This is a genomic window from Pseudomonas oligotrophica (assembly GCF_021726475.1).
GTDB classification, from domain to species: domain Bacteria; phylum Pseudomonadota; class Gammaproteobacteria; order Pseudomonadales; family Pseudomonadaceae; genus Stutzerimonas; species Stutzerimonas oligotrophica.
This window is the reverse complement of the sequence record NZ_JAKJRU010000008.1, coordinates 1-112,951: the sequence shown is the minus strand read 5'-3', so window position 1 is coordinate 112,951 and position 112,951 is coordinate 1. Positions and strand designations below refer to the sequence as shown.

The following is a 112,951-nucleotide window of genomic DNA, read 5'->3' as shown; positions in this document are numbered from 1 at the left end:
GGCGCGCTGCTCGGCGCACCGATCGGCCACAAGGACCTGTTCTGCACCCAGGGCATCCGCACCAGCTGCGGCTCGAAGATGCTCGACAACTTCGCCGCGCCCTACGACGCCACCGTCGTCGAGAAGCTCGCCGCCGCCGGCACGGTCACGCTCGGCAAGCTGAACATGGACGAGTTCGCCATGGGCTCGGCCAACGAATCCAGCCACTACGGCGCGGTGAAGAACCCCTGGGACCTGACCCGCGTGCCGGGTGGCTCCTCCGGTGGCTCGGCCGCGGCGATCGCCGCCCGCCTGCTGCCGGCCGCCACCGGCACCGACACCGGCGGCTCGATCCGCCAGCCGGCGGCGCTGACCAACCTCACCGGCCTCAAGCCCACCTACGGCCGCGTCTCGCGCTGGGGCATGGTCGCCTACGCCTCGAGCCTCGACCAGGGCGGCCCGATGGCGCGCACCGCCGAGGACTGCGCGCTGCTGCTCGGCGCCATGGCCGGCTTCGACCCGAAGGACTCGACCAGCGTCGACCAGCCGCTGGACGACTACCTGGCCGCGCTGAGCCAGCCGCTGGCCGGCCTGCGCATCGGCCTGCCGAAGGAATACTTTGGCGAGGGCCTGGATCCGAAGATCGCCAGCGCCGTGCTGGCCGTGGTCGAGGAACTGAAAAAGCTCGGCGCCACGGTCAAGGACATCAGCCTGCCGAACATGCAGCATGCGATCCCTTCCTATTATGTGATCGCCCCGGCCGAGGCCAGCTCCAACCTGTCGCGCTTCGACGGCGTGCGCTTCGGCTACCGCTGCGAGAACCCGGCCGATCTCACCGATCTGTACAAGCGTTCCCGCGCCGAAGGCTTCGGCGACGAGGTCAAGCGCCGCATCATGGTCGGCACCTACGCCCTCTCGGCCGGCTACTACGACGCCTACTACATCAAGGCACAGCAGATCCGCCGGCTGGTCAAGAACGACTTCGTCGCGGCCTTCGCGGAGGTCGACCTGATCCTCGGCCCGACCACGCCGAACCTGGCCTGGAAGCTCGGCGAAAAGAACGCCGACCCGGTCTCGGCCTACCTCGAGGACATCTACACCATCACCGCCAACCTGGCCGGCATTCCCGGCCTGTCGATGCCGGCCGGCTTCATCGACGGCCTGCCCGTCGGCGTGCAGCTGCTGGCGCCGTACTTCCAGGAGGCCCGCCTGCTCAACGTCGCGCACCAGTACCAGCAGGTCAGCGATTGGCACCTGCGCGCCCCGGCCGGATTCTGAGGAGACCGAACAGATGCAATGGGAAACCGTGATCGGGCTGGAAATCCACGCACAGCTCAGCACCCGCTCGAAGATCTTCTCCGGCAGCGCCACCACCTTCGGTGCCGAGCCCAACACCCAGGCCAGCCTGGTCGACCTCGGCATGCCCGGCACCCTGCCGGTGCTCAACGAGAACGCCGTGCGCATGGCCTGCATGTTCGGCCTGGCCATCGACGCCGAGATCGGCGAGAAGAACGTCTTCGCGCGCAAGAACTACTTCTACCCCGACCTGCCCAAGGGCTACCAGACCAGCCAGATGGACCACCCCATCGTCGGCAAGGGCTTCCTCGACATCACCCTGGAAGACGGCACCGTCAAGCGCATCGGCATCACCCGCGCGCACCTGGAAGAGGATGCCGGCAAGAGCCTGCACGAAGACTTCCACGGCATGACCGGCATCGACCTCAACCGCGCCGGCACGCCGCTGCTGGAGATCGTCTCCGAACCGGACATCCGCTCGGCCAAGGAGGCGGTGGCCTACGTCAAGGCCATCCACGCGCTGGTGCGCTACCTGGGCATCTGCGACGGCAACATGGCCGAGGGCTCGCTGCGCTGCGACTGCAACGTCTCGGTACGCCCCAAGGGCCAGGAAGCCTTCGGCACCCGCGCCGAGATCAAGAACGTCAACTCCTTCCGCTTCATCGAAAAGGCGATCAACCACGAGATCCAGCGGCAGATCGAGCTGATCGAGGACGGCGGCAAGGTCATCCAGGAAACCCGCCTGTATGACCCGAACAAGGACGAGACGCGCTCGATGCGCGGCAAGGAAGAAGCCAACGACTACCGCTACTTCCCCTGTCCGGACCTGCTGCCGGTGGTGATCGAGCAGAGCTTCCTCGAGCAGCTGCGCGGCGAGCTGCCGGAGCTGCCGACGCAGAAGCGCGAGCGCTTCGAGCGCGAGTTCGGCCTGTCCACCTACGATGCCAGCGTGCTGTCGGCCAGCCGCGAGCTGGCCGACTACTTCGAGCAGGTCAACGCCACCTGCGGCGATGCCAAGCTCGCCGCCAACTGGGTGATGGGCGAGCTGTCCAGCCTGCTGAACAAGGAAGGCCTGGACATCGAGCAGTCGCCGGTTTCGGCCGAGCAGCTGGGCGGCATGATCCTGCGCATCAAGGACGACACCATCAGCGGCAAGATCGCCAAGATGGTCTTCGAGGCCATGGCCGCCGGCGAAGGCTCGGCGGACGCGATCATCGAGCAGAAGGGCCTCAAGCAGGTCACCGACGCCGGCGCGATCGAGGCGATGCTCGACGAGGTGCTGGCCGCCAACGCCGAGCAGGTCGAACAGTACCGCGCCAGCGATGAGGCCAAGCGCGGCAAGATGTTCGGCTTCTTCGTCGGCCAGGCGATGAAGGCTTCCAAGGGCAAGGCCAACCCCGGCCAGGTGAACCAACTGCTGAAGAAGAAACTCGAAGGCTGACAACAAGGCCACGGCGGCAGCCGGCACGCACGGCCGCCGGCGCCGCCAGCCTGGTCAGAGGGAAGGATCGCCCCATGCATATCGGTCGGTTGCTGGCCGTCGCCCTGTTCATCCTGTTCGCTGCCGGCTGTGCCGAACGGCCGCCGGCCCCGGCACCGGAAAAACCACCGCGCGAGCGCCCGCAGGCCTTCACCCAGCAAGGCAAGGCCTCGTTCTATGCGCGCATGCACCACGGCCAGAAGACCGCCAGCGGCGAGGCGCATGACCAGAATGCCCTGGTCGCCGCCCACCGCTCGCTACCCTTCGGCACCCGGGTGCGGGTCACCAACCTGGAGAATGGCCGCCAGGTGACCGTGCGCATCAACGACCGCGGCCCCTACCGGCGCGGCCGCATCATCGACCTGTCCCGTGCAGCCGCCCAAAAGCTCGACATGATCGACGACGGCGTGGTGCGCGTGCGCATCGAAGCCGAACGGTGAGCGACTTGCCTGGGCTGCCTGGCGCGACCGTGTCCAGCACGGGAGCCGCCTAGTGTCGCTGCTGGTCGCCAGCTACCTGGTCGCCGGCCTCATGCTGCTGGTCGCCGGCGCCGAGGCGCTGGTGCGCGGCGCATCGCGCCTGGCCATCCGCCTGGGGATCGCGCCGCTGATCGTCGGCCTGACCATCGTCGCACTCGGCACCAGCTCGCCGGAAACCGCCATCGGCCTGCAGGCATCGCTGTCCGGGCGCGGCGACCTGGCGGTGGGCAACGCGCTGGGCAGCAACATCGCCAACATCCTGCTGATCCTCGGCCTGTGCGCGCTGGTGGCGCCGCTGCTGGTCTCGCGCCAGCTGATCCGCCTGGACATCCCGGTGATGCTCGCCACCGGCGGCCTGGCCTACCTGCTCGCCCATGACGGCCGCCTGAGCCATGGGGACGGCGCGCTGCTGCTGCTCGCCATGCTCGGCTACAGCGCCTTCCTGGTGTTCGCGGCGCGGCACGAGCGCCGCCATGCCGCGGCCCCGCCACCGCGCAGGGCGGACACCGGCGCACCGGGCTGGCTGGCGCAGGTCCCGCTGATCCTGCTCGGCCTGGGGCTGCTGGTGGTCGGCTCCCGCCTGCTGGTCGAGGGCGCCTCCAGCCTCGCCCGGGCCTTCGGTCTCTCGGAGCTGGTCATCGGCCTGACCGTCGTCGCCGTCGGCACCTCGCTGCCCGAGCTGGCCACTTCGCTGCTCGCCGTACTGCGCGGCCAGCGCGACATCGCCGTGGGCAACGTAGTCGGCAGCAGCATCTACAACCTGACCCTGGTGCTCGGCTCGGCGGCCTCGCTGGCCCCCGGCGGGCTGTCCATCTCACCCAACGCGCTGGCGTTCGACTTCCCGGTGATGCTGGCGGTGTTCGCCGCCTGCCTGCCGATCTTCTTCTCCGGGTATTGCATCAATCGCTGGGAGGGCCTGCTGTTCTTCGGCTACTACCTGGCCTACTGCCTGTACCTGGTGTTGTTCGCCGCCGGCCTCGGCGCGCTCGAGCTGCTGCGCCATGCAATGACTTGGTACGTATTGCCCTTGACCGCGACCACCCTGGCGGTGATCTTTCTGCGCGCCTGGAAACGCCGGCACTGATCTATCCCACCCTGCGGAGCCTTCGATGACCCTGATGACCTTTGTTTACCTCGTGGCCGGCCTGGTGCTGCTCGTCGTCGGCGCCGAGGTGCTGGTCCGCGGCGCCGCCCGCCTGGCCGCTCAGTTCGGCATCTCGCCGCTGATCATCGGCCTGACCGTGGTCGCCTTCGGCACCAGCGCCCCGGAGACCGCGGTGAGCGTGCAGGCGGCATGGGGCGGCAGCGGCGACATCGCGGTCGGCAACGTGATCGGCAGCAACATCGCCAACGTGCTGCTGATCCTCGGCCTGACCGCGGCGGTCGCGCCGCTGGTGGTGTCGCGCCAGCTGATCCGCCTGGACGTGCCGCTCATGATCGGCGCCAGTCTGCTGACCTACGCACTGGCCTGGGATGGCGCCCTGGGCCGGCTCGATGGTGCCCTGCTGTTCGTCTGCGTGCTGGGCTATACGGGCTTCCTGATCGTCAACAGCCGGCGCAACAACAAGGTCAACGAGGCCGACGACGAGTTCGCCCGCGAGTTCGGCCTGCACGAAGCGGCCAAGCCGCATGCCAGCCTGATCAACACCGGCCTGGTGCTCGCCGGGCTGGTGCTGCTGGTGCTGGGGTCGAACTTCCTCGTCGAAGGTGCCGTCGCGCTGGCCCGCGCGCTGGGCCTTTCGGAACTGGTGATCGGCCTGACGGTGATCGCCATCGGCACCTCGCTGCCGGAGCTGGCGACCTCGATTCTCGCGGCGATCCGCGGCGAGCGCGACATTGCCGTGGGCAACATCGTCGGCAGCAACCTGTTCAACCTGCTCTGCGTGCTGGGCCTGGCGTCGCTGGTCTCGCCCAAGGCGATCGGCGTGTCCGCGACGGCGCTGGCCTTCGACTTCCCGGTGATGATCGGCGTCGCCCTGGCCTGCTTGCCGATCTTCTTCGCCGGCTACTGCATCCGCCGCTGGGAGGGCCTGCTGTTCCTTGGCTACTACGTCGCCTACACGGCCTACCTGGTGCTGGCCAACACCGGCCGGCCGTTCGCCCAGACCTTCGGCGAGGCGATGCTGGGCTACGTGATCCCACTGACCGCGGTGACCATCCTGGTCATCGCCGGCCGCGCCTGGAAGGCCCAGCGCTGACGGCCGGCACGCGTGCTCAGCCCTCGCGGACCTGAGGTCGCGGCAGTTCGAACACCTGCGCGCCCTCTTCCTCGTCGCCCATCCGGCTGAGCACGCCGTCGACCACCGCGCCGTTCTCCATGCTCAGCTGGCGGTAGCGGATATTGCCGCGCACCCGGGCATTGGAGTGCAGCTCGAGCAGGTGCTCGACCACCAGATCGCCGACGATGGTGCCGTCGATCAGCGCATCGTAGCTGCTGACGTTGCCTTCGATCCGGCCTTCGGCACTGAGCGCCAGCAGGCTGTGCGTGCCCGGCTTGTGACAGACGTTGCCCTTCACCTGGCCACTGACCTTGAGGCCCTCCTCGAAGCTGACCCCGCCATCGAGCGAGATATTGCCGGAAATCAGGCTGGAAAACTGCTCGACGGTGACCCGGGAAACCGGGCGTTTCTTGTTGAACATCATCTACTCCAGTGGGTTATCGGGCTTTCTTCTGCTGGCGAAAGAAGGCCAGGTCCGTCTGCAGGCGCTCGACCTGGGCCGACAGCGTGGCGATGCGCCTGAGCAGCTGCTCCTGGGTGGCCTGGCTTTCCTGCCCTTGCAGGCGCCGCTGCTCCAGGCTGGTGCGCAACGCGCGACTTTCCTCGGCCAGCGCGACGACCTGCTGCGCATGCAACGCCTGCTCGTGGTTGCGCAAAGCGAGCAGCGCGCCGATCACCAGCAGCAGCGCCAGCCAGACCCAGCGCCCGGAGCGCCGGTCGCGCACCGCCTGCAGCCGGTGCTCGGCCCGCAGCAGCTCGCGGGTGCTGGGCTTGCTAGTCCTCGGCCAAGCCATCGCCGACTCGCTCGAGGTCGCCCAGGGCCAGGAAACGCTGCGGATCGACGAAGCGGCCCTTGTGCAGCACTTCGAAATGCAGGTGCGGGCCGGTGGAGCGACCGGTCGAGCCGACCGCGCCGATGCGCTGTTCGGGGGTGACCACCTCGCCCTTGCGTACATCCAGCCGCGACAGGTGCGCATAGCGGGTCACCAGGCGATTCCCGTGGTCAATCTCCACCAGCTTGCCGTAGGCGCCGCGGGTGCCGGCAAAGCGCACCCGCCCGCCGGCGGCGGCGCGCACGGCGGAGCCGGTGGCGAGGGCAAAATCGACGCCGGAATGGAAGGCCAGCTGCTTGCGGAACGGATCGAGTCGATTGCCGAAGGCCGAGCCCAGGCGGGCCTGGCCCACCGGGCGCCGGGAGGGAATGGCCATCAGCGCGGCATTGCGTTCGGCCGCGCGCTGCATCAGCGCATCGAGCAGCTGGCGCAGGCAGCGCGCCGAGCCTTCGCTGCGTGACAGGTCCCCCAGGGTCGCCAGTTCGGCGTCCTGCAGCGTCTGCGAGCAGCCGCGCGGCGGCAGCAGCACGCCACCGCTGCCGGCAGCACCGCGCTCGGGCACCAGCACCGGCAGCAGCGTCGGATCGAGCGCCGAGAGCTGACGGTGCAGTGTGCGCTGCTCGTCCATCATCTGCTGCAGGGCGAGCAGGTCCGACTCCAGGGATTTCAGGCGGCCGACGACTTCGCCGACCCGGGCGATGGCGAAGCGACCCTCGTTGCCGAGTTCGCGCGGGGCGAGCCCGGTCGCCTCGGGCGACCCACCCAGGTCGCGGCCGAGCCAGACGCCGCCGGCGAAGCTGGCCAGGCTCAGCACGAGCAAGACGGCGATACCCCGCAGCACCAGCCGGCGCGGATTGACCACACGGATGTCGCCGCGGATCAGCGCGCGGCTCGAAGGTGAGAACAGAACAGCCATGGTGATTCCCCAGCACGCAGGACGGCTTGCCTGGCCAGGCAAGCCGTTGATTCATCCGGGGAATCTGCCGCAAACGCGGTGCTTTATCTGCGGCACGCTGGGCGATTACGAGGATTGGCCGACGCCTCTTTGCCAAAAACCGACCTCGGTCACAAAGCGGCACGGAACTCGGCCGGCAGCAGGCGCGTCGGCCGCGCTAGATCCAGCCCAGCCAGCCGAGCAGGAACAATCCGGCGTTGATGGTCAACGCAGCCATCAAGGTGGTGATGACGATGATCGCCGCGGCCAGCTGCGCATTGGCATTCACCGCCCGGGCCATGACGAAGCTGGCCGCCGCGGTCGGGCTGGCGAAATAGAGGAACAGGATGCCGAGTTCCGGACCGTGCAGGCCGCAGAGCCAGGCGCCGACGGTGCCCAGCAGCGGCAGCCAGACCATCTTCATCAGGCTCGAGCTGAGCGCCGGGCCGCTGCTCTCGCGCAGCGCGGCGAGCGAGAGCGTGCCGCCGATGCAGATCAGCGCCAACGGCAGGGTCATCTTGGCGAAGTAGCCGGCACTGGTCATCAGCCAGCCCGGCAGCCCGATCTGCCAGTAGGCGAAGGGCATGGCCGCGACCACGCCGATGATCAACGGGTTGCGCAGGATGCTGGCGACGATCGAGCCGACATCGTAGCGGCCGCTCGGGCTGTAGATCGCCAGCACCACCGCCGAGAGGACGTTGTAGAGCAGGATCACCAGGCCGGCCAGCACGCCGCCCAACGACAGGCCGTAGTCGCCGTACAGGCTGCTGGCCAGGGCCAGGCCGACGATGCCGTTGTTGCCGCGGAACGCGCCCTGCACGTAGACCCCGCGGTCGGCTGGCGGGCAGCGCAGCAGCGCCCAGCCCCAGGCGAGCAGGAAGGTCGCCAGGGTCGCTGCGCTGAAGTAGAGCAACACGCGCGGCTGCAGTGCGGCGGCCAGGTCCGCCTCGATGATGGAGATGAACAGCAGGGTCGGCATGGTCGCGCGGAACACCAGCGCCGAGGCGGTGTTGATGAAGGGCACGTCGATCCAGCCCAGGCGACGCAGTGCCACGCCGACGAAGAGCATGGCGAAGACCGGCGCGGTGACGTTGAGAGTCTGCAGGATCAGGGGCATGCCGGGGCCTTGGCGCGAAGGAGTCCGGGCATGTTAAAGCAAACGGCGCCCGGCGGCAGCGAGGCCCGCCGGGCGCCGCGCGGGCGGTTCAGCGGCGGACCGGGCGCTTCTGCAGCTTGCGTTGCAGGGTGCGGCGATGCATGCCGAGGGCGCGCGCGGTCGCGGAGATGTTGCCGTCGTGCTCGCTGAGCACGCGCTGGATGTGCTCCCACTGCAGGCGATCGACAGACATCGGGTTTTCCGGCACCAGCGAATCGAGGTCGGCGTGCTGCGACAGCAGCGCGGCGAGCACGTCGTCGGCATCGGCCGGCTTGCACAGGTAGTTGCAGGCGCCGCGCTTGATGGCCTCCACGGCGGTGGCGATGCTCGAGTAGCCGGTGAGGATCAGCACGCGCATTTCCGGGTCGACTTCCAGCAACTTGGGCAGCAGCACCAGGCCGGAGTCACCGTCCATCTTCAGGTCCAGCACGGCGTAATCGGGTATGTCCTGGCGGGCCATGGCCAGCCCCTCGTCCGCCGAGCCGGCGATGCTCACGCGCAGGCCGCGGCGGCTCATGGCACGTGCCATCACGCGGGTGAACGTGGGATCGTCATCCACCAGAAGCAGATGAGGTTGCTCTTCTCCCTCTTGCTGCAACTCATCGGTCATGTCTGCATTCCTCCAATTGGCACGCCTGAATGTCAGCTGCGCAGCAAGCCATGCGGCAGGCGCAACTCGGTCAGTGTGCCACCTTCTTCGTGGTTGTAGAGCTTCACGGTGCCGCCGGCGCGGGTCACGCTGGCCTGGCTGAGAAACAGGCCGAGGCCGAATCCCTTGCCCTTGGTGGTGATGAACGGCCGGCCGATCTGCTCGGCGATGGCCAGCGGCACGCCGGCCCCGTGGTCGCGGATGGTCAGCTTGACCCACTGGGCGTCCCAGTCCAGGCGCACGTCGAGGTCGTCCGGACAGGCATCGGTGGCATTGTTCAGCAGGTTGAGCAGCGACTGGCTGAGGTCGGCCGCCGGCATCAGCCGCGGCGCGCTGCCCTTGCCCAGGCACTGGAAGCGATAGGTCGCCTCGGGGCGCATCAGGTGCCAGCGCTGCAGCACGGCATCGACCCACTCCCTGGCCGTCTGCTCCTGGACTGCCTGGCGACGGTCGGCCTCGGCCGCGCGCACCAGTTGCTGCAGGCTTTCCTTGCACAGCTGGACTTGGGACTGCAGCAGCCCGAGGTCCTCGTGGAGCTGGGGTTCCTTGTATTCCTGGCGCAATTCCTTGAGCAGCACGCTCATGGTCGCCAGCGGCGTGCCCAGCTCGTGGGCCGCGCCGGCCGCCTGGGTCGCCACCGCCAACAGTTGCTGGTCGCGCATGCTCTCCTCGCGGCGCTGGGCCTGCAGCTGGGCCTGCTGGCGCAACTGCTCGGCCATGCGGGCGACGAAGAAGGTGATCAGCGCGGCGGCCAGGGCGAAGCTCAGCCACATGCCGTAGACCTGCAGCGTGGCGCGTTGCGCCGGATCGAGTTGCAGGGGATCGTACCAGATCAGCATCGCGGTGTAGCCGGCCAGGGCGAAGCCCGACAGCACGATCGAGTACAGCCACGGCAGCGTGGCCGCGGCGATGGTCAGCGGCACCAGGTAATAGGAGACGAAGGGGTTGGTCGAGCCGCCGGAGTAGTACAGCAGCGCGCTATGGATCAGCAGGTCGCAGCCCAGGTGCACGGCGTACTCGAGCTCGGTCACCGGCCAGGGCCCGCGCAGGCGCAGCGCGGTGCCCAGGCAGAGCAGCGCCGACAGCGCCAGGGTCACGCCCAGAGCCAGCCAGGGCAGCGTCAGCAGCTGGGTCGCATAGGCGATGCCCACCGCACCGGACTGGGCGGCGAGCACGAGAATTCGGATCAGGATCAGCAGCCGCAGATTCTCGCGGCTGGCCGACAGCAGCTGAACGGATGAATACATGGGGTCTCCAAGGATGCGGCGAGTATAACGAAGCCACCCATACGCCGAATCCCGTGCGGCAACGGGACGCACGGATTCACTGTGCAAACGGCCAGGGCCGGTTACATTCATCGCTCGATTCCTCTTGCCCGTCCTCTCTGCACACGACAAGGAGCAGCCCATGTTCAAGCGAGTCTCTCACAGCATCGCCCTGCTGGCATGCCTAACGGCCATCGGCGCCCCGGCCCTGGCCGACGAGCCGCGCTACAACCAGGTGTCGCTGCGCGCCGAGGTCAGTCGCGAGGTGCCGCACGACCGCATGCAGGTCACGCTCTACAGCGAGAGCCAGCACAGCGATCCGGCGCGCCTGGCCGAGGGCACCACCCAGACCCTCAACCAGGCCATGCAGCGCGCGCGGCTGGCCAAGGGCGTCACTACCCGCCAGGGCAATCGCAGCAGCTACCCGGTCTACGACGACAAGGGACAGAAGATCGTCGGCTGGCGCGAGCGCGCCGAACTGCACCTGGAGAGCGCCGATTTCGCCATGCTGGCGGGGCTTGTCGCCGAGCTTCTGCAGACGCTGAAGATGGCCGACATGCAGTTCAGCGTGTCCGAGACGCTCGGCAGGCAGACCGAGGACGCCCTGCTGAAGGAGGCGGTGGCCGCGTTCCGCGCCCGCGCAAAACTGGCCACCGAGGCGCTGGGCGGCCGCGAATACCGGCTGGTCAGCCTCAGCCTCGATGGCGGCGGCTTCCAGCCGCTGCACAGCCCGCGGATGAAAACCGCCATGTTCGATGCCGCCGCCGTACCGGAGATCGAGGCCGGCAGCCGGCCGATCAGCCTTACCGCCAGCGGCGTGATCGAGGTCGTGCAACCCTGAGCCGGCCGCCGCACGACCGCCAGGCGCCCCGCGACCGATCCACAGCAGACAAGACAAGGCCGGGCATTGCCCGGCCTTGTGCCTGCCCTGGCACGCTCAGTCGTCGGCCTTCTTCGCCGCAGCCTTGGCAGCGCGCTGCTTGCGCACCTCCTTCGGATCGGCGATCAGCGGGCGGTAGATCTCCACCCGCTCGCCGTCCTGTACCAGCCGCTCGTCGGGCTTGGCCACCGCCTTGCCAAAGATGCCCAGCGGCGCGCCGGCCAGGTCCAGCCCGGGGAAATGACGGTCCATGCCCGAAAGCAGCGCAGCCTGGCGCACGCTGGTGCCCGGCGGCACGGTGAGGCTCAGCAGGCGCTGGCGGTCGGCCAGGGCGTAGACGACCTCGATGGCGATCGGCTTATCCATAGAGTTGCCTGGCCCTTTCGCAGAAGGCATCGACCAGGGTGTTGGCAGCCTGGGTGAACAGCGGGCCCAGGGCCATCTTGACCAGCGGCCCGGCGTAGTCGAAGCGCAGGTCGAGGCTGATCTTGCAGGCCTTCTCGCCGAGCGCCTTGAATTCCCAGATGCCGTGCAGGTGGCTGAACGGCCCTTCCTCGAGAGTCATCTCGATACGCTTGCCCGGCTCCAGCTGATTGCGGGTCTTGAAGCGCTGGCTCAGCCCCGCCTTGCCCACCGTCATGCTCGCCTGCATGAGCGTATCGCTGCTGGACAGCACCTCGGTGGCCGTGCACCAGGGCAGGAACTGCGGGTAGCTCGCCACGTCGTTGACCATGTCGAACAGAGCCTGCGCGGGATAGGGCAGCAGCGCGGAGCGTTGAATATGCGTCGTCATGCGGACCTTCTACTTCGGTACGAGCGCCGGCCGGCCGGTCAGCGTCGAGCCAGGCACCGGGGCACCGGCGCCTGAAACATCGTGCAGCATTGTCCGGGATTAGCCGGATCGCCTCAAGTTCGCCCCCGCTGCGCGCCTGTCGCCAGCCGCTGCGCGACTCCCTATAATGCGCGCCCTATGGCCAAACAGAAAAAACAGTCCCCCGGGACCATCGCGCTGAACAAGAAGGCGCTGCACGACTACTTCATCGAACAGAAATTCGAGGCCGGGCTTGTGCTCGCCGGCTGGGAAGTCAAGAGCCTGCGCGCCGGCAAGGCGCAGCTGGTCGACAGCTACGTGCTGCTCAAGGATGGCGAAGCCTGGCTGATGGGCGCGCACATCAGCCCGCTGACCAGCGCCAGCACCCACGTCATCGCCGACCCGACGCGCACCCGCAAGCTGCTGCTGAACAAGCGCGAGCTGGGCAAGCTGTTCGGTGCCGTACAGCAGAAAGGCTACGCCTGCGTGGCGCTGGCGCTGTACTGGAAGAAGCACATGATCAAGTGCGAGATCGCCCTGGCCAAGGGCAAGAAGGAGTTCGACAAGCGCCACAGCGAGAAGGAGCGCGACTCCGACCGCGAGATCCAGCGCGCCATGCGCAGCAAGGGCAAGGACGACTGACGCTGCCACAAGCGGGAGCCCATCGCGGCTCCCGTTCCACGTCCCTACTTGTCGCCTGAGGCCTGCAGTTCGCCACCCGCAGAGCCCTGTCGGCGCTGCGCTCGCGCCAGGCGCCGCGCTTCCTGCTGGCCCTCGGCGAGCACTTCCTGCACATAGTTGATATGCCGGTGGATCACGTCGCGCGCCTCGTCCGCGCGGCGCGCCATGATCGCCTCGTAGAGTTCGCGGTGCTGGTTCATCAGCATGTGACGCGTCTCGTCGCGCAGCGCGTACATGCCGCCGATGTTGGTCACCACGTTGCGCTTGAGCAGGTCGAACAGCCCGCGGATGGTGTGCAGCAGCACCGCATTGTGGCTGGCCTCGGCGATCGCCAGGTGGAACTGCGCATCGGCCGCGCCCTCCTCGGCACGGGTGACCTTGCCTTCGCGCGTGTAGCAGTCCTGCAGCACCGCGAAGGCGTCGCTGAGGCGGCGCTGGTCCACCTCGGTGGCGCGCAGCGCCGCATAGTAGGCGCAGCTGCCTTCCAAGGTATGGCGGAACTCCAGCAGGTCGCGCTGGGCGTCGGTATTGCTCTCCAACAGGTGCAGTAGCGGATCGCTGAAGGTCGAGCCCAGCGACTGCGAGACGAAGTTGCCGCCACCGTGGCGACTGACCAGCAACCCCTTGGCCACCAGCTTCTGGATCGCCTCGCGCAGCGATGGCCGCGAGACGCCGAACTGCTCGGCCAGCGCGCGCTCGGCCGGCAGGCGCTCGCCAGCCTTGAGCGTGCCCTCCAGGATCATGGTTTCCAGCTGCGTGACGATGTCGTCGGCCAGCCGCCGCTGGCGCACCATTCCGATTTCCATGAAACTTCCCGAGATTGGTTTGACCACTTTGAAAATTGCGCAAGGCTAACGACGACGCCGTCCGGCGGCAAGCCGCAACGCTACTACCAATGTCTATAGCACCCTAATTGACGCACCGGAGCGGCAACTCTTACCCTGCCTCTTCGCCTGGCAGAATTGGTATTACCAATTGACAGGCAACCTGAATAAGAAGAGGACCAACGCATGACGTCTCACCCGATCCACCAGCCGGGGGCCAGCTGCGGCCCGCTCCGCCAGCCTGCCGCAGGAGTCTGATCCATGTCCAACGGCCTACTCGCCTTCCTGGCGTTTTCCCCCATCCTGCTTGCCGCCATCCTGCTGATCGGCCTGCGCTGGCCTGCCAAGCGCGCCATGCCGGTGGTCTACCTGCTGACGGCCGGTATCGCGCTCTATGTCTGGGACATGAGCTTCAACCGCGTGCTCGCCTCGACCCTGCAGGGCCTGGTGATCACCGCCGGCGTGCTGTGGATCATCTTCGGCGCCATCCTGCTGCTCAACACGCTCAAGCATTCGGGCGGCATCACCGCGATCCGCGCGGGCTTCACCACCATCAGCCCCGACCGGCGAATCCAGGCGATCATCATCGCCTGGCTGTTCGGCTGCTTCATCGAAGGCGCCTCCGGCTTCGGCACCCCGGCCGCCATCGCCGCCCCGCTGCTGGTGGCCATCGGCTTCCCGGCGCTGGCCGCGGTGATGCTCGGCATGCTGGTGCAGTCCACGCCGGTATCCTTCGGCGCGGTCGGTACGCCGATCATCATCGGCATCAACGGCGGCCTGGATACCGCGGCGCTCGGCGCGCAACTGGCCGCCCAGGGCTCGAGCTGGGACGCCTTCCTGCGGCTGATCACCGGCGAGGTGGCGATCCTGCATGCGATGACCGGCACGGTGATGCCGCTGATCATGGTGCTGCTGCTGACCCGCTTCTTCGGCAAGGAAAAGAGCTGGAAGGCCGGCTTCGAGGTGCTGCCCTTCGCGCTGTTCGCCGGCCTGGCCTTTACCCTGCCCTACGTCGCCACCGGCCTGCTGCTCGGCCCGGAGTTCCCGTCCCTGCTCGGCGGCCTGATTGGTCTGGCCATTGTCACTACGGCCGCGCATTTCGGTTTCCTGGTACCGAAGAAGACCTGGGACTTCGCCGATGCCCGCGAGTGGCCCAGCGAGTGGCTCGGCAGCGTGGAGATGAAGCTCGACGAACTGACCGCCAAGCCGATGAGCGCCGTGCGCGCCTGGCTGCCCTACGTACTGGTCGGTGCGCTGCTGGTGATCAGCCGCACGGTGCCGGAAGTCGGCGCCTTCATGAAATCCGTCGTGCTGCTGTTCCCGGACATCCTCGGCGAAGCCGGCGTCAAGGCCGACTTCATGCCGCTGTACCTGCCCGGCGGCATCCTGGTGCTGGTGGTCCTGGCCACCTTCTTCCTGCACGGCATGAAGGCCCGCGAACTGGCCGCCGCCGTCGGTGAGTCGAGCAAGGTATTGATCGGTGCCGGCTTCGTCCTGCTGTTCACCGTGCCGATGGTGCGCATCCTGATCAACTCCGGGGTCAACGGCGCCGAGCTGGCGAGCATGCCGATCACCATGGCGCGCTTCGTCGCCGACAGCGTCGGCTCGGTCTACCCGCTGCTGGCGCCGAGCGTCGGCGCACTGGGCGCCTTCATTGCCGGCTCCAACACCGTCAGCAACATGATGCTCAGCCAGTTCCAGTATGGTGTGGCGCACAGCCTGACCATCTCCGGCGCGCTGATCGTCGCCGCCCAGGCCGTCGGGGCCGCGGCGGGCAACATGGTGGCGATCCACAACGTGGTCGCCGCCTCGGCCACGGTCGGGTTGCTCGGCCGCGAAGGAACTACGCTTCGTAAGACGGTCTGGCCGACGCTTTACTACGTGCTGATCTCGGGCCTGCTGACGCTGATCGCGATCTATGTGATGGGCGTGAGCGACCCGCTGGTCGGGCAGTGATCGAACCGTGAAGTCTTGCCCCGCCATGCGCGGGGCAAGAGCGTTTCCAACATCCCGCCCCGTGCGGATAACCGGGCCCACCCGGAGACCAAGCCGATGAGTGAACTCTTCTACAACGCCGCGCCGAACGCCACCCGCGTCGCGCCGCCGCTGCCCAAACCACGCGAATATCCTGCCAAGCCGAGCCAGGTTTACCTGTTCGGTACCTGCGTGGTGGATCTGTTCTATCCCGAGGCTGGCCTGGATGCCATCCGCCTGCTCGAACGCGAAGGATTGACCGTGCACTACCCGCAGGGCCAGACCTGCTGCGGCCAGCCGGCCTACACCACCGGCTATACCGACGAGGCGCGCAAGGTCGCCCGCGCGCAGCTGGAGCTGTTCGCCAACGACTGGCCGGTGGTCGTCCCTTCCGGTTCCTGCGCCGGCATGCTGCGCCACCACTATCTGGACCTGTTCAAGGACGAGCCGCAGACCCTCAAGAAGGCGCAAGCGCTCGCCGAGCGCACCTTCGAGCTGGCCGAGTTCCTGCTCAACGTCTGCAAGGTCGAGTTCAAGGACGCCGGCACGCCGACCAAGGTCGCCCTGCACACCTCCTGCTCGGCCCGCCGCGAGATGAACACCCACCTGCACGGCCGCGCCCTGCTCGCCCAGCTGGGCCAGGTCGAGCGCGTCGAGCATGACCACGAAAGCGAATGCTGCGGCTTCGGTGGCACCTTCAGCGTGCGCATGCCCGACATCTCCGGCGCCATGGTGCTGGACAAGACCCGTGCGCTGAAGGAATCCGGCGCGCATCAGGTGGTCAGCGCCGACTGCGGCTGCCTGATGAACATCAACGGCTCGCTGGAAAAGCAGCGCGAAGCCCTGCGCGGCCAGCATCTGGCGAGCTTCCTCTGGCAACGCACCGGAGGTGCCCGATGAACGCCGAACAGCGCATCCCCGCGATCCAGATCGAGAACGCCGGCGACCCGGACTTCCGCGCCCGTGCCCGCAAGTCGCTGAAGGACGAGCAGCTGCGGCGCAACTTCCGCACCGCCATGGACTCGCTGATGACCAAGCGCGCCGCGGCGTTCAGCGATGCCGACGAACGCGAGCGGCTGCGCGAGATGGGCAACCATATCCGCGCTCGCGCACTGTCCAAGCTGCCCGAACTGCTCGAGCGGCTGGAAGCCAACCTGACCCGCAACGGTGTGAAAGTGCACTGGGCGGAGACGGTAGACGAGGCGAACAACATCGTCCTCGAGATCGCCCGCGCTCACGAGGCGCGACAAGTGATCAAGGGCAAATCGATGGTCAGCGAAGAGATGGAGATGAACCATTTCCTCGAGGGCCATGGCATCGAATGCCTGGAATCGGACATGGGCGAGTACATCGTCCAGCTCGACCACGAAAAGCCTTCCCATATCATCATGCCGGCAATCCACAAGAACGCCGGCCAGGTCGCGTCCCTGTTCCACGAGAAACTCGGCGTGGAGTACACCAAGGATGTCGACCAGCTCATTCAGATCGGCCGCCGCACCCTGCGGCAGAAGTTCTTCGAGGCCGATATCGGCGTCTCCGGGGTGAACTTCGCGGTGGCCGAGACCGGTACCCTGCTGCTGGTGGAGAACGAAGGCAACGGCCGCATGAGCACCACCGTGCCGCCGGTACATATCGCCGTCACCGGCATCGAAAAGGTGGTGGAAAACCTGCGCGACGTGGTCCCGCTGCTCTCGCTGCTGACCCGTTCGGCGCTGGGCCAGCCGATCACCACCTACGTCAACATGATCTCCGGCCCGCGCAAGGCGCACGAGCTCGATGGCCCGCAGGAAGTGCACCTGATCCTGCTGGACAACGGCCGCAGCCAGGCCTTCGCCGACAGCGAGCTGCGCCAGACCCTCAACTGCATCCGCTGCGGCGCCTGCATGAACCACTGCCCGGTGTACACCCGCGTCGGCGGCCACACCTACGGCGAGGTCTACCCCGGGCCGATCGGCAAGATCATTACTCCGCACATGGTCGGCCTGGACAAGGTGCCGGACCACCCCAGCGCCTCGTCGCTGTGCGGCGCCTGCGGCGAAGTCTGCCCGGTGAAGATTCCGATTCCGACCCTCCTGCGGCGCCTGCGCGAGGAGAACGTCAAGGCACCGGACGACCCGCACAAGGTCATGCGCGGCCAGGGCAGCAAGTACTCGCGCAAAGAGCGGCTGATCTGGGCCGGCTGGCGCCTGCTCAACACCAGCCCGACGCTGTACCGCCTGTTCGGCTTCTTCGCCACACGCCTGCGCGCCCTGACGCCATCGAACATCGGCCCCTGGACGCAGAACCACAGCGCACCGAAACCGGCTGCCCGCTCGCTGCACGAGCTGGCCAAGGAACACCTGGAGGGCAAGCGATGAGCCTCGACCGTTGCAGCCTCAACGCCCGCGTGGACAAGGCTGCGCCGTTGTCCACCCTACGCCGGCCTGCGGGCTCCGTAGGGTGGAAAACAAGCGCAGCTTTTTTCCACCAACGTGCCGTTTCCGGGAGCCTGACATGAGCGCCAAAGCCAATATTCTCGCCAAGCTGAAAAAAAGCCTGGAAGGCACCACGCCGATCGTCGATGACTACGACGAGTCGCTGGTGACCCAGCCCTGGAGCTACGCGCCGGAGCAGCGCATCGCCCGTCTGCGTCAGCTGATGGAAGCGGTGCACACCGAGATTCACCTGACCACGGACGCCGGTTGGCCCGCCCTGCTCGAGCAGCTGCTGCACGACCGCCAGCTGCCGAGCCTGCTGATCGCCCCGACCACGCCGTACGGCCAGCGCTTCACCGCGCATTGCGCCGGTCGTGAAGGCCTGCCGACGCTGAAGGCCTATGACCGCCCGGTCGAGGACTGGAAGGACGAGCTCTTCAACGACACCCCGGCCAGCCTCACCGGCACTCTCGGCGCCATCGCCTCCACCGGCAGCCTGATCATGTGGCCGACCCGCGAGGAACCACGCCTGATGAGCTTGGTGCCACCGGTGCATTTCGCCATCCTCAAGGCCAGCGAAATCCACGACAACTTCTACGAGATCCAGCAGAAGTTCCAGTGGGCCGCCGGCATGCCGACCAATGCCCTGCTGGTTTCCGGCCCGTCGAAAACCGCCGACATCGAGCAGGTGCTGGCCTACGGCGCCCACGGGCCGAAGGATCTGGTCGTGCTGATCCTGGAGGACGCATGAACGCGGCCGCACAGCTCGAACGTGCGCCCTTGCCGGCGGCGTTCCTCCGCGAAGTCGAGCGCCTGATCCCGGTCGAGCGCCGCTTCGACGACCCGCTCTCCACCCTCGCCTTCGGCACCGACGCCAGCTTCTACCGGCTGGTGCCCAAGCTGGTGGTACGCGTCGAAACCGAAGCCGAAGTGATCAGGCTGCTCAAACTGGCGCATGCCGAGAACGTGCCGGTGACCTTCCGCGCCGCCGGCACCAGCCTGTCCGGCCAGGCGATCAGCGACTCGGTACTGATCGTGCTCGGCGACAGCTGGAACGGCCGCGAGATTCGCAACGGCGGCGAGCAGATCCGCCTGCAGCCCGGCGTCATCGGCGCCAACGCCAACGCCGTGCTCGCACCCTTCCAGCGCAAGATCGGCCCTGATCCGGCCTCGATCAATGCCGCGAAGATCGGTGGCATCGTCGCCAACAACTCCAGCGGCATGTGCTGCGGCACCGCGCAGAACAGCTACAAGACCCTCGCCGGCCTGCGCGTGGTGCTGGCCGACGGCACCGTGGTCGACAGCGAGGATGCCGCCAGTGTTGCCGCGTTCCGCCAGAGCCACGCCGCCCTGCTCGAGCAGCTGGCCGAGCTGGGTCGCGAAACCCGCGCCAATACCGAACTGGCCGCGAAGATCCGCCACAAGTACCGGCTGAAGAACACCACCGGCTTTTCGCTCAATGCGCTGGTCGACTACGACGAGCCGCTGGACATCCTCAACCACCTGATGGTCGGTTCCGAAGGCACGCTGGGCTTCATCAGCGCAGTGACCTACGACACCGTACCGGACCATCCGCACAAGGCCAGCGCGCTGGTCGTGTTCCCCGACGTGGAAACCTGCTGCCTCGCCGTGCCGGTGCTCAAGCAGCAACCGGTGTCCGCGGTGGAGCTGCTCGACCGTCGCAGCCTGCGCTCGGTCGAGCACAAGGCCGGCATGCCCGAGTGGGTGAAGGAACTGTCACCGACGGCCTGCGCGCTCCTGATCGAATCACGCGCCGCAACGCAATCGCTGCTGCACGAGCAGATCAACCAGATCATGGCCTCCATCGCGCACTTCCCGGTGGAAAAGCAGGTCGATTTCAGCGAGGACCCGGTGGTCTACAACCAGCTGTGGAAGATCCGCAAGGACACCTTCCCGGCAGTCGGCGCGGTGCGCCAGACCGGCACCACGGTGATCATCGAGGACGTGACCTTCCCGGTCGAGCGCCTGGCCGAGGGCGTCAACCGGCTGATCGAATTGCTCGACAAGCACCGCTACGACGAGGCGATCCTCTTCGGCCACGCGCTGGAGGGCAACCTGCACTTCGTCTTCACCCAGGGCTTCGATGATCCGGCCCAAGTCGCCCGCTACGAGGCCTTCATGGGCGAAGTGGCGCAGCTGGTCGCCGTCGAGTTCGGCGGCGCGCTCAAGGCCGAGCACGGTACCGGGCGCAACATGGCGCCCTTCGTCGAGCTGGAATGGGGCAGCGAGGCCTACGCGCTGATGTGGAAGATCAAGCGCCTGCTCGACCCCACCGGCATCCTCAACCCGGACGTGGTGCTCTCCGAAGACCCGGACATCCACCTGAAGAACCTCAAGCCGATGCCGGCCGCCGACGAGATCGTCGACAAGTGCATCGAGTGCGGCTTCTGCGAGCCGGTCTGCCCATCCAACGGGCTGACCCTGACGCCACGCCAGCGTATCGTCATCTGGCGCGACATCCAGGCGCGCAAGCGCGCCGGCGTCGACACCACGGAAATCGAGCGGCTCTACCACTACCACGGCGTCGAGACCTGCGCCGCGACCGGCCTCTGCGCGCAGCGCTGCCCGGTCGGCATCAACACCGGCGACCTGGTGCGCAAGCTGCGCGGACGCGAAGCGAGCAAAACAGGAACCGCCAACTGGCTGGCCGATCATTTCTCCACCGCCGTGCAGGGCACCCGGTTCATGCTGCATGCCGCCAATGGCGCGCACATCATTCTCGGTACCAAGCGCCTGGCCAAGCTGTCTGCGACCATGACCAACGCCAGCAAGGGCCGCGTGCCGCAGTGGACCCCTGCGACACCGCAGCCGCTGCAACGCCTGCATCTACCCAAACCAGCCATGCAGGACGAGCGCCCGCGCGTGGTCTATCTGGCCGCCTGCGTTTCCCGTGCCATGGGCCCGGCGGCACGCGATCAGGAACAGGAGCCGCTGCTCGACAAGACCCGCGGCCTGCTGGAGAAGGCCGGCTACCAGGTAATCTTCCCCGATGAGCTGAACGACCTGTGCTGTGGCCAGCCGTTCGCCTCCAAGGGCTACGCCGAACAGGGCGAACGCAAGCGCCAGGAAATGCTCGATGCGCTGCTCAAGGCCAGCCGCGGCGGGCTCGACCCGATCTACTGCGACACCAGCCCCTGCACGCTGCGCCTGGTCCAGGGCCTGACCGATCAGCGCCTCGACCTGTACGACCCGGTGCGCTTCATCCGCACGCATCTGCTCGACAAGCTGGACTTCGTCCCGCAGGACAAGCCGATCGCCGTGCACGTCACCTGCAGCACCCAGCACCTGGGCGAGGCGCAGGCGCTGATCGACATCGCCCGCCACTGCGCCAAGGAAGTCGTGGTGCCTGAAGGCATCCACTGCTGCGGCTTCGCCGGCGACAAGGGCTTCACCACGCCGGAACTGAACGAGCATGCGCTGCGCAGCCTGAAGAACGCCGTGCAGGTCTGCGAGGAAGGCATCTCTACCAGCCGCACCTGCGAGATCGGCCTGTCGCGGCATGGCGAGATCGACTATCACGGGCTGGTCTACCTGGTCGACCGCGTCACCCGACCCAAGGCCGCCGTGCCGGCCTGAATGGCGAAAGCGGCTCCGGCGCAATGCCGGGGCCGCTCCGTTCATGGCATTTCGATGAACGCTCAGGCGCAATCGCAGTCGGAATTTCAGAGCCCCTGACGGGTTCGACTCGACTCGGCGCCGCCGTTTCCACAGTTTTCAGGCAGGCCCGGGACGTCCACAAGACTGGAGGCCCCACCATGAAAATTCACGCTCTGCTCGCATCCGCCGTACTGCTCGCCAGCCCCGCCGTGTTCGCCGAAGACGACCTGTGCGCCATCAACCTGCAGGAAATCGAGAACAACATGGCGGCCAATACGGCCACCCTCGGCGAACCTGCCCGCAGCCAGGTGGAAGAACTGACCAGCCAGGCCAAGCAGGCCCAGCAGGCCGGCGACAAGGAAGCCTGCATCGCGCACAGCACCAAGGCCCTGCAAGAACTCAAGGGCCCGGGCAGCACCGGCAGTGGCGGCACTAGCGGCTCTGGCTCGGGCGCGGGCCAGTAAGCCATACCGGCAGGGCCGACCGGCTTCGGCCCTGTCGCTGTCGATCACTTTTTAACCAGCATGGCTAAAAAATGATCGACAGCGAAAAAACACCGTTGTAGACTCCGCAGCCATCGAAGCACCAAAAGCTTCGCCAGGGGCCGATTAGGATTCGACGCCGGTAACGAAACTTGAGGGGCATGCCGAGTTGGTAACAGAACTCGTAAATAAACTGTTGCAAACCTATAGTTGCCAACGACGACAACTACGAAGGGTACGCGCTAGCCGCCTAACCTTCATCTGGTAGCTTCGGCTCCAGCGGTCACTAGGGGATGCCTGTAAACCCGAAATGACCGTCAGACAGAACAGGATCGCCGCCAAGTTCGCTGTAGACGTAACGGCTAAATCTCATACAGCTCGCTCCAAGCACCCTGCCAATCGGGCGGCGCGGAGTTAACTCAGTAGATCTGGCTAAGCATGTAGAACCAATAGCGGAGAGCTGGCGGACGGGGGTTCAAATCCCCCCGGCTCCACCAATTCAACACTGAAACCCGTCTAGAACGCGGGTTTCAGGCCAGATTTGATGGCATTGGATTACTCACAGTCCGTCTGTGAATCCAAAAGGTATGCCATCATGTCCAAGCGCCAAAGCAAAACAGGTGTTCCGCACCTCGTCTATCAAGCCAACACTGGCTTCCAGTACTACCTCACATTCCCGAAGCATTTCGCGGCCAACCCGAAACTGCCTGCGCAAATCCGGTGGTCGCTCAGCCACGACGAAGCGCTTGCACGTGACCTCGCAAGGTATTTGAACGCCTCTTTCGAGCAGTTTCTTGCGAAGGCGACCGAGCACTACGTCGAGCTCTTTTCTGACCGCCTGCTGGCTGACCTCCAAAGGTTTCACTTGGCGGTAGCGGAAGCACTCAAATTCGCCGACCGAGTTTGGAAAGTACGCCCGTCGCCAATGAAGCTCGCGAACCAAGATCTCTCGGTCGCCCACGCTCGCATGATGAAAGAGAGTGCCGAGCGTGTGGTGCTCTATAGCCACGAGCCAGGGGGCGAAATCTTTTTCGCACTAACACCCACGCCCGCACTGGTGAAAGCGCTTGGCGTTGGGTTCGTACGCTTTGACTGGCCGCTCGGAACCAGCAACCAGAACGTGGCGAGCGACGCTGCCCGGTACATTTACGCTGCCCTTGATGTACTCGAGACCGTCCCACCCTCTCCAGGGCGCTATTCGAAAGAATCTCCTGCGTTTGCAGCGATGACGCTTTACGAATACCTGTGCCATGCCCGCCCAGACCAGGGTCGGAATCTCATGCACATCCCCCAAGCACTACCGCAATCTCGGCAAGCTTTGCATTTTCATCTTCAGCAAGCCAACGCGATGCATCTGAAGCTCCGCATCATTGATCGAGCGCTCTTGGTGCAGGAGGAGTCGGGGCTTTATGTGATGCTTATCGAACTTGATCCGCTCTGCATGAAAGCGCATCTGAGAGAAAAGAAAAGCTTTCGGGTTGAGCTGCTCACTAGCTCCATCATCATTGCGGTCCTCATGCTGACGTATACGCTGCAGAAGGTTGATAAGGTGCTGTTGCGTTACTTTCAGGAAGACGATCACGAAGATCCTTACGCCCAAGCCATGCAGGAAATCGGTGACCTGGTTCGGCGGATGTTGGGTTCTGCTGCAACCACCGAGCCTATGCAGACGATTCCGGAGCTGAACTCGCCGACAGATCCTGTGGCACCGCCACAGGATCCAGGCACGCTCGCGTTGCTGAATGCGCTCGGGAGCGTTCTGCCCGACGCGCAGAAAGCGAAGCTTGAAACCCTCTTTACCCAACCTTCGGTCAGCGAACGCATTGTCTCGCCGACGAGCAGTCCAAACGCAGGGCTGAGCCTCGCAGCATTGGTAAAGGAATACGAAGAACGGCAAATTCGTGAAGGCGCCTGGGCTAACCCGCGGACTCGCATTACCGCAAAGGCCCGCCTGGAAGGCCTGTGCGAGCTGCTTGGCGGGCACCGGCAAGTCGAGACGCTGACTCGCGCTGAATTCAACACGCTACGCGATCATCTGCGTAGCTATCCGAAGAACCGGCACCGCCTTCGCGCCACCCGTAATCAGCCGCTGAGCAAGATCATCAGCGACGGGAAATTCGAGCCGATCAATCCACGCACCGCGAAAAAGTTCTTTGAGCTGGCAAGGGCCCTTGTCACCTACGCTCATGATCAGGGTTACATCACCGAAAATATCGCGGCCGGATTGGCATTCAGCACCAAAGGAGCCGAGGCGCCGAGGAAGCGCACGTATAGCCCAAGCCAGATCGAGAAACTTCTTCACGGTCCGGCCTACACACTGACCACGCCGCCGCGCTGGCGCTTGGATGACTACAAGTTTTGGCTGCCGCTGCTTGGCCTTTTTACAGGCGCAAGGCTAAGTGAGCTGTGCCAGCTACGGCTCGAAGACATTCGGCAAGAACTCGGCGTCTGGCTCATCAGCATCAATCGAAGCGGGTCGAAACAGCTGAAGACGTCCGATTCGGAAAGGTTGGTGCCGATTCACCGGCAGCTTATCGAGTCGGGCTTCCTGGAGTTTCATCAAGCACGCCTGGAAGCTGTCGAGCGAGACGGCAAGGCTCCGCTTTTCGACAATATTCGGGTATACGGCGACCTTTCTCCCGGGCATGTTGCGAGCCGTTGGTTTCTCGGCTCAAGCCAGATTAGCCGGGGTTACCTTGGGCTTTGCGGCCTGGGAGATGACGGCCTGACGTACCACGGTCTGCGCCACACCTTTATCAATCAATTTCGCAGGCAGAACCTTGACCTGGCGAAAGCCAAAGCGCTTGTAGGCCACTCGGATAAAAGTACCACCGGTGGGTACGGCGACTGCTATCCGTCTGACGTGCTCAAAGACGAGCTCGACAAGCTCGATTTCGGGCTAGGGCTGGGACACATCCATTACCGGCACTATCAAGAGTTACGAGAACGCCAGGGCGTTTTCAATGTCGGTCGCCCGGTTGGCACCCCCTTCCCCAGCGTGCGGGTTGCTAAGCGGCACTGGAAAACGTACGCATAATATTCAGCTAATAAAAGGTAGGGGCTCGCTCTTACCTTTTGCTCATCTTGCGATTATTGACAAGTTGTCAATAAAAACTATCGCATGGTAAATCCTAATAGATTATCTTGACTGTTTATCCATCCAGTAATAATCTCAAGCCTCACCCACTGTGAGGTATATATGAATGTAACTGCCCCCCTCTCCATTCCTTTTTACAAAGGCCTGAGTCTTATCGTCGAACCCGGCCATGAAGAACACTTGCGAATCGCGTTGGCAAACATTTCAGCGATTACGGATGCGATAAACCGCTTTCAGTCTTCTCCTTTGCTTACCGAGTTCATGGACATAACGCTGTCCCGCTTTCTGCGAGAAAACAATTACGCAGGGAAATCCGAGCACATGCTTCGAGCGCGGATGGAGAAACTAAAAATCGCTCTGACGCAAGATAATCCTACCCGCCGAGTTGCTGAGCTTGATCGGGCCGACGTACAGCGTCTGAAGGATCAGCTACCGTCGTTACTCAAGCAGAACGCTGCGTCGGGTAGCAAAGGCGCAAACCTCACGACCTACTATCAGTTGTTCAATCGAATGCTGGACGAAGCACTTGAGAGCAAGCTGATTACCGAGGCGATCAAAGTCGCGACCTGCAATACAAAACACGCCGAAATCACCAAGCCATTTCTGGATAGCAATCTGAATCAGATGTTCTCAGGCTGGCCCTACAGAAAGTATCTCGCAGGCGACCTGCCGAAAATCAACCAGGACGCCAAGCCCTATCGGTTTTGGTTGCTCCCGCTTGGGCTCTATACCGGCGCGCGGCTTAACGAGCTCTGCCAGCTACGTGTGCATGATGTGATCCAAGATGTCCACGGCGTCGACCTTATCGATATCAACGATAATGGCTACAACAAGTCTTTGAAGACGGGGCCGTCGGCCCGGCAGATCCCAATCTGCTCGAAGCTAGTGGAGATGGGCTTTCTAAAATTCGTAGAAGAACGGCGTCAGGCCGAAGGCAACGATGCACTGCTTTTCAACGAGCTGAGCTTCGATCCGAAGCACCTGTACTCCCGCGACCCAAGTCGGTTTTTCTGCGGGCCGTGCACGGGGACAGGATACATCGGTCAGCACTGCCCGCCAGCCGTAAATGGTGGTCTAAATTTTAAAAGCTTCCGCCGCTCGTTTGCCGTGAGACTTGAACGGTCAGGTATACCCCCTTCAACCATTGCCTATCTGCTCGGCCATGAGGGTGGTGCTCCAGAAGTCACAGCAGACCACTACTTGGAGCAGCCACTGAGTTTGCGATTACTGGAGCAGATGGAACGGGGACTGACATACAACGCACAGACCGAGCAGATCCGCTGGGAGCATTTTAAAAACCTGCTCGCAAACCAAGCCGGACGCGGAAAGCGAGGAAGGAGAACTAAGCAAAAGCCTTGCTAGCGCGTAGCGTTCAAAACAATCGTCGCCTGGAGATGATTATGAGACAGGATGAATAAAAGGCCGCAGCTAACCCTGCGGCTTTTTTCGTTCTGTATCGCAGCCGCATAGACCAAGTGTTCAACTGACTCAGGGGGGCGACGCTCGCTGAAACCATCCAACGACCACTTTGCTGATCAATCCGCCGCCAGTAAGAGCAGCCCACACACTACGACTAGAATTTCCGTGACAGTCGGCAGCGCGAAGCGATAGTCATGTCACACATAGGAACCGCGACGCTTTCCGAGCGTCGCAGTACACCGTGTCATAAGCCCCACATGTGACACGCACGCAGTGCAGTTATGCGGCCTTTCACACCCACCCGCTGCAGCAAGCCGCACGTGTGACAGGACGAGACTGCGACATTCAGATCATGTCGCATAGACGTCGTGATACAACACGCGTGCAGCAGCAAATGGTGCGAATGTCGCGGTATGGACTCTGGCCACGTTAAGAATTGGAAGACCACGCCATCGGAGGTCATTGCCGGCACTCTTGACGCCTCTAATGGCACTACAGAGCGCCATTACAGGCGTTTTTAGCGCCGTCATTGGCAGCAGCAGTGCCAGAACTGGCACTGCCTTTTTCGGTTATAATTTCCTTTAATTCGTTAAATATCAGACAGTTAAGTGAAATCTATATAACCAATAAAAGCTCGTTTGAACAGCATTTTTACGTAACTTCATCTGCCTCATTTATGCGCTTATACCATCGCTAGACGGTTCGGCCAGCGCTCCAGAGCGAACAACTTTGTTCGATGTCAGTTACGGGACGGCAAGGCTCATGAGTGCGATAGCCACGTCTCTTTGCTCCATCGCTATTTCGGCCAGGCAACGCCTGGCGGCTATGATTTGACAACAAAATTGCGGGGGCATACTTGAAGCAGCGAAGCGTTCCTTCAAGTATGCCCCCGCACCCCATACTTGAAATCTTCAAGTATGGGGCAGTTGAGCATTTTGGGCGTTTGCAGGTAAGCGAAACGAATGTGGAGCGAGACCGAGCAATAAGACCAAAATGATCAACTGCCTTCGCGAAGCGGCTGCCATTGTTGTCAAAAAAGGCAGCTTTCTTCATTTGCCGCAGGTAAATGGCTAGCTCGAATTTCGATGCTATGCATGGCTACCTCTGCTAAAGCGGAAGAAGCCTGCTCACGTCCGCTTCCTCTACGGGATGCGCGACGTTTCTATGCAACGGCCGCCGCTTGGTCACCTCCCATTCTGCGAACCCACCACTTCATATGTCAGGAAATTACGCACATCTCTGGCTGACAAACACTCCGCAGCGCTATCCCTGCCAGCCTCTCGATGACTGGATCACTCGCGAAATCGGTCGGTCCTTAGTTTTCTCCCTCTGTGCCCAAACGGTAGACTGAGACACACAAAGCAGTTTCGTTCTCAGAAGGTTACCCATGTCCAAACTCGCCGAATTCAAAGCTCTAGAAGCCCAGCTCGCAGCCCAGCTAAAGCAGCTTGATGCTCTTAAGAATGACGACAAACTCAAGCGCGAAATCGAGTTCGAGGAAAAACTCCGCAATTTGATGGGGCAATATGACGTAGGCCTGCGCGAAATTATTTCAATATTGGATCCGAAGCCCAGCCGCACCAGCATCAGCGCCACCCCGACGTCTCAAGCGCCTCGTCGGCAGCGCCAAGTTAAGGTTTACAAAAACCCAGAAACTGGAGAGGTGGTAGAGACTAAGGGTGGCAATCATAAGATTTTGAAAGCCTGGAAAGAAAAGCACGGCGCCGACAAGGTGGAGAGTTGGCTTCAGTAAGCTATCCCGTCCAGCACAAGAGCCAGGCAATGCCTGGCTTTTATCTATCCGCTTTCAGCGCCAAGCGAATCGCACTACAACCGACACATGGAAAATCACCGGCCGTCGCATCCGCTCGGCTAGTTGCAACGCACCACCCATAACTGATCCAGCCTGGTTGTGAAGCTTTGGCTCATCATCTCCCGTCGCATGCCCCAGTCCGGCGCGGTGGTTACACGGCCTGGCCGTAGGGTGTTGCGGCCCCACTTGGCGTTGATTGCATCGAGCACCCCCATAACGCGCTCCGAGGCAGCAGGTTGAGTTTGGGAGAATAGATCACCGGTGTACTCGCCACGCTGGCACAGGTCCATCAGCAGGACCTCGGCCTTGCTGAACGAAAATCCCTCGCGATAGATGTGCTCCAAACCGGCGATCGCCGCTCGGACGATGTATCGGGTGTCGTCGGTAGGATACGACAGCTCACACACCACGCCTTTCGCAAACTTAGGCTCGTCGGGATTGAACATGCCGGTCCGGATGCTGATTCGGAGACGCTTGCACAGTGACTGCTGGCCCCTCAGCTTCTCGCTGGCCCTAGCAGCGTATGCCGCCACTGCCTCCTTGATTGGCTCCAGCTCGCGCAAGCGCTTGCCGAACATTCGCGAGCAGCAGATTTCCTGTTTGGGTGACGCGACGTCCTCCAGATCGAGGCACGGCGTCCCGCGCAGTTCGCGTGCGGTTTTCTCGATGACCACGCTGAATTTTTTGCGCAGGGTCCAGGCATCCGCGCTGGCTAGATCCCAAGCAGTACGTATGCCCAACCTGTTCAGGTGCTCGGTCATCCGGCGGCCGACACCCCATACATCGCCGACGTCAGTCACGCGCAGCACCTTGTCGCGCCGCACCGGGTCAAGCAGGTCCACTACCCCACCCGTCTGCTTCTGCCAGCGCTTCGCTGAATGGTTCGCCAACTTGGCGAGCGTCTTGGTCCCCCCAATGCCCACCCCGACCGGGATACCCGTGCTGCGCAGTACCTCAGCGCGGATCCGCCTGCCGAGCACTTCGACGTCTGGCACACCGGTAAGGTCGGCAAACGACTCGTCGATTGAGTACACCTCAACCGTAGGGACCAGGCTCTCGATGACCGTCATGACGCGCTCGCTCATATCGCCGTACAGTGCGTAGTTGCTGGAAAACACCACAACGCCCAAACGCTCCAGGTCGCGCCGAATCTGAAAATACGGCACGCCCATCTTGATACCGAGCTGCTTTGCCTCGGTTGAGCGCGCGATTACGCAGCCGTCATTGTTCGAAAGCACGACGATAGGCGTACGGCGCAAGTCTGGTCGGAAGACACGCTCGCAGCTGGCGTAGAACGAGTTGCAATCGATGAGGGCGATTGCCCGCTCAGTACTTGCCATGGATTCGGATGCTGTATGACACCACGCCCCATACGTAGAGTTCTTCGCTTTCGAGGAGGTACCGCGGCGGAAACTTCGGATTGGCCGAGCGCAGAATCACTTGGCTGCCGGCTCGGTCGAAAATCTTGACCAGAGGCTCGTTATTCAGCGCTGCGATGATTACCTCCCCCTTCTCTGCCTCCCGTCCCCGATCGATGATTAGAATGTCCCGGTCGAAGATGCCGACCTGGATCATGCTCTCCCCGTCTGCGCGCGCCAGGTAGGTATGCGGAGCTCGGATGTTCATCAGCTCGTCGAGCGAGATGCTCCCCTCCATGTGGTCCTGCGCTGGGCTCGGGAATCCCGCGGGCACGCAGAAACTGAAAAACGGCAGCGAAATTGTGGTGGGAGCAGCAGGTCCCAAGATATGGACGGGCATGGCACAGACCTCATAACTGTATGTGCACACAGTATTCTGAGGCTAAAGCCTGGTCAATTGAACCAGATGTGCGGGGGGCACCCATGTGTGGACGTTTCACTCAGTACCGAATCGCCTTTGAGTATCTGGACAGGATTGCGGTGCAGCTGCCCTTGCCGCTGCAAGGCTACGTAAACCCCGAGCCGATTGGACGCTACAACGTGTGTCCGCAATCAATGGTCCAGCTCCTGCACCAAGACGATGACGGGATCTGCATGGAGCCGGTCAGGTGGGGATACGCCCCATTGTGGGCACAGGGGAAACGACCACCAGCGATAAATGCCAGGGTGGAAACTGCCGCGACTAGCAGATTCTTTCGCGATATCTGGCAAACAGGCCGCGCCATAGTGCCCGCTGATGGTTGGTACGAGTGGAAGAAGAACGCGGAGAATCCGAAGATCAAGCAGCCCTACTACATCACGCTCCGTAGCGGTGAGCCGATGTTTTTCGCTGCGCTCGGGCGGTTTCAGCGAGGCGGCTCGCTGGAACCGCGAGACGGCGACGGGTTTGTTGTCATTACGTCATCCAGCGCTGCCGGCATGCTCGACATTCACGATCGGCGTCCACTGGTTCTAACGCCCGAGTACGCGGCTCACTGGATGTCCTCGGATTTACCGCCGCACGAGGCTGAAGAGCTCGCACTAAAGCATGGTTTGTGCGTGGAGGAGTTCGAGTGGCGTCCGGTGGGAAAGGCCGTCGGGAACGTGCGGAATGAGGGGCCCGAACTTATCGATAGGATCGCCCAACCACTGGTATAAATATGCCAGGACGCTTTTCGGCGAGATGAAAGGCGTTTCTCTCCGATGGGCCGTTGGTGACAACCGAATCAAATGCCAGCTTTTTTCTAGCTCGCCACTGCATGGGCTAACGCTACGGTGAGGCGTCTTAGTTTAGAAAGGTGAGCTAGGGAATTTCGCTAAATTTCGAACAGCGAACTTGAACACACCGCTCTAGGGGCAGATAGCCCAGCTTCCGCTTACGGCCAAAAGCAGTCGGTGACGATCTCCAACCTTGCCAGTCAAATCGACTAAGACTGGAGCTCGCTCCGAGCTGTGCAGACAGCGTATGCGTGATCGTAAGGCAGATTCTTGGCCGACATCGACGGGACTGTTGGCCAAGTGTGAGACGGTACCCCAAACAGCTATTCACTTCGCGCAACGCGCAACCTAGTCATGTCTAATGATTGACGAAAAATCTACTGGTGAGGCATCAGCCTGCGGAATGATGCCGTTGAATTCGTCCAACATTTCATCAAGGAGGCCGTGGGGCAATTCATGAAAAGGCATGAATGTTAGGCACAGGATGTGACACATAAGCAGGCCTATATATGCGACTAGGCACAAGGCATCCTTGGATTTGATGGAAGGAATGCCGTAGAAATCGGTCGTCTCGTCGTATTCTTCTCGGAAATTGTTTGGGCCTAAAACTAGCTTTCGTGTCCGCGGTATACCCCTGGTGTTCGGATGAGCTCCATCATCGATGCAGCCCTGGTATGCCTCGTTAACCTGATCGCCAAGCCCAGAGGCTTTGGAGTTGAGCAGTTTTCTCACCGTCTCGACAGCACTGCCAAACGCTTTACGGGAAGCTTTCATTGATTGCGGGTTGTTGTGGCGGTCGAGCCAGATCCTCGCGAGCGAGACATCATGATTGATCAGCGAGGCATAGCAGGCCGCTTCAAGGGCGGTGCGCACGATTGGTGGTACCGCGTACGGCTGCCCACTGAGAGCCATGCGGACGCCTGCTGTCCATACGTTCCTCGAATGTGCGGCAAGCTGAAGGATCGTGGAGTCGAGGCCACGAAACCGATCGTCATTGAACACCTTGCCGAGCAGGAACCAATCGATTTTTTCGTATAGTTGAAGCTCAGGTTGATCGCCCTGAATTGCTCCCTGTAGCTCGCCCGCACCCTGTTCCAAAAGCGTGGCTATCGGCGTAACAAATACATTCATTGTCCTTCCCCAGTCTGCCGGTGCTAAATCAATTGCCGCACTACTATCGAAAATGGCCTGCGGCTTTTGACAGCCGGCCACGGCTTTGGCGCTGTATCCAAGGATCACAACGACGGCTTCTGGCCGGTTAGCGACGGCCTGGCTTCGACCGTCGCTATGCATGGTCAAACCTCGGTCTGTTCCGCCATCTCTAGGGCATCATCGACCTCAATCCCCAGATATCGAACGGTGCTCTCCAGCTTCGTATGGCCGAGCAACAGTTGAACTGCCCGCAGGTTCTTCGTCCTGCGATAGATCAGCGATGCCTTCGTACGTCTTATTGTGTGAATGCCATACAGGGCTGGATCAGGGCCAATGGCTTTCACCCAACCTTTGACGATACGAGCGTATTGACGAGTGGATAGATGGTCTGAGATATGCAGCCGGCTCGGAAAAAGGCAATCCTCGCTGCGGGGCTGGGCATGATGTATGGCGATGTGCCGTTCCCTAAGATCAAATGGATTTTCCAGAATCTCAACAAAGCCGAGGTCCTGCTGACCTTCAATGTCGATTTTTTGGTTACGTATCTAGCCGACCGCCAAGCGAACCGGAAAGCCATTGCAAATATCGGCTTGGATCAGCATGTGCCATGGGACATGCTTAAACAGCTGAAGGCGCATCAGCCACGGAGCTGGCAATACCTGATCCAGCGCTATCTGTCCGAGGGGATCAAGCAGGAAAGCGGTGCCCAGTACATGACCGTCTTCTTCATTCGTCCGGCCGGCAGCAACCCGATGGCCTATTGGTTTATCCATCTGGCGAACAACTACCGCGCTAACGATGTGATGAAGAAGATCCACTGGAAATACGGCAACAACTTTTCCCATATGCTGTCGCCTTCCAGCTTTTTCAGCTACGACGCCAATCGGGATATCGCCGTGACAGGTCAGCACGATTTGCTGTTGGATGAGCATTATTTCGACGATGCTACCAATGACCGCATCCGAGGAGAACTTTCGGAGCTCTTGCCCAAACAGGTCTACGAGGTAGAACGGCAACCTTTTTTGGGCCTGATGAGCGGATTGACCAACTACACCATGGCTGACGAGCTTCGCGTAAAGCAGGCACTCGACATTGCTGTCGCGACCGGTGATCTGCTGGCGGTCGACAAGAACGGCAAAACAAGGCGTCGAAAAGGCACAAGCATCAAGTCGACAGATATCCTGATAGCGCCCCCGCAAAGACCCATCTTCTTCGTGCCACCTCTGAAGAAATCCAGTTCAGAAAACTGAGAGGGGCGGCATCGCTCTTCGGGTGGGCGGTTCGCCTCCAACGGTAGAGGTACCGGCATGATACAAGCAGTAGTTTTCGATGTGTTTGGCACGCTTCTCCAGATAGGTGAGCGCCGCCATCCTTTCCGCCAACTGATGCAGAACCTGCGGCTTCAGGGCAAAACACCAAGGCCGGATGACGCACGGACTCTGATGACTCGAAATCTGGGCTTGGCTGGAGCTGCCGATTATTTCGGTGCGCAGTTGAGCAACTCTGAGTTAGCTAGCCTTGAAAGCGACCTTTTCACCGAGCTGGCCAGCGTTCGCCTTTTCGATGATGCGTTGGAGTCGCTAAATCAGCTAAAGGACGCCGGCCTGAATCTCGCGTTGTGCTCCAATCTCGCAGCCCCATATGCGATTCCGGCCAAACTGTTACTGCCGTCGTTCGATGTTTACGGATGGAGCTTTGAGGTTGGGACAATAAAGCCTGAGCCCGCAATCTATCGTCAGATGATCGAACAGCTTGGCTGCGAAGCCTCCGCTATCGCAATGATCGGTGACACGTTGCAAGCCGATATGCTTGGTCCAATTGGGCAAGGCATGCGGGGCTACCACCTACAGCGTGAAGGAAAAGCCGATCAGTGCGGCTTCGTCTCGCTGATGGACTTTGCAGCCCACGTTCTGCAATACCCACCATCCGCCAACGGCTAAAGCGGCGTCGCCAGTTTTAGCTGACGCCGCTAGACCCGGATGGCTTACAGGCATGAAGACACCCTTTTTCTGTAACGGGAGCTCCTTCAACCCTTGAGCGCCAGAATACGCCGAGCGCCGTTGAGAACGATGAATCCCACGACGGTACCGATAATCAGGTCTGGGTAGTTGGACCCAGTCCAAGCGACGAGCGCTCCGGCGACTATGACGCCCATGTTGATGACCACATCATTGGCGGAGAATATCCAGCTCGCTTTCATGTGAGCACCACCTTCCCGGTGTTTGGAAATCAGCAGCAAACAACCCGTGTTGGCGAGCAATGCCAGGAACGCGACGGCCATCATTATCAGCGACTCGGGCTCGCTGCCGAATATAAAGCGTCTGATCACCTCTACGAGCACGCCGAGGGCCAAAATCAGCTGGAGCACACCAGCAAGGTGTGCAGCACGCACCTGCAGATTGACGCTGCGCCCAACCGCATAAAGGGCCAGGCCGTACACTGCCGCGTCAGCGAACATGTCGAGCGAATCGGCAATCAGACCCGCGGACCTGGCAATCAGGCCAGCAGTCATCTCTACCACGAACATGAAGGCGTTGATGCCTAACAGTAAACGTAGGGAGCGGGATTCCTGTGTAGAGTTCGCCGGATTCTCGGCGGCTTTGATCATCTCAGGGTCTGCCGCGACAGTTTTCTGAAGAGTGGCGCCTAGCCCTAACGTCGCCAGCTTTTTGGTTATGGGCTCAACGGCACTGTCATGCATGACATCTAACCGACGGTCCGACAGATCAAAAGTCAGCTTCCGAACTCCGTCCAAACCATTCAGCGCCAAGCGGATCATTCGCTCTTCTGATGGACAATCCATCTTGGGCACGGCGTAAACACTGACCCATTGCCCCGTCGTATCGGAAGGGTTTTGCATATCGGCATCAGCGGCTGGTGTCGCATCGCAGCCGCAGGGACCATCGGACTTGCTCATGATACGGCTCCACTTGAAATCGAAGATGGGATCATTAAAAGCCTTATAGCTACTATAAGGTCAATAACGCAGAGCCGATGAGGATTCACACGATGCGCATTGGTCAGTTAGCAAGGCTAATAGGGATTGATACACAGACGATCCGCTTCTATGAGCAGCAGGGCTTGTTGCCACCGCCTGATCGCCAGGCGAACGGCTATCGTGTCTACACCGAGAAGCATGGCGAGCGGCTAGCTTTCATCCGGCGCTGCCGAATCTTGAATCTGTCACTTCCAGAGATTCACGCACTCCAAAGCTACCAGGATGACCCTCGCCAGCCTTGTACGGCCGTCAATGCCTTACTCGATGATCACATTTCTCAAGTCAGATCCCAGATAACCGCTCTGCAATCACTCGAACGACAACTCGTTTCACTGCGGGCTAATTGCAACGATGGGCGGGAAGTTGAGGCTTGCGGCATTCTCGCCGGAATTAGCGAGGACGCATGCATTAAATGAACGGCGTTGGGGCTTGCGGGCCTGGTTACCCGGCCAACGCGCATGCCCTCGAAATGGTTGTTTGTCCCTGTGGTTTTTGCCCCTTCGTAGTGATGGCTGTCTCCGTGCGGTATCACTTTGAGTCAGGCCTGCCGAGGAAACGTGAGTTCAAACGTGGTCCGACCGTCTTTGCTGGCGACGGCCACGTGGCCTTTGTGGAGGTTCATCACTGAGCGGACAATCGCTAGCCCCAATCCTGCCCCGCGAGGTTGTATGCCGTTAACGCGGTAAAAGCGGTCGAACAGATGTGGGAGATGATCCGATTCGATAGTCGCGCCATGATTGGTGACAGCCAGCGAGACGATGTCTACGTCCTCCTCAAGGATCTTAAGTTCGACCGTACTGCCAGTATTTGAATGCCGCAGCGCGTTGGATAGCAGGTTGGAAATGGCCCGCTGGACCATAAGTCGATTTCCCAAAATCATGGCATCGCCCGTTACTGTCGTAGCGACTCCCGCTTCTTCGGCAAGGACTTCGAAGTATTCACATACGCGCCTCGCCTCGCTTCCTAAAGATAATTGTTCGAGCTTCAGTGCTGGGCTGGCGTGGCTGGCCTGGGCGAGAAACAGCATGTCTGACACGATTCGATCCATGCGTTCGAGTTCTTCAACCGACGACTCGATCACCTCCCGATAATGCTCCTTGCTTCGCTCACGCACCAAAGTCACCTGCGCCTTGCCTATCAGGTTGTTCAGCGGAGTTTTTAACTCATGAGCCACATCGTCCGAGAATTGTGACAGTTGCTGAACGCCGTCATCGAGTCGATGAAGCATTACGTTGAGGCTGTGCGCCAATGCCTGGAGCTCTTGCGGAAGCCGATCGGTGCGGATTCGAGGTGATAGATCCTGTGTAGATACCTTAGTCGCCAAGGCCCGGAACTTGCGAAGCGGCCGCAAGCCATTTTGGGCGATTAGCCATCCAGCCAATCCGATCAATATCAGTAGCATCGGCACGGTCACTAAGGCCGAGCGCAGGAATGCAGCCACCAGCCGTTGATCGGCACTGCGATCTTGCGAAAGTAAAAGCGTCATTGGAGCCAGTCCCGGGACTTGGATTTGCTTGCGCCCGGTTAGCATCTGCACGCCATCTTTCGTTGTCCAGCCAAGATAGTCGCCGTCCCTGCTCACGAGATCCAGCTGCTGCGGCGCATTGGCGAATCGGCCGATACTGAAAATGGGTGATTTCGCTGTATCGCCGATGACCGTAATCGAAAGGTTGTCATGGCCGAGTACGGTATCGCTCAATGCGTGTTGCCAGGAGCGGCCCATACGGGCTTTGGTGTCTTCGAGGAGTCCATGATCGATCTGAGAGAGCTTGGCCGTCACTTCCTCCTGGGCGCGCAGTTCCAGTTGGCGCACCAGTACCCAGTAGCTCAGTGCAATCAGCAGCGCGACCAAAGCGGCGCCGGTCAGTGTGATTTGAAGCGCGAGACGCGATGCGAGGCTGAGTGGCTTCAAGGCCGCGCCTCCAGCACGTAGCCCACACCCCGGATGGTGTGTATCAGGCGATCGCCGAAGGGTTCGTCCACTTTCATCCGCAGGCGACGAATCGCAACATCCACCACATTGGTATCGCAGTCGAAATTGATGTCCCACACCATGGCAGTTATTTCCGTACGCGTGAGGACTTCGCCAGTCCGGCGCATGAGCAGATGCAATAACGCAAATTCTTTGCTGGTGAGGTCGATACGCTGACCGCTCCGGTAAGCCCTATGCCGGGCCGGGTCCAGTTCGAGGTCGGCTACACGCAGGTTGCTCGGAAGTGTGACTGCCTCGCCTCGCCGCAACAGTGTCCGGATACGGGCAAGCAGCTCGGGGAACTGGAACGGCTTGACCAGATAGTCGTCGGCGCCCGATTCCAAGCCGCGGACTTTTTGCTCTAAGCGGCCATTGGCAGTCAGCATGATGACGCGTGTCTGCTTACGCCGCCTGATGAGTTCGAGAACCTCCCACCCATCCATGGTTGGCAGATTCACATCTAGCAGCACGATGTCATAGTCGTTCTGCAGTGCCAGGTGAAACCCATCGAGGCCATCACTTACGCAATCGACCAAGTAACCACATTCGATAAGACCCTGCTGCAAGTATTCCGCAGCGTTGATCTCGTCTTCGACAACCAGGATGCGCATATTTTGAGGTAACTCGGCAAGGAGGTGCGCGGTAAGCGGAACCAAAAAAATCCATGTAGTAACTAGGTCAAGACGAAAGCGGCTTGGCTCTAGCGTGAAAGGCAGAGGCGAAAAGATCTGCCCAGGGAAGCGGGAAGCACTTTAACGCGGTAAAAGCCCTGTGAGGGCTATCTTGCGAATTTGTAATCTACCGGTCATTTGGTTGACCCGCAGCGCGAGCGGGTGCACCAAACGAAAAAAGGCGCCCTGATGGGCGCCTGAAACACATCTTCAAACCAAGGGAGCAAAACTAAAGAAGATGTGGTGTTGCTCATGGTGTTTCACAAGATCGAGAGAGGGTACTCGGCGATGAATCGGACCTCATCGAGGTCGGACTCGAAAGCAGTCGCCCGCGTGGTAGCCTGGCGCACCCGCAGAGACAAATCCTTGAGAGAGCCAGTCTGTACAACGTAGCGGGCTTCGACGTCGCGTTCCCAGCGGTTCTGTCCCGTCAGCGGCGCACCGTTATCGTCTTGGCGCATGTACACCTCGTTCGCGTTGCTGTAATCGGCGCCCCAACCGCGGGCGTAGCGGGTCATGAAAGTAAGCCCGGGTATGCCGTACTCCGCCATGTTCAGGTCGTAGCGCAGCATCCAGGACTGCTCTTTAGGTGAGTTGAAATCACTGTACTGAATGGAGTTGTTCAGGTAGATCGAGTCCGCCTGGCGCAAGTAGTCAAAGTCGTTGTTACCGTTGTTTCGCTGATACGACGCCGTGACGGTGTGCGCGCCGAAGGCGACACCCAGGCTGGAGCTCCAGATGTTGTTGTTGAACTCGCCCAGCAACTCACGGCCTTCGTCGGTTGCCTTGTAATAGTTGAAGCTGGCCAGCAGCGCGACGATATCGGAGAGCGGATAGGTGGCCGACGCACCGAAGTAATGCTGGTTCCAGGCATCTTTGAGGCGGCTGGTGTACAGGCTAAGACTGATATTTTCATTCACGCTGTAGTCACCGCCTGCGTAGCCGAGCCAAGGCGCGTCTACGCCCCCGCCGTAGAAGGTGACGAAGTCTTCGTTCATGTTACTGGTGTTGGGCTGGCTCATCGCGTGCAAGCGGCCTCCCTGAAGGGTGAGGTCGTCCAGCGAGTTGTTCACAACGGTGACACCCTTGAAAGACTCCGGCAGCAGCCGAGAGTCGCCGAAGTGCACGACAGGTGTAGTGGGAAATACATCGCCGGCCTTGATCTCGGTGTCCAGCAAGCGTGCTTTCACCGCGCCCCCCACCCGTGTGAAGTCATCCTCAGGATCGCCAGCGCTGTCGTGGGGAAGCAGGTCGATGCTGCCGCCCACACCGGAGCGCCCCGAACCGGAGTCGAGCTTGAGGCCGAGCATGGCGAAAGCGTCGAAGCCAATCTCTACCGAGCCTTGGGTATATCCGGACTCGAAGAAGGCCATCAATCCGTGGGCCCATTCCTCGGAGTAGCCATTGCCGGCGGCACTCTCACCGTCGCGAAAATCCCGATTGAAATAGAAGTTGCGATTTATCAGCGATAGCGTGCTGCCTTCGATGAAGCCCTCGGCTGTTTCCGATTGGGCAAAGACCGGGGCGCTGCCCAATGCCAGTGAAAGGGCTGTCAGCGAAAAAACGGCCTTTTTGCTCATGATGATGCTCCTTATGTACGGCAGGTCAGTGCTCGAATGACGCCTTTCGCCTTTTTGTTTTTAGCGCTTGGCCATGTTCTTCCCCTAGAGATGACGGCAGGATTAGCGGCAAATGACTATTTTGTAATCTGAGGAAGCCCAATCGCGCACTCCTTCGATTACAGATTTGTAATGTTGCGGTCACCAGGTCGTTATCCACACTTATTTAAAGTCACCACCCCATAGCCATCAGCTATCTCGCCGGCTTGGCAAGGCTGATAAAAACGCTTTCGTGTATTTGTCTACTAAATTCAGGGCGAATCACTATCGCAGTAGAGGCGCATGTGTTTCGCGTCTTGGCGGGGGTAGTTCTTATGATTGGATTCGACATCTAAACCAGGAAGTCATCGTTTTGCCTTGGATGAGAAAAATAGTTTTGCTGATGTTGCTAGCCTTGTTCCCATTGCAATCATCATGGGCAGTTGTTAGCACGAGCTGCAGTCATGAGGATGGTTCGGCAGCAAATCATCTTGGACATCACGAACATCCGCACGAGTCTCTGGGTACTGACGAGGAAGGATCGTCAAAAGCCGCAAAAAAAATCAGTCTGGATGGAGACTGTGTCTTTCATGGCGACCATATCAAGCCGCTTATAACGAAAGGGATCTGTCCTGGTTCGGTATTATCAATGAGCTTGAAACCGTTTCCTTCTGCTAGCTACGCATCGGCTGAAGCGGGGCGTCCTGAGAAACCTAATTGGCGCATCGGTGCAAAACCGGTGGGACGCCAAAGTAACCAGTAAGCGCCATTTATCTGTATCTGACGTCTCACCGAACCTTCCCTTTTTTTAGGAGATTTCGGTGCGAAAAGCTCTTTTCTCGCTGGGGTTGACGACGTTGTCGTGCAATCTCGCCTTTGCGCAACCCTTAGAGTTGCCGACCTTCACACAGACCTTACCTGTCAGTGTGTCAAATACCTTCCCCGTTGAGTCTGTCGACTCCATAAGCTTTGTACGCGCCTTGGAACTCGCTAGCTCTGCAAGCCCTGAACTGGCTGCTGCAAGACGTGAGCTGGCTGCTTCTCGCGCATTGATTAGCCAAGCAGGAGCACGTCCGAATCCAATATTGTCCGCTAGCCAGGAGGGAATCCGGGGCGATGCCCCGGAGACCACGCTTGAACTGAGCCAAGAAATAGAGCTGGGTGGTAAACGTTCGGCTCGTATTGAGGCAGCGCAACGCGCCATGGACGTAGCGGCCGCCGACCTACAGGACGCCCAAGCTCGACTGAGGGGGGCAGTGATGGGTGCATACTACGATGTGCTTACTGCTCAAGAACGGCTGGACCTCGCTCAGGCTGCTTCAAAGCTTGCGAAGCAAGCTGTGAACGTTGCCAATCGACGTGTGAGGGCCGGCATGGTCTCTCCCGTAGAGGAAACCCGGGCGCGGGTTGCGGCTACTGGAGTGCAAGTAGAGCTTGCCCAGGCCACAGCTGAACTCGAAGCTGCGCGCACTCGGCTGGCGGCCAACTGGGGAAATCCACAGCCACGCTTTGAGCGAGTAAAAGAGCCGGTAGAGGCAGTGCCTCCTCTTCCCGAGCTAGCTGAGCTTTATAGCCGTTTGAACGATTCCGCCCAACTAACCCGCGCGCGTCGGGAGGCTGAAAGACGTCGGGCTGCGTTGGAGCTGGAAAGGACGAATCGCTTTTCTAACGTGACGGTTAGCGTAGGTGCCCAACGCTCAGATGAATATAACGGCACGCTGGGACTGGTGAGTATCTCGATGCCCCTGCCGTTGTTTGATCGAAACCAAGGCAACATCGGAGCAGCACAGGAACGGGCCTACCAGGCGCAGGACGAGCTTAACGCCGTCCATATACGCCTGAAAAGCGAACTTTCCCAAGCGCACATGCGGCTGCGCACTGCTCGCCAGCAGTTCGAACTGTTGCGCAACGACATGCTCCCCAGTGCCCAAAGCGCTTATGAAGCTGCCAGCAAGGGGTTCGAACTAGGAAAGTTCACCTTCCTTGACGTACTGGATGCTCAACGCACGCTTTTCCAAGCCCGCTCTCAGTATCTGTCTGCGCTCTCGCAAGCTAACCAGGCGGCGGCGGAAATCGCCCGAATCGTCGGCGATGGGTCGGCCGTTATCACCTCGGCCACTCAGCCATAAGGAATCCATATGAAAAGTAAATCGAATACATCTTCCTTGGCTGGTCACAAGAAGCAGATTTTTTGGATCGTCGTCATATTAAGCGTGGCACTTGTGCTTGGCGGATTGCTTCTTCGCAGTAGTCCAGCTGTGCCCGAAGCGGGCGACGCACATAGCGAGCATGGTGACGCATCGGAGCAGGAGGATGAAGGGCATTCGGATGAGGATGCTGAAGCCGAAGGAGATCATGGACATGATGAAGGAGGCGCCGATAGCGATCACGAGGTCGGTGCGGCAGAGAAAGATGAGCATGAAGATGAGCCCGAGGGAGCGGAGCACACTGAAACAGCAGAGGTAGAACTCTCAGAGACACAAATCCTAGCCGCCGGCATTTCACTGGCAACTGCTGAGCCCGCAAAGATACAAAGCGCAATCGAGCTGCCAGGTGAAATTACGTTTAACCAGGATCGTACAGCGCAAGTTGTGCCTCGTCTCTCAGGTGTCGTTGAAGCGGTCAAAGTCGATTTGGGCGAACAGGTGAAACAGGGGCAAGTGCTTGCTGTGATCGCGAGTACCGACCTGTCGGAACGTAGAAGCGAGTTCTACGCGGCACAAAAACGTCTTGCATTGGCTCAGAAAACCTATCGACGCGAAAAGGAGCTGTGGGAAGAGCGTATTTCTGCAGAACAGGATTATTTACAGGCACAACAGGCTCTACGGGAAGCAGAGCTGACGGTTGCGAATGCAAAAGCACAGCTACAAGCGCTTGGTAGTGATGCTGGCAAGCCAGACGCATTGAGCCGCTACGAACTCAGGGCGCCGTTCGATGGGATGATCGTTGAGAAGGACATCACGCTCGGTGAGTCAGTCAATACCGACGACCAGATATTCATCATTTCCGATCTCTCTACCGTTTGGGCAGATATCAGCGTTCCTGCCAATGCACTCAGCGCGGTACGAGTCGGCAGCAACGCGGTTATCGAAGCCACAGCATTCGAGTCCAGTGCCAATGGCACCGTTTCTTATGTCGGCTCACTTGTTGGTCAGCAAAGCCGCGCCGCTACCGCCCGGGTCACGCTTCCGAACCCGGAAGGTGTTTGGCGTCCCGGCCTGTTCGTCAAAGTGCGGGTAGGCTCTGGCGGAGTGTCCGTGCCGGTTGCAGTCAAGCCCGATGCGATCCACACGTTGGAAGATAATCCGGTGGTGTTTGTACGGACCGACCATGGCTTTGCTGCTCAGCCAATCGTGACTGGTCGCGGCGATAGTGAAGCGGTTGAAATCAAGGAAGGTCTTCAGGCCGGAGTGCGCTATGCCTTGGCCAACAGTTTCATCATTAAGTCCGAGCTTGGCAAAGCCAGCGCCTCGCATGCTCACTGATACGGAGTTATAGACTGTGTTCGAACGTATCATTCGCTTTTCTATAGAGCATCGCTGGCTGGTTTTGCTAGCCGTGCTTGGCATGGCAGCGTTAGGAGCTTACAGCTACCAAAAGCTGCCTATCGATGCTGTCCCTGATATCACCAACGTACAGGTGCAAATCAACACTGCGGCCCCAGGTTATTCCCCGCTGGAAGTGGAGCAGCGCATTACCTACCCGCTCGAGACGGTAATGGCCGGGTTGCCCAAGCTCGAGCAGACCCGTTCCTTGTCTCGATATGGACTTTCTCAGATCACAGTTATTTTTGAGGAAGGCACTGACATCTATTTTGCCCGCCAACTTGTGAATGAGCGCTTGGGAGGGGCCAAAGATCAGCTTCCGGAAGGCGTCACTCCAACACTTGGCCCTATTTCCACTGGGCTTGGCGAAATCTATTTTTGGACGGTTGAAGCTGAGGACGGTGCCACCAAATCGGACGGTACGCCTTATACCTCTGCTGACTTGCGTGAGATTCAAGATTGGATCATCAAACCGCAAGTCCGCAATGTACCAGGCGTAACTGAGATCAATACGATCGGAGGATATGCAAAGGAATATCAGATCGCCCCCAACCCAGACACTTTGCGGTCGTTTGGACTAACACTACAAGATTTGATCGAGGCGGTTGAGCAAAACAATAACAATCTAGGTGCCGGATATATTGAAAAACGCGGCGAGCAGTATCTTGTTCGTGCTCCAGGACAAATGCAATCAGTAGAGGACATCCGCAATACCCTTATTAGCAACGTTGACGGTACCCCAGTACGTATCCGCGACGTTGCGACGGTAGAGGTTGGAAAGGAGCTCCGTACTGGCGCAGCCACCGAGAATGGCCGCGAAGTGGTTCTAGGTACGGCTTTCATGCTTATCGGTGAAAATAGCCGGGTAGTTTCTAGGGCTGTCGATGACAAGATGAAAGAGATAAACCTTTCGCTTCCAGAGGGCGTAAAGGCGATTACTGTCTACGATCGAACTGTACTCGTAGACAAAGCTATATCCACCGTTAAGAAGAACCTCACTGAGGGTGCCATTCTTGTTGTGGTTATACTTTTTCTCTTCTTGGGCAATATCCGTGCGGCGATCCTAACCGCACTTGTTATACCGCTGGCGATGCTCTTTACGTTCACCGGCATGGTAGCCAACGAGGTCAGCGCCAACCTGATGAGCTTAGGCGCATTGGATTTCGGCATCATTATCGATGGTGCCGTGGTGATTGTTGAGAACTGCGTGCGTCGACTTGCTCACGCTCAGTCCCATCACGGGCGGGCATTAACGCTGTCCGAACGGCTTCATGAAGTGTTCGCTGCGGCAAAGGAAGTGCGTCGGCCTCTACTCTATGGGCAGCTGATCATTATGATCGTATATCTGCCGATATTCGCCCTTACAGGGGTAGAAGGTAAGATGTTCACGCCCATGGCGTTTACCGTAGTGACAGCGCTATTCGGGGCGATGATTCTCTCGGTGACGTTCGTCCCGGCAGCCGTTGCGCTCTTTATCGGCAAGCGTGTTACAGAGAAGGAAAACTTTCTAATCCGCAATGCTAAACGGGCCTACGCACCTGCATTCGATGCGGTGATGTCCAACAAGCCAGTAGTGCTCACCTTTGCCGTTGTTGCAGTTGTACTTTCCGGCCTCGTAGGGGCACGTATGGGCAGTGAATTCGTGCCTAGCCTCAACGAGGGGGACTTCGCTATCCAAGCCCTTCGTGTACCGGCTACCAGCCTTAGTCAGTCTGTCGAGATGCAGCAGCAGCTGGAGCGAAAGCTCATGGATGAGTTTCCGGAGATCGAGCGGATTTTTGCGCGCACAGGCACTGCGGAGGTGGCATCCGATGCCATGCCTCCAAACATCTCTGACGGGTACGTCATGCTGAAGCCACAAGAGCAGTGGCCGGATCCAGGCAAGTCGCGCGACGAACTCTTAAGCGAGGTCCAAGCATCCGCCGCTGAGTTACCGGGCAATAACTACGAGTTTTCCCAGCCTATTCAGCTGCGTTTCAACGAGTTGATTTCCGGTGTTCGTGCCGCTGTAGCCGTGAAAATCTATGGTGATGACATGGAGGTTCTTAACAGCACGGCGGCGGAAGTGTCCGAGGTGCTAGGACAAGTACCAGGCGCCTCCGAGGTTACGGTCGAGCAAACGACTGGCCTTCCTATGCTCACGATTGATATCGATCGCGATCAAATCGCACGATACGGCCTGAGTTTAGATACTGTACAGCAAGCGGTTGCAGTAGCCATCGGGGGCCGAGAGGTAGGCACCTTGTTTCAAGGAGACCGGCGTTTCGATATCGTAGTTCGTTTACCGGACGAGATACGAAGCGATCTCGCCGCAATTGAGAGGCTCCCAATTGCCCTTCCAAGGGAATTAAACAGCGCCATAAGTTATATCCCCCTCGGCGAGGTGGCCACTCTGGATTTGGCCCCCGGTCCGAATCAGATCAGTAGAGAGGAAGGGAAACGGCGAATTGTCGTTAGTGCAAACGTCCGTGGTCGGGACATTGGATCATTCGTATCTGAGGCAGAACAGAAAATCCAGGCCCAGGTAGATATCCCGTCAGGTTATTGGATCGACTGGGGCGGTACCTTTGAGCAGCTTGAATCTGCAACGAAGCGGCTGCAGATTGTCGTCCCTGTGGCGCTGCTCCTGGTGTTCATTCTGCTTTTCATGATGTTCAACAATGTCAAAGACGGCTTGTTGGTGTTTACAGGGATTCCATTTGCGCTCACCGGAGGCATTGTTGCGCTGTGGCTGAGAGATATCCCATTGTCCATTTCAGCAGGAGTTGGCTTTATTGCTCTGTCGGGCGTCGCCGTTCTAAATGGCCTGGTAATGATCTCCTTCATCCGTAGCCTACGGGAGCAAGGTTTACCTCTGGGCACCGCGATCCGCGAGGGCGCTCTGACCCGGCTACGGCCGGTATTGATGACAGCCTTGGTGGCTTCACTCGGGTTCGTTCCGATGGCCTTGAATGTGGGTACCGGTGCAGAGGTACAGCGCCCCCTTGCGACGGTGGTGATCGGGGGGATTCTCTCCTCAACGGTGCTAACGCTATTGGTACTGCCGTTGCTCTACCAGCTGGCTCATCGGCGCGAAGACGAATTGGAGGAGCAAGAAATCGCGTTGGCCGCTGACAGAACAAGCTAGAGATTGGATGGCGGCACACAACGCCCCGTTCTTGCTAGCTCGCGAGAACGGGGCGTGTTGGTTTCGGAGTGCTAAGATTCAGCGGCGGCGCAGCGGGCAGCAAAGCCTTTATAGCGTAGGTCTAATGCATCTAAACGGTGAATAGAAAGGGTGCTCAGCGCTTAGTGCGTATGACTCCGCGCTACATACGCCTCCTCGGCTGATGGCTTTCACCCACGGTGAGCTGACGAAAGATTATGCAAGCAGCGGCTGACCTGCCCCGGGCGGCAGCACGGGCGATAGCTACGAAAACGCCCTGGCTGGAACGATCAGCGGGCTTTACAAGGCCGAGCTGACACCTTCAATCATGGACGAACCGCGAGGCCGTTGAGATGGCGACCCTGACGTGGATGCGTTGTACGCCACCAGCGTCTGTTCAGCTCAATCGGATATGCTCTTGCGAACGCTAATAACAGACAGATCAGGCGATAGCGGCCTGACTTAACGAAACGGCCTATAAAGGCCGGGGCGATTCGCTGGTAGCGATGTTGCGGGCAAGTGATGGACACAAAAAAGCGCCCCGAAGGGCGCTTAGAGTACAACTGCTTCCAACGGTGCTTGGAAGCTGCCGGCGGCGGATATCGTTCAGATATTAAGCGGTTAGTCAGCTTTGGTTTCTTTCTTAATTTCCGTGTTGTTCTGATCTTGGCGAATATCATTAACCTTCAACTCGTTTGCTTTTTTTTCGGCGGATTCGGTTCCGTGAATTCGCTTTTGATCTGCTCGGAATTTTTCATTAAATTTCATTGAACGGTCGTATCCATCTCCTGCATAAGACGATGCGGAGCCGAAAATTACCAAACCAACAACAATAGCTTTCAACAGATTCATAGGGCAGTCCTCGCTAAATTCAAAGGTGGCTTGCTGAGCTTTCTCGGTGAGCTCTACAGGTTCGAATGAATTTTGCCTGACTGAAGCTAACAGCAGCATGAGCCAAGCATTACATTATTGAAATGTAATGCTTCCATTGTGGAGTGACATGAGCGCCTTGCTTCGTCATTGCAGCAACAAGGCGCACCAATCTGCAAGGGGCTTGAGCCTACGACAAAATTGATTGGAAGATTACATTTTTGTCATCTTCAGATCATGGCACCGCATAATCCATATCATTAGCGAGCAACGTCGTTTATCGTTTGAGAGAGATCGACCTGTTGTCGGCGAGTTAAAGACGATAACGCACGAACTCGCTCGAGGGTGGTCGCATTTTCTGTCAGTGTGGCTTGGAGGGCCAGATGGTATAGGCGCTAGTATTTTTATTATCTCTTATGGGCGGTCGTTTGGCTCCCCTATTTTTCTTACGCTAGTTTTTAAGGAGCGGTAAAAATATGGCTCACGAACATAACCATAACACCGAAGCCATGGGTGATAAGCGTTTAATCGCAGCTATTGGCGTTAATACTGCACTAACTCTGGCACAAGTTGTTGGCGGGATACTTTCTGGGAGCTTATCGCTCATAGCGGATGCACTACACAACTTGAGCGATGCTGCATCACTGGTTATTGCGCTCATCGCACGTAAGATCGGCCGCAAACCGCCAGATGCTTTTAAAACCTTTGGCTACCGACGCAGTGAAACCATAGCGGCTTTGATTAACTTGGTCACGCTGATTATCGTTGGTCTCTACCTCATCTACGAAGCTATAGGTCGGTTTTTTTCCCCACAGCCCATTGAAGGATGGACAGTGGTCGTGGTGGCGGGAATAGCCTTGATTGTAGATATCGCTACGGCCTTGCTCACCTACACAATGTCTAAGAATAGCATGAATATAAAGGCGGCATTCTTGCACAACGTGTCGGATGCGTTGGCCTCCGTCGGCGTTATTATTGCCGGAACATTGATCCTCCTGTATGGCTGGTATTGGACAGATACTGTCCTGACGCTGATGATTGCTGGTTACGTGCTATGGCAGGGCTTTAGCATGCTACCTAAAACCATTCACTTGTTGATGGAGGGCGCGCCAGAAGGAGTTTCCATCGCCGACATAATCAATATCATGGAACATGTAAACGACGTTGTGAGTGTTCACCACGTACACGTATGGGAAATCGCTGAGCATACAATCGCACTGGAAGCACATGTTGTCATCAAGAAGGCTAGCCTGCCCGATATTGAACGAGTAAAGACTGATTTAAAACGAGTACTTCATGAGCAATTCAAAGTCAGCCACTCGACACTTGAAATGGAGCTAGACGGCAGTGTTTGTATCGACACCAGGCAGGCCGACAGTCATCGCAGCGAAGCATAAGCCTGCTTTGCGCTCAACGCTGTTGCTAGACAGTTATCTCGATATCAACGGAGTGAACTTGCGACATCACTCGTTGGCGCTATGTCTTCGACCAGAGACATGCTAGCGGCATGTGGCCAAAGCAGCTCGTCACGAGGAGATCAGGCTAGGTCGTGGCACCTTCGGCAGGCTGCCGCGACGAGCAAGCCCCGCCAGTCGCTACCGCCGCGGACGCTCAGAGCCAGCGGCGGACTCGTGCACGGTAGCGGGCAAATGATTCGCCGAACAATGTTTCCAGCGCCCACTCTTCGGCTGGGATCTGGAAACGGTTCATGTACAGCACGAAAGCAACTACGCCAAGCAGGGTTAGAGGCGAGGCCAAGACCAGCGCCCAAGCCGCCAGGATAATGGCAAAGCCTAAGTACATGGGGTTGCGGCTGTACCGGTAGATGCCAGCCTCCACTAATGCAGAAGCCTGCTGCGGCTGCAATGGATTAACCGTAGTACGCGCGCGGCGAAACGACAGGACGCCGGCGAGGCACACGCCGAGCCCCAGGAGCAGTATTGGCAAAGCGAAGGTCAGGCGCGCGGTCCATGCCAGTTCGAAACCCGGCAATTTGGTTCCCGACAAACCCATCAGCACAGCGATCAGGCCGGCCACGAGCAGCGGTGGCACGCGGTTTTCCAGCGCGCTCATAGTGTCATTCTCGTGCCTTGGCCACTTCGCTGTTCACCAACTGGCGCAGCGGCTCCGGGCCAAACTCGCTGAGCGCACGACCATTGACAAAAAAAGTCGGCGTGCCACGAACCCCAACGGCTTTAACGTCCTGCATGTCCGTTTCCAGCACGGCGTTGACGCCAGGCGTATGCATGTCCTGGCGGGCCTGTTCCAAGTTCAAACCGACGCGCTCTGCAGCAGCCCATGCCTGCGTTACCTTGGGGTCGTCGTGCCAACCGGGTTGGGCTTCCAGCACAGCCCCCAACACTTGTTCATGGAGATTTTGCTTACGCGCCGCCTCCAGCATTCGCGCCACCTCTTCGGAGCCTTGATGGAACAGTACATAGCGCAGCACCAAACGCACGTCTTCCGGGTTCTCGGCGAGGATCTGCTTCACATAGGGGTGGAAGGCGCGGCATGCCTCGCAGGAAGGGTCAAAGAATTCGACGATGGTCACTGGCGCTTGCGCCGGGCCGAACACTGGTGAGTGGAAGCGAACCAACTGGCCGCCGTTCTGTTTGGGTTGTGTCGCGGTCTCTTGGGCTGTCGAACCGGGAGCCTGGGCCTGTTGAGGCGATTGCGAGGGGGAATAGAAGAATGCGGCGGCAGCAAAGACGGCCAGGATCACGACACTGACGATCAGGACCACGGAACGGCGATTCATGGGGTGGTTCTCCGACGGATGATTATGAGCAGGATGGCGATAAGGATAAAAGCGAACAAGGCGAGTGCCGGCAGGGGCACCACGCCGAAGAGGGTCATTCCGGCGCCTGAGCAGGATGGACCAGTGGCCGTGCAGGGCTGGATCGGCTGTGGAATCAGCCCTGCATAGAGCAGCGTGTGAACAAATGCCAGTGCCGCACCGATAGCGGTCAGCGGCAGGGCATAGTGCCAGACGGTGAAATCCGAGCGGTAGCAGGCGATGGCCAGGATCACCGCCAGCGGAAACATGAAGGCACGCTGGAACCAGCACAACACGCAGGGTGCCTGGCCCATCACCTCACCAATGAACAGCGCGGACAGGGTCGATACCAGTGCGACCAGCCAGGTTAGCAGCAGCAGGTTCCAGGGCATGCCTGAAGGTTGAGGATTCATTGCGGTTAACTCCTGGCGATGGCGAGCACTTGCCTCAGACCCGCCATCCAGTTATTTCGAAACATCATGCATCCTCTTATCGGCAGGACTTGTTAGGACCGTTGCGGACTTCGCCCAACGGCAAAGCGAAAAGCAACCAGCCTCAACGCTGGGTTAAATCCGATGCCAGTGGGAGAATGTCGCCCTTGCGCAACAAGGGAAGATATCAGATGTCGCGGGACTGGCTGGAAGAACACCAGATAGCATTTTATTTCGCGGCGGTGGTGGCCGCTGCCATTGCAGGCCTGAGCTCTGCGCAATTCACCGGACTGACGGCCATGGCCATCACACCGGCGATTGCCGTGCTGATGTATGCCATGTTTCTGCAGATTCCTTTTTTGGAGCTGCGAGAAGCTTTTGCCAACCGCCGCTTCGTCGGTGCCTTGTTGCTGGCCAACTTCCTATTGGTGCCATTGATGGTGTGGCTGGTGACGTGGCCGCTCTCATCGAACAAGGCCTTGTTGGTCGGCGCGCTGCTTGTCCTGCTGACGCCTTGTATCGATTACGTGGTGGTCTTCACCCACCTGGGCAAAGGGGACTCTCGTCTGGTGCTCGCGGCGACGCCATTGCTGCTGTTGCTCCAGCTTCTGCTGCTGCCCCTCTACTTGCGGCTAATCCTTGGCCCCGAAGCCGGCACAGTGATCGAGCTGTGGCCCTTCGCAGAAGCCTTCCTGTTACTGATCGTCCTACCCTTGGTAGCGGCTGTGCTCACCGAATTTGGCGGACGCCGATCTCTGCTGCTTCGCGCATGGAGCGCAGGTTGGGCCTGGCTGCCAGTGCCTGCAATGGCCCTGGTTCTAATCGTGGTGGTGGGTTCGCAGATCGCGGCTGTCGTGTACCAACTCGACATCCTGGCGCCGTTGCTTCCGGTATACGGAGCGTTTCTACTACTCGCTCCGGCCCTCGGCGTACTCAGCTCCCGGCTATTTGGCTTGGAGGCTTCTGCCGCACGGGCAGTGGCCTTTAGCTCAGGCACTCGCAACTCGCTTGTAGTGCTTCCCCTGGCCCTAGCGCTCCCGGAGTCCATTCGCGCGCTGGCCGCGGCGGCTGTGATTACTCAGACACTCGTAGAACTGATTGGTGAATTGATCTACTTACGGGCGATTCCAGCCATGGTCAGAAACAGTTGAGCCTCGTCGAAATCGGCGAGAGCGCTCATGCCTCGTGCTGTGGAGCAAGATTGATCAGCGGCGCAATGATGAGCTGAGCGGAGCGCGCCCAAGAAACCAGTGCCTCAAGATCCATCTGTAGAGATTGGGCTTCTGTCCAGATACAAGCACTCTCGGCAGGCACCGTAAGAGCGATGCCCTCAACTATCGTCAGAGCCATCGCATGCAATCTCAGTAGCTCGTCGCGAATGGAGGTGATTCCACCCAGTTCCACCAAGCAGACGTCCAAGCGATCAACCAGCCGGAGCAGTTGAGAGGTGTCGAAGCTGTCGCGCAGGTTTTCCAACGCCACGGCGTCCACTTCGCCGTACGGTGTAAGGCGGAAGGATGCGGGAGGAATGTTGATCATGGCGTTTTCTCGGTATCTAGCTGGCTAGGTCTGATCACCCGCAGCGAGCCGGCAGCTTGTTGGAACACCGAGTCCTTGATCCAGGGCTCCGGTGGCCGGTTTAGCTTGAGGTTGAATTCGCCGAAGCGCTTGAGGTTGCTGGTCAGGTAGAGTGGTTGGGCCCCCTTCAGCATACATAGCGGAACTGGTGTAGACGACTAGCCCTGAGCTAGGCCTTGGGCTTTCAAGCAGCTCCAATGATCGGCACTGAAGTGCTAGGGAGCGGATTACTTCTAAAATTCTGGCTAACACGCTCACACTTAAAAACGCTTCTGGATATGCTGGAAAAAGGCAAGCCAAGCAGGCGAAAAATTGACACTAACTACTTTCAATACAATGGTTATTTCTTGGGATATAACTCTTCTAAAGATAATGCCGGTAAATACGGATTTGAAGAAAGCCCTGCTGAAATCAAGCAAAAAGTGAAAGAGCTTTTACTAATCTAGCTCGGTCGAACAAACTAGGTCTATTGCTCGTTGAGTGATCGTCTCTGAGCATTTTAACTGCTGCCGTTGCTGGCAGCCATGAGTCAAAAATTGCACTCAACGACAGGCAGCTTTTGGCCGGAAGCTGCCCGTGGGCCTCCACTTTCGTAGCCCAGCCACCCAATAGATACGCATGAATTTCCGGCGTGAGCGCTGCAAAGCGCTCAAACTATAGGTAGCCACGAGACCACTCCTATTGCCTCACAGGCCATCAGCCGAGCTGCATCTGAAAGGTCAAACCATCAGGAGGTACCTCAGCCGTCGGCGATTTCCGACCTACGCTCTCTGTCTCGCTTAACACTAAGGGCCAGCTCAACCGCACGCATTCGCGTGGGCACTGTATCTCTCACCTTTGAGAAATCAGCATCACTTGCGGGCTTCACCTTAACAGCCTCTGCTCGTCCGGTTCGTCTATCGCCGTACCGGCTAATCGAATCGGTCGCCTGGTGACCCATGACATACGCCATCTCAACCGCAGACATGCCTGAAGCTTTCAAATTTGCTCCGAACTGGTGACGAAGCGTGTACATGCTCGGCACCTTCCTCCTACCGAATAGCTCAGTAGCGACTTGGTGAAGCGCAACGCGTATTGAGTCCATACTGCGCGGCTGACATTTAAAAGCAGCGAGAGCATCTCTCAAGATGTTACAGACACCATCGTCAGCCTCGAGCGTTCGGCTAGCGCCGCGTAAACCGTTGTGGCTAAGCTTTGCACCAGATACATGGATGCGCCGGCCGTCGATAGAAATGCCATTAAGCTCACATGGGCGCGCTCCGGTAAGAGATATCACCATCAAAGCGCCCGCTTCAACAGGCATATCTCGTTCAGCTAAATATCGGAGCCACGCCTCAAAATCAGCGGTAGAAAGCTTTTGCGGACGTTGTTGCTTTTGCTTGCGCGGAAGACCCAACACGGTGACCGGATTTAGCGTCCGATTGATTTCTTGAGCAGCCCAGAAATTGCCTCGACGCTTTTGATCAAACGCCAAAGCGTTACGTAAGCGCCGGTAATAATCCGGGCGGTAATCAGGGGCAGCCCGTAGCAAAGCACCAATAATATTGAGCTCATTAAGCTCAACGCCCTGCATTCGAGTTGCATAGAAGTTACTGGCCAAACCGACGTAGGCGCTTTGAGTATCTGTATTCATAACTATCTTCTTATTATTATCTGCGCGACACATGCCACACGATTAATTATTGCAAATACGAAAACCAAAAAACAACAACCAGAATATTATTTTTTATATAACCCACAAGCCCAAGATTGCAAATCCCAAAATCCCTATCCTTTTCTATATCGCGCCCTGGACTTTGGTTCGTTGGCCAAGAACGCACCATGTTACCTGACCCATCAAGACAACCCGCCGGGAGCAGCACATAGACCGACTGGATAGCGTCGGGTATCAGCAGGTGCTTCCACTCTTTCAGCCGATTCACATTTTAAAATGCGAGAACCAAGTAGAGTAATTTTAAATTGCGCTCACAGCCTGGGTCGGCGACGGACTGGCGCGATCGCTTACCGAGACACCACTGCCCACGACATACTGCTTGTGCCACTTTTAAATTATGAGTTTTGGGTCGAACACTCTACTAGATAGCCAGCCGAACGGCCTCCGGGGCGTTAACCAGAGACTGCATAAAAATACAGTTAGCCTATTGCCTTTTTTAAGCAGAGCAACTTAGAATTATGAACAGAACAACAACCTGAGGAAAAATCATGTCTATCCTAATTCTTAACTGCGAGCGCGACGAAGTCGGCGGTCAATACCTAGTAGCAAGCATTCACGGTGTGGAACACTGCGTATCACTTGATGATGACTATCCGGAGAAAATCCCAGATTCAGATGATATAGTCCACCGCATTAATGCAGATGACTTCAATGAGCTTTCTGAGAAGGTACGCTCCTACGTGCGCAAGCACAGCATAGCCCCCATTCATTCACTCGATGACGTTAGGCTGCTGGCGATGCAGCTCGGCGATATGAAAGCAAAGACCTACGAAATCGACGAAGAAGGTCATGGCCTCACGCTCCGTGACTGTAGCGTAGATAAAGGTGTACGCATCCTAGCTCGTAAATTTCAGAGTACATATCAGGCGCATCGCTGGCTGACCGAGCAACTGGATATTTTGAGTTTCAATGCACCACGGTAAGCGTGCACGCGCTAATGTCCCGCCATTGCATTCCCAATCAAAAGCCGCATGCAACCGAGGCGCGCTATATATAAAGACGTTTAATCGACTAAATTGACTTCAATGTGACTCGGTTAGACGTTGGCTTTATTGTAGATCGCCTGATTAGCTTGAAGACTGCCCACTTCAAATCTTTACTGTCTCGGTAGCCTTTCATTTACTAATGCCCGGCAACCGACGCACGCTTATAGATTGCACCAACAAAAGCGCATGGCATGCTGAAAGAGCTGAAGGCACATCAGCCTCGCAATTGGCAGTACCTGATCCAACGCCATCTGTCTGAAGGGATCAAACAGGAAAGCGGTGCCCAGTACATGACCGTGTTCTTCATCCGCCCTGCTGGCAGCAACCCGATGGCCTATTGGTTTATCCATCTGGCGAACAACTACCGCGCCAACGATGTGATGAAGAAGATCCACTGGAAATACGGCAACAACTTTTCCCATATGCTGTCGCCTTCCAGCTTTTTCGGCTACGACGCCAATCGGATATCGCCGTGACAGGCCAACACGATTTGCTGTTGGATGAGCATCACTTCGACGATGCCACCGATGACCGCGTCCGAGGAGAACTTTCAGAGCTCTTGCCCAAACAGGTCTACGAGGTAGAACGGCAACCTTTTTTGGGCCTGATGAGCGGATTGACCAACTACACCATGGCTGACGAGTTTCGCGTAAAGCAGGCGCTCGATATCGCTGTTGCGACCGGTGATTTGCCGGCGGTCGGTAAGGATGGCAAGACCAGGCGTCGCAAGGGCACTAGCATCAAATCCAGTGATATTCTGATAGCTCCCCCGCAGAGCCCCATCTTCTTCGTGCCACAGCTGAAGAAATCCAGCTCGGAGAACTGAGGTTCGGCACCGCTCCTTGCTCGGTGGCTCGCCTTAACCGCATCGGTACCGGTAGCTTGGCCCATCGCGTGAAATGCCGAGCATTTCGCTCTAGGGGTCTGGCGCGTCGATCAAATAGCCCATCCCACGCGCGGTTTGTATGAGCTTAGGTTCGAACTCATCATCGATTTTTGCTCTCAGCCGTCGTACCGCCACCTCAATCACATTGGTATCGCTGTCGAAATTCATGTCCCATACTTGGGAGGCGATAAGGGACTTTGAGAGCACTTCCCCGCGACGCCGAAGTAATAGCTCAAGAAGTGCGAATTCCTTTGCAGTTAGGTCTATTCGTTTCCCCGATCGCGTAACTCGACGCCTGAGCAGATCGACCTCAAGGTCGAGGAGTTTGAGTATTGTTTGGTTGGGGACATTATTGCCGCGGCGAAGCAACGTACGGATCCTGGCTAGCAATTCGGAGAAGGCAAACGGCTTGATGAGATAATCATCAGCGCCCAACTCCAATCCCTTTACTCGATCCTGAACCCCGTCTCGGGCGGTGAGAAAGAGCACGGGAACCTCATTACCAGCAGCGCGGACTTTCTGTAAAACCTGCCACCCATCCAGGCCAGGCATCATCACGTCTAAGATGAGCAAGTCGTATGTGGTATGAAGCGCGTGCTGAGCAGCATCGGTCCCGTTTTCAACTCTATCGACTGTGAAGCCTGCCTCTGAAAGCCCCTGCTGTAGGTAGGTGCCTGTTTTCGGCTCGTCTTCAGCAACAAGAAGCTTCATGAAAGTATTCCCTCCGGCATTTGGAGCAGTGTGCCGATTGTCAGGGCGTGCAGCCAGTACCTTACAGAAACGTAATGCTCGCATCATCTGTCTGACAGCTTGTAGCGTTAACGTCTACATCAGCAGTTGCTCCCACACTCTGCTTTTTGGCCTTTTCCATGCTCCTTTGGCCTATCGGCGCCTAGATGGCGCCCTTTTTTTGCCCGCTGGAAACAAGACCTATTTGCCTGAACGAAAAGGCACCATGCACGCTACCTGCGCTTTCGCTTGGGCTCACTGCCTTTATGCATTACTGACGAAACCGTAATGTCTAAATCAGGGTTCTGACAGGAACGCTCGGTTAGCTTAGACACAAGACCAAGCCAAAGCCAAAGCCTCTATTTATGGAGCTGCGCTGGGTCTCCCATGTCTTCGAACGAGGTAACAAGTAATGAAATTCTTCAGATCCGTTTCTGTACTGCTCGCCATCGCAGCAAGCTCTTCCTATGCAATGGCAGAAGGTGGTGGTGATCGTACCTTTGCTCGTATGGAGCAGGCTCGCCAAATAGCGATCGCTAGTTATCAGGCTGACCAGAAGGACCAAGCCCAGGAGGTAGCCTCAAAAGCAACTTCAGCGAAGCACGCCCACGCTAATTGCTGAAGCGAAACCTTACGCAACTGTGACCATGCACCTCTCGGAACTGTGGCAGCTTTCTCGGATGTTGTAGTTGCCACGGTGTTGGTAGTTGTAACATTCGTTGGAAGAACCGGCGATATCAGTATTAACAGCGCACATTATCAAAGCGATTATTATCAAAGCTGCAGCCTAAATTAAACTATTAAGATGATCGGAATATAATAATGTGAAGGCAGCGGTTAGAGGCTGATGGTATTAGCCGTACATTGAGCAATCTTTGACTTCAATGAGTATCGTTGCAACCGGATCCTTGCACGGAAATCAAAAGCCATTGCGCAGCTTCCACCTGGAGATTGACATGCTCACAGGCGATTTTTTGGGCGATTTCTGAAGCGCTTTAAGCTTACAAAAATGTAATCCCGCGTCTTTCTTAGGCATGCCATATTTACGATTAAAGGCGAGTCGCTTGATAAGACAGACCGTGCGCGAGTTTCTAAGATCAATTAACGCTGGCAACACCAACCTTACGGCTGGTTTCGGCTTGGCTCCTTAGTTTGATTGGAACCTACACATGCAACGTAAAACCTCTAGGCGAACCTTTGTTAAAGGCTTGACTGCCGCAGGCATCCTTGGCGGTCTTGGCTTGTGGCGAGCTCCGGTCTGGGCAGTGACTAGCCCAGGCCAGCCCAGCGTACTAAGTGGCACGGAGTTCGATCTGCTGATTGGGGAGACGCCGGTCAATATCACCGGCGCGGCCCGGACAGCGATGACTATCAATGGGACCATCCCAGGGCCGCTTCTACGTTGGCGTGAAGGGGATACCGTCACGCTGCGAGTCAGAAATAAGTTGAGCGAAGATACATCGATTCACTGGCACGGCATGATCCTGCCGGCCAACATGGATGGCGTGCCTGGATTGAGCTTCCACGGCATCGCTCCCGATGGCATGTATGTCTACAAGTTTCAGGTTAAACAGAACGGTACCTATTGGTACCACAGTCATTCAGGCCTACAAGAGCAGCTTGGTGTCTATGGTCCCTTGGTCATCGATGCGAAGGATCCCGAACCGTTCAGCTATGACCGCGACTATGTGGTGATGTTGACTGATTGGTCCGATGAGGATCCCGCTCGAATCCTTTCTAAGCTCAAGAAGCAGTCCGATTATTACAACTTCCACAAGCGCACTGTCGGAGACTTCATTAACGACGTGAGCGAAGACGGCTGGGCCGCTACGATTGCGAATCGGAAACTGTGGGCTCAGATGAAAATGAGTCCCACCGACCTCGCCGACGTAAGCGGCTACACCTATACCTATCTAATGAACGGCCAAGCACCCGACGGGAACTGGACCGGCATCTTTAAGCCCGGCGAGAAGCTTCGTCTGCGGTTCATCAACGGCTCGGCCATGAGCTATTTCGATGTCCGCATTCCAGGGCTGAAGATGACTGTAGTCGCAGCCGATGGCCAATACGTCAACCCAGTTAGCGTCGACGAATTCCGCATTGCCGTGGCAGAAACCTACGATGTGATTGTCGAGCCTGCGACCGAGGAGGCTTACACGATCTTCGCCCAATCGATGGATCGCACAGGATACGCCCGTGGCACGCTAGCGGTTGCCGAAGGGCTGAGCGCTCCTGTTCCAGAAACCGATCCTCGACCACTAATCACCATGGACGACATGGGGATGGATCACGGCAGCATGGGCGGTATGGCGGGCATGGACCATGGCGGCGACATGGGCGCGATGGACCATAGCAACATGTCCGGCATGAACCACGGTGACATGCAAGGGATGGGCGACATGGGCGCAATGGCCGGCATGGATCACAGCAAAATGGGTGGGATGTCCGGGATGGACCACTCTGGAATGGCTGGAATGAGCGCAGATATGCAATCGCACCCGCCCTCAGAGTCCAATAACCCACTGGTGGACATGCAGACCATGAGCCCAACTCACAGGCTGAACGATCCCGGTATTGGCTTACGAGACAACGGCCGCCGAGTCCTGACCTATGGCGACTTGAGAAGCACTTTCCCCGATCCGGACGGCCGTGAGCCCAGTCGGACGATCGAACTCCATCTCACCGGCCACATGGAGAAGTTCTCCTGGTCATTTGACGGCATAGAGTTCTCTGATTCAGAGCCCCTGCGGCTCAAATATGGCGAGCGGGTACGCATCACTTTGGTCAACGACACCATGATGACCCATCCGATTCATCTGCATGGTATGTGGAGCGATCTTGAGGATGACAATGGAAAGTTCATGGTTCGCAAGCACACGATCGACATGCCTCCAGGTTCGAAGCGCAGCTACCGCGTGACAGCCGATGCACTCGGGCGTTGGGCTTATCACTGTCACCTACTGCTTCACATGGAAATGGGCATGTTTCGTGAAGTCCGAGTGGACGAGTAAGAGGAACTTTATATGGGAAATTTTATGAAGCGTAAAACTCTTATCGGCAGCGCGTTAATGTTCAGTCTGCTGGGCGTAATGAATATATCAGCTGCGTTTGCAGAGCAAACGCATGATCAGCACAAGCAACCATCGGCTTCGTCGCAAAATTCAGGCAACAAGCCGGCATCTCAGACACAAGGCTCCTCTAACTCAGAAATGGACCACGGCGACATGGGTCATGGCTCGATGGACCATGGTGAAATGGACCATGGCAAGATGGATCATGACCCGAAGGCTACTGGTACTGAGGTGGATTCGCACCATGACCACTAGATCTTCTCGCTTTGCTCTTATTGCGCTCGGAGTTTCGTTGAGCGCAGCGGCTGGACGGATAGCCAACGCCGCCGAGATGATGGATCACTCGATGCATCAAACCCCTCCTATTCCGGCAGCTCAAGCCCCTGCATCTTCTGCCAAGCCCGCGGCAATGAATCATGGCTCCGGTGGGCAAATGGACCATTCTGCAATGGGTCATGGTGCGATGGACCATAGCAAGATGAACCATGGCCAAATGAAGCATGACGATACGCTCGAAATGCCCGGCATGGTTCATCCCTCGTTCATTCCAGTATTGACCGATGCGGATAGAGAAGCGGCTTTCCCTGGTCTTCAAGGTCATACGGTCCATGACAAGTATCTGGCCTGGTTCCTTCTGCTAGATCAACTTGAGTACCAGGACGCAAATGAAGGTAGCACCCTCAGTTGGGAAGCTACTGCCTGGATTGGTGGCGATATCAATCGGTTCTGGTTTCGCTCGGAAGGTGAGCGAACGAATGGCGTTACTGAAGACGCGGAAATTCAGGCGCTTTACGGGCGTGCAATCAGTCCCTGGTGGGATGTAGTAGCAGGTGTTCGCCAGGACTTTAAGCCCGAGTCGCCGCAGACGTGGGCGGCTTTAGGCGTCCAGGGGATGGCGCTGTATGGGTTTGAGGCGGAAGCCACCGCCTTCGTCGGTGAAAGTGGGCAGACAGCAGCACGTTTTGAAGGCGAGTACGACATTCTCCTAACTAACCGGCTCATCCTCCAACCGACTGCCGAGCTCAATTTCTATGGCAAGGACGATCCTGCACGCGGAGTGGGCGCTGGTCTAGCAAATACAGAGGTGGGGCTCCGCCTCCGATACGAAATCGTTCGTGAGTTCGCACCGTACATCGGCGTCACGTGGAGCCGGGCATACGGTAATACCGCTGATATGGCGAGAGATGAGGGCGAAGACCTAGATGAGGCGCGGTTCGTTGCTGGCATCAGGCTTTGGTTTTAAGGACCCTCGATGAAAAGAATAATTATTAGCTTCGTTGCCTTCTGTGCTCTGGGCCTGTTGGTAGTGGCCGGAGTTGTTTTCTCAGGACTGATTAGCGTTGCCGCGGATGATCCTCATACGGGAGTCGTGCACGCATTCCTGGAAACTGCTCGCAATCGCTCGATTGAGGTTCGTTCCGAAGACATAGTCGTGCCATCTCTCGACGATGAAGACCAAATCCGCGCCGGGGCGGGGAACTACGACTCGATGTGTGTGGGTTGTCATTTGGCGCCAGGCATGGCTGAGACCGAGCTAAGCAATGGCCTTTATCCCGCTCCACCCAGCCTGGCTGAAGCGGGGCTATACGGTGACCCAGCAAAAACATTTTGGGTCATCAAGCATGGCATCAAGGCCACTGGGATGCCCGCGTGGGGTAAAAGCATGGCTGACCCGTACATCTGGGGAATGGTGGCTTTTCTGCAGAAGCTTCCTGAGTTAGATGAAGGAGCGTATCGAGCACTCGTTGCGTCTAGCGGTGGTCACCAGCATGGTGGTGGGGAGACCCCAGCTGGGCATAGTGAGCAACACGGCGAGATGGCCTCGGGCGACCACCATCAGGGCGACAGTGGCGGCTCGGATCACCATGGCTCCAGCAGCACAGGTGGAGCATCCGGCCAATCAGGCTCCGGTCATCATGGTAATAACGAAAGCGATGACCATCATGCGTCCGAGGAGCCCCAGGCGGTTGAGCACAGCAATGGCAGTGACAGTGCCGATGCGGAAGGCAAATCCCCTTCAAAAAACCATGTGCACGCAGACGGGAAGCAACACGAGCACTAACATCCGGTATATGTGTGCCTATGCGGTTCTGATCGAGGCACTAAGAAAGGCGGTTCAGCAAGCAGAGGATCGGCCCTAGGCCATCCTAGTCGACGCAACGGTACCGGAGGGCTTTGCAATTGCTTCCTTCCTAAAAGTTAGGCCGCAAGGCCAGTAACTTACCTAGTTAAGCGGCTTGCGCTCCGGCCGTTCCCCAACGAATGCTCCCAGTCGTGGCGACAGGGAGCTCCCTCATTTTCAACTCAATCATCTCGAACAGACTAGCGAAGCCGTACAGGCAATCTGACGGCCACATCGCCACCAACTGCGCCCGCAGATCCCCGGTGCGGTTGGACTTACCTTACAACATTGTAATGAGGTTTTTCGAAACGGGCTCGGTAGGAGCGTGTCGTAATTCAGTGTCTGCTAACAGGCTGATGAGCCATATCGGCCAGTAAGCAAACGACGAAATACAACTATCGAACCCTGGAGAACGTAAATGACAAACTCAATGTTCGCATCCTGTATCCAAGCTTGTTCGAACTGTGCCCTAGTGTGCGAAATGTGCGCCTCTGCTTGCCTACGCGAGGATGATGTAAAAATGATGGCTCGCTGCATCGAGCTTGACCGCGACTGCGCGGACATTTGCAGGTTGGCTGCCACACTGATGAGCCGCGAAAGTGAATATGCTAAGGAGTTCTGCGCCCTTTGCGCCAAGATCTGCCGTGCATGCGGAGAGGAATGCGCGAAGCATGAAATGGATCATTGCCAAGAGTGTGCGAAGGCGTGCATGAACTGCGCTGAGGAATGTGAGCGAATGGCAGGATAACATCCGTAACTCACTGCTCTGGCACTACTAAATTGGGAGTGTCAGAGCCCCTCGAAGAATAAGAAAAGCCATGGTGCGCTTAATGTTCGCGCCTCCATGACATATCGAAAAAGTGCGTACGATACCCGCAACTGCCAAGAGCGAATCAATCCCTGTCCAGCAGCATTTCATTCCAAAGCGAAATACGATAGTTACGCGCTAGCAACTCTTACTTAGCCACCGATGATCGCCACCGTAACGGTCTATTCTCTTGCCACTGTCTCCCGATTGAGCGCTGAAAACTAATTGAGTGAATTAGCATGAAAGCTCCTGGCAAAAAGGCGGTCCAACAACAACCAAGCGGGCCATGCGACCTTATTTTGCTGGGAGAAAACGAAAATGGTTTTGCGAATATTCCCATCGCAGCGATTGGCTTTGCTGCTAGTACTGCTCGCCGTTCTGCAACTCAGTGGCTGCGCCGTTTCCCCGCGCCTGAAACCAAGCGACCAGCCAAGCGTTGCTCGCAAAACCTTTGTCATCACTGGTGCCTCCAGTGGCTTCGGCCGCGGCGTGGCGCTCAAGCTTGCCGCTCTGCAAGGCGACGTGGTGCTAGCGGCCCGCCGGACCGACGTGCTCGAAGAACTGGCCGCGCAGATACGCATGGCTGGAGGATCGGCACTGGTGGTGACCACCGACGTGAGCAACCCGAACGAGATGCAGGACTTGGCACGAGCCGCCATCGAGCGTTTCGGCAGGATCGACGTTTGGATTAACAACGCTGCGGTCGGAGCGCTGGGTCGTTTCGAGGACGTTCCCGTCGAGGACCATGCGCGGATCGTGGATGTCAATCTTAAGGGCATGATCTATGGCAGCCACGCAGCCATGCGCCAGTTCAGAGCTCAAGGCTTCGGCACGCTTGTCAACGTGGGCTCAGTCGAGAGCGAGATACCGCTGGCTTATCATGCCTCCTCCGCAGCGACCAAAGGTGGCGTCATAAATCTCGGCGCGGCAATCGCTGAGGAGATTCGCCTGAGCGGTAGCGAGACCATCAATGTCGCCACCGTCATGCCCTGGGCTGTGGACACACCGTTTCTGGGAATCAATTTGCCCTTTCTAGTTCATTGATCAGGGACTTCATTTCTGCGATTTCTCGGCGCTGAGCGTCGATGATTTCGTCAGCTAACTTGCGGACGCGAGGATCTGAAATCTGAGCTCGTTCACTTGTTAGGATTGCTATGGAATGGTGGGGGATCATGGCCTTCATGTAGTCCGTGTCGTCTACCGTCGCTTGCCCACGTACAAGCCATAGTGCAATGGTAAAAGCTACTGCACTTCCTGCCAATATCGCTAGGTTTACTGACTTACGCTTATACATGTTGAGCATGAATGCGAGCATGACTACTGCCATTACCGCGCCCATCACTAATGCCATCCAAGCGCGAGTCTCGCTCCAAAAAACATGCTCGAACGAGTAAGTATTTAAGTACATCACGCCATACATAATGATCGTAGACGTGGCTACCATCGCTGCAAAGCGCCAGTAAGACATTTGCATAGTTAGACCTCTTTAATGATTGCTGCTGGATCGGCGACTCAACGTGTTCGCGCAGCCCTGCTTAGAAGTGGCTTTCGAATGCTCTCCTAAAAACGGACAAGCCGAAGATGATGAGGTTTCGATTTTTTGAGAAGCTTACAAAAATGTAATCATCGACCGCTTTAAGACCGGCTTAAAGCGCTGCCAGCGCTGTACTACGCGTAATGTTCCCCTGAACTAATCAATCGCTAATAGCTTATAAGCAGACAATACCAACGTCGCGCTATGGACCACTGCGCGAAAGAGCGGGCCCACTAAGATGGCCTTCAAGCCTTGAGACCCGACTACTCGGCTTAGCAAGCCCAAAGAGTTATCGTGAGCAATAGAACACTCGGAGAGAACAATTCAGCACCCAGCATATGCCACGTTCTTGTCGAGTGTGACCGCAGGGTTAGTATTCGCACATTAGATGTGTGGCGGCTAAGACGGCTGGGTGTAGCTGGCTCCAAAACTGAGCGGCGAGGTTATTCTGTCCCAAGCCGCGCCTTTCGTGGCGCGCGGGACCTCACTCACTTTGAAACAACAGACCTTCGATTCGATCATGTTCTTCCGGTGTTGGCAGGGCAGATGAGTCAACATTGCCAATACTATTTGGCTGACCATTTTCTGGTGGGCCAACTTCAGGGTGGTAGGCGCCATCTGCGTCGAAAGCAACCCAGCCGTACAATTCTCGGATGACTTCGGAAGGATGGCCATCTTCCATTGCCACATACCAGTCCGCCAATCGGAAACGCTTACCGGCAAGCTTAGAAGTAGCCATTTCGGCTCGAACCAGCGCCAGATATAGCGGGTGCGGCAGTTCCTCTACGGCGCCGGTTTCGTCGAGCAAGAACGTGAACGAGGCGTGCGACCGTTGCTCTGTAGAACCGGCTCGCTCCTCTTCCTCGCCTAAGGTAAACACAGGAGCAAAGCCGCCCCCCTCCGTTCGAAAGTTGGTCGTTTGGCCTTGGTAGACCCTGGCAGCGTTCCACTGCACCTCGCCAGCATAAGCGTACGCGCGCAGGTCAAACTTCATTGGTCGTACCTGAGGGTCGGCGACGGTTCTACGCTCGCCAGGAGCTATAAGGGACTGGGCCAAGTAGTTTCCGCCAATGATTTCTTCCCAAACCCGCTTGGTGAGCTTGTCTCCTCGGTACGCACCGCGACTACCAAACCCGCTGACAGGCTTGAAAAAGAGGCTACGGCGGTTTTGCCAGAGGTGCTCCGCATTGCGATGCTCGACAGGAACCGTAAGCGGGACGTACTGGGCCAATACGGCTCGGACTTGCTGATCGACGCCAATCTCTTCCAAAAAACGTGCGTTGGTTAGGTCAACCAACCGGCGTTTGTCGGCATAAAGGGCATAGGCCTGAGGATGTGGCGTTACCGTCACGACATCAGCCAAATAAGCGCTGCGCAGCGCGCTGCAATTGTCGCCTTCCAGATAGAAATCGGTGAGTCGGTTGTAGACGAGATCCACAGGCTTCCCGTCGACCAAGAGGCACTCGTTGTGAAAGGCCAGATCGGCTGGGTCCGCGATTAGGCAGTCGATTCCTGCTGACTCGAATAACCGCTGAAAAAGAAGGAACTCCGGATACAGGTATTGGGCTTGTGGGCTTTCATCCAAGATCACCACGCGCGTGAGCGGACGTGGCTCGCCGCTCGTAGACCATTCCTGGGCGAACATATCCAGAATCGAACGCTCGAAGCCGCCGGGTCCTTCCTGACCTGGCGAAAGCCCGACTACGCCGCTGCAACAACTACGCTGCGCGCGGGCGAGCAATACGTTTAGCATCGCTCCGCCCGCATTTGTGTTTATTTCGATGAGCCCAAGCTTGTCATCATCCAGATGGAAGTCGTAGCCAAAGAAGACGCCGCGCGCGCCCCGAGGATCGTGTCGGGCAATAGGAGGTGCAGAATCCAGAGCATGCTCACGCCAACCGGGCGAGCTCACGGTCTGCTCGATGGCCTGAATAACCTCATTAACCTGGCGCAGCCGCAAGGATGAAACAAAGACCGGTCGTGCTGCAAACACATGAGGGCAACGTGACTTCAATAGCTCCGACAGCTCTGAATTCCCAAGCTGTTCGGTCAATGAGTTTACGAGCGCAGCTTGATCTAGGCTTACGCAGAAGCACGCTTCGTTGAGCGCTGCGGCTGTCGTACCGCATTTTCTCGATGAGGACGCTTGCACGGGAACCTCCAGAACCAAACATACAGCTTCGAAAGTCTCGGCCTCTTTCGGTTCAGCCTGGCGTTTCTATGAGCGTAGGTCAGGGTCGTTGCTGGCACTCTGCCATTAACTAGACATAAGCTTTGGAAGCGTCATTGTGAAAGTCGTATGCCCCTCAGCTGATTCGCAAGCGATGCGCCCTTTGTGCGCTTCGACTATCGAACGAGTGATAGCCATGCCGAGGCCCGCATTCATGGTGGTTCCTTCGCGCCTTGCGGTGTCGACCCTATAGAATCGATCAAACACTCGGGCCTGAAGCTCGGCTGGAATCGTTGTGCCTCGGTTGGATATGGCTGTGCAAACCGAGCCACCGCTCTCGCTTATTTCAACGCTGATGGTGCTGCCTTCCTCTGCATATCGAACTGCGTTAGAGACTATGTTTGAGACGGCCCGTCTCAGCATCGATTTATCGCCATGTACCGATCCATCGCCTGAAAGCGCGATTTCTACCTTTTTGTCCTCGGCTGCAAGCTCGTAATATTCGATAACGCTCGCGGTAATCTCAGCCATGCTGGCATCTTCGGCATTGGGCGTAATCTTCCCGTTGTCCGCCTTGGCGAGGAATAGCATGTCATCGACCATCTTTGACATGCGCCTAAGTTCTTCGAGGGCGGAATACAAAATGTCTTTGTAGTCGGTATTCTCGCGGTCGCGCAAGAGCGCGACCTCCATTTGGGTAAGCATGCTGTTCAGCGGCGTTCTTAGCTCATGCGCGATATCCGCTGAGAAACCTGACAATCTGAGAAAAGAGTCGTCCAAGCGCGAAAGCATTTCGTTGAAGTTGTCTACGAGTTCATGCAGCTCGCCTGGCACCGACTCGGTTGGAATTCTGGTATCTAAGCAGTGGGCGGTTACCGTAGAAGAAGTCTTGGACAGTTCGTCTATTGGTTTTAAGCCTTTCCTGATCAGAACAACACCTAACGCGCCACTCAGAAGTGCACTAACGACAAGCGTATAAGCAAACCACTGCTGAATCATATCGAAGAAGTGGATTCGGTGCGTTACATCCAAAGCCAAATAGATAACAGTGTCCTGCCCTTCTACCCACCGATTTACTTTTCTGGTAATTCCGCTGTACTGGTGGCCACCGAAACTTACCGTCCAGCGTTCCTCTTGGATGTCTGTGACAAGAGGTAGCAAGCTCTCAGACAGATTGTGATGGGAGTAAACCGTCTTACCGTCTACTACAACCGCAGTCGCGAAGCCAAAGGAGTGCTCAATAACGGCATCGATCCTTGAAGCGGTCTCAGGCCCGAATGCTGAGCTGTTGAGTAGCGTACGCTCTACTGCAGCGGCCTTTTCATTAAGCACTTGTGCATCTTTGCGTTCGAAATGGAGCTGACAAAAATAATTAAAGCTGATTGCGGCCGCCAGCAGCACAACCGTAACCACGAGCATGAAAGCTATCGCCATTCTGCTCGTCAGTGACACTTTTCCCATCAGTACGGTCCTGGTTAGGCCATCAAGCACAAAAAAGCAGGTGGGGCACCCCCCACCTGCTTCGATCATTGTTACTCACACCCTCATATCCTATGCTGCGTCTGGATTTTCGCCATTTTGCGAGTGGTCGGCTTTGGCGGCCCCCATCATCTCACGACACTCTTTCATCATTCCACGCATGTCACCCATCATTTCCATATGCTTGTCGCCGCTCATCATGCCGGTTTCTGAATGACTTTGGTCCGCTTTATCTGCCGCTGCGAAACTCAGTCCGCTCGCCAAGGTGATTGCGATTGCTGTAACGGTGATGGCCTTTCGCATGTTAAATCTCCAAGTTCAGTGGGTTATTCGCTTTTGCTTAACAAGGTGTTTTCGCCAACGTTGGGCTCCTTGGGCTTGTCGCACTTACCGCTAGACATATGCTTCATGCATACGACCATCATCAACAAGCAGGGCAAGAGAAAGAGCAGGCTTGGCAGCGTTGTTGCCAACGCCGCAGTGCTTTGGTTCAGTAGCATGTAGCCAACCACAGCTGCGGTTAACCCCGTTACGACCGGATTGCGCTGCAGTACGCTTTTAATCTTGGATATTATGCTGCTCATCTAACTATCCCTCGGATATTAAGCTTGGCAGATTAGCCATTGTTCACGCCAACTGGGGTGCTCAGGAACTCTACCGTATGGATCTTCCCGTCGGGGGTCTTGACCTTCATCTCATACGTCTGGACTTGGGCACTAGTTCTATAGTTTTGAATCATTCGAGTCGTGCCGGTCGCCCCTGCAGGTGCGATGCTCAGCACTTGACCCTCTTTGACAAGCTCCTTAAGGGTGGGCTTTGCTCCTGCCGAGTCATTTAAGCGATTCAGCGTACGTTCGCTTCCGCCTTCGGCCATTGCAAGCGAGGAAGCAACGGTCAGAATAAAAGGAACGATTACTTTGGTTATGCGGTTCATGGTTTGCAGCTCTTGGTTAGTTGATGCCTGTAGATTAAAGGCTTGCTACTTACAAGAAGCTGTTGCCAAGGTTACAAAGCGGTAATCGCTTCATTCTCGTGTTGGTACGACCGCCGCGCCTGCGGCGGTCGCTTTCTGCTCTTTACTGCTTTTCGATGCGCGTAATGGTGGAATCCATACCTTTCGAGGAGAACTCGAATTCGACCTGGTCCCCTTCTTTCAGCGTTTGGAGCTGATCAGGCTTTGCTTTGAAGCCCATCGTCATCGACGGCCAGCCCAACGCTTCGACCGGGCCGTGGGCAATGGTGACGGTTCCGCTCTCGGTGTTTACTTTCTTGACCGTACCTGTGGCTGTAGCGGTCTGTCCCGCCGACTTCTGGTCCATTGGCATGTTCATGCCTTTGTGATCCATCGGCATGCCGTCCATTGGCTCCTTGTCGGCGGCATAGGCGACTGGTACTAGGAAGAGTGAGGCAAGGGTGATGTGCTTGATGTTCATAGATGTTCTCCAGGGGAGTTGGTTGCGTGCTGGGCCTGCAATTGCCGGCGGCGCATCAGCAGGTAGGCTGCCGGCAGAACGAACAGGGAGAGCAACGGCGCGGTGATCATCCCGCCCACCATGGGCGCGGCAATACGGCTCATGATTTCGCTGCCGGTCCCGCCGCCCCAAAGGATGGGCAGCAGGCCAGCGATGATCACGGCGACGGTCATGGCCTTGGGGCGCACTCGCTGGACAGCACCTTCACGAATGGCGTCGAGCAGGACGCCTTCGCCATGGGCTCCAGCGTTAACCCGATCCGTCCAGGCGTTCTTCAAATACAGCAGCATAATGACGCCGAACTCAGCAGAAACGCCTGCCAGTGCGATGAATCCGATTCCTGTCGCTACGGATAGGTTGTACCCGAGCAGATATAGGAACCAGACGCCCCCGGTCAGAGCGAATGGCAGCGTAGCCATGATGAGCAGCGCCTCGCCAAAGCGGGCAAACGTTAGGTAGAGCAATACAAAAATGATCAGCAAGGTAGCCGGAACGACGAGCTTCAGCTTCGCGTTAGCGCGCTCCATGAATTCGAATTGGCCGGAATAGCTGATGCTCATGCCGGATTCGAGCTGGACCCCTTTGCTGATCTTTTCCCTCAGATCGCCCACCACAGCCGCCATGTCGCGGCCACGAACATCGACGTAAACCCAGCCCGACAGCCTTGCGTTTTCGCTTTTAAGCATGGGCGGTCCGTCTGTCACCTGTACTTTGGCCACGGTCCCCAACGTGATCTGGCTGCCTTGCGGCGTGTAGATCGGTAGGTTGCGCAGATCGGATATCGAGTCGCGCCACTCGCGGCCATAGCGGAGGTTGATCGGATACCTGGCGAGCCCTTCCACGGTTTCACCAATGGTTTGACCACCGATGGCACCGGCCACGATCGATTGCACGTCCGCGATATTCAGGCCGTAGCGTGCGGCGGCGACACGATCGATATCCACATCGATATACCTGCCGCCGGTCAGTCTCTCAGCAAGCGCCGAACTGACCCCAGGCACCGTTTTGGCGATTTTTTCCACTGCCTGGGTGGCTTTGTCGATCTGTGCCAAGTCAGTGCCATACACTTTCACCCCGATCGGGCTCTTGATACCCGTCGCCAGCATATCGATACGGTTTCGAATCGGCGGGATCCACAGATTGGCTAATCCAGGTACCTGTACGGTGCGATCCAACTCCTCAACCAGCTTGTCAGGCGTCATCCCAGGGCGCCATTGATCCTTCGGCTTGAACTGAATGGTCGTCTCGAACATTTCCAGCGGGGCGGGATCTGTAGCGGTGTCGGCTCGACCAGCCTTACCGAACACGTGTGCAACTTCTGGAACCGTTTTTATGAGCCGGTCCGTCTGCTGCAGTAGCTCAGAAGCCTTCTGAGCGGAGAGGCCTGGAAGCGCAGTGGGCATATAAAGGAGGTCACCTTCATCCAGCGGGGGCAAGAACTCCCCACCAAGGCGAGAGGCCGGCCACAAGCCTGTCAGGAAGACCAGAACAGCCACCAGCAGAGTCATCTTGGGCCAGCGCAGTACCGCGTCCAGGGCCGGCTTGTAGATCCAGATGAGGCCACGGTTGAGTGGATTACGGTGTTCGTCAGGGATTTTGCCCCTGATCCAATACCCCATGAGCACCGGAACCAGCGTGACAGACAGGCCCGCGGCGGCTGCCATTGCATAGGTTTTGGTGAACGCCAGTGGACCGAACAGCCGGCCTTCCTGCGCCTCCAGGGTGAACACTGGAATGAACGACAGCGTGATGATCAGCAGGCTGAAGAACAATGCCGGCCCCACTTCAACAGCCGCGTCAGTAATGACCTTCCAGTGCTCCTGGCCCTTCAAGGTGGAGTCAGGATGCCGCTTGTGCCAGGCCTCAATGTGCTTGTGGGCGTTTTCGATCATGACGATTGCTGCATCGACCATCGCTCCGATGGCGATCGCGATGCCACCCAACGACATGATGTTGGCGTTGATGCCTTGCCGCTGCATGATCACAAAAGCAATCAGGATGCCGATCGGCAACGACACGATGGCGACCAACGACGAGCGCAGATGCCACAGAAAAATCGCGCAAACCAACGCAACGACAATGAACTCCTCGATGAGCTTGTGCGTGAGGTTTTCAACGGCACTGTCGATCAGCTTGCTACGGTCGTACGTCGTGACGATTTCGACGCCTTGGGGCAGGCTCGCTTTCAGCTCATCCAGTTTGGTCTGAACGGCAGCGATGGTTTCCCGAGCGTTCTTGCCGCTCCGCAGGATCACCACGCCGCCGACTACCTCACCTTCACCGTCAAGCTCGCTGATGCCCCGGCGCATTTCCGGGCCGAGCTGGATATGCGCAACGTCCCCTAGCGTCACTGGCACGCCGCCGTCGAGACGCAAAGGAATGGCTCGAAAGTCTTTGAGTGTCTTGAGATACCCGGTCGCACGGACCATGAACTCGGTTTCTGCGAGTTCCAGAACACTCCCGCCGGTTTCACGGTTGGCTTCATCGATCGCCTTTGCAATCTGCTGCTGCGTCACGCCCCTGCTTGCCATGCGCACGGGATCCAGTACGACCTGATACTGCTTGACCATCCCGCCTATGGGCGCGACTTCCGCCACGTTGGGCAGTGTCTTGAGCTCATAGCGCAGGAACCAATCTTGCAAAGAGCGCAGCTGCGAGAGGTCATGTTTGCCCGTTCGGTCTACCAAAGCATATTGGTAGATCCAGCCGACACCTGTGGCGTCAGGGCCCAAAGCGGGTTTGGCGGCGGCGGGAAGCCGACTCTGCACCTGACTCAGGTACTCCAGCACCCGAGAACGGGCCCAATAGAGGTCGGTGCCGTCCTCAAACAGGACGTACACGTAGCTATCCCCGAAGAAGGAGTAGCCGCGGACCGTCTTTGCGCCGGGGACAGACAGCATGGTCGTCGTCATTGGGTAGGTGACCTGATTCTCAACGATCCGGGGCGCCTGCCCGGGGTATGGCGTGCGAATGATGACCTGAACGTCGGAAAGGTCTGGCAACGCATCGACAGCAGTGTTCTTGACCGACCAGATACCCCAGGCCACCGCGAACAAAGTGGCCAGCAGGATCAGAAAGCGGTTGGCTACTGACCATCGGATTATGGCTGCAATCATTTCTGGCCCCCGAGCTTCTCGATGCGCTCGATGACCAGGCCTTCGTCGCTTTCACGCACGCCCACACGGACGCGGTCGTCGACTTGCAAGCCTGACAGCAGGGATTGATCCGCAACCGGAAAGGACATGGTCATCCCAGGCATGTTCAGCGTCTTGAACGGCCCATGCGACAGGCCAACCATGCCATCTTCCAGGCTGACGATCGTACCTTCAGCCTCGTGCAGCGCAGGTTCTGTAGAAGTTGCAGGCTCCTCCAAATCCTGAGCGGTCAGCCCGCGTAGGCTCGCCTCTGAATCCAGGAGAAACTGACCGGACGCCACGACCTTCTGACCGGCTTCCAGCCCTTCAAGCACCTCTGTCTGGTCATCGAATTCCCGGCCTGTGCGAACCTCAATCGGGCGGTAACGGCCTTGATCCTCGGCCAGCATCACCAATGCGCGCCGACCGGTGCGAATGACCGCCTCGGACGGGATGACCAAGACATCTTCGACGTTGCGACTCAACGTCACCTCGGCCGTCATGCCGGGACGAAGCCGTTGTTGCGGATTAGGCAGTTCAACCCGGACGCGCACAGTACGGCTATCCAAGTTGGCTTGTGGTAGTACGGCCTGGATCGTCCCTTCCAGAACTTCACCTGCAAAGGCCGGGAGGCGCGCGTTGACCAGCTGCCCAGGCGCCACATTTGCAACCTGCGCCTCAGGCACCGCAACCTCTAACCATACCTTTTCCAGCCCATTAACACGTGCCAGAGACGCACCGGTGGATACGGTCATGCCCTCGCGAACGTCGAGGCTGTTCAGCACGCCGCCTATTGGACTCCTCACTGTCCAAACAGGGCGCGCTTTACCAGTTCGTTCTAGCTGCACTATGACTTCTGGCGGCATGCCAGCAAGGCGCAACCGCTGGCGAGCCGCTGCGAGCAGCTGGGGTTGGCCGACCCCTTTGAGCGCCAGGTACTCTTCCTGTGCGGCAGCCCATTCGGGAACCAAAAGATCGGCTAACGGCGCGCCTTTTTCGATGACATCCTCCGGTGCTCGGTCGTAAACGCGCTCGACAAAGCCACCGGCACGCGCCTGCACAACCGCCACGTCTCGCTCGTCAAACATCAACGCGCCTGTCGCTTCGAGCGACTGGCTGATCGATTCACGCGTTACGGTTGCCAAGCGCACGCCGAGATTCTGCGTCACGCTCGGGTCGATACTGATCGATGCCCCGTCGCTTCCCTCATCTGCATAGCGTGGAATCAATTCCATATCCATGAATGGCGACTTGCCCGGCTTATCGAACTTTTGCTGGGGGACCATAGGGTCATACCAATAGAGCACTTCCTTGTCTTCTTCTGCAGGCGATTGTCCGAAGGCTGCGGTAGGCAGACCGATTAGCGCTGCAGCGCTAATCATCAGAGGCAGACTGAAGGCGAGTACCAGCCGCTTGTGTTGGAATGTCATGGTCGGGTATCTCCAAAGGCGAAATGCAGGCGGGCATTGCTCAACGATCGATCGCGGGCGACGTCAATACGCCGTAGCCGGGTCTCCACAAGCTGTCGTCGCGCTTCGATCACAGCGGTCAGCTCACCGCTTCCGGAGCGGTAATCGGCCATGGCAAGGCGGACCTTCTCTTCAGCGAGGGGTAGTAAGGTTTTGTCGAGGCGGATGAGTGCGCGGTCCAGACGCTGATACTCAGCGAGGTCAGTACCCAGCTCTTGGTTGTACAGGCGCAAGGTCGCTTGGCGCTGAGCCTCGATCTGGGCAAGGCGAGCTCGTTCGGCCGCGATCTTCGGATCCTGCCGAGAGCTGGTAAACAGCGGCAGGTCGAAGCTGACGCTGAGGTTCACCATGTCGCCGTACTCACGGCCACGTCGCAGGTAGTCGACCCCCCAACTCCAATCCGGTGTTTTCTCTGCGATGGCCTGGTGAACCTTTGCCTCCGCTTCACGAGTCATCGGGTCGAAGGCGAGTAACGCCGGGTGCCGGTTCAGGTTGTGCTGATAGTTATCAACGGCGGCAAGCCATTGCGGCCAGTCACCTGTAAGCGGCTGGCCTGCTAGCTCGCCTATCCAGCGCCGGAGGCCGGCCCGCGCAACAGCCTGGTTACGCAGCAGCTCATCCTCTTGTTCAGCCAGCAATGCTGCCTCTTGCCTCGGAAGTACGCTGTCTGCGGTTTGTCCGCTGCCGCCAGCAATGCGGGCCTGAACAGCCCGCGAAAGGAGCTGATTCTCGCTGTAAAGCTGCTTGAAAAGGCTTAGCTTCTGCTCGACCGCGAAGCTAGCGATCCATGCCTCGGCGGTTGCTTGGCGCACACCGAGACGTTCAACCGTTTGCTGGGCGTTTGCGAGCGCAACACTAGCCTGCGCGGCCTCGGCACGAGCGCGCCTTTTCGCTCGGTTTGGCACATCTTGCATGACCCCAACCATTTGCATGGTCATGGCCTCTTGCTCCAACTGCCAGCGAGCGTCACCTTCGATGGGCACGCTTTGCAGTCCAAGCTTAAGTTTAGGGTCAGGAAGCTCGCCGGCAGGGATTGCAGCGCTGCGTGCGGCCACCAGGTTGGCGGCTTGCGCATGCAGCGAAGGCGCGTCTTGCTCGGCCACGCTCAGAGCTTGTTCTAAGGTCAAAGCGGACGCTAACCCTGGAAACGAGAGCGCGCCCATGATCAAGGCGGCCACGTACGGCGGCGCCCAATAAATACGGGGTTTCATTTGCGAAGGATTCCTGATCTTTCATGCGAGCCAAAGGCGCGCGGTAGCCGGCCCGAATGCTCACTCGGGCGGTTCCTATAATTTGATCGGAATTAGACGCGGGGTGGATGCCAGACGGCGTCTAAAAGGCTAGAGGGGATCAGGCCGTTATAGGGAGTGGTCACGGGTTTAGCAGCAGGCATCAGCTGGGCTTTTATTGAGACAAGCTGAAGGATACTTGCAGTTTTGCATTCTTGGCCCGTCTTGCAGACGGTCGCCGTTCCATGCTCATTCGCTTCACAGCACTCGGGCTCAGCGCCGCTGACGCCAGCCATCGACGCGTGGCTGGCTGCCATAGCCTCTATGCCTACCCTATCAGGCATTACGTGATGCGCTGACGACCCAACCGGCATGAGCAATTGCGCCATCCCGTTGATCGGAAGCGCGAGCACTAGCAGCAGGACAAGGAAGGAGCGCATGTAGGACTTCATATTTCCAGCTTACGGGCAATTCATGAGCAATCAATGAGGCTTCGGTCGCTTCGCAACCGAAGCCTAAGCCGACAGGCTTCAAACTACACGCGTTTGACGGAGCCGGAGTGCGTTGAACACAACCGATGCTGAGCTGAGGCTCATGGCCAGGGCAGCAATCATCGGAGACAGCAACAGTCCGAAGAACGGATAGAGCAGACCTGCGGCAATCGGGATGCTCAACCCGTTGTACATAAAGGCAAACAGAAGGTTCTGACGCATATTGCGAACCGTCGCCACCGAAAGCGTGCGCGCGCGCAGTATCCCCATCAGGTCACCTTTAACGAGCGTAACTTGGGCGCTGTTCATGGCGACGTCAGTGCCCGTGCCCATCGCTATGCCGACATCAGCCCTGGCGAGCGCCGGCGCATCATTTATTCCGTCGCCTGCCATGGCGACTACTTTACCTAGGGCTTGTAGCTTAACCACCAGCGCCTCCTTGTCCTGCGGCTTCACTTCGCCATGCACCTCATCGAGCGATAGCTCACGAGCCACCGCGCGGGCAGTGGTAAGCCCGTCGCCGGTGGCCATGATGACTTGCACGCCCTCCGCTTGGAGCCGCGCTACAGCTTCCTTGGACGTCGGTTTGATTGGGTCCGATACGGCCAGCAAGCCGGCAAGTGCCCCATCAACAGCCAGGTAAACAATGCTGGTACCGCTCTCGCGCATTTTTTCTGCCTGATATTTCAACGGCTCGACGCTCACACCCGCATCTTCCATAAGCGCGGTGTTGCCTAGCTGTAGCTGCTTGCCTTCCACCAGACCACGGACTCCGATCCCTGACCCTGACTCGAAGGTCTCTGGCTTCGCCAGCTGGATACCTTCGCTTCTGGCATGGTCTACGATCGCGTGGGCTAGGGGATGCTCACTACCTTGATCCAAGCTGGCAGACAAACGGATGACTTCCTGCGAGTCAAACGGCGTGACGCCTATGGCCCGATCGAAGACAGGTCGGCCCTCGGTCAAGGTTCCTGTTTTATCGACAATCAGCGTGTCTACCTTACGGACATTTTCGATGGCGCCTGCGTCTCTGAAAAGCACTCCACTTCCAGCCGCTTTGCCTGTGGCAACCATGATCGACATAGGCGTTGCCAGGCCAAGTGCGCAAGGGCAAGCAATGATCAGAACCGCAACTGCATTGATCAGGCCGAATACCCAGCCCTGCTCGGGTCCAAACAGGCCCCATGCAAAGAATGTCAGCAAGGCGATACCAATGACCGTCAGCACGAAATAACCCGCAACCGTGTCCGCCATTCGCTGCATGGGTGCTTTGGAGCGTTGCGCATTCGCAACCATCTGGACGATTTGTGAAAGCATAGTCCCGGAGCCAACCCTGGTGGCTCGCATGACAAGCGAGCCGCTCGTGTTCATCGTCGCGCCGATAAGCGAATCGCCTGTCCGCTTCGTCACCGGAACCGGCTCGCCCGTTAGCATGGATTCGTCGACGGCGCTCTCGCCCTCTAACACCTCTCCATCAACGGGTACCTTTTCACCAGGACGAACGCGCAGATGGTCGCCCTCGTGAACATGTGTGAGCGGGATGTCCTCCTCGGAACCATCCTTGGCGATACGGCGAGCTGTTTTGGGTGATAAGCCAAGCAGGGACTTGATTGCGGAAGATGTCTGAGAGCGGGCCTTCAGTTCGAGCAGCTGACCTAAAAGCGTCAGTGAAATGATGACCGCTGCGGCTTCGTAGTAAACGCCTATCCGGCCGCCCACAGTGAATGACTCTGGAAATATGCTCGGTAAGACGGTTGCTACGATGCTGTAAATATACGCAGCCCCTGTGCCAAGCCCGATCAACGTCCACATGTTTGGGCTGCGATGCTTAACTGATGCGAAACCGCGCACGAGAAATGGCCAACCTGCCCACAAGACAACCGGGGTCGTAAGGGCTAGTTCAACCCAGTTCTGGCTAGCGCCGTGAAACAGCGGTATCGCATGTCCCGCCATTGCCAACAGGGTTACTGCTACGGTCAGGGGCAGAGACCACCAGAATCGCTTCGAGAAGTCCTTGAGTTCGGGATTCTCCTCCTCGTCGAGTTCAGGGATCAGAGGTTCCAATGACATCCCGCAGATAGGGCAATCACCTGGATCCATTTGGCGGATCTCAGGGTGCATCGGGCAGGTGTACTCTGTCGTTGCATCACCGGCGGGTGGTTTCTGTGCGGGTGGGGTAGATGCCCGAGAGGAGGTCCCATGAGCCTGCGGTGCAGCGAGATATCGAGCAGGGTCGGAACGAAACTTGGTCTGGCAACCCTGGCTGCAGAAGCGGTAAGTGCTTCCCTGATAATGCTCTTGATGCTCGCTATCCTCTTCCACCTTCATCCCGCAGACGGGGTCTGTGAGTGCTGCAGTACCTTTCGTTTGGTCGGGCTGGTGATGGCACTGCTGAGAGGACATACGGGGCACCTTATGGATTGGTTAGCGACGAACTTGGCCTATTGCAGGGACATTTGCGGTTTTTCAATGCTTGCAGCGTCTGACAGCCAATATATGCAAAGCGTCCTGACCAAAGGCTGAAGTAACCATTACATTTCTGTCAGGTTCTCTGGTATGTCAGGTCGTATGTATGTCCTGGGCGCGGTCAATGACTATTTGAGATCAAGACATCTCCACGGACGATGCGAGGCTGATCCAACCGGCTCGGAGTCTTCTTTTCGAATTTTGAAATTTCGCACCGTTGGTAATCACCACAAGCGAGGCGCGTCGGTGACGCGGAAGGGTACCGCGACTCCTCGCGACTGCTTAATTGCAAACGAAAGCGGATGATCTGAGTAATTTGTAGCGAGGGGCAGGTTCGAGAAAGTCTGCGTACGCTGAGATCTGCTCACTAACACCTAGCTACCCATCTAGTGCACGCACGAAGCGCGCCACGCGTCGAGCTGTACGGCGAGGCCACAAAATGATGAAAATTATGGCTCAGCAATAATTATGGCTGAGCCATAATTTCATATAACCGCAGCGTCACGGAAAAACCGCAATTATTTACAGCCTGCAATTGACCATGACAGCTGCCCCTCCAACGAGGGGATAGACTAAGTAGGTTAGCTAACTCGGGGCTGTGGAGATGATCGAGGATCGCGCCAATGAGCTGTTCATCAGCGCCGCTAGCAGCTGGAAAATCGGCCAAAAACGCGATGAGCAAAGCCAGCTTTCAGTTCGATTCAGGAGTACTAAGAAGGTCTCTTCTGGACGGCGACTACAAGGAGCTGTCCATGACCAGCCGACACGCCATTAAGGCTGCGGCCTCGCCTCTCCTTCACAGCGCCCATTTGATCGGATGCTCATTGGACAAGCAGCTTCGGAAGGCTTCATCCTAGTAACCAATAATCATGCTATAGCGAAGTATTCGGGGCCAATCAAGCACGTCGGTTGAATGCGCCAGCCTTCGATACCCTGTCGTGACGGGATGTCTAATGACCATACAAGCCGTCATTTTTGATGCTTTCGGGACACTGATAAAGATTCAAGATGGGTCGCATCCGTACCGACAGTTGATGAAGATCGGAAAGGCGCATGGGCGGCGCCCCCGCCCGGACGACGCGTCTTTCCTGATGAAATCTGCGATAACGTTGACGCAAGCCGCAGCGCATTTGGGGATCACTGCAAGCCCTGAACAATTGAGCACTCTGGAAACTGTCCTGGCAGAAGAGATCGCAGCCGTTGAGGCATATCCTGACGGGCTCGAAGCGGTGAAACTGCTCCAAGAGCAAGGCATTCGAATCGGTGTTTGCTCGAATTTGGCTTTCCCGTACCGGCAAGCCGTCCTGCGTTGCTACCCCATGCTAGACGCATATGCATTTAGCTGTGATTTAGGCGTAATGAAGCCCGAACCCACCATCTACAGTTGGATTTGCGATCAGCTTGGGGCGTCCCCGACCGCATCGTGGATGATCGGTGACTCCCAACGTTGCGACCGAGATGGGCCAACGGCAGTAGGCATCCGAGGCTTTTTTGTTGACCGAAACAGCACCAACGGTGACTGCCCTGAATTGGTTACGTTCGCTCGTAAGGTATTGGCAACCGCGCCTTGAGCGAGCGATGTCAGCCCCATCCATTTTCGCACTTCGCGATTGAAACCTGGAATCACACCAAGCAATCCTGCTCCATGAACCTCGAACCGCAGTCAAGATAAGACCGTAAATTGAGTTGAGGTGATTATGATCGGGGGCCAACGGGAACACCTTAGAAACCCAAGACGCCTCCCTAGATCATTGGTAACTTCAAACTCAGGAGCGTTTGGCTTCAACGCAGCCTAAACCCAACCGACTGCGGGCAGCTCTACTCGCCAACGCACGCAAAGCCACTCTCACAGATAGGTGAATGCGATGCTTGACAAGGCTCAAAAGGTTCATATACTCGCGCTCACTGTGAGCAATCCAACAAATCAAGGTTTCCTGCATAATGCGCTGAAGCCTTGATTTGGCCGGGATATTGAAGTTTGGGATTCAAATCCCCCCGGCTCCACCAAACACAAAGCCCCGGCATCGAAAGATGCTCGGGGCTTTTTCTTTGGGGTGTTGAAAGCCTCGGGAAGACCGTCGGTTCGCTGTTGTCCGATCGCTTCCACTCGCGACAGGCGTTCCGTGGCATGCTTTGGCGCGATGACCTCACGTGGACCTATTCCCCGCAGCTCGGCAGTCGTTCCCAATTGTTAGCGAAACCGGCCTGCCTCCAACCATTGGCTGCTTCCCCTCATCCATCCCGCGCGCAGGGACACCGGCATGCATCTTTCCATTCGCGGTGAACAGACTGATGACGTCGCCGCCATCGCACGGCTTACCAAACTGGCCTTCGCCACGGCCGAGCATTCCAGCCATACCGAGCAGTTCATCATCGACGCCCTGCGTCGCAGCGGCCAGTTGGCTATTTCGCTGGTCGCGCTTGAGGGCGATGAGATCGTTGGGCATGTGGCCGTTTCACCGGTGACGATTTCCTCGGGTGCCCTCGGTTGGTATGGCCTGGGGCCGATCTCCGTCATGCCCGAGCGGCAGAACCTGGGGATCGGTTCGGCCTTGATGACGACCGCGCTCGACGAACTCCGGTGCCGGGGCGCCGCAGGTTGCGTTTTGCTGGGCGACCCGCTCTATTACCGGCGCTTTGGCTTCAGATCCCATGCCTGCCTGCAGTTGCCTGGGGTGCCGCCCGAGTACTTCCAGGCCTTGGCGCTGCACGGCGAAATTGCAGAAGGTGCCGTCAGCTATCACGCATCATTCGAGGCAACGTGCTGAGAAGAACGGCAGCGAAACCTGGCGCTACACCGGCGGCTCGATCCCCAGCACCCGCATGCGCCGGTACACCGTCGGCCGCGACACGCCCAGTTCGCGGGCCACTGCGCTGACGTTCCAGCGCTGCCGGCGCAGCAGGCTGCGCAGGGCATCGTCCGGGCCCTGTTCCAGTGCCGGCGGCTCGTGGCGGGCCAGGGTGCGCGGCAGGCATTCCTCGGGCAGGTCGTGCACGGTGATCTCGGCACCTTCGCAGGTTGCCAGGGCGTACTGCAGGACGTTGCGCAGCTCGCGGATGTTGCCCGGCCAGGGATAGGCCAAGAGCGCACTCATGGCATCGCCACGCAGGTGCGGGGCATTGCTGCGGCCCTGCGCCAGCTCGGCGTAGACGCGCTCGATCAGGTAGCCCTTGTCGGCCCGCTCGCGCAGTGGCGGCAGCTTCAGCAGGGCGCCATTGAGCCGGTAGAACAGGTCTTCGCGGAACGCGCCGGCCTCGACCATCTGCCGCAGGTCGCGGTGGCTGGCGGCGATCACGCGGATATCCACCTTGACCGGCTGCTCGGCGCCCAGCGGCGTCACCTCCTGCTCGGCGAGCACACGCAGCAGGCGGGTCTGCAGGTGCAGCGGCATGTCGCCGATTTCGTCGAGGAACAGCGTGCCCTTGTCAGCCTGCTGGATCAGCCCGCGCATGCCCTTGCTGCGTGCGCCAGTGAAGGTGCCGGGCGCATAGCCGAACAGCTCGCTCTCGATCAGCGACTCGGGCACCGCGCCGCAGTTGATCGCCACGAACGGCGCCTGGCGGCGGCTGCCGCTCTCGTGCAGGGCGCGCGCCAGGCGCTCCTTGCCGGTGCCGGTCTCGCCGCTGAGCAGCACGTTGAGCGGCTCGCTGCACAACCGCTGGGCGCGGGCGAGCATCTTGCGCATCGCCGGATCGTCGTCGGCCAGGGCATCGAGCGCGCAGCGCGGCGCGCCCGCCGTGCGCTCGGCCGGCAGCGGCGCGGCGCGGCGCGGTTCCATCAGCGCGGCGAAGAACAGCCGGTTGTGCCGCCCGGTGCGGAAGGCGCGCACCTGGTCATGGCTGGCGTAGGGAATGCTGAGGATGTCCGCCAGCTCGCAGTCGAAGAACTCGTCGATGCGTGCCCGCGTCAGGCTGCCGAATGGCCCCGGCGTCATCAGCCCGTGCTCGGCGAGCAGGCCGCGGGCGGCCGTGTTGCCGGCCAGCAGCTCGCCGTCGTCGCCAAGCGCCAGCAGGTAGTGCCGGTTGATCAGCACGAACTCGCGCGAGGCATCGAAGCAGAGGATCGGCCGGTCGCGGTACAGGCGCAGGAAGTAGGCGTCCTCGATCATCCGCGCGTACTGCTTGACCAGCTGCAGGGCAAAGGTCTGCGAGTCCTTCGACGGCGGCGAATACAGCGCCGAGATGTCGAGCACCGCCAGCAGCTGACCCTGCGGGTTGAACATCGGCACCGCGGTGCAGGTGAGGTTGGTATGCCAGGCGCTGAAATGGTCGTGCTGGTGACAGGTCAGCGCCTGCTGTTCCTTGATGCAGGTGCCGACCGCACAGGTGCCGGCATGGTCCTCGCCCCAGTCCGAGCCGAGGTAGAGGCCGGTCTTGCGGTGGGCCTTCTCGTCGGCCGGGTCACCGAGAAACTGCACGGCTATGCCGCGGCTGTCGGTCAGCAGGATGACGTAGCCGAGCTCGGCGACATGCCGGTACAGCTGTTCGACCCCAGCGCGGGCGACGGCGATCAGCTCGTCGGCCTGATCCTGGTGCTCGCGCAGCACTCGCCGCGGCACGAAGCGCGCCTCGGACGGGCGCGCCGGGTCCAGCCCGTAGTCGTGCACGCAGCGGCGCCAGGAGCGGGCGATGATCGGGTCACGGTCACCGCTTTGCTGCGGTGCGTTGGCCAGCGACAGCACGGCCTCGATATGACTGGCAGGCGTGGCGAGCAGCGTCATGCTTCCTCCTCGATCCCGGCACGCAGGCGCCCGGAGACCTGGGTGATTCTTCTTATTGACGGTCTGTTTGTATTCGACCCGTTACAACTGCCAGCCAGCATAAACCAATGCATCCGGCTGGGAAGTTCAACTTTGGAACATGCCACCGCTTAAAAGAGGCATCCAAGTTGTAAAGCGCTTTACAGCGACGTTACAGGTGTAAAGCTCGGGGCGTTTTACACTCCGATTACAGCTCCGCACTCTTCAACGAATATATGCTTGTATATCAATATGTTAGCCAACTAATAAGGCCATCTCTAAAGTTGGCACGCGCCCTGCTCCTGCACTCTTGCGGAACAAGCCCCCGCATAACAAGAACGCCAGGCGCCTGCACTTTTTCTCAGGCTCCGGCAATAAATCAGGAGCTGAGCCATGCAAGATCCAGCCTGCCATAAAGGCGCCCTCAGTCGCCGACGCTTTCTATCCCTGACCGGCCAGTCCGCACTGGCCTTCAGCCTGGCGCAACTGATTCCCGTGCGCCTGCTGGCCGACGAGGCCCTGCCAGAGCTGCCCGCCGGGCTGCTGCGCATGGGCCGCGACGTATTTCCCCACGACTTCATCGACGACGCGCATTACGCCCGTCCGCTGGCCGAGCTGGTCAAGGAACAGCCGAAGCTGGTCGCCGACGGCCTCGAGGACCTCGACCGGCGCGCGCTCAAGGCCCATGACCGTCCATTCGAGACGCTCGACGAAGCGCAGCGCGTCGCCCTGCTGACCGAGGTCGAGCGCACGCCGTTCTTCAAGGCCGTGCGCAGCAACCTGATGTTCGGCCTGTACGACAACAAGGCGCTGTTTCCGCTGTTCGGCTACGAGGGCTCGTCGTGGCAATACGGCGGCTACGTCAACCGCGGCTTCAACGACCTGGACTGGCTCTGAGCGGTCCCCTGCCCACCCGGCGGGCCCACAACAAGAACAAGACGAGGAAGACCCATGGCAACTTTTGCCCAGGACGACGATGGCGTCGTGGTGATCATTGGCTCCGGCGCTGGCGGCGGCACGCTGGCCAACGCGCTGGCCAAACAGAAGATTCGCAGCGTAGTGCTCGAGGCGGGCAAGCGGCACACGCTGGAGGACATCGAGAACGACGAGTGGGCGATGTTCAAGAAGATCTCCTGGCTCGACAAGCGCCAGGCCGCCGGTGGCTGGCACCTGACCGAGAACAACCCGACCCTGCCCGCCTGGATCGTCAAGGGCGTCGGCGGCAGCACGGTGCACTGGGCCGGCATCGCCCTGCGCTTTCGTGACTTCGAATTCAAGATGCAGAGCATCAACGGCGATATCGCCGGCGCCAACCTGCTCGACTGGCCGGTGACGCTCGAAGAAATGGCGCCCTGGTACGAGAAGGCCGAGAAGCACATGGGCGTGACCGGGCCGAGCACCGGCATGGCCTATCACCCCTGGCACAACTCCTTCAAGGTGCTGGCCACCGGCGCCAAGCGGGTCGGCTACAAGGAGATTCTCTCCGGGCCGATGGCGATCAACACCGAGCCCTACGACGACCGCGCCGCCTGCCAGCAGATCGGCTTCTGCATGCAGGGCTGCAAGATGGGCGCAAAGTGGTCGACGCTTTACACCGACATCCCGCGCGCCGAAGCCAGCGGCTACTGCGAGGTACGGCCGCAGTCGATGGTGCTGCGCATCGAGCACGACGCCAAGGGCAAGGTGAACGGCGTGGTCTACGCCGACGCCCAGGGCACCATCCAGCGGCAGAAGGCCCGGGTGGTCTGCGTGGCCGGCAACTCCATCGAGTCGCCGCGCCTGCTGCTCAACTCCGCTTCTTCGATGTTCCCCGACGGGCTGGCCAACTCCTCCGGCCAGGTCGGCAGGAACTACATGACCCACACCACCGCCGGGATCTTCGCGGTGATGCCCAAGCCGGTGAACATGCACCGCGGCACCACCTGCGCCGGGGTGATCTCCGATGAGTCGTACAACGATCCGTCGCGCGGTTTCGTCGGCGGTTACCGCCTGGAAATCCTCGCCCTCGGCCTGCCCTTCCTCTCCGCCTTCCTCGACCCGACGCCCAAGGGCTGGGGCCGCCAGTTCGCCTCGCGGATGGAAAAGTACAACCACATGTCTGGCGTCTGGCTGTGCGGTGAAGACCTGCCGCTGGAAAGCAACCGCATCACCCTGCACGCCACCGAGAAGGACCAGTACGGCCTGCCGATCCCGGTGGTGACCAAGAGCGATCACCCGATGGATGCCGCCATGCGCAAGCACGGCGTCGCCGCCACCGCCAAGTGCTACGAGGCCGCCGGCGCCACCGAGGTGATCGAGCTGCCGCCCTACCCGGCCAGTCACAACATGGGCACCAACCGCATGAGCGCCAAGGCCCGCGATGGCGTGGTGAACAAGTGGGGCCAGAGCCACGACATCCCCAACCTGTTCGTCTCCGACGGCAGCCAGTTCACCACCAGCGGCGGGCAGAACCCCACCCTCACCATCGTCGCGCTGGCCCTGCGCCAGGCCGACCAGATCGGCCGACTGCTCAACGAACGCGCGATCTGACCACTACTACAAGGGAGTCGACCATGACCCAGCCCACCCCCTCGCAGCGCCTGTGGATGTACGAACAGATGCTGACCAGCCGCTACATGGAGGAATCCATCGAGCGCATCTACATGGAAGGCAAGACGCCGGTGTTCAATATGGCCAAGGGGCCGATTCCCGGCGAGATGCACCTCTCCAACGGCCAGGAGCCCTGCGCGGTAGGCGTCTGTGCGCACCTCGAGGCCGGTGACATCGTCACCGCCACCCACCGCCCGCACCACATCGCCGTGGCCAAGGGCGTCGACCTCAACGAGATGATGGCCGAAATCTTCGGCAAGGCCACCGGGCTTTCCGGCGGGCGCGGCGGCCATATGCACCTGTTCGATGGCCGGGTGAATTTCTCCTGCTCGGGGATCATCGCCGAAGGCATGGGCCCGGCCGTCGGCGCCGCATTGTCGCGGCAGATGCAGGGCAAGCCCGGGGTGGCCGTGTCCTTCATCGGCGAGGGTGCGGCCAACCAGGGCGCATTCCACGAAACGCTGAACCTCGCCGCGCTGTGGAAGCTGCCGGTGGTGTTCGTCATCGAGGACAACGCCTGGGGCATCTCGGTGGCCAAGGCCAGCGCCACCTGCATCAAGCAGCACCACGTGCGCGCCGCGGCCTACGGAATGCCCGGTGTCTTCGTCGAGAACAACGACCCGGACGGCGTGTTCCGCGCGGCCGGCGAAGCCATCGAGCGCGCCCGTGCCGGTGGCGGCCCGACCCTCATCGAGATCGAGACCTATCGCCTGGCCGGCCACTTCATGGGCGACGGCGAAACCTACCGCCCCGAGGGCGAGAAGGACGGCCTGATGAAAAAGGACCCGATTCCCGGCTACCGCCAGCGCCTGATCGACGAAGGCGTGATGAGCGAGACGCAGGCCGAGGACATCGCGGCGCGTGCCCGCGGGCGCATCGATGAAGCCGTGCAGTTCGCCCGCGAAAGCCCGTACCCGCGGCCGGAAGAAGCGCTCGAGCAAGTGTTCGTGTGAGCCCGCCCGACAACAACACGAGGAACACCCCATGAACAGCCAAGCCACCATGACCGCCGCCGTCTGGCACGGTCGCAAGGACATCCGCCTGGAACAGGTGCCGCTGCCCGGCGCGCCGCAACCGGGCTGGGTGCAGATTCGCGTGCACTGGTGCGGCATCTGCGGTTCCGACCTGCACGAATACCTCGCCGGCCCGGTGTTCATCCCGGTGGACGCGCCGCACCCGCTCACCGGCATCAAGGGCCAGTGCATCCTCGGCCACGAGTTCTGCGGCGAGATCGTCGCCACCGGTGATGGCGTCGAGGGTTACGCACCGGGCGACAAGGTCGCTGCCGATGCCTGCCAGCACTGCGGCCAGTGCCGTTTCTGCAAGACCGGACAGTACAACCTCTGCGAGCAGCTGGCCTTCACGGGTCTGATGAACAACGGCGCCTTCGCCGAATTCGTCAACGTACCCGCCGAACTGCTCTACCGCCTGCCCAAAGGCTTTCCGCTGGAGGCCGGCGCGCTGATCGAACCGTTGGCGGTCGGCATGCACGCGGTGAAGAAGGCCGGCAGCCTGCTCGGCGAGACGGTTGTGGTGGTCGGTGCCGGCACCATCGGCCTGTGCACCATCATGTGCGCCAAGGCTGCCGGCGCCGGCCAGGTGATCGCCCTGGAGATGTCCGCCGCGCGCAAGGCCAAGGCGCTGGAAGTCGGCGCCACGCGGGTCATCGACCCCAGCGAGTGCGACGCCATCGCCGAGATCAAGGCGCTCACCGGCGGCTACGGCGCCGACACCTCCTTCGAGTGCATCGGCCACAAGGCCACCGCCAAGCTCGCCATCGACGTGATCCGCAAGGCCGGGCGCTGCGTGATGGTGGGCATCTTCGAAGAGCCCTCTGAATTCAACTTCTTCGAGATCGTCGCCACCGAGAAGCAGGTGATCGGCTCGCTGGCCTATGCCGGCGAATTCGCCGATGTCATCGCCCTGATCGCCGACGGCCGCATGGACGTCACCCCACTGATCACCGGGCGCATCGGGCTGGACAGCATCCTCGAGCAGGGCTTCGAGGAGCTGGCCAACCACAAGGACCGCAACGTCAAGATCATCGTCAGCCCCAGCGCACTGGCCGGCTGAGCAGGAGACCACCATGACCACAGCCGTAAAAGAGAGAAAGCTCACCGTCGCCCGCGCCATGGCCGAAGCCGTGGCCCAGGAGATGCGCCTGGACCCGAAAGTGTTCGTGATGGGCGAGGACATCGGCCAGCTCGGCGGCGTGTTCGGTAACACCCGTGGCCTTTATGAAGAGTTCGGCAAGGAGCGCATCCGCGACACGCCAATCTCCGAAACGGCCTTCATCGGCGCCGCCGTGGGTGCCGCCTCGGACGGCATGCGGCCGATCGTCGAGCTGATGTTCGTCGACTTCTTCGGCGTCTGCATGGACGCCATCTACAACCTGATGGCCAAGAACACCTACTTCTCCGGAGGCAAGGTGCCGGTGCCGATGGTGCTGATGGCCTCCACCGGCGCCGGCTACTCGGACGCCGCCCAGCATTCGCAGTGCCTCTACGGCACCTTCGCCCACCTGCCGGGCATGAAGGTGGTGGTGCCGAGCAATGCTTACGACGCCAAGGGCCTGATGACCGCGGCCATCCGTGACGACAACCCGGTGGTCTACCTCTTCCACAAGGCGCTGCAGGGCATGGGCTGGCTGGGCACGGAGAAAGGCGCGACGGTGCCGGTGCCCGACGAGCCCTACATCGTCGAGATCGGCAAGGCCAAGACCGTGCGCGAAGGCCGCGACGTCAGCCTGGTCAGCCTTGGCGCCGGCGTGCATCACGCCCTGCGCGCCGCCGCGACGCTTGAGAAGGACGGTGTCAGCGCCGAGGTCATCGACCTGCGCAGCCTGGTGCCGCTGGACCGCGAGCACGTCATCGCCTCGGTGAAGAAAACCGGCCGGCTGATCGTGATCGACGAGGACTACCACAGCTTCGGCGTCAGCGGCGAAATCATCGCCAGCGTGGTCGAGCACGACATCGGCATGCTCAAGGCCCGCCCGCAACGGGTGGCCTTCCCCGACATCCCCATCCCCTTCACCCCGGTCATGGAGCAATGGGCCCTGCCCAGCGCGGACAAGATCGTGGCCGCCTATCACGCCATGCATAAGGAATGACGTTTATGAGTACCCCCATCGTGATTGCAGACGACCTCTGGGAAGGCGACGCCGAAGCGGTGATCACCTCCTGGCTGGTCAGCGACGGCGCCGAAGTGGCCGCGGGCGACCTGGTCGCCGAGATCATGTCGGAAAAGGCCCAGTTCGAGATCGAGGCGCCGGTGGCCGGCGTGCTGAAGATTCTCGAGGAAGAAGACGCGGTGATCGCCAAGGGCGCGACCATCGCCCAGGTGGAATAGCCATGACCCAACTGCAAACACTGCCTGCCGAGCGTGCACCCGTCCGGGTGCCCGAACGGGTACCGCTCAAAGGCATGCGAAAGATGATCGCGGCGAAGATGCTCGAAAGCCTGCAGACCACCGCGCAGCTGACCCACCACGCCGAATGCCGGCTGGATGCGCTGAAAACCCGCCGCGCTGAGCTGAAGGCCGAGGGCAGCGCGGTGTCCGTGCAGGACCTGCTGCTGCTCAAGGTGATCGAGACGCTCAAGGCCCATCCGGGCCTCAACGCCACCCTCGACGGCGAGGTGATCGAGCACCACGCCGCCGTGCACCTGGGCCTCGCCATCCCCCTGCCCGGCGACCTGCTGGTCGCCCCGGCGCTGTTCGATGCCGACCGGCTCGACGGCGAAGGCCTGTACCAGGCGCGCAAGGCCCTGGCGGACAAGGCCCTGGCCGGCAAGCTGTCGGTCAAGGAGCTGACCGGCGCCACCTTCACCGTCTCCAACCTGGGGCTGTCGCGGGTGCACCACTTCACCCCGGTGCTCAACCCGCCGCAGGTGGCGATTCTCGGCGTCGGCGGCATTCAGCGAAGGCTGGAACTGGGGCCCAGCGGCGAGCTGGTGGAGGTCGAGTGGATGGGCCTGTCGCTGACCTTCGACCACCGTGCGGTGAACGGTGCGCCGGCGGCGGACTTTCTCGACGACCTGTGTCGGCGCATCGAGGGGGAGGCCGCATGAACGGCATCGCCCGCTTCACCGTCGCGGCGGGCCTGGACGCCGAGCGAGCGCTGCTGCAGCGCGTCTGCGACGGCCTGTTCGACAGCCAGCTGCTGCTCTGGCGGCCGACCGGGCAGGCGCTGGTGATGCCGAAAAGCTTCGAGCGCCGGCCGGGCTTCGCATTGGCCTCGGGGCGCTGCGCGGCCCAGGGCTGGCCGATCCTGCTGCGCGACACCGGCGGCGAGCCGGTGCCGCAGTCGCCCGCGGTACTCAATGTCGCCCTCGCCTATGCCCTGCCGGCCGGCGACGACGAGGGCCGGCGGATCGACAGTGCTTACGAGCGGCTGCTCGAACCGCTTGCCGTGTGGCTCGCCGAGCACGAGCTGAAACCCGGTTGCGCCAGCGTTCCGGGGGCCTTCTGCGATGGCCGCTTCAACCTGACCCTGGAGGGCCGCAAGGTCGCCGGCACCGCGCAGCGTTGGCGACGCAGCCGCGACGGCCGCCCGGTGGTGCTGGCCCACGCCGCGGTGCTGATCGACGACTGGCGCGAGCACATGGCCGAAGTCGTCAACCGCTTCTATCACGCCTGCGCCAGCGACCTGCGTTGCGGCGCGGACCGCCACCTGGCCTTGGCCGAGCGACTCCGCGCGGCCTGGTCGGAGGCTGAACAGCTGCCCGAGCACTATCGCCGCGTGCTCGGCTGGCACGGGCTGGAAATCGGCGCACGCGCCGCATCGCCGCCCCGCGTCCTGCCCTGAGCCGGCGCCCGTACTTCCTTTGCGTACACAACAACAAGTCGGCAGCCCGCCTGCCTTGGCACTGGAGGAAACCCCCATGAGCCACCCCACCCCGCCCAAGGGCAGCCTGCCCGGCCAGCGCGGCATCCAGCACTTCGGCCTGACCGTGCCCAACCTCGAGGAAGCGGTGAGCTTCTTCTGCGAGGTGCTCGGCTGCGAGCCGTTCTTCGAACTCGGCACCTTCGCCTTCGACGATGACTGGATGCACGAGCACCTCAACGTCCATCCGCGTGCGGTGATCCGCAACTTCCAGATGCTGCGCTGCGGCAACGGCACCAATCTCGAGGTGTTCGAGTATTCGGCACCGGACCAGGCCGACACGCCACCGAAGAACAGCGACATCGGCGGCCACCACCTGGCGTTCTACGTGGACGACATGGACGCCGCGGTGGCCTTCCTCAGGGAACGCGGCATCCGCGTCCTCGGCGAGCCCTCGACCTTCACCGAGGGGCCAGGCAAGGGCCTGACCTGGGTGTACTTCCTCGCCCCCTGGGGCCTGCAGCTGGAGCTGGTCAGCTTTCCCGACGGCATGGCCTACGAACAGGGCCGCAATCGCCTGCTCTGGGACCCGCGCCACCCGGCGCGCTGAACGGGGGCGACCAGCCGAGCGCATGCCGCAGCCGGGCCCTAATGCTGGCCAGGGCCAATAACCCGACAAGAAATAACTAGAACAGCGACATCAGCGCACAGCTTGTATGCGCCGTTGTAAATCACAAGCGAATCAAGAAGAGCAGTTAACGCTTTAACGGCACTCGTCCGCTCAAGGCATACCTGCAACAAAAGCCAATAAAGGAATAACAATAATGAAACCTAAGAAATCATATCTAACGGCACAGCTTGTTATCGCAGCTTCGGTTTTATCAGCTACACCGCTGTACGCATCGGACCGGATGATTACCGACAAGGAATTGTCCGATGAATCAAACACCGCTGACTGGCTGGCTTATGGGCGAACGCACTCCGAACAGCGGTTCAGCCCGCTGAAAGACATCAACGTAGACAATGTCAGCCAGCTGAAACCCGAATGGTACGCCCCTCTTCCGGATCGATCCGATATGGTCGGGACGCCCCTGGTCGTCGATGGCGTCATGTATTACGTGGGCGAAATGAACAGAACGCGCGCATTCGATGCCCGCACCGGCAAGAAGCTCTGGGAATACGATCCGCAGGTTTCCAAAGAAATTCTCGACAACAACATGAAGAAGGTCTTCTGGAAACATAGCCGCGGCCTTTCGACCTATGGCGACAAGTTGTTCATCGCCACCTGGGATGGCCGCCTGATCGCGATCAACCGAAAAGACGGCAAGGAAGTCTGGCAAACCCGCACCTTCGATCACGACCAACCCTTGAATATCACCGGCCATCCCAAGGCCTTCGATGGCAAGGTATTCGTCGGTAACGGCGGAACGGAACTCGGCCCGATGCGCGGCTATGTCACGGCCTATGACGCCGAAACCGGCAAACAGATCTGGCGCTTCTATATCGTGCCCGGCAACCCTGCCGATGGGTTCGAGGACCCTGCTCAGGCAATGGCGGCCAAAACCTGGAGCGGCCGGTGGTGGGAAAACGGCGGCGGCGGCAATGCCTGGCACGGCTGGACATACGACGCCAAGTACAACCAGCTCATCTTTGGCACCGGCAACGGTGGCCCATGGAACATCAAGGTGCGTAGCCCGGAGGGCGGCGACAACCTGTTCCTGTGTTCGGTCGTGGCGGTAGATGCGGATACCGGCAAGTACAAATGGCACGTTCAGACGGCACCCGGCGATACCTGGGACTACAACTCGAACATGGACATCGTGCTGGCCGACCTGAAAATCGACGGCAAGGATGTCGATGCGGTATTGCATGCGCCGAAGAACGGCTTCTTCTACACAATCGACCGCTCGAACGGCAAGGTACTGTCGGCCGAGAAATTTGCCGACGCCAACTGGTCACCCCGCTACGACCTGAAAGAGCAACGCCATATTGTCGCCAAGGACGCCAGATACCCCGATGGCGAGAAGAATATCTACCCTTCGGCATTCGGCGCTCACTCGTGGCACGCGATGTCCTATAACCCCGAGTTGAATCTTGCCTTTATCCCCACCAACCATCTGGGCAATACCTTCAAGGACGATGGCAAGAACACCAAGCCTGGCCACAAGATGGCGAGCCACAAACTCTATCTGGGCCTGACCGGCTGGGAGTTGACCAAGGACCCGCATGAAACTCGCGGTTCCTTGCAGGCCTGGGACCCGGTCAAGAACAAGCGCGTGTGGCAAGTCAACCAGAAGAGCCCATGGGGTGGTGGCACCCTGACCACGGCCGGCAACCTGGTTTTCCAGGGTCAGCCTGACGGCCTGTTCAAGGCCTACGATGCGCGCACCGGCGACGAGCTCTGGTCCTATGACGTGGGCCTTGGCATCTCCGCGCCACCGATTACCTACAAGCTGGACGGCAAGCAGATGGTGTCCCTGCTGGTCGGCCCGGGTGGGGCGCTGGCCTCCAACTTCGGCGGTAACGGTGAGCTGGGTTTCGAAAGCCATGGCTGGAAATACGGTGTGCATGAACGCCGGATCATGACCTTCTCGCTCGACGGAAAAGCGGTCATCCCCAAACAGCCTGCACCGCAACTGGCCAAGCCCATCATCGACGAGAAGTTCAAGGTCGACGCCAAGAAAGCGGAAGCCGGCGCGGGTGCTTTTGCGGAAAACCTCTGTGTCGGCTGCCATGGCGCCGGCGCGGTCGCGGGGATGAAAGCGCCCGATCTGCGGGAGTCGCCAATCCTGCTCTCGGGCAACGAAAAAGCCTTTGAGCGTGTTGTGCGCGGTGGGGCGTTGCTCGCCAACGGCATGCCCAAGTTCCCGGATTTGACGGATGCCGAGCTGGAGAGCATTCGCCACTTCGTGCGCCGGCAAGCGCATGACGGCGTGAAGTCTGGTGGCGGACATTAGGCCGGCAACTTTCGATCACCAACCAAACAGTTGAGCCGGTAACGCCTGGATAGCCAGGCGTTACCAATAGCAGAAACGCACGCGCACCGTTACATCCCAAAGGATCAGAACAATGACAACAAGCCTGCGCTTCGGCAGCGGCGTTCTCGCCGCCTGCCTGTTCACTTCTGCCCACGCGGCGGACTATTCACCCGAGCAGTTCCTGTTCGGCGACTGGGACGGCAACCGCACCCGCCTGCATGAGGCCGGGGTCGGCCTGCAGATCACCTACGTCAACGAGCTGGCCTGGAACACGCAGGGCGGCGATGACCACACCGGCACCTACGCCGACCAGGTGATGTTCGACGCCGCGCTGGACCTGGACAAACTGCTGGGCTGGTCCGGCGCCGGCCTGCACTTCACGCTGACCAACCGCAACGGCGAGAACCTCAACGCCGAGGCCGACCTCGGCGTATTGCTGCAGCCGCAGGAAATCTACGGCTATGGCAGCACCACCCGGCTGGTGCAGTTCTATTACCAGCAGGCGCTGCTCGAGGACCGCCTACTGGTCAAGCTCGGCCGGCTGCCCATGAGCGGGGACATCTACCCCTTCGCCTGCCCGTTCCAGAACCTCGGTTTCTGCGGCACGGTGCCCGGCTATGTCACACCCAACTGGTACACTTGGCCGATCAGCCAATGGGGCGCTACCGCGCGCTACCAGCTGAACGAAAAATGGTCGATGCAGACTGCGTTTTACCAGGTCAACCCGCGCTTCACCGAGCGTGAGCAGGGCCTGAACTTCGGCAGCCCGTCGGGCACCACCGGCTATCACGCGGTCGCCGAACTGGGCTGGACGCCAACCCTGGGCGGGCAACCCGGCGCCTATCGCCTGGGCCTGTGGCGCAACACCGGTGACTTCGAAGACCTCTACCGCGACGGTGCCGGCCGGCCCATGTCGCTTTCCGGTGCCGCGGCCGCCGAGCACGACCACGCCACGGGCGGCTACCTGATGGCCGAGCAGCAGGTCTGGCAGAGCAGCGCGGTGGCCGAGCGACAGTTGAAGCTGTTCGCCAACTTCATCCAGTCCGACCCGGGCGTGACCTACATCGAGCGCATCTGGCAGGTCGGCGCCTTCCTCTCCGCGCCGTTCGCCGCGCGGCCGAACGACGAGCTAGGCCTGGGCCTCGGGCGCCTGGAAATCAACGACGACGCCCGCCGGCGCCTGCGCGAACAGAGCGAGCCGGTGCCAGACGTCGAATACCCGGCCGAGCTCTACTACCGCGTCGCCCTGACGCCGGCGATTTCGCTGACGCCGAACATCCAGTACTTCCATCGGCCCGGCGGCTTCGACGAGGCGGAAGACGTGGTGGTCCTGGGGCTGAAGACGGTGGTCAGCTTCTGATCGGATGGGTGCGGGAAACGAGAGCGGGCCAGCACACGCCCGCCGTAAGGGGACGACGGTGCGTGCGCCCCCCTACCAGCCAGCCCCCGTGCGCCCGGCGCTTCGTAGGGTGCGCCGGGTGCACCGGAAAGTGAGTCGGCCGTGCGCGCCCACCTACCGGCCAGCGCCCGCGCGCCCGGCGGCGATGCGCAGGCCGGTCTTCTTCAGGATGCGGCTGGAGACCAGCATCTCATCGGCGCGGCAGGCGTTGCCCAGCAGCGCGCGGATCTGGTTGCGGTAGGCCTCGATGTAGTCGGCGCTGCGCCCATGGACCATGGCGAACAGGTTGTAGCGCCAGCCATCCTGGCGCGGACGGCGGTAGCAGTGGCTGACGAACGGCTGCGCACCGATCAGCGCACCGAGCCGTTCGATCTCGGCATCGTCGACGTCCCAGACGGTCATGCCGTTGTGCCGGTAGCCCAGCCGGTAGTGGTTGGGCACCGCGGCGATGCGGCGGATCGCGCCGCTGGCCTGCAAGCGCTGCAGCAACGCCAGCGCCTCGTCCACCTCGATCCCCAGCTCGTCGGCCAGCCAGGCCCAGGGGTCCTCGACCAGCGGCAGGCCAGCCTCGGTGAGCGCTACCAGGCGCTGCGCCAGGGCCAGGTCAGACGGCGAAATGCAATCCGACATGATAGGTCTCCTCCTTCGGCAGGTTGAGTACCGCCAGCCCGGTCTCTGCCTCGATCCGCGCGATGGTCTCGGCGATCCCCTCGGGTGTCGCGCAGCCGAGCACGAACCACATGTTCCAGGCATGCTCGCGGCGGTAGTTGTGCGCCACCTCCGGCATCGCCTCGAGCACGGCGGCGACCTCATCGAAGCGCTCCTCCGGAACCGACAAGGCGGCCAGGGTGAAGGCTCCGCCGAGGCGCTCGATGTCGAACATCGGGCCGAAGCGGGTCAGGGTGCCGTCATCGAGCAGCGCCTGCACCCGCGCGCGCAGGGTCGCGGAGTTGCTGCCGAGTTCCTCGGCCAGCGCCTCCCAGGGCTGGCGCACCAGCGGCAGGCCATGTTGCAGACGATTGATCAGCTGGCGATCGAGTTCATCCATGGGCGCGCTCCGCCGGCGGAGCGAAGCGGCCGCCGCACTGCTTGAACGCGCGGGTGCTGAACAGCAGTTGGTGCGGCAGCTCACTCAGCCCCTGCTCGGCGAGCAGGCGCTCGATCTGCCGCTCGACCTGCTCGCGCTCGCGACCGTGGACCATGCAGAACAGGTTGTAGCGCCACTGCGGCAAGCGCCGCGGACGCTGGTAGCAGAGGTTGACCCCCGGCGCGGCGCCGAGCTGGCGGCCGATGGCGTCGACCGCTGCATCCGGCACGTCCAGCACCAGCATGGCGTTGGCCCGGTAACCCAGCGCGCGGTGCTTGAGCACCACGCCGACGCGGCGGAACAGGCCGCCCTCGTTCCACTGGCGGACCTGCTCGAGCACTGCGTCCTCGCTGGCGCCGAGCTGTTCGGCGAGCCAGGCGTAGGGGCGCGACACCAGCGGCAGGCCGGCCTCGAGCAGGCGGCGCAGTTGCAGCGCCTGCGGATGATCGAGCGTGAGGGTCATGGCAAGTCTCCCAGCGGGAAGCCCAGGTCGATGCGGTAGGCGCTCTGCATCGGCAGGTCCAGCGGCACCAGGCCGGTGTCGGCCTCGATCTCGGCGAGGACGCGGTCGAGGTGCGCGCGATCCGGGCCGGTGAGCACGAACCAGAGGTTGTAGCGATGCTCGCGCAGGTAGTTGTGGTTGACCTCGGGGAAGCGGTTGATGCGCTCGGCGACCGCCTCCAGCCGGACCGGCGGCACGGCCAGCGCCACCAGGGTGCTGGCACCCGCGCGGCTGTGTTCGAACACCGGGCCGATGCGTGACAACCCGCCACCGGCCTCCAGCTGCTGCAGGCAGGCGAGCACCTCGGTCTCGGCGCAGCCAAGCTCCTCGGCCATGGCGCGGTAGGGCTCGGCGCACAGCGGCATGCCGTGCTGGAAGCGGTCGATCAGGCGGCGGCTGAGGGCGTCGAGGTGCATGTCAGAGTCCCGTCTCGTGGGCACGGCTGGTGAGGAAGATGCCGCTCGGGCTCTCGGCCGGCAGGCGCTCGAGCAGCTGCAGCCGGTACGGGTCCCAGACCTGGACCTCGTTGCCGTCGCGCACCGACAGCCAGAGCTGGTCGCCGCGCGCGGTGAATTCCATGTGCAGCACCGCCGGGCCTGGCTCCAGGTCGGCGATGATCTCGTGGGTCTCGCTGTCGATCACCTGCACCTTGCCGTTGTCCGGGTAGGCGAAGTTGACCCAGATCTGCCGCGCGTCGGGCCGCGCCATGACGAACACCGGCTGGCCGGCGACGTCGATGGCGTCGGTCTGCTTCCAGCTCTGCGAATCCATCACCAGCACACGGTGCTGGCCGATCGCCGGAACGAAGGTCTGGTTGCCAGCCACGGTCCAGCCTTCCAGGTGCGGCATCTTGTAGACCGGCAGCTTTTCCTGGCCGCGGCCGTAGCCGTCGAGAATGCGCTCGACACCGCGTTCGGGGTGCCAGAGGTCGATCTTGCCCATGCCGTCCTCGCCGAACAGGCCGGCGACGTAGTAGCGGCCGTCGGGGGTCAGCAGCGCGTCGTAGGGCTGCTGGCCGATGTCGTCGAAGCGGGTGATGGCGGGCGTGTTGCCCTGGCTGAAGTCCAGCAGCCAGGTCTCGTGGGTGTCGAACAGGCTGTAGATGAAGCGCCGCCCGGGCGCGTCGAGTACGCCGACCACCCGCGAGTTGCGGTTGCCGTCGGCCAGCGGCGTGGCCGGGATGTCGGCGACCAGCTCCAGCGTCACGGCATCGAACACCTTGACCCCGCCAGGCTCGTAGTTGCCGACGGCGATCAGGGTGCCGTCCTGGCTGATCGCCCCGCCGATGCTGTTGCCGCCCTGCACCACGCGCCTGTCGATGCGCTGCTCGAGCAGGTCGACCTTGGTCAGCCCGCCGTCGCGGCCGAACACATAGGCGAAGCGCTCGTCGCGGGAGAACACCACCGAGGCGTGCGACAGGTCGCCAAGCCCTTCGATGCGCGCCAGGCTGCTGCGCCCGCTGGTCTCGATGATCTGCAGGCTGCCGGTGGCGCGCTCGACCACCACGCCGAGGTCGCCGGTGCCGCGCAGCGGCGGTTGGTGGGCGCAGGCGGCGAGCAGCAGGCTGGCCGCGGCGGCAAGCAGGGTCGGGCGGATCATGGCTTGGGATATCCTTCGAGCAGCAGGTCGACCAGCCAGGCGACATCCTGCTCGTCGAGCAGGGCCTTCCAGCCAGGCATGGCGGTGCCGGGGCGGCCGTGGGTCACGGTGGCGATCAGGGATTGGCGGGGTTTGCCGGCCAGCGCGTCGAGGGTGAGTGCCGGGCCGAGGCCGCCGGTCATGCGCAGGCCGTGGCAGGAGCCACAGTCCTGCTGGAGCAGGTGTTCCAGCTGCGCCTGACGTTGGGCCGAGGGCTCGGCCAGCGCAGCGGGAATCAGGAGAAGGGACGCCAGAGCGAGCCCCGGACGTCTTGCTATTTGTCGGGACACTTTCATGACGCCCTCCGGGACGCTTACTTCTGGCTCAGGACCCAGTTGGCCAGCGTCTTGGCCTCTTCTTCGGTCACCGGGTTCGGCGGCATCGGGATCGGCCCCCAGACGCCCTGGCTGCCATTCTTGATGTGCAGCGCCAGGGTGTCGGCGGCACCGTCCTGGCCGGCGTACTTGGCGGCGACTTCCTTGAAAGCCGGGCCGACCAGTTTGGCGTCGATGCTGTGGCAGGCCGCGCAGGGCTTGCTCTTGAACAGCGCCTCGCCATCCTGGGCCAGTGCCGGCTGCAGGGCGAGCGCGCCGCCCAGGGCGAGCAGCGGGAGCAGAACTTTCTTCATGAGAACTTCCTCAAGGCTAGGGTGGGACGGGCCGGAGCCCGCCCCGGATTGGCTCAGTAAACGTCGTACTGAGTGTTGTGGACGTTGAATTTACCGGTCGGGGTGATCAGCCTCTTGTCCCGGATCACTGTTTTGAGTTCCAGGGTCTTGTCGTCGACCACGACGATCGCCGATTCCTCTTCCTGGCCGTTCCATACGGAGAACCAGACCTCGTCGCCAGCCTTGTTGTACTCCGGCTGCACGACGCGCTGGGCACCGCCCTTCAGGCCCGACCACTCACCGATCGGCAGCACCTTGTAGCCGGCCGCCAGGTTGTTGATGTCGAACACGGCCGCCGACTGGCTGACCTTGGCATCAGGATGGAAGGTGGTGTCCAGGTACAGGTGCTTGGACTTCGGGTGGGTCTTGATGAACAGCGAACCACCGCCCTGACCCTTGAGGGTCTCGACCACTTTCCAGGCATTCTTCGGATGCTTGTCCGGGTCGGTGCCGATCAGCGAGATGGTCTCGTCACCCAGGTGGCTGGTGGCCCACACCGGACCGTAGGTCGGGTGCACGAAGTTGGCGCCGCGGCCGGGGTGCGGGATCTTGCCGACGTCGACCAGCGCCGCCATCTTGCGGTCCTTGGAGTCGATCACCGCGACCTTGTTGGAGTTGTTCGCTGCCGTCATGAAGTAGCGGTGGCTGACGTCCCAGCCGCCGTCATGCAGGAACGGCGCGGTGCCGATGGTGGTGAACGAGAGGTTGTCGATATCCTCGTAGTTCACCAGCATGACCTTGCCGGTTTCCTTGACGTTGACGATGAACTCCGGGTGCTCGTGGGAGGCGATGATCGCCGCCACGCGCGGTTCGGGGTGGTATTCCTGGGTGCCGACGGTCATGCCGCGGGTGGAGACGATCTGCTTGGGCTCCAGGGTCTCGCCGTCCATGATGGTGAACTGTGGCGGCCAGTAGGAACCGGCGATCGCGAACTTGTCCTCGTAGCCCTTGTACTTGGAGGTTTCCACCGAGCGGGCCTCGATGCCGACCTTGATCTCGGCGACCTTCACCGGCTCCTTGGCCCAGAGGTCGATCATGTCGATCTTGGCGTCGCGGCCGATGACGAACAGGTAGCGGCCCGAGGCGGACATGCGCGAGATGTGCACCGCGTAGCCGGTCTCGATGGTCTTGACGATCTTCTTGCTGTCACCGTCGACCAGCGCGATCTTGCCGTCGTCACGCAGGGTGACGGAGAACAGGTTCGGCAGGTTCAGATCGTTCATCTGCTTCTTCGGACGATCCTCGGGCTTGACCAGCACCTTCCAGGAATTCTTCATCTCGGCCAGGCCCCACTCCGGCGGGGTCGGCGGGGTGTGCTGGATGTACTTGGCCATCAGCGTGATCTGGTCCTTGGTCAGCGCGTTGGACGTACCCCAGTTGGGCATGCCGGCCGGCGAGCCGTAGGTGATCAGCGCTTCCAGGTAGGCCTGGCCGCGTTCCTGGGTGATGTCCGGCGTCAGCGGCTTGCCGGTCGCGCCCTTGCGCAGCACGCCGTGGCAGCCGGCGCAGCGCTGGAAGTAGATTTCCTTGGCCTGTTCGAATTCGGCGGCAGTCAGGTCCGGCGCGCCCGGCGAGTGCACGACCTGTGCGCTGGCAGGATCGACGGCCGAGGCCTGGCTCTTGTAGGCAGCCTCGGCCTTTTCTTCGGGTTTGTCCTGCGCCTGAGCGATGCCTAGCGCGAGCAACGAGAAGCCGGCGACGAATCCGGCCAGAAGTGGTTTTCTCATACTGTTATCCCCTCTGAATCGCTTCGTGCGATTCGTACTTAAATGACGGCGATGCAGCAGTTCCCGGGTACTTGTGGTGCGATTGCATCCTATGAGGGGCCGATTCGGGCAGCGCTTGACGACAATCAAGAGACCCCCCCGTACCCACCTGCCGTGACGCCTTGTCGCGGGGGATGGCGCGCGTTGCGCCGGTTGCCGGCATTGAATGGCAGCGGCACCGCGGTCGCACTTGACCACGATCAAGCTTTGCCGGCGGATGGCTTGAGAGCGCGGGGGCGGACCGGTAGCTTGGACTTCGAGATAACCAACCGCCGCAGTGAGGTATTGCCTGTGAATGCGCCTGAATTCCCGACCGCCGCTGGCACGCCGGATATCCCCTTCTACCAGCCCCAAGGCAACGAGGAACGGCTGTTCACCCAGGCCTGGCAGCACGGCATGCCGGTGCTGATCAAGGGCCCGACCGGCTGTGGCAAGACCCGCTTCGTGCAGCACATGGCGCATCGCCTCGGCCTGCCGCTGTACACCGTGGCCTGCCATGACGACCTCTCGGCCGCCGACCTGGTCGGCCGCCACCTGATCGGCGCCCAGGGCACCTGGTGGCAGGACGGCCCGCTGACCCGCGCGGTGCGCGAGGGCGGCATCTGCTACCTGGACGAAGTGGTCGAGGCGCGCCAGGACACCGCCGTCGTGCTGCACCCGCTGGCCGACGACCGCCGCGAACTGTTCATCGAGCGCACCGGCGAAGCGCTCAAGGCGCCGCCCGGCTTCATGCTGGTGGTGTCCTACAACCCCGGCTACCAGAACCTGCTCAAGGGCATGAAGCCCAGCACCCGCCAGCGCTTCGTCGCCATGTGCTTCGACTACCCCGCGGCTGCCGAGGAGGAGCGCATCGTCGCCAACGAGGCCGGGGTCGCCCCGGAGCTGGCCGCGCAGGTGGTCAAGCTCGGCCAGGCCCTGCGCCGGCTGGAGCAGCACGACCTGGAGGAGGTCGCCTCGACGCGCCTGCTGATCTTCACCGCGCGGATGATCGGCTCCGGCATGTCGCCGCGCGAGGCCTGCCTGTCCTGCCTGGCCGAACCGCTCTCGGACGATCCGCAGACGGTCGCCGCACTGATGGACGTGGTCGATGTCCACTTCGGCTGAAACCCTGGCGCTGCCGGCCCGGCGCCTGCCGGGCGACCTGGCGATGTGGTTCTTCATCCTCGCCGAGCTGACGGTTTTCGCCATCCTCATCCTCACCTTCGCGGTGATGCAGCGCCTGGACCCGCGCCTGTTCGCCGAGAGCCGCGCGGCGCTGGACAGCTCCATCGGCCTGGCGCTGACCCTGAGCCTGCTGACCTCCGGCCTGCTCGCCGCGCTGGCGGTCGAGGCGGTGCGCCGCCAGCGCCAGGGCCGCGCGGCCCTGCTGCTGCTGGCGGGGCTGGGCAGCGCCTGCCTCTACGTGGTGCTCAAGCTCGAGGAATACGGCCACCTGGCCGGGCTCGGCCTGGACATCGAACACAACACCTTCTTCACCCTGTACTGGATCCTCACCGGGTTCCACTTCCTCCACGTGCTGCTGGGCATGGTGATCCTCGCCTGGCTCGCCGAGCGCTGCCGGCGCCGCGCCTACGACGCCGGCCAGCACGGTGGTCTGGAGTCCGGGGTGCTCTACTGGCACATGGTCGACCTGGTCTGGGTGGTGCTCTTCCCGCTGGTCTACGTGCTGAACTGACGAGGTCCGCCATGTCCGCTTCCAAGCTCCTGATCGGCTGCTGGCTGGGGCTCGCCGCCCTCTCCACCCTCACCGTGCTGCTCGGCGGCAGCGGCTCGGGCCTGCTGCTCGGCGCCGCGATCCTCGCCGCGGCGCTGGGCAAGGCCTGGCTGATCACCGAGGGTTTCATGGAGCTGCGCCACGCCCCCCGGTTGTGGCGCCTGCTGCTGCTCGGCTGGCCGCTGCTGTTGGCCGGCGGCGTGCTGGCGCTGCTGCCGCAGCTGGCCTGAGCGCGCTTCGTCGCGCCACGGCGGCGTTCCGACCTTTTATTGTTTCCGGTCAAGGATGGGCAGCCGCCAGGTCGGTGATTCTGCAGGCAACCCGGCGCGCCTCCAGCGGCGCGCCATCGGAGCCGTCGCTCCCGAGGAGAATCGCCCATGTTGAGAATCAGCCATTACCTGCGCGCGCTCGCCAACCCGCAGCAGCGGGTGCTCGGCGCCCGTGGCACGGCTGGCAGCCGGCCGCCGGTGGTGATCTGGAACCTGCTGCGTCGCTGCAACCTGACCTGCCGGCACTGCTACGCGACCTCCGCCGACAGCGAATTCCGCGACGAGCTGGATACCACCGAGGCGCTCGGCGTGATCGACCAGCTGCACGACGCCGGCGTGCGCGTGCTGATCCTCTCCGGCGGCGAGCCGCTGCTGCGCCAGGACATCTTCGAGCTATCCGACCATGCCCGCGACAAGGGCTTCTTCGTCGCCCTGTCGAGCAACGGCACGCTGATCGACGAGCGCAACATCGCACGCATCGCCGCGGCCCGGTTCGACTACGTCGGCATCAGCATCGACGGCCTGGAGGCGGTGCACGACGACTGGCGCCAGCTCAAGGGCAGCTTCGCCGCCTCGATGCACGCCATCGACCTGTGCCGCCAGCACGACATCCGCGTCGGCCTGCGCACCACCCTGACGCAGAACAACTACCCGCAACTGCCGGCCCTGCTCGAGCTGATGCGCGAACACGACGTGCAGAAGTTCTACCTCTCGCACCTCAACTACAGCGGCCGTGGCAAGCGCAGCCGCAAGGCCGACGCCCACCACCAGATGACCCGCGACGCCATGCGCCAGCTGTTCGAGCAGGCCTGGGACGACGTGCAGCACGGCCGCGAGACCGACTTCGTCAGCGGCAACAACGACGCCGACGCCATCCTCCTGCTGCAGTGGGTCGAGGCCAACCTGCCGCAGCACGCCGCGCGCCTGGAGCAGATGCTGCGCGCCTGGGGCGGCAACGCCTCGGGCAGCGGCATCGCCAACATCGACAACATCGGCGACGTGCACCCGGACACCTACTGGTGGCAGCACACCGTCGGCAACGTGCGCCGGCAGACCTTCCGCGAGATCTGGCTGGAACGCCCCGAGCCGCTGCTCGAGCAGCTGCGCCAGCACCCGCGCGCGGTCAACGGCCGCTGCGCCGAGTGCCGCTGGCTGCCGATCTGCAACGGCAACACCCGCACCCGCGCCTGGGCGGCCGGCGACCTCTGGGCCGAGGACCCGGGTTGCTACCTCACCGACGAGGAGATCGGCCTGCCGATGCCCGAGCGCATCCCCAGCGTCGCCCTCTGAGATTCAGCGAAGCGGCCGCCAGATGCCGCAGCGTCAACCACCGCAGCCGATGAGATTCAGGAGACCTGCATGGATCAGCCAATCACCTTTCCCGCCTCGCTGAGCGCCACCCTCGCTCCCGGTCAGGTCGCCCTGGTCGGCGCCGGCCCGGGCGACCCCGGCCTGCTCACCCTGCGCGGCTGGAGCCTGCTGCAACAGGCCGATGCGGTGGTCTACGACCGCCTGGTCAGCGAGGACCTGATGGCCCTGCTGCCCGGTCGCTGCAGCCGCCACTACGTCGGCAAGACCAGCGGCTTCCACAGCCTGCCGCAGCCGCAGATCAACCAGCTGCTGGCCGACCTCGCGCAGCAGGGCAAGCGCGTGGTGCGGCTCAAGGGCGGCGACCCGTTCATCTTCGGCCGCGGCGCCGAGGAGCTGGACTTCCTCCTGGTGCGCGGCATCGACTGCCTGGTGGTGCCGGGCATCACCGCCGCCGCCGGCTGCACGGCCTATGCCGGCATCCCGCTGACCCACCGCGACCTGGCGCATTCGTGCCAGTTCATCACCGGCCACCTGCAGGAGAACGGCGAGCTGCGCCTGCCCTGGGCCAACCTGGTCGACGGCCAGCAGACCCTGGTGTTCTACATGGGCCTGTCGAGCCTGGCCGAGATCTCGCGCAACCTGATCGCCGCCGGCCTGCCGCTGGATACCCCCGCCGCACTGATCGGCAACGGCACGCGCGACGACCAGCAGGTGGTGCGCTGCACGCTCAAGCAGCTGCCGCTGATGGCCGACGAGAAGCAGCTCACGCCGCCGACCCTGACGGTGATCGGCAAGGTGGTCGGCCTGTTCGCCGAGCGCGCCGTCGAATTTCCCGCCCGGCTGCGCGGCAATCCCAACCCGGTAGCGGAGGTTCTATGCGGCTGATCCCTGCCCTGCTGGTGGCGGCGGCGTTGCCGGCCGCCACCTTCGTCGCCCTCGACCTGGCGGTGCCGCGCGCCGCGGCCGCCGAAGCCGATGCCCATGCGCTCTACCAGCAGCACTGCCAGAGCTGCCACGGCGACAACCGCCTGGGCGGCGCCGGCCCGGCGCTGTTGCCCGAAAGCCTGAGCCGGCTGAAGCCGGCCGAAGCCGAGAAGGTGATCCGCGACGGCCGCCCGGCCAGCCAGATGGCAGCCTTCGCCGGCGTGCTCGACGACGGGCAGATCAAGGCGCTGACCGGCTACCTCTACCAGCCCGCCGCCGTGCCACCGACCTGGAGCGACGCCGACATCCGCGCCAGCCATCGCCTGCTGGCCGACCTGGCCAGGCTGCCGGCGACGCCGCAGCATGGCGCCAATCCGCTCAACCTGTTCGTCGTGGTCGAGGCCGGCAACCACCATGTACGGGTGCTCGACGGCGACCGCTTCGAGGAACTGGCCAACTTCCAGTCGCACTTCGCCCTGCACGGCGGGCCGAAGTTCTCGCCGGACGGGCGCTTCGTCTACTTCGCCTCGCGCGATGGCTGGGTCAGCCTCTACGACCTCAACAACCTGACCATGGTCGCCGAGGTGCGCGCCGGGCTGAACACACGCAACCTGGCGGTCAGCAACGACGGCCGCTGGGTGCTGGTGGGCAACTACCTGCCGGGCAACCTGGTGCTGCTCGATGCGCGCGACCTGTCGCTGGTCAAGCACATCCCGGCGGTGGCGGCCGACGGCACGCCGTCGCGGGTCAGCGCGGTGTACACCGCGCCGCCGCGCGAGAGCTTCATCGTCGCGCTGAAGGACGTGAAGGAAGCCTGGGAGCTGTCCTATGCCGGCGAGCCGGCTTTCGAACCGCGGCGCATCGAGGCCGCCGACTACCTCGACGACTTCTCCTTCACCCCCGACTACGGCCAGCTGCTGGCCACCTCGCGCAAGGCCAAGGGCGGCCAGGTGATCGACCTCGACAGCGGGCGCACGGTCACCGACATCCCGCTGCCGGGCATGCCGCACCTGGGCTCGGGCATCTACTGGAAGCGCGGCGGCAAATGGGTGTTCGCCACGCCGAACGTGAGCAAGGGGCTGATCTCGGTGCTCGACCTCGAGACTTGGAAGCTGATCAAGGAAATTCCCACCGAAGGACCGGGCTTCTTCATGCGCAGCCAGCAGAACTCGCCCTATGCCTGGACCGACGTGTTCTTCGGCCCGAACAACGATGCCGTGCACCTGATCGACAAGCAGAGTCTGGAAGTCGCCCACACCCTGCGGCCGATGCCCGGCAAGAACGCCGCCCACGTCGAGTTCACCAACGATGGCCGCTACGCCCTGCTCAGCGTCTGGGACACCGACGGCGCGCTGATCGTCTACGACGCCAACACGCTGGAAGAGATCAAGCGCATCCCGATGAACAAGCCGTCCGGCAAGTACAACGTCGGCAACAAGATCGAGTTCGCCGAAGGCACCTCCCACTGAGCCAACCGCCGGCGCCCGCCGCGGCCATCCCCCGGCGCCCTCGCGGCGCCGGGCTCCGTTACAATCGACGCCCCTTCCCCCGGAGCCTGCGCATGGACATCGATCTCGCCCGCACCTTTCTCGAGATCATCCGCGGCGGCAGCTTCATCGCCGCGGCCGAGCGCATGCACCTGACCCAGACCGCGGTCACCGCACGTATCCAGAACCTGGAAAGCCAGCTCGGCTGCCGGCTGTTCGTGCGCAACCGCGCCGGCGCGCGCCTGACCGACGACGGCGAGCGCTTCGTCACCTACGCCAACCAGCTGGTGCAGACCTGGGAAGCCGCACGCCGCGACCTGCCGCTGCCGCAGGGCTACGACCAGCTGCTGACCCTCGGCGCCGAGGTCAGCCTGTGCAACCCGCTGATGCTGGCCTGGGTGCAGCGCCTGCGCGAGACGCTGCCCAGCCATGCGCTACGCAGCGAAGTCGCCAGCGACGAGGAGCTGCAGAAGAAGCTCGACCTCGGCCTGCTCGACGCCGCCCTGGTGCACCAGCCCGAATACTGGCCTGGGCTGCAGGTCGAGCAGTTGCTCGAGGAAAAACTCATCCAGGTGGTGCAGACGCACAACCCCGACCCGTACCTGTATGTCGACTGGGGCTCGGCCTTTCGCAAGCAGCACAACCAGGCGCTACCCGAGTACACCCGCGCGGCGATGTCCTTCAGCCTCGGCCCGCTGGCGCTGCAGTACTTGCTGCAGTGCGGCGGGCGCGGCTACTTCCGCACGCGGGTGGTGCAGCGCTACCTGGACGAAGGGCTGCTCAAGCGCGTCGAGCAGGCGCCGGAATTCTCCTACCCCATCTATCTCGTGTATTCGCGCGCCAACCGCTCGGCGGCCCTGGCACGGGCCATCGAGCTGGTGCGCGGGCTGGCGCTGGACGACTTCGACTGGTCGCGCTGGTACTACGAGATCTGAGCCGGTTCAGTCCGGCAGCTGCTTGAGCCAGTTGCGATAGAGCGCGGCGATCAGGTCGGTCTGGGTGATCATGCCGACCAACCGCTGCTGCTCGTCGACCACCGGCAGACAGTGCAGGCCGCGGTCGGAGAGCAGGTAGACCAGCTCGACCATGTGCGTGTCCATGCCCACCGAGACCACCGGCGAGGACATGATCGCGCGCAGCTTGGTGCCGCGCAGAAACTTCAGCTGGCCGAAGCTCAGGCGCCCCGGGCGTGGGTGGAAATGCTTGAGCAGGTCGACCAGGGTGACGATGCCGACCAGCCGGTGGTCGTCGCCCTCGACCACCGGCAGCGAGCGCAGGCGGTGCTGCTGCAGGGTCTGCCAGGCCGACTCGATGAAGGTGTCCGGGGTGTGCCAGTAGATGTCGCGCGACATCACGTGGGCCGCAGTGATCTCGCCCATGCTGCGGCGCAGGGCGTGCTTCTCGGTCTGCTTGATCAGCCGCGCGAGGTCGTCGCGGGTGATGTCGACGTACTCGCCGAACTCGGCCAGCGCCCGGTCGACATCGTCCTGCATGAAGCTCATGCGCTCGCCGGGGCGCGGGTCGCGGGTGTGATGATCGTTGTCGCGCGGCAACCGCGGCTTGGGGTACGGGTGGCCGGTCAGGTTGTTGAACAGCAGGGCGAAGGTCACCAGCAGCAGCGAGTTGAACATCACCGGCCAGAGCAGGCCGAAGTGCAGCTGGTGCAGATCGGGGCTGCCCACCGCGGCGACCAGCGCCAACGCGATGCTCGGCGGGTGCAGGCAGCGCAGCGAGAACAGGCACAGCAGCGTCGCCGCGCCGGCGAGGGTCGCGGCGAGCACGCCGGGCAGTCCGCTCAACCCCAGGCTGATGCCGATCAGCGCGGCGAACAGGTTGCCGCCGATCACCGACCAAGGCTGGGCGAAGGGGCTCGACGAGGCGACGAACACCAGCACCGCCGAAGCGCCCACCGGGGCGATGACCTGCAGCGCGAGGTTGCTGCCCACCAGCCAGCGGTCGCTGAGAAACACCAGCGGCATGACCAGCAGGATGCCGAGGGCCGCGCGCAGCCACTGCCGCGGGGCCGCGTTCGGCGCGGCGGGCACGAAGGATTTGAACCAGTCGATCAGGTTGTCTTGCATGGAAACTCTTGTCGGGCGGGGCACCGGCATGGGAGCGCGGCGGGGTAAAAAAGGTCCGTCCGTGGACCATCAGGAGCTACACGGGTAGCGAGGGGAAATCAGCGGGCGGCAGGCAGCATGGCGCTTGCGCTGGCCGCGGTCGTGCGCGCATGGCGCACCGTCAGCCAGGTATTGAAGGCCATCAGCAGCATGCCCGAGGCGAAGATGCCGCCGCCGAGCATGCGCACCAGGTAGCCGGGGTGACTGGCCTCGAGCGCCTCGACGAAGGAGTAGGTCAGCGTGCCGTCCTCGTTGATCGCCCGCCACATCAGGCCCTGGGTGATGCCATTGACCCACATCGAGGCGATGTAGAGCACGGTGCCAATGGTGGCCAGCCAGAAGTGCACGTTGACCAGCCGTACGCTGTACATCCGCTCGGCGCCCCACAGCCGCGGCACCAGGTGATACAGCGAGCCGATGGTGATCATCGCCACCCAGCCGAGGGCACCGGCGTGTACGTGGCCGATGGTCCAGTCGGTGTAGTGCGACAGCGCGTTGACCGTCTTGATCGCCATCATCGGCCCTTCGAAGGTGGACATGCCATAGAACGCCAGCGAGACCACCAGGAAGCGCAGGATCGGGTCGGTGCGCAGCTTATGCCAGGCGCCGGAGAGGGTCATCATGCCGTTGATCATGCCGCCCCAACTCGGCGCCAGCAGGATGATCGACATCACCATGCCCAGGCTCTGCGCCCAGTCCGGCAGCGCGGTGTAGTGCAGGTGGTGCGGGCCGGCCCAGATGTAGATCGCGATGATCGCCCAGAAGTGCACGATCGACAGCCGGTACGAGTAGATCGGCCGCCCGGCCTGCTTCGGCACGAAGTAGTACATCATGCCGAGAAAGCCCACCGAGAGGATGAAGCCGACCACACTGTGGCCGTACCACCACTGCACCATGGCGTCGGTGGCGCCGGAATACACCGAGTAGCTCTTGAGCAACGACACCGGCAACTGCACGTGATTGACCACGTGGACCATGCCGGTGACCAGGATAAAGGCGCCGAAGAACCAGTTGCCGACGTAGATGTGGCGCATCCGCCGGCGCGCGATGGTGGCGAAGAACAGGTAGCCGTAGAGCAGCCAGACAAAGGTCACCCAGAGGGCGATCGGCCACTCCATCTCGGCGTACTCCTTGGACGTGGTGTAGCCCAGCACGTAGCTGACCGGCATCGCCACGCAGGCGGCCTGCCAGCCCCAGAACACCACCGCGGCCAGCTGATCGGAGACCAGCCGCGCCTGGCTGGTGCGCTGCACGATGTAGAAGGACGCAGCGAACAGCGCGCCGCCGCCGAAGGCAAAGATCACCAGGTTGGTGTGGATCGGCCGCAGCCGGCCGAAGCTGGTCCAGGGCAGGCCGAAGTTCAGCTCCGGCCAGACCAGTTGCGCGGCGATGAACACGCCGAGGCTCATGCCCAGCACACCCCAGACCAGGGTCATCAGGGTGAACTGGCGTACCACGCGGTAGTTGTAGGCAGGTTCGAGAATGCTCTGCGGTTCGCTCATAGCCATCGCGAGCGAATGCGGCGCGGGCAGCGGTCCGGGGCCCGGTTACCTGGCCCACTCGGTTCCGACTGGTCGGCACGCACTCACTCACCGTTCCTCTGTGGAAGTCGGTTCATGAACAGGCGCGACCCAGCGTCGCGCCTTGCTGCGATCACCATTGTCGGACGAGCAATTAACTTTTATCTAACGAATGTTATTGCTTGTTAGTATCACTTATATCGAATCATATCAGCGCCATGCCGTGCGCTTTCGCGCTCCGCTTCATGCGCTGCGGCCTGTTCCAGCCGGTCGAACAGGCCCTTGACGATGTGCATCACCTCGAGGTTGGCGTCCTCCATGCGTTCCAGACTCTGCAATGCGAGCGCCAGCTCGCCCCTGCCGAATGCGGTGAGCGCCGCCTGGCCCTGATCATGTACGGTGGTGTGCGGTCGCTCGATCTGGGCGAAGCCGTCGACCAGCTTGAGCTGGCGATCGGCATCGCCGTAGTACCAGCGGCCGAAACGACAGTCGCGCTCGCTGGGCAGCGCCGGCGCCTGCCCGCCCGTGCCGAGCAGGTGGTTGTAGACCACGAACTTGAGCGACAGCTCATCGAGGTTGGCCAGTTCGACGCCGGCGCGCAGCGCCGAGGATTCGCTGCTGCGACGCATCGCCCCGGCCAGCGCGCGCAGCCGCTCCATCGCCTGCACCGCATCGTCGGCGGTGCGGCTGAAACCCTGGGCGCTTTCGCCCTGCAGGCGGATGTGCGTATGCACGCTGCGAATCTCTTCCTGGACCTCGCCGATCTTGCGCACGATGTCATCGGTGGCCAGCGCGGTCTTTTCCGCCAGGCTGCGGATCTCGCTGGCGACCACGGCGAAGCCGCGCCCGGCACTGCCGGCACGCGCCGCCTCGATCGCCGCATTGAGCGCCAGCAGGTTGGTCTGGCTGGCGATGCCGCTGATCAGATCGACGATCCCGTTGATCTCGCGTGAGCATTCGGCCAGCGACTGCACCTTCTGCGAGGCCTGGTCGAGGCCGTCTTCCATCCGCTGCGCCTCGCCGCGCAGGGCACCGAACTGCTGCCGGCTGGACAGCGCCGCGTCGGCCACCTGCTCGGCGCGATCCTGGCTGTGCGCCAGCTGGTCGGCGAGGTACTCGAAGGAATCGCCCAGGCTGGACACCGACGCACCGAAGCGCACCAGGTTGGCTGCTACGCCGCGGTGGTGCGCAAGCTGTTGTCGCTGCGCCTCGATCAGCCGGTGCGCGTCATCCAGTTCCTGCTCCAGCGCCGCGATGCGGGCCTCGCGCGCCCCATCGCGGGCCAGCCGTTCGCGTGCCTCGCGCTCCAGACGCTGGACCGCCTTGCTGCTCGTGAGCCACATGCTGCCCACTCAACCCAGGGTGTAGCCGTTGTCGACCACCCAGTCCTGGCCGTAGACACCGCGCGCACCCTGCGACAGCTGGAAGAGCACCACGTTGGCGACCGCCGCCGCCTCGAGGAAGTGCCCCGGCAGCAGGCGCCCGGTGACGCTCTCGGCGACCTGCTCGAGCTGCTCGTCGGACAGCCCCAGGGTGCCCCAGATGGCCGTGGCGGTCGGCCCCGGCGAGACCATGTTGATGCGCACCTCCAGCGGCGCGAATTCCACCGCCATGGTGCGCATCTGCGCAGCGAGCGCCGCCTTGCTGGCGATGTAGGCGGCCAGTCCGGGGAAGCTGGCGCGGGTCAGGAAGGTGCCGATGAACACCACCGAGGCCGGCTTGGCCAGTTCGCTGCGCAGCGCCGCCATGGTGTTCAACGCGCCGGCGCCATTGACCGCCCACTGGCGATCGAAGGCGCTGCTGTCCAGGCTGTCGGCCAGTTCGGCGATGCCGGCATTGGGCACCAGGAAATCGACCGGGCCCATCTCCGCCGCGCGGCGGGATAGTGCGTTGAGGTCGTCGGCACTGGTCACGTCGCCGGCATGCCAGCACAGCCGCTCGGGGTAGGTCTCCATCAGCGGGCCGAGGCCGCCGAGCGAGCGCGACATGGCCAGTACCCGTGCCCCGCGCTGCAGCAGCGCCGCACAAAGGGCCAGGCCGATGCCGGAGCTGGCGCCGGTGATCACGGCCAGACGATCGAGGAAGTCGCTTTTCATCTCTTTCTCCGTTGCTCGGCTCGCCGAGTCTCAGGCGCCCGCCTCGCGGGCGCGGCTTTTCCGGTTGCAGCGCCCGGCCTCAGCCGGGATGACCATCGACCCGCGCGCTGAGCAGCATCGGCGCATAGCGCAGGGCATAGAGCAGGAACGCCAGCGACCAGCAGATGGCCGCCAGCCAGAGCCCGGCGACCGGCCACTGGGCGGCGATGAAGACACGGGCCGCGGTGCCCAGGTTGAACAGCACGAAGCCGGGAACCATGCCCGCCGGTACCTGCAGCGGACGGCCGGTGTGGCCGAGGGTGACGCGGGCGATCATCGCCAGGATCAGGCCGCTCATCGCGCCGACGGTCAGTGCGTGCAGCGCCGGGCTCGACTGTGCCAGCACGCCGAAGTGCCAGAGCGCCAGGCCCAGGCAGGCTACCGCCAGCCAGAGCACCGAGACGTGCAGCGACCAGAGCAGCGGCACGCGCCAGATGCCCTTGTCGTACCAGCGCGCCAGGCGCAGCAGGTGACCGAGGCCCAGCAGCAGGAACAGCACGCCCACCAGCGGTTGCGGCAGCAGGGCCAGGCCCACGGCATGCAGCGCGGCGATCAGCAGGCTGCCGGCCAGCAGCGCGATATCCAGCCAGACCCAGGGCTTGATCGCCTCGACCCAGCCGAGCCCGCGCTGGGTGAAGAAGGGAATCACCCGCCCGCCGATCAGGCCCATCAGCGCGGCGATCAGCCACAACCCGGCCAGCACACCCTGGCGCTGCAGACCGTCGTCGCCGAGCAGCAGGCCGCTCATGACGATGGCATCGGCGGCGATCATCAGGCTCAGCACCGCCAGCACCGGATAGTTGCGCTTCTGCCGTACGGCCCAGAGCATGCGCCCCATCAGCAGGGCGACGACGGCCAGGAAGGCCAGGTCCAGCGGGATCAGCAACGCCAGCGGCAGACCGAACAGCCAGCCCAGGCGCGCCGCCAGCCAGACCACCGCCAGACCCATCAGCGGCTTGCCCGACGGCGCCACCTGGCCGGTCCAGGTCTGTACCGCGGTCAGCAGGAAGCCGGCGACGATGGCCATGGCGAAGCCGAAGAGCATTTCGTGACGGTGCCAGGCCAGCCAGCCGCCGGTCGGCTGGAAGCCCGGCCACAGCCCGGTCCAGGCCGCCACCCAGAGCGGTACGACGAGCAGGGCGTAGACGCTGCCGGCGAGAAAGAACGGGCGGAAGGCGAGGCGCCAGATGGGCGGGATACTGAGGGCTTTACGCCGATCGACAACTTGCACAGCAGGCCTCCTGAAATATTTCTGCCGCCGGGGCCGCGTCAGCGACGCCCGGCGGTGTGTGCTTCCGCAGCGGGAAGCGATGGCTACTTTCTACCGCTTCGCCGCCCGGAACAGACTTGATTGCAATCAGCTTTTGCCGGGAACGCCGAGAAAGTGACGGCTGGCAGGCGCCTCGCCGCGCAACCGCCAGCGCGCGCAGCCCGGCCGGCAGAATGAAAAAACGGGCCCCGAGGGCCCGTTTTGCATACCGCAGCGGCGGTCACTTGACCTGGTGCTTGGCGGCCTCCGGCTGCCTGGTGACCGTGGCATCCCCTTCGCTGACCGACTTGCGGAAACCGCTGATCGCGCTGCCCAGATCCGACCCCAGGCCGCGCAGGCGCTTGGTGCCAAACAGCATGACGACGATCAGGAGGATGATCAGGAGCTGCCAGATACTGATACCCATCATTTGCTACCTCGTTGCGTGTGACTGCGGTCAGTGACCGGCATGTTCGTTGTGAGCCGCGGCATGCGCAGTGTGCGCGGCCTGTTCGTGCATCGTGCCACCCTGCGCTGCGCCATACTGCATGCCCGCCGCTTCCTGCAGCAAGGCCTGGTCGATCTCCTCGAAGCGCAGCACCCGCCCACCGTGCTTGGCGG

The 112,951-nt window shown here is 60.9% G+C and carries 103 protein-coding genes, 1 other RNA gene and 5 pseudogenes (1 of these 109 cut by a window edge); 57 read left to right on the top strand and 52 right to left on the bottom strand.

Annotated elements, in window-relative coordinates; genetic code table 11:
* The 5 genes from gatA to L3N39_RS16730 all read left to right on the top strand — a co-directional run.
* Positions 1-1,257, top strand: the 3' portion of a protein-coding gene (gatA, locus tag L3N39_RS16750) for an Asp-tRNA(Asn)/Glu-tRNA(Gln) amidotransferase subunit GatA (RefSeq protein ID WP_237258557.1). 195 nt of this gene lie to the left of the window's left edge; the window shows 1,257 of its 1,452 coding nt (coding positions 196-1,452); its start codon lies off the left edge, out of view; it ends in the stop codon at positions 1,255-1,257.
* 13 nt (positions 1,258-1,270) lie between these two features.
* Positions 1,271-2,716, top strand: coding sequence for an Asp-tRNA(Asn)/Glu-tRNA(Gln) amidotransferase subunit GatB (gatB, locus tag L3N39_RS16745; protein WP_237258556.1), 1,446 nt, complete (start codon positions 1,271-1,273; stop codon positions 2,714-2,716).
* 74 nt (positions 2,717-2,790) lie between these two features.
* Positions 2,791-3,195: a septal ring lytic transglycosylase RlpA family protein gene (locus L3N39_RS16740; protein WP_237258555.1), complete on the top strand. Its 405-nt coding sequence runs from the start codon at positions 2,791-2,793 to the stop codon at positions 3,193-3,195.
* Between the two features lie 52 nt (positions 3,196-3,247).
* Entirely contained in the window at positions 3,248-4,318 is a 1,071-nt protein-coding gene (locus L3N39_RS16735; RefSeq protein WP_237258554.1) for a calcium/sodium antiporter, read from the top strand.
* Between the two features lie 25 nt (positions 4,319-4,343).
* Positions 4,344-5,432: a calcium/sodium antiporter gene (locus tag L3N39_RS16730; protein WP_237258553.1), complete on the top strand. Its 1,089-nt coding sequence runs from the start codon at positions 4,344-4,346 to the stop codon at positions 5,430-5,432.
* A gap of 16 nt (positions 5,433-5,448) precedes the next feature.
* Here the strand turns inward: L3N39_RS16730 and L3N39_RS16725 are convergent, their stop codons facing one another.
* The 6 genes from L3N39_RS16725 to L3N39_RS16700 form a co-directional block, all read right to left on the bottom strand.
* Positions 5,449-5,874: a bactofilin family protein gene (locus tag L3N39_RS16725; RefSeq protein ID WP_237258552.1), complete on the bottom strand. Its 426-nt coding sequence runs from the start codon at positions 5,872-5,874 to the stop codon at positions 5,449-5,451.
* 16 nt (positions 5,875-5,890) lie between these two features.
* Complete coding sequence (locus L3N39_RS16720; RefSeq protein ID WP_237258551.1) at positions 5,891-6,247, bottom strand: hypothetical protein; 357 nt, start codon at positions 6,245-6,247, stop codon at positions 5,891-5,893.
* On the bottom strand, positions 6,228-7,202 hold the full coding sequence (locus L3N39_RS16715; RefSeq protein WP_237258550.1) for a M23 family metallopeptidase: 975 nt from the start codon (positions 7,200-7,202) through the stop codon (positions 6,228-6,230). Before L3N39_RS16715 ends, L3N39_RS16720 begins: the two co-directional genes overlap by 20 nt.
* Before the next feature lie 196 nt (positions 7,203-7,398).
* Entirely contained in the window at positions 7,399-8,337 is a 939-nt protein-coding gene (locus L3N39_RS16710) for an AEC family transporter (protein ID WP_237258549.1), read from the bottom strand.
* 88 nt (positions 8,338-8,425) lie between these two features.
* Complete coding sequence (locus L3N39_RS16705; RefSeq protein WP_237258548.1) at positions 8,426-8,986, bottom strand: response regulator transcription factor; 561 nt, start codon at positions 8,984-8,986, stop codon at positions 8,426-8,428.
* Between the two features lie 32 nt (positions 8,987-9,018).
* On the bottom strand, positions 9,019-10,272 hold the full coding sequence (locus L3N39_RS16700; protein WP_237258547.1) for an ATP-binding protein: 1,254 nt from the start codon (positions 10,270-10,272) through the stop codon (positions 9,019-9,021).
* Positions 10,273-10,432: 160 nt separating this feature from the next.
* Here L3N39_RS16700 and L3N39_RS16695 point away from each other — a divergent pair, with 160 nt between their 5' ends.
* On the top strand, positions 10,433-11,131 hold the full coding sequence (locus L3N39_RS16695; RefSeq protein ID WP_237258546.1) for an SIMPL domain-containing protein: 699 nt from the start codon (positions 10,433-10,435) through the stop codon (positions 11,129-11,131).
* A 96-nt stretch (positions 11,132-11,227) separates the two neighbouring features.
* On the opposite strand, the gene L3N39_RS16690 is transcribed toward L3N39_RS16695, so the two are convergent.
* The gene (locus tag L3N39_RS16690) at positions 11,228-11,536 is read right to left on the bottom strand and encodes an RnfH family protein (protein WP_237258545.1); all 309 of its coding nucleotides are present in this window, start codon (positions 11,534-11,536) and stop codon (positions 11,228-11,230) included.
* Complete coding sequence (locus L3N39_RS16685; RefSeq protein WP_237258544.1) at positions 11,529-11,963, bottom strand: type II toxin-antitoxin system RatA family toxin; 435 nt, start codon at positions 11,961-11,963, stop codon at positions 11,529-11,531. The genes L3N39_RS16690 and L3N39_RS16685 overlap by 8 nt, the downstream gene beginning before the upstream one ends.
* A gap of 177 nt (positions 11,964-12,140) precedes the next feature.
* Here L3N39_RS16685 and smpB point away from each other — a divergent pair, with 177 nt between their 5' ends.
* Positions 12,141-12,623, top strand: a complete 483-nt coding sequence (gene smpB, locus L3N39_RS16680) for an SsrA-binding protein SmpB (RefSeq protein ID WP_237258543.1) — start codon at positions 12,141-12,143, stop codon at positions 12,621-12,623.
* A gap of 44 nt (positions 12,624-12,667) precedes the next feature.
* On the opposite strand, the gene L3N39_RS16675 is transcribed toward smpB, so the two are convergent.
* Positions 12,668-13,468 carry a GntR family transcriptional regulator gene (locus L3N39_RS16675; protein ID WP_237258542.1) on the bottom strand — a complete coding sequence of 267 codons (801 nt, stop codon included), beginning with the start codon at positions 13,466-13,468 and terminating at the stop codon, positions 12,668-12,670.
* Positions 13,469-13,747: 279 nt separating this feature from the next.
* On the opposite strand from L3N39_RS16675, the gene L3N39_RS16670 reads away from it, so the two are divergent.
* The 10 genes from L3N39_RS16670 to L3N39_RS16625 all read left to right on the top strand — a co-directional run bounded on the left by L3N39_RS16670 (position 13,748) and on the right by L3N39_RS16625 (position 28,243).
* Complete coding sequence (locus L3N39_RS16670; RefSeq protein WP_237258541.1) at positions 13,748-15,442, top strand: L-lactate permease; 1,695 nt, start codon at positions 13,748-13,750, stop codon at positions 15,440-15,442.
* A gap of 96 nt (positions 15,443-15,538) precedes the next feature.
* On the top strand, positions 15,539-16,360 hold the full coding sequence (locus tag L3N39_RS16665; RefSeq protein ID WP_237258540.1) for a (Fe-S)-binding protein: 822 nt from the start codon (positions 15,539-15,541) through the stop codon (positions 16,358-16,360).
* Complete coding sequence (locus L3N39_RS16660) at positions 16,357-17,817, top strand: LutB/LldF family L-lactate oxidation iron-sulfur protein (RefSeq protein WP_237258539.1); 1,461 nt, start codon at positions 16,357-16,359, stop codon at positions 17,815-17,817. The genes L3N39_RS16665 and L3N39_RS16660 overlap by 4 nt, the downstream gene beginning before the upstream one ends.
* A gap of 136 nt (positions 17,818-17,953) precedes the next feature.
* Positions 17,954-18,625 carry a LutC/YkgG family protein gene (locus L3N39_RS16655; protein ID WP_125912775.1) on the top strand — a complete coding sequence of 224 codons (672 nt, stop codon included), beginning with the start codon at positions 17,954-17,956 and terminating at the stop codon, positions 18,623-18,625.
* A complete protein-coding gene (locus L3N39_RS16650; protein ID WP_237258538.1) occupies positions 18,622-21,471 on the top strand; it encodes an FAD-binding and (Fe-S)-binding domain-containing protein in 2,850 nt (949 codons plus the stop codon). Before L3N39_RS16655 ends, L3N39_RS16650 begins: the two co-directional genes overlap by 4 nt.
* A gap of 179 nt (positions 21,472-21,650) precedes the next feature.
* Positions 21,651-21,956, top strand: coding sequence for a hypothetical protein (locus tag L3N39_RS16645; RefSeq protein ID WP_237258537.1), 306 nt, complete (start codon positions 21,651-21,653; stop codon positions 21,954-21,956).
* Between the two features lie 136 nt (positions 21,957-22,092).
* Positions 22,093-22,471: a transfer-messenger RNA gene (gene ssrA, locus L3N39_RS16640) on the top strand.
* 98 nt (positions 22,472-22,569) lie between these two features.
* Positions 22,570-25,011 (top strand): site-specific integrase, encoded by a 2,442-nt coding sequence (locus L3N39_RS16635; protein WP_200629236.1) that lies wholly within the window; start codon positions 22,570-22,572, stop codon positions 25,009-25,011.
* A 162-nt stretch (positions 25,012-25,173) separates the two neighbouring features.
* Entirely contained in the window at positions 25,174-26,433 is a 1,260-nt protein-coding gene (locus L3N39_RS16630; RefSeq protein ID WP_061337715.1) for a site-specific integrase, read from the top strand.
* A gap of 1,444 nt (positions 26,434-27,877) precedes the next feature.
* Entirely contained in the window at positions 27,878-28,243 is a 366-nt protein-coding gene (locus L3N39_RS16625; RefSeq protein WP_061337716.1) for a histone-like nucleoid-structuring protein, MvaT/MvaU family, read from the top strand.
* A gap of 119 nt (positions 28,244-28,362) precedes the next feature.
* On the opposite strand, the gene umuC is transcribed toward L3N39_RS16625, so the two are convergent.
* The gene (gene umuC / locus L3N39_RS16620; RefSeq protein ID WP_061337717.1) at positions 28,363-29,643 is read right to left on the bottom strand and encodes a translesion error-prone DNA polymerase V subunit UmuC; all 1,281 of its coding nucleotides are present in this window, start codon (positions 29,641-29,643) and stop codon (positions 28,363-28,365) included.
* Positions 29,630-30,061, bottom strand: coding sequence for a LexA family protein (locus L3N39_RS16615; protein ID WP_061337718.1), 432 nt, complete (start codon positions 30,059-30,061; stop codon positions 29,630-29,632). Before L3N39_RS16615 ends, umuC begins: the two co-directional genes overlap by 14 nt.
* An 83-nt stretch (positions 30,062-30,144) precedes the next feature.
* Here L3N39_RS16615 and L3N39_RS16610 point away from each other — a divergent pair, with 83 nt between their 5' ends.
* Positions 30,145-30,858, top strand: a complete 714-nt coding sequence (locus L3N39_RS16610) for an SOS response-associated peptidase family protein (protein WP_061337719.1) — start codon at positions 30,145-30,147, stop codon at positions 30,856-30,858.
* Positions 30,859-31,266: 408 nt separating this feature from the next.
* On the opposite strand, the gene L3N39_RS16605 is transcribed toward L3N39_RS16610, so the two are convergent.
* Entirely contained in the window at positions 31,267-32,211 is a 945-nt protein-coding gene (locus L3N39_RS16605; RefSeq protein WP_200629237.1) for a hypothetical protein, read from the bottom strand.
* Between the two features lie 2 nt (positions 32,212-32,213).
* Positions 32,214-32,519: pseudogene (locus tag L3N39_RS16600) on the bottom strand (tyrosine-type recombinase/integrase); the annotation flags it as partial.
* Here L3N39_RS16600 and tcmP (L3N39_RS16595) point away from each other — a divergent pair.
* Positions 32,517-33,320, top strand: a pseudogene (gene tcmP, locus L3N39_RS16595) (three-Cys-motif partner protein TcmP); the annotation flags it as partial. The pseudogenes L3N39_RS16600 and tcmP (L3N39_RS16595) overlap by 3 nt on opposite strands.
* 57 nt (positions 33,321-33,377) lie before the next feature.
* Positions 33,378-34,010, top strand: coding sequence for an HAD family hydrolase (locus L3N39_RS16590; RefSeq protein ID WP_003292660.1), 633 nt, complete (start codon positions 33,378-33,380; stop codon positions 34,008-34,010).
* An 86-nt stretch (positions 34,011-34,096) separates the two neighbouring features.
* Here L3N39_RS16590 and L3N39_RS16585 read toward each other — a convergent pair whose 3' ends face one another.
* Complete coding sequence (locus L3N39_RS16585; RefSeq protein ID WP_003292661.1) at positions 34,097-34,987, bottom strand: cation efflux transmembrane domain-containing protein; 891 nt, start codon at positions 34,985-34,987, stop codon at positions 34,097-34,099.
* Positions 34,988-35,079: 92 nt separating this feature from the next.
* Between L3N39_RS16585 and cadR the strand changes: the two genes are divergently transcribed.
* Positions 35,080-35,484 carry a Cd(II)/Pb(II)-responsive transcriptional regulator gene (cadR, locus tag L3N39_RS16580; RefSeq protein ID WP_003292662.1) on the top strand — a complete coding sequence of 135 codons (405 nt, stop codon included), beginning with the start codon at positions 35,080-35,082 and terminating at the stop codon, positions 35,482-35,484.
* Positions 35,485-35,606: 122 nt separating this feature from the next.
* Here the strand turns inward: cadR and L3N39_RS16575 are convergent, their stop codons facing one another.
* The 3 genes from L3N39_RS16575 to L3N39_RS16565 form a co-directional block, all read right to left on the bottom strand.
* Positions 35,607-36,980 (bottom strand): heavy metal sensor histidine kinase, encoded by a 1,374-nt coding sequence (locus tag L3N39_RS16575; protein WP_003292663.1) that lies wholly within the window; start codon positions 36,978-36,980, stop codon positions 35,607-35,609.
* A complete protein-coding gene (locus L3N39_RS16570) occupies positions 36,977-37,651 on the bottom strand; it encodes a heavy metal response regulator transcription factor (protein WP_003292664.1) in 675 nt (224 codons plus the stop codon). The genes L3N39_RS16575 and L3N39_RS16570 overlap by 4 nt, the downstream gene beginning before the upstream one ends.
* A 320-nt stretch (positions 37,652-37,971) precedes the next feature.
* A complete protein-coding gene (locus L3N39_RS16565) occupies positions 37,972-39,291 on the bottom strand; it encodes an OprD family porin (RefSeq protein ID WP_023444719.1) in 1,320 nt (439 codons plus the stop codon).
* An 839-nt stretch (positions 39,292-40,130) separates the two neighbouring features.
* Here L3N39_RS16565 and L3N39_RS16560 point away from each other — a divergent pair.
* From L3N39_RS16560 to L3N39_RS16545, 4 genes and pseudogenes are all read left to right on the top strand, one after another.
* Positions 40,131-41,438, top strand: coding sequence for a TolC family protein (locus L3N39_RS16560; RefSeq protein WP_031323266.1), 1,308 nt, complete (start codon positions 40,131-40,133; stop codon positions 41,436-41,438).
* Between the two features lie 9 nt (positions 41,439-41,447).
* Positions 41,448-42,794: an efflux RND transporter periplasmic adaptor subunit gene (locus L3N39_RS16555; RefSeq protein WP_031323264.1), complete on the top strand. Its 1,347-nt coding sequence runs from the start codon at positions 41,448-41,450 to the stop codon at positions 42,792-42,794.
* A 16-nt stretch (positions 42,795-42,810) separates the two neighbouring features.
* Positions 42,811-45,981 carry an efflux RND transporter permease subunit gene (locus L3N39_RS16550; RefSeq protein WP_003292670.1) on the top strand — a complete coding sequence of 1,057 codons (3,171 nt, stop codon included), beginning with the start codon at positions 42,811-42,813 and terminating at the stop codon, positions 45,979-45,981.
* Between the two features lie 265 nt (positions 45,982-46,246).
* Positions 46,247-46,452: pseudogene (locus L3N39_RS16545) on the top strand (IS3 family transposase); the annotation flags it as partial.
* Between the two features lie 168 nt (positions 46,453-46,620).
* Here the strand turns inward: L3N39_RS16545 and L3N39_RS16540 are convergent.
* Complete coding sequence (locus tag L3N39_RS16540) at positions 46,621-46,851, bottom strand: hypothetical protein (RefSeq protein WP_031311380.1); 231 nt, start codon at positions 46,849-46,851, stop codon at positions 46,621-46,623.
* 494 nt (positions 46,852-47,345) lie between these two features.
* On the opposite strand from L3N39_RS16540, the gene L3N39_RS16535 reads away from it, so the two are divergent.
* Positions 47,346-48,266, top strand: coding sequence for a cation diffusion facilitator family transporter (locus L3N39_RS16535; protein ID WP_003292671.1), 921 nt, complete (start codon positions 47,346-47,348; stop codon positions 48,264-48,266).
* Between the two features lie 214 nt (positions 48,267-48,480).
* Here the strand turns inward: L3N39_RS16535 and L3N39_RS16530 are convergent, their stop codons facing one another.
* Genes L3N39_RS16530 through L3N39_RS16520 form a run of 3 tightly spaced genes read right to left on the bottom strand, consistent with a single transcriptional unit; the run spans position 48,481 to position 50,058 of the window.
* On the bottom strand, positions 48,481-48,942 hold the full coding sequence (locus L3N39_RS16530; protein WP_003292672.1) for a methyltransferase family protein: 462 nt from the start codon (positions 48,940-48,942) through the stop codon (positions 48,481-48,483).
* Positions 48,943-48,946: 4 nt separating this feature from the next.
* Positions 48,947-49,627 (bottom strand): DsbA family protein, encoded by a 681-nt coding sequence (locus tag L3N39_RS16525; protein WP_008569955.1) that lies wholly within the window; start codon positions 49,625-49,627, stop codon positions 48,947-48,949.
* Complete coding sequence (locus L3N39_RS16520; RefSeq protein ID WP_003292674.1) at positions 49,624-50,058, bottom strand: disulfide bond formation protein B; 435 nt, start codon at positions 50,056-50,058, stop codon at positions 49,624-49,626. Before L3N39_RS16520 ends, L3N39_RS16525 begins: the two co-directional genes overlap by 4 nt.
* A 209-nt stretch (positions 50,059-50,267) precedes the next feature.
* On the opposite strand from L3N39_RS16520, the gene L3N39_RS16515 reads away from it, so the two are divergent.
* Positions 50,268-51,227 carry an arsenic resistance protein gene (locus L3N39_RS16515; RefSeq protein ID WP_003292675.1) on the top strand — a complete coding sequence of 320 codons (960 nt, stop codon included), beginning with the start codon at positions 50,268-50,270 and terminating at the stop codon, positions 51,225-51,227.
* Between the two features lie 25 nt (positions 51,228-51,252).
* Here the strand turns inward: L3N39_RS16515 and tnpC are convergent, their stop codons facing one another.
* Together tnpC and L3N39_RS16505 are read right to left on the bottom strand one after the other, a co-directional pair.
* On the bottom strand, positions 51,253-51,615 hold the full coding sequence (gene tnpC / locus L3N39_RS16510) for a Tn3 family transposase post-transcriptional regulator TnpC (RefSeq protein WP_003292676.1): 363 nt from the start codon (positions 51,613-51,615) through the stop codon (positions 51,253-51,255).
* On the bottom strand, positions 51,612-51,788 hold the full coding sequence (locus L3N39_RS16505; RefSeq protein ID WP_003292677.1) for a hypothetical protein: 177 nt from the start codon (positions 51,786-51,788) through the stop codon (positions 51,612-51,614). Before L3N39_RS16505 ends, tnpC begins: the two co-directional genes overlap by 4 nt.
* 63 nt (positions 51,789-51,851) lie before the next feature.
* Between L3N39_RS16505 and L3N39_RS16500 the strand changes: the two genes are divergently transcribed.
* Positions 51,852-52,100 (top strand): hypothetical protein, encoded by a 249-nt coding sequence (locus L3N39_RS16500; protein ID WP_101153433.1) that lies wholly within the window; start codon positions 51,852-51,854, stop codon positions 52,098-52,100.
* Between the two features lie 293 nt (positions 52,101-52,393).
* Here the strand turns inward: L3N39_RS16500 and L3N39_RS16495 are convergent, their stop codons facing one another.
* Positions 52,394-53,287 carry a site-specific integrase gene (locus L3N39_RS16495; protein ID WP_076545176.1) on the bottom strand — a complete coding sequence of 298 codons (894 nt, stop codon included), beginning with the start codon at positions 53,285-53,287 and terminating at the stop codon, positions 52,394-52,396.
* Positions 53,288-53,856: 569 nt separating this feature from the next.
* On the opposite strand from L3N39_RS16495, the gene L3N39_RS16490 reads away from it, so the two are divergent.
* Both L3N39_RS16490 and tcmP (L3N39_RS16485) read left to right on the top strand, forming a co-directional pair.
* Positions 53,857-54,291 carry a hypothetical protein gene (locus L3N39_RS16490; RefSeq protein ID WP_017246346.1) on the top strand — a complete coding sequence of 145 codons (435 nt, stop codon included), beginning with the start codon at positions 53,857-53,859 and terminating at the stop codon, positions 54,289-54,291.
* Between the two features lie 257 nt (positions 54,292-54,548).
* A pseudogene (gene tcmP, locus L3N39_RS16485) lies at positions 54,549-55,180 on the top strand (three-Cys-motif partner protein TcmP); the annotation flags it as partial.
* Between the two features lie 90 nt (positions 55,181-55,270).
* Here the strand turns inward: tcmP (L3N39_RS16485) and L3N39_RS16480 are convergent.
* Positions 55,271-55,951: a heavy metal response regulator transcription factor gene (locus tag L3N39_RS16480; protein WP_003292635.1), complete on the bottom strand. Its 681-nt coding sequence runs from the start codon at positions 55,949-55,951 to the stop codon at positions 55,271-55,273.
* A gap of 430 nt (positions 55,952-56,381) precedes the next feature.
* On the opposite strand from L3N39_RS16480, the gene L3N39_RS16475 reads away from it, so the two are divergent.
* From L3N39_RS16475 to L3N39_RS16445, 7 genes are all read left to right on the top strand, one after another.
* Entirely contained in the window at positions 56,382-56,591 is a 210-nt protein-coding gene (locus L3N39_RS16475) for a co-regulatory protein PtrA N-terminal domain-containing protein (protein WP_015275566.1), read from the top strand.
* A 547-nt stretch (positions 56,592-57,138) separates the two neighbouring features.
* Positions 57,139-58,980: a copper resistance system multicopper oxidase gene (locus L3N39_RS16470; RefSeq protein WP_237258536.1), complete on the top strand. Its 1,842-nt coding sequence runs from the start codon at positions 57,139-57,141 to the stop codon at positions 58,978-58,980.
* 24 nt (positions 58,981-59,004) lie between these two features.
* Positions 59,005-59,295 carry a hypothetical protein gene (locus tag L3N39_RS16465; RefSeq protein ID WP_170934340.1) on the top strand — a complete coding sequence of 97 codons (291 nt, stop codon included), beginning with the start codon at positions 59,005-59,007 and terminating at the stop codon, positions 59,293-59,295.
* Complete coding sequence (locus L3N39_RS16460; protein WP_237258535.1) at positions 59,285-60,283, top strand: copper resistance protein B; 999 nt, start codon at positions 59,285-59,287, stop codon at positions 60,281-60,283. Before L3N39_RS16465 ends, L3N39_RS16460 begins: the two co-directional genes overlap by 11 nt.
* Positions 60,284-60,292: 9 nt before the next feature.
* Positions 60,293-61,102 carry a c-type cytochrome gene (locus L3N39_RS16455; protein WP_237258534.1) on the top strand — a complete coding sequence of 270 codons (810 nt, stop codon included), beginning with the start codon at positions 60,293-60,295 and terminating at the stop codon, positions 61,100-61,102.
* 478 nt (positions 61,103-61,580) lie between these two features.
* A complete protein-coding gene (locus L3N39_RS16450; RefSeq protein ID WP_041754615.1) occupies positions 61,581-61,910 on the top strand; it encodes a four-helix bundle copper-binding protein in 330 nt (109 codons plus the stop codon).
* A gap of 414 nt (positions 61,911-62,324) precedes the next feature.
* Complete coding sequence (locus L3N39_RS16445; RefSeq protein ID WP_231600321.1) at positions 62,325-63,014, top strand: SDR family NAD(P)-dependent oxidoreductase; 690 nt, start codon at positions 62,325-62,327, stop codon at positions 63,012-63,014.
* Here L3N39_RS16445 and L3N39_RS16440 read toward each other — a convergent pair.
* From L3N39_RS16440 to L3N39_RS16390, 11 genes are all read right to left on the bottom strand, one after another.
* Positions 62,989-63,444, bottom strand: coding sequence for a DUF305 domain-containing protein (locus L3N39_RS16440; RefSeq protein ID WP_003292642.1), 456 nt, complete (start codon positions 63,442-63,444; stop codon positions 62,989-62,991). The two genes, L3N39_RS16445 and L3N39_RS16440, sit on opposite strands and share 26 nt — an antisense overlap.
* Positions 63,445-63,988: 544 nt before the next feature.
* The gene (locus L3N39_RS16435) at positions 63,989-65,557 is read right to left on the bottom strand and encodes a hypothetical protein (protein ID WP_236719895.1); all 1,569 of its coding nucleotides are present in this window, start codon (positions 65,555-65,557) and stop codon (positions 63,989-63,991) included.
* 204 nt (positions 65,558-65,761) lie between these two features.
* The gene (locus L3N39_RS16430) at positions 65,762-67,135 is read right to left on the bottom strand and encodes a heavy metal sensor histidine kinase (protein ID WP_003292645.1); all 1,374 of its coding nucleotides are present in this window, start codon (positions 67,133-67,135) and stop codon (positions 65,762-65,764) included.
* Between the two features lie 90 nt (positions 67,136-67,225).
* Complete coding sequence (locus L3N39_RS16425) at positions 67,226-67,456, bottom strand: hypothetical protein (RefSeq protein ID WP_003292646.1); 231 nt, start codon at positions 67,454-67,456, stop codon at positions 67,226-67,228.
* Positions 67,457-67,479: 23 nt separating this feature from the next.
* Positions 67,480-67,737 (bottom strand): DUF2933 domain-containing protein, encoded by a 258-nt coding sequence (locus L3N39_RS16420; protein WP_003292647.1) that lies wholly within the window; start codon positions 67,735-67,737, stop codon positions 67,480-67,482.
* Between the two features lie 32 nt (positions 67,738-67,769).
* Complete coding sequence (locus L3N39_RS16415; protein ID WP_003292648.1) at positions 67,770-68,087, bottom strand: co-regulatory protein PtrA N-terminal domain-containing protein; 318 nt, start codon at positions 68,085-68,087, stop codon at positions 67,770-67,772.
* Positions 68,088-68,229: 142 nt separating this feature from the next.
* Positions 68,230-68,586: a copper-binding protein gene (locus L3N39_RS16410; protein WP_003298789.1), complete on the bottom strand. Its 357-nt coding sequence runs from the start codon at positions 68,584-68,586 to the stop codon at positions 68,230-68,232.
* Positions 68,583-71,741: an efflux RND transporter permease subunit gene (locus L3N39_RS16405; protein WP_237258533.1), complete on the bottom strand. Its 3,159-nt coding sequence runs from the start codon at positions 71,739-71,741 to the stop codon at positions 68,583-68,585. The genes L3N39_RS16410 and L3N39_RS16405 overlap by 4 nt, the downstream gene beginning before the upstream one ends.
* Positions 71,738-73,189: an efflux RND transporter periplasmic adaptor subunit gene (locus tag L3N39_RS16400; protein ID WP_237258532.1), complete on the bottom strand. Its 1,452-nt coding sequence runs from the start codon at positions 73,187-73,189 to the stop codon at positions 71,738-71,740. The genes L3N39_RS16405 and L3N39_RS16400 overlap by 4 nt, the downstream gene beginning before the upstream one ends.
* Entirely contained in the window at positions 73,186-74,439 is a 1,254-nt protein-coding gene (locus L3N39_RS16395; protein WP_237258531.1) for a TolC family protein, read from the bottom strand. The genes L3N39_RS16400 and L3N39_RS16395 overlap by 4 nt, the downstream gene beginning before the upstream one ends.
* A gap of 548 nt (positions 74,440-74,987) precedes the next feature.
* Entirely contained in the window at positions 74,988-77,351 is a 2,364-nt protein-coding gene (locus L3N39_RS16390; protein ID WP_237258530.1) for a heavy metal translocating P-type ATPase, read from the bottom strand.
* 1,016 nt (positions 77,352-78,367) lie between these two features.
* Here L3N39_RS16390 and L3N39_RS16385 point away from each other — a divergent pair.
* On the top strand, positions 78,368-78,985 hold the full coding sequence (locus L3N39_RS16385; RefSeq protein ID WP_020306044.1) for an HAD family hydrolase: 618 nt from the start codon (positions 78,368-78,370) through the stop codon (positions 78,983-78,985).
* 690 nt (positions 78,986-79,675) lie between these two features.
* Positions 79,676-80,182 carry a GNAT family N-acetyltransferase gene (locus L3N39_RS16380; RefSeq protein ID WP_237258529.1) on the top strand — a complete coding sequence of 169 codons (507 nt, stop codon included), beginning with the start codon at positions 79,676-79,678 and terminating at the stop codon, positions 80,180-80,182.
* Between the two features lie 24 nt (positions 80,183-80,206).
* On the opposite strand, the gene L3N39_RS16375 is transcribed toward L3N39_RS16380, so the two are convergent.
* Positions 80,207-82,135, bottom strand: coding sequence for a sigma-54-dependent Fis family transcriptional regulator (locus L3N39_RS16375; protein ID WP_237258528.1), 1,929 nt, complete (start codon positions 82,133-82,135; stop codon positions 80,207-80,209).
* A 411-nt stretch (positions 82,136-82,546) separates the two neighbouring features.
* Between L3N39_RS16375 and L3N39_RS16370 the strand changes: the two genes are divergently transcribed.
* The 11 genes from L3N39_RS16370 to L3N39_RS16320 all read left to right on the top strand — a co-directional run bounded on the left by L3N39_RS16370 (position 82,547) and on the right by L3N39_RS16320 (position 93,902).
* Complete coding sequence (locus L3N39_RS16370) at positions 82,547-83,050, top strand: gluconate 2-dehydrogenase subunit 3 family protein (protein WP_237258527.1); 504 nt, start codon at positions 82,547-82,549, stop codon at positions 83,048-83,050.
* Positions 83,051-83,104: 54 nt separating this feature from the next.
* On the top strand, positions 83,105-84,682 hold the full coding sequence (locus L3N39_RS16365) for a GMC family oxidoreductase (RefSeq protein ID WP_237258526.1): 1,578 nt from the start codon (positions 83,105-83,107) through the stop codon (positions 84,680-84,682).
* Positions 84,683-84,705: 23 nt separating this feature from the next.
* On the top strand, positions 84,706-85,695 hold the full coding sequence (locus L3N39_RS16360) for a thiamine pyrophosphate-dependent dehydrogenase E1 component subunit alpha (protein WP_237258525.1): 990 nt from the start codon (positions 84,706-84,708) through the stop codon (positions 85,693-85,695).
* Positions 85,696-85,744: 49 nt separating this feature from the next.
* A complete protein-coding gene (locus L3N39_RS16355) occupies positions 85,745-86,815 on the top strand; it encodes a 2,3-butanediol dehydrogenase (protein ID WP_237258686.1) in 1,071 nt (356 codons plus the stop codon).
* A 13-nt stretch (positions 86,816-86,828) separates the two neighbouring features.
* Positions 86,829-87,851 (top strand): alpha-ketoacid dehydrogenase subunit beta, encoded by a 1,023-nt coding sequence (locus L3N39_RS16350; protein ID WP_237258524.1) that lies wholly within the window; start codon positions 86,829-86,831, stop codon positions 87,849-87,851.
* Positions 87,852-87,856: 5 nt separating this feature from the next.
* A complete protein-coding gene (locus L3N39_RS16345) occupies positions 87,857-88,090 on the top strand; it encodes a lipoyl domain-containing protein (RefSeq protein WP_041106711.1) in 234 nt (77 codons plus the stop codon).
* 2 nt (positions 88,091-88,092) lie between these two features.
* On the top strand, positions 88,093-88,809 hold the full coding sequence (locus L3N39_RS16340; RefSeq protein WP_237258523.1) for a 2-oxo acid dehydrogenase subunit E2: 717 nt from the start codon (positions 88,093-88,095) through the stop codon (positions 88,807-88,809).
* Positions 88,806-89,546: a lipoate--protein ligase family protein gene (locus L3N39_RS16335; RefSeq protein WP_043221373.1), complete on the top strand. Its 741-nt coding sequence runs from the start codon at positions 88,806-88,808 to the stop codon at positions 89,544-89,546. Before L3N39_RS16340 ends, L3N39_RS16335 begins: the two co-directional genes overlap by 4 nt.
* A gap of 76 nt (positions 89,547-89,622) precedes the next feature.
* A complete protein-coding gene (locus L3N39_RS16330) occupies positions 89,623-90,174 on the top strand; it encodes a VOC family protein (RefSeq protein WP_237258522.1) in 552 nt (183 codons plus the stop codon).
* 214 nt (positions 90,175-90,388) lie between these two features.
* The gene (locus L3N39_RS16325) at positions 90,389-92,521 is read left to right on the top strand and encodes a PQQ-dependent dehydrogenase, methanol/ethanol family (RefSeq protein WP_237258521.1); all 2,133 of its coding nucleotides are present in this window, start codon (positions 90,389-90,391) and stop codon (positions 92,519-92,521) included.
* A 112-nt stretch (positions 92,522-92,633) separates the two neighbouring features.
* Positions 92,634-93,902, top strand: coding sequence for a carbohydrate porin (locus L3N39_RS16320; RefSeq protein WP_237258520.1), 1,269 nt, complete (start codon positions 92,634-92,636; stop codon positions 93,900-93,902).
* A gap of 153 nt (positions 93,903-94,055) precedes the next feature.
* Here the strand turns inward: L3N39_RS16320 and ahbB (L3N39_RS16315) are convergent, their stop codons facing one another.
* From ahbB (L3N39_RS16315) to L3N39_RS16280, 8 genes are read right to left on the bottom strand one after another with little or no spacing between them, the layout of a single operon-like run.
* Positions 94,056-94,571: a siroheme decarboxylase subunit beta gene (gene ahbB, locus L3N39_RS16315; protein WP_237258519.1), complete on the bottom strand. Its 516-nt coding sequence runs from the start codon at positions 94,569-94,571 to the stop codon at positions 94,056-94,058.
* On the bottom strand, positions 94,546-94,989 hold the full coding sequence (locus L3N39_RS16310; RefSeq protein WP_237258518.1) for an Lrp/AsnC family transcriptional regulator: 444 nt from the start codon (positions 94,987-94,989) through the stop codon (positions 94,546-94,548). The genes ahbB (L3N39_RS16315) and L3N39_RS16310 overlap by 26 nt, the downstream gene beginning before the upstream one ends.
* Complete coding sequence (gene ahbB, locus L3N39_RS16305; protein WP_237258517.1) at positions 94,982-95,491, bottom strand: siroheme decarboxylase subunit beta; 510 nt, start codon at positions 95,489-95,491, stop codon at positions 94,982-94,984. The genes L3N39_RS16310 and ahbB (L3N39_RS16305) overlap by 8 nt, the downstream gene beginning before the upstream one ends.
* Positions 95,488-95,946, bottom strand: coding sequence for an Lrp/AsnC family transcriptional regulator (locus L3N39_RS16300; RefSeq protein ID WP_237258516.1), 459 nt, complete (start codon positions 95,944-95,946; stop codon positions 95,488-95,490). Before L3N39_RS16300 ends, ahbB (L3N39_RS16305) begins: the two co-directional genes overlap by 4 nt.
* A gap of 1 nt (position 95,947) precedes the next feature.
* Entirely contained in the window at positions 95,948-97,129 is a 1,182-nt protein-coding gene (locus tag L3N39_RS16295; protein WP_237258515.1) for a cytochrome D1 domain-containing protein, read from the bottom strand.
* Positions 97,126-97,464, bottom strand: a complete 339-nt coding sequence (locus tag L3N39_RS16290; RefSeq protein WP_237258514.1) for a c-type cytochrome — start codon at positions 97,462-97,464, stop codon at positions 97,126-97,128. Before L3N39_RS16290 ends, L3N39_RS16295 begins: the two co-directional genes overlap by 4 nt.
* Before the next feature lie 17 nt (positions 97,465-97,481).
* Positions 97,482-97,796: a c-type cytochrome gene (locus L3N39_RS16285; RefSeq protein WP_237258513.1), complete on the bottom strand. Its 315-nt coding sequence runs from the start codon at positions 97,794-97,796 to the stop codon at positions 97,482-97,484.
* A gap of 53 nt (positions 97,797-97,849) precedes the next feature.
* Positions 97,850-99,562 carry a nitrite reductase gene (locus L3N39_RS16280; protein WP_237258512.1) on the bottom strand — a complete coding sequence of 571 codons (1,713 nt, stop codon included), beginning with the start codon at positions 99,560-99,562 and terminating at the stop codon, positions 97,850-97,852.
* Between the two features lie 372 nt (positions 99,563-99,934).
* On the opposite strand from L3N39_RS16280, the gene L3N39_RS16275 reads away from it, so the two are divergent.
* The 7 genes from L3N39_RS16275 (at position 99,935) to L3N39_RS16245 (ending at position 106,241) form a co-directional block, all read left to right on the top strand.
* Positions 99,935-100,705, top strand: coding sequence for a CbbQ/NirQ/NorQ/GpvN family protein (locus L3N39_RS16275; protein WP_237258685.1), 771 nt, complete (start codon positions 99,935-99,937; stop codon positions 100,703-100,705).
* On the top strand, positions 100,689-101,276 hold the full coding sequence (locus L3N39_RS16270; protein ID WP_237258511.1) for a cytochrome c oxidase subunit 3: 588 nt from the start codon (positions 100,689-100,691) through the stop codon (positions 101,274-101,276). The genes L3N39_RS16275 and L3N39_RS16270 overlap by 17 nt, the downstream gene beginning before the upstream one ends.
* Positions 101,277-101,287: 11 nt before the next feature.
* Positions 101,288-101,545 carry a cytochrome C oxidase subunit IV family protein gene (locus L3N39_RS16265; protein ID WP_237258510.1) on the top strand — a complete coding sequence of 86 codons (258 nt, stop codon included), beginning with the start codon at positions 101,288-101,290 and terminating at the stop codon, positions 101,543-101,545.
* A gap of 147 nt (positions 101,546-101,692) precedes the next feature.
* The gene (nirJ, locus tag L3N39_RS16260; protein WP_237258509.1) at positions 101,693-102,874 is read left to right on the top strand and encodes a heme d1 biosynthesis radical SAM protein NirJ; all 1,182 of its coding nucleotides are present in this window, start codon (positions 101,693-101,695) and stop codon (positions 102,872-102,874) included.
* A 69-nt stretch (positions 102,875-102,943) separates the two neighbouring features.
* Positions 102,944-103,780, top strand: coding sequence for a uroporphyrinogen-III C-methyltransferase (gene cobA, locus L3N39_RS16255; protein WP_237258508.1), 837 nt, complete (start codon positions 102,944-102,946; stop codon positions 103,778-103,780).
* Positions 103,771-105,288, top strand: coding sequence for a nitrite reductase (locus L3N39_RS16250; protein WP_237258507.1), 1,518 nt, complete (start codon positions 103,771-103,773; stop codon positions 105,286-105,288). The genes cobA and L3N39_RS16250 overlap by 10 nt, the downstream gene beginning before the upstream one ends.
* Positions 105,289-105,380: 92 nt before the next feature.
* Entirely contained in the window at positions 105,381-106,241 is an 861-nt protein-coding gene (locus L3N39_RS16245; protein ID WP_237258506.1) for a LysR family transcriptional regulator, read from the top strand.
* Between the two features lie 6 nt (positions 106,242-106,247).
* Here L3N39_RS16245 and L3N39_RS16240 read toward each other — a convergent pair whose 3' ends face one another.
* The 7 genes and pseudogenes from L3N39_RS16240 to tatA all read right to left on the bottom strand — a co-directional run bounded on the left by L3N39_RS16240 (position 106,248) and on the right by tatA (position 112,760).
* Entirely contained in the window at positions 106,248-107,387 is a 1,140-nt protein-coding gene (locus L3N39_RS16240) for an HPP family protein (RefSeq protein ID WP_237258505.1), read from the bottom strand.
* 98 nt (positions 107,388-107,485) lie between these two features.
* Positions 107,486-108,928: a cytochrome-c oxidase, cbb3-type subunit I gene (ccoN, locus tag L3N39_RS16235; RefSeq protein WP_237258504.1), complete on the bottom strand. Its 1,443-nt coding sequence runs from the start codon at positions 108,926-108,928 to the stop codon at positions 107,486-107,488.
* A 209-nt stretch (positions 108,929-109,137) separates the two neighbouring features.
* Positions 109,138-109,575, bottom strand: a complete 438-nt coding sequence (locus tag L3N39_RS19075) for a CZB domain-containing protein (protein ID WP_431978042.1) — start codon at positions 109,573-109,575, stop codon at positions 109,138-109,140.
* Positions 109,576-109,653: 78 nt separating this feature from the next.
* Positions 109,654-109,911: pseudogene (locus tag L3N39_RS19070) on the bottom strand (methyl-accepting chemotaxis protein); the annotation flags it as partial.
* Between the two features lie 387 nt (positions 109,912-110,298).
* Positions 110,299-111,042 (bottom strand): SDR family NAD(P)-dependent oxidoreductase, encoded by a 744-nt coding sequence (locus tag L3N39_RS16225; RefSeq protein WP_237258502.1) that lies wholly within the window; start codon positions 111,040-111,042, stop codon positions 110,299-110,301.
* Between the two features lie 79 nt (positions 111,043-111,121).
* Positions 111,122-112,312, bottom strand: a complete 1,191-nt coding sequence (locus L3N39_RS16220; protein WP_237258501.1) for an NnrS family protein — start codon at positions 112,310-112,312, stop codon at positions 111,122-111,124.
* Positions 112,313-112,571: 259 nt separating this feature from the next.
* Positions 112,572-112,760: a twin-arginine translocase TatA/TatE family subunit gene (gene tatA, locus L3N39_RS16215; protein ID WP_431978040.1), complete on the bottom strand. Its 189-nt coding sequence runs from the start codon at positions 112,758-112,760 to the stop codon at positions 112,572-112,574.
* Between the last annotated feature and the right edge of the window lie 191 nt (positions 112,761-112,951).

Bases quoted from the DNA above. Each gene is read 5' to 3' on its own strand.
- gatB (WP_237258556.1), top strand. From the start codon at position 1,271: ATGCAATGGGAAACCGTGATCGGGCTGGAAATCCACGCACAGCTCAGC.
- L3N39_RS16740 (WP_237258555.1), top strand. From the start codon at position 2,791: ATGCATATCGGTCGGTTGCTGGCCGTCGCCCTGTTCATCCTGTTCGCT.
- L3N39_RS16730 (WP_237258553.1), top strand. From the start codon at position 4,344: ATGACCCTGATGACCTTTGTTTACCTCGTGGCCGGCCTGGTGCTGCTC.
- L3N39_RS16725 (WP_237258552.1), bottom strand. From the start codon at position 5,874: ATGTTCAACAAGAAACGCCCGGTTTCCCGGGTCACCGTCGAGCAGTTT.
- L3N39_RS16720 (WP_237258551.1), bottom strand. From the start codon at position 6,247: ATGGCTTGGCCGAGGACTAGCAAGCCCAGCACCCGCGAGCTGCTGCGG.
- L3N39_RS16715 (WP_237258550.1), bottom strand. From the start codon at position 7,202: ATGGCTGTTCTGTTCTCACCTTCGAGCCGCGCGCTGATCCGCGGCGAC.
- L3N39_RS16710 (WP_237258549.1), bottom strand. From the start codon at position 8,337: ATGCCCCTGATCCTGCAGACTCTCAACGTCACCGCGCCGGTCTTCGCC.
- L3N39_RS16705 (WP_237258548.1), bottom strand. From the start codon at position 8,986: ATGACCGATGAGTTGCAGCAAGAGGGAGAAGAGCAACCTCATCTGCTT.
- L3N39_RS16700 (WP_237258547.1), bottom strand. From the start codon at position 10,272: ATGTATTCATCCGTTCAGCTGCTGTCGGCCAGCCGCGAGAATCTGCGG.
- L3N39_RS16695 (WP_237258546.1), top strand. From the start codon at position 10,433: ATGTTCAAGCGAGTCTCTCACAGCATCGCCCTGCTGGCATGCCTAACG.
- L3N39_RS16690 (WP_237258545.1), bottom strand. From the start codon at position 11,536: ATGGATAAGCCGATCGCCATCGAGGTCGTCTACGCCCTGGCCGACCGC.
- L3N39_RS16685 (WP_237258544.1), bottom strand. From the start codon at position 11,963: ATGACGACGCATATTCAACGCTCCGCGCTGCTGCCCTATCCCGCGCAG.
- smpB (WP_237258543.1), top strand. From the start codon at position 12,141: ATGGCCAAACAGAAAAAACAGTCCCCCGGGACCATCGCGCTGAACAAG.
- L3N39_RS16675 (WP_237258542.1), bottom strand. From the start codon at position 13,468: ATGGAAATCGGAATGGTGCGCCAGCGGCGGCTGGCCGACGACATCGTC.
- L3N39_RS16670 (WP_237258541.1), top strand. From the start codon at position 13,748: ATGTCCAACGGCCTACTCGCCTTCCTGGCGTTTTCCCCCATCCTGCTT.
- L3N39_RS16665 (WP_237258540.1), top strand. From the start codon at position 15,539: ATGAGTGAACTCTTCTACAACGCCGCGCCGAACGCCACCCGCGTCGCG.
- L3N39_RS16660 (WP_237258539.1), top strand. From the start codon at position 16,357: ATGAACGCCGAACAGCGCATCCCCGCGATCCAGATCGAGAACGCCGGC.
- L3N39_RS16655 (WP_125912775.1), top strand. From the start codon at position 17,954: ATGAGCGCCAAAGCCAATATTCTCGCCAAGCTGAAAAAAAGCCTGGAA.
- L3N39_RS16650 (WP_237258538.1), top strand. From the start codon at position 18,622: ATGAACGCGGCCGCACAGCTCGAACGTGCGCCCTTGCCGGCGGCGTTC.
- L3N39_RS16645 (WP_237258537.1), top strand. From the start codon at position 21,651: ATGAAAATTCACGCTCTGCTCGCATCCGCCGTACTGCTCGCCAGCCCC.
- L3N39_RS16635 (WP_200629236.1), top strand. From the start codon at position 22,570: ATGTCCAAGCGCCAAAGCAAAACAGGTGTTCCGCACCTCGTCTATCAA.
- L3N39_RS16630 (WP_061337715.1), top strand. From the start codon at position 25,174: ATGAATGTAACTGCCCCCCTCTCCATTCCTTTTTACAAAGGCCTGAGT.
- L3N39_RS16625 (WP_061337716.1), top strand. From the start codon at position 27,878: ATGTCCAAACTCGCCGAATTCAAAGCTCTAGAAGCCCAGCTCGCAGCC.
- umuC (WP_061337717.1), bottom strand. From the start codon at position 29,643: ATGGCAAGTACTGAGCGGGCAATCGCCCTCATCGATTGCAACTCGTTC.
- L3N39_RS16615 (WP_061337718.1), bottom strand. From the start codon at position 30,061: ATGCCCGTCCATATCTTGGGACCTGCTGCTCCCACCACAATTTCGCTG.
- L3N39_RS16610 (WP_061337719.1), top strand. From the start codon at position 30,145: ATGTGTGGACGTTTCACTCAGTACCGAATCGCCTTTGAGTATCTGGAC.
- L3N39_RS16605 (WP_200629237.1), bottom strand. From the start codon at position 32,211: ATGCATAGCGACGGTCGAAGCCAGGCCGTCGCTAACCGGCCAGAAGCC.
- L3N39_RS16590 (WP_003292660.1), top strand. From the start codon at position 33,378: ATGATACAAGCAGTAGTTTTCGATGTGTTTGGCACGCTTCTCCAGATA.
- L3N39_RS16585 (WP_003292661.1), bottom strand. From the start codon at position 34,987: ATGAGCAAGTCCGATGGTCCCTGCGGCTGCGATGCGACACCAGCCGCT.
- cadR (WP_003292662.1), top strand. From the start codon at position 35,080: ATGCGCATTGGTCAGTTAGCAAGGCTAATAGGGATTGATACACAGACG.
- L3N39_RS16570 (WP_003292664.1), bottom strand. From the start codon at position 37,651: ATGCGCATCCTGGTTGTCGAAGACGAGATCAACGCTGCGGAATACTTG.
- L3N39_RS16565 (WP_023444719.1), bottom strand. From the start codon at position 39,291: ATGAGCAAAAAGGCCGTTTTTTCGCTGACAGCCCTTTCACTGGCATTG.
- L3N39_RS16555 (WP_031323264.1), top strand. From the start codon at position 41,448: ATGAAAAGTAAATCGAATACATCTTCCTTGGCTGGTCACAAGAAGCAG.
- L3N39_RS16540 (WP_031311380.1), bottom strand. From the start codon at position 46,851: ATGAATCTGTTGAAAGCTATTGTTGTTGGTTTGGTAATTTTCGGCTCC.
- L3N39_RS16535 (WP_003292671.1), top strand. From the start codon at position 47,346: ATGGCTCACGAACATAACCATAACACCGAAGCCATGGGTGATAAGCGT.
- L3N39_RS16530 (WP_003292672.1), bottom strand. From the start codon at position 48,942: ATGAGCGCGCTGGAAAACCGCGTGCCACCGCTGCTCGTGGCCGGCCTG.
- L3N39_RS16525 (WP_008569955.1), bottom strand. From the start codon at position 49,627: ATGAATCGCCGTTCCGTGGTCCTGATCGTCAGTGTCGTGATCCTGGCC.
- L3N39_RS16520 (WP_003292674.1), bottom strand. From the start codon at position 50,058: ATGAATCCTCAACCTTCAGGCATGCCCTGGAACCTGCTGCTGCTAACC.
- L3N39_RS16515 (WP_003292675.1), top strand. From the start codon at position 50,268: ATGTCGCGGGACTGGCTGGAAGAACACCAGATAGCATTTTATTTCGCG.
- tnpC (WP_003292676.1), bottom strand. From the start codon at position 51,615: ATGATCAACATTCCTCCCGCATCCTTCCGCCTTACACCGTACGGCGAA.
- L3N39_RS16505 (WP_003292677.1), bottom strand. From the start codon at position 51,788: ATGCTGAAGGGGGCCCAACCACTCTACCTGACCAGCAACCTCAAGCGC.
- L3N39_RS16500 (WP_101153433.1), top strand. From the start codon at position 51,852: ATGATCGGCACTGAAGTGCTAGGGAGCGGATTACTTCTAAAATTCTGG.
- L3N39_RS16495 (WP_076545176.1), bottom strand. From the start codon at position 53,287: ATGAATACAGATACTCAAAGCGCCTACGTCGGTTTGGCCAGTAACTTC.
- L3N39_RS16490 (WP_017246346.1), top strand. From the start codon at position 53,857: ATGTCTATCCTAATTCTTAACTGCGAGCGCGACGAAGTCGGCGGTCAA.
- L3N39_RS16480 (WP_003292635.1), bottom strand. From the start codon at position 55,951: ATGAAGCTTCTTGTTGCTGAAGACGAGCCGAAAACAGGCACCTACCTA.
- L3N39_RS16475 (WP_015275566.1), top strand. From the start codon at position 56,382: ATGAAATTCTTCAGATCCGTTTCTGTACTGCTCGCCATCGCAGCAAGC.
- L3N39_RS16470 (WP_237258536.1), top strand. From the start codon at position 57,139: ATGCAACGTAAAACCTCTAGGCGAACCTTTGTTAAAGGCTTGACTGCC.
- L3N39_RS16465 (WP_170934340.1), top strand. From the start codon at position 59,005: ATGAAGCGTAAAACTCTTATCGGCAGCGCGTTAATGTTCAGTCTGCTG.
- L3N39_RS16460 (WP_237258535.1), top strand. From the start codon at position 59,285: ATGACCACTAGATCTTCTCGCTTTGCTCTTATTGCGCTCGGAGTTTCG.
- L3N39_RS16455 (WP_237258534.1), top strand. From the start codon at position 60,293: ATGAAAAGAATAATTATTAGCTTCGTTGCCTTCTGTGCTCTGGGCCTG.
- L3N39_RS16450 (WP_041754615.1), top strand. From the start codon at position 61,581: ATGACAAACTCAATGTTCGCATCCTGTATCCAAGCTTGTTCGAACTGT.
- L3N39_RS16440 (WP_003292642.1), bottom strand. From the start codon at position 63,444: ATGCAAATGTCTTACTGGCGCTTTGCAGCGATGGTAGCCACGTCTACG.
- L3N39_RS16430 (WP_003292645.1), bottom strand. From the start codon at position 67,135: ATGGGAAAAGTGTCACTGACGAGCAGAATGGCGATAGCTTTCATGCTC.
- L3N39_RS16425 (WP_003292646.1), bottom strand. From the start codon at position 67,456: ATGCGAAAGGCCATCACCGTTACAGCAATCGCAATCACCTTGGCGAGC.
- L3N39_RS16420 (WP_003292647.1), bottom strand. From the start codon at position 67,737: ATGAGCAGCATAATATCCAAGATTAAAAGCGTACTGCAGCGCAATCCG.
- L3N39_RS16415 (WP_003292648.1), bottom strand. From the start codon at position 68,087: ATGAACCGCATAACCAAAGTAATCGTTCCTTTTATTCTGACCGTTGCT.
- L3N39_RS16410 (WP_003298789.1), bottom strand. From the start codon at position 68,586: ATGAACATCAAGCACATCACCCTTGCCTCACTCTTCCTAGTACCAGTC.
- L3N39_RS16405 (WP_237258533.1), bottom strand. From the start codon at position 71,741: ATGATTGCAGCCATAATCCGATGGTCAGTAGCCAACCGCTTTCTGATC.
- L3N39_RS16400 (WP_237258532.1), bottom strand. From the start codon at position 73,189: ATGACATTCCAACACAAGCGGCTGGTACTCGCCTTCAGTCTGCCTCTG.
- L3N39_RS16395 (WP_237258531.1), bottom strand. From the start codon at position 74,439: ATGAAACCCCGTATTTATTGGGCGCCGCCGTACGTGGCCGCCTTGATC.
- L3N39_RS16390 (WP_237258530.1), bottom strand. From the start codon at position 77,351: ATGTCCTCTCAGCAGTGCCATCACCAGCCCGACCAAACGAAAGGTACT.
- L3N39_RS16385 (WP_020306044.1), top strand. From the start codon at position 78,368: ATGACCATACAAGCCGTCATTTTTGATGCTTTCGGGACACTGATAAAG.
- L3N39_RS16380 (WP_237258529.1), top strand. From the start codon at position 79,676: ATGCATCTTTCCATTCGCGGTGAACAGACTGATGACGTCGCCGCCATC.
- L3N39_RS16375 (WP_237258528.1), bottom strand. From the start codon at position 82,135: ATGACGCTGCTCGCCACGCCTGCCAGTCATATCGAGGCCGTGCTGTCG.
- L3N39_RS16370 (WP_237258527.1), top strand. From the start codon at position 82,547: ATGCAAGATCCAGCCTGCCATAAAGGCGCCCTCAGTCGCCGACGCTTT.
- L3N39_RS16365 (WP_237258526.1), top strand. From the start codon at position 83,105: ATGGCAACTTTTGCCCAGGACGACGATGGCGTCGTGGTGATCATTGGC.
- L3N39_RS16360 (WP_237258525.1), top strand. From the start codon at position 84,706: ATGACCCAGCCCACCCCCTCGCAGCGCCTGTGGATGTACGAACAGATG.
- L3N39_RS16355 (WP_237258686.1), top strand. From the start codon at position 85,745: ATGACCGCCGCCGTCTGGCACGGTCGCAAGGACATCCGCCTGGAACAG.
- L3N39_RS16350 (WP_237258524.1), top strand. From the start codon at position 86,829: ATGACCACAGCCGTAAAAGAGAGAAAGCTCACCGTCGCCCGCGCCATG.
- L3N39_RS16345 (WP_041106711.1), top strand. From the start codon at position 87,857: ATGAGTACCCCCATCGTGATTGCAGACGACCTCTGGGAAGGCGACGCC.
- L3N39_RS16340 (WP_237258523.1), top strand. From the start codon at position 88,093: ATGACCCAACTGCAAACACTGCCTGCCGAGCGTGCACCCGTCCGGGTG.
- L3N39_RS16335 (WP_043221373.1), top strand. From the start codon at position 88,806: ATGAACGGCATCGCCCGCTTCACCGTCGCGGCGGGCCTGGACGCCGAG.
- L3N39_RS16330 (WP_237258522.1), top strand. From the start codon at position 89,623: ATGAGCCACCCCACCCCGCCCAAGGGCAGCCTGCCCGGCCAGCGCGGC.
- L3N39_RS16325 (WP_237258521.1), top strand. From the start codon at position 90,389: ATGAAACCTAAGAAATCATATCTAACGGCACAGCTTGTTATCGCAGCT.
- L3N39_RS16320 (WP_237258520.1), top strand. From the start codon at position 92,634: ATGACAACAAGCCTGCGCTTCGGCAGCGGCGTTCTCGCCGCCTGCCTG.
- ahbB (WP_237258519.1), bottom strand. From the start codon at position 94,571: ATGTCGGATTGCATTTCGCCGTCTGACCTGGCCCTGGCGCAGCGCCTG.
- L3N39_RS16310 (WP_237258518.1), bottom strand. From the start codon at position 94,989: ATGGATGAACTCGATCGCCAGCTGATCAATCGTCTGCAACATGGCCTG.
- ahbB (WP_237258517.1), bottom strand. From the start codon at position 95,491: ATGACCCTCACGCTCGATCATCCGCAGGCGCTGCAACTGCGCCGCCTG.
- L3N39_RS16300 (WP_237258516.1), bottom strand. From the start codon at position 95,946: ATGCACCTCGACGCCCTCAGCCGCCGCCTGATCGACCGCTTCCAGCAC.
- L3N39_RS16295 (WP_237258515.1), bottom strand. From the start codon at position 97,129: ATGATCCGCCCGACCCTGCTTGCCGCCGCGGCCAGCCTGCTGCTCGCC.
- L3N39_RS16290 (WP_237258514.1), bottom strand. From the start codon at position 97,464: ATGAAAGTGTCCCGACAAATAGCAAGACGTCCGGGGCTCGCTCTGGCG.
- L3N39_RS16285 (WP_237258513.1), bottom strand. From the start codon at position 97,796: ATGAAGAAAGTTCTGCTCCCGCTGCTCGCCCTGGGCGGCGCGCTCGCC.
- L3N39_RS16280 (WP_237258512.1), bottom strand. From the start codon at position 99,562: ATGAGAAAACCACTTCTGGCCGGATTCGTCGCCGGCTTCTCGTTGCTC.
- L3N39_RS16270 (WP_237258511.1), top strand. From the start codon at position 100,689: ATGTCCACTTCGGCTGAAACCCTGGCGCTGCCGGCCCGGCGCCTGCCG.
- L3N39_RS16265 (WP_237258510.1), top strand. From the start codon at position 101,288: ATGTCCGCTTCCAAGCTCCTGATCGGCTGCTGGCTGGGGCTCGCCGCC.
- nirJ (WP_237258509.1), top strand. From the start codon at position 101,693: ATGTTGAGAATCAGCCATTACCTGCGCGCGCTCGCCAACCCGCAGCAG.
- cobA (WP_237258508.1), top strand. From the start codon at position 102,944: ATGGATCAGCCAATCACCTTTCCCGCCTCGCTGAGCGCCACCCTCGCT.
- L3N39_RS16250 (WP_237258507.1), top strand. From the start codon at position 103,771: ATGCGGCTGATCCCTGCCCTGCTGGTGGCGGCGGCGTTGCCGGCCGCC.
- L3N39_RS16245 (WP_237258506.1), top strand. From the start codon at position 105,381: ATGGACATCGATCTCGCCCGCACCTTTCTCGAGATCATCCGCGGCGGC.
- L3N39_RS16240 (WP_237258505.1), bottom strand. From the start codon at position 107,387: ATGCAAGACAACCTGATCGACTGGTTCAAATCCTTCGTGCCCGCCGCG.
- ccoN (WP_237258504.1), bottom strand. From the start codon at position 108,928: ATGAGCGAACCGCAGAGCATTCTCGAACCTGCCTACAACTACCGCGTG.
- L3N39_RS19075 (WP_431978042.1), bottom strand. From the start codon at position 109,575: ATGCGTCGCAGCAGCGAATCCTCGGCGCTGCGCGCCGGCGTCGAACTG.
- L3N39_RS16225 (WP_237258502.1), bottom strand. From the start codon at position 111,042: ATGAAAAGCGACTTCCTCGATCGTCTGGCCGTGATCACCGGCGCCAGC.
- tatA (WP_431978040.1), bottom strand. From the start codon at position 112,760: ATGATGGGTATCAGTATCTGGCAGCTCCTGATCATCCTCCTGATCGTC.